Source organism: Paraburkholderia sp. BCC1876, from assembly GCF_902833695.1.
Lineage (GTDB): Bacteria > Pseudomonadota > Gammaproteobacteria > Burkholderiales > Burkholderiaceae > Paraburkholderia.
The window spans coordinates 1,092,015-1,207,357 of sequence record NZ_CADFGI010000001.1; the positions used below are offsets into that span (position 1 = coordinate 1,092,015).

Genomic DNA, 115,343 nt, shown 5'->3' on the forward strand with positions numbered 1-115,343 from the left:
TGGCGGCGTCGTTCGACGCAGTGACAACGCCACCACTGCCGTTGTTGCCGCTGCCCGCCAATTGCGGCACCAGTCGCAACGCAAGGCCACAACAGAATGCGCCCGCAACGAACGCGACGGCGAGCTTCGGCCACGACAGCGTAGGCAGCAATCTCGCGCGCGGCTTGAGACGATGCACGTTCTCGCCCAAAGACGCTTCCTCGGGTTCGCTGCGGGACGACGCATCGGCAACGCCGGCCGCGTGCTGCTGCGCGGACGCATTCGCGAGGTGCTGACGGATCATCTCGTCGACACTTCGGCTCAACGATTCAGGCACTGGCGGCAGCGATTGCTGATCGAATGCTTCAGCATAGGGAAGTTGTGACGCGCGCAACATCGACACGCGCGAGGCGATCTCCGCGGACTCATGAATCGCATGTTCGACTTTCACGCACTCGTCGTCCGGCAGATCGCCGTCGACGTAGGCTAACAGGATGGCGTCATCGATCTTCATTGCGCCGCTCTCTGTGTGTTGCCGGTTGAGCGCGCCGCCGACGCGTCGCGCTCGCCGAATTGCGCGCCGATAGTCTGGCGCGCGCGGGACAGCCGGCTCATGATCGTGCCGATCGGCACGCCGAGCGTTTCGGCTGCTTCTGCATAGCTCATTCCTTCAACCGCGATCAGCAGCATCACGATCCGTTGCGCGTCGGGCAAACGCTCGACGGCCGCGATGATCTCGCCGCTCAGCAAGCTCGCTTCCGGATTGCGCGCGCCGGGATCGGCCACCGTCTCGAGAAAGTTATCGTCCCATTCCATGCTCGAACGGCTGCGCACATTACGCGCGCGCAATTCGTTGATCCAGGTGGAGTGAACGATCGAGAACATCCAGCTCAGCGGCGACGTACCCGGCTGCAATTGACTGGCGCGTTCGAGCCCTCGCACGCAGGCGCGCTGGAGTAAATCTTCGGCGTCGTGCTGATTTCCGCACAGCCGCAAGGAGAATGCCCACAGCCGCGGCAGCATGCCCGGCAGCAAATTCGGCAGATTCTCGGCATCTGCTGTTGACATGATTGACTGGCTGGAAGCAGGGGTTGCGGGCGGGCGAGGCGGCCGAAAAACCGGCCGTTGCGGGCAGGCCACGAAGTTCGCGGATTGTACAACGTTAGTCATACCGCTGCTGCCGCAAAAAATTGCATGGAACCCGACAATCCGGCCGTTTGAGATAGGGAGCCAACCCCGGTCAGACGCGCTCGAAGTTAGCCGACGCGAACGCCCAGTTCAGATGACGCGAGACCGTCGCCACCAGATAGTCCGGGCGGCGATTCTGATAGTCGAGGTAATACGCGTGCTCCCACACGTCGACCGTGAGCAACGGCGCGAGGCCGGCCGTGAACGGCGTTTCCGCGTTGCCCGTTTTGACGACCGCGAGTTCGCCGCGATCGACCACCAACCATCCCCAGCCGCTACCGAATTGCGACGCCGATGTCGCGACGAGCGCTTTCGATAGCGCTTCGATCGAGCCGAACTTGCGTTCGATCGCGGCCTGCAATTTCGCGCTCGGCGTGGTCGCGGCAGGACTCAGCGAGTTCCAGTAGAAGTTGTGATTCCACGCTTGCGCCGCGTTGTTGAATACGTCGGCGAGCATTGGCTGATCGTGCGACTGCACGATGATCTGCTCGAGCGACGCCTGTTCGAGCGGCGTACCGGCCAGCAGCTTGTGCAGATTGTCGAAGTACGCCCGATGGTGCTTGCCGTAATGAATCCCAACCGTGCGCGCCGAGATGGTCGGCTCGAGCGCGTTTTCCGCGTACGGCAGCGGTGGCAGCGCTTGCGGCGACACACCGAGGTATGCGGGCACGACGCTGAGCGCGGGCTTCGCGGCAGTCGGCGCCGTCTGGCCGAAAGCAAATCGGGAGAGCGCGACACCGACCGAAGCCAGCGACCCGGTCGCAATCAGGCGACGGCGGGAAATGAGCGAATTGAGCATGACAGGTACCGTGATGGTGGAGAGAGCGCGGCCATCGCCCGAATGACGGTGAGTCGTGGCCACTCACACAGAACAGTTGACCTGGCCTGGCTATTCCAACGTAAAACAACTTTTTACGCGCGATGGGCAAGCCGCAACCCATCCACGACGGCAGACAGAAATTCGTTGCGCTGCGGGTGGAATAAAGCGCGTTGCCGTGCGTTTTGCAAAGGACGGTCGAATGATCCGCGGTCCACCCCGACGGACTCGCAGCCGTTGCGGCTCGCGTCGTCGATTCGCTCGCCTGATCTCGTGAAGGCGCGGCGGGCACGCGCTCATCCCTCTACCGGAACTCCACTATGAAACTGCATCGAAACGCAGTGCTTGCCGCACTGTGCGCGGTCACGGCCGTCACGCTCGTCGCATGCGGCGGCGGCAACCACCTGAACACGCCGACGCCGACGTTGCCGTCGCAATTCAAGGCCACTACGCTCGTCTCGGACGGCAGCGCGAACGCACCGAACATCGATCCCAATCTGAAGAACGGCTGGGGTATTGCGTTCAATCCGACCGGCGTGGTGTGGGTGTCGGACAACAACACGAAGAAGTCGACGCTGTATGACGGCAACGGCGTCGTGCAGTCGCTGGTCGTGACCATCCCGCCGAATGCCGCCGGCGCCGCGGCGGGTCCGACCGGCATTGTGTTCAACAAGAGCACCGACTTCCAGATCAGCGCGAACGGCGCCGCCGCGTCCAATGCGCTGTTCCTGTGGGCGACCGACGCCGGCACGATTGCCGCGTGGTCGCCGAAGGTCTTGCCGACCCAGGCCGTCAATGCTTTTGACGACGGCGCGGACGGCGCGGTCTACAAGGGCCTCGCGATCGGTGCCAACGCCGGCGCGAATCTGCTATACGCGGCGGACTTCCACAACAAGAAGGTGGATGTGTTCGACAGATCGTTCAACAAGATCCAGCTCACCGGTCACTTCAGCGATCCGAATCTTCCGGCCGGCTTGTCGCCGTTCGGCATCGCGACGATCGGCAGCACGGTGTACGTCACGTACGCGCTGCTCGGTCCCGATGGTCGTACGCAGGTCAACGGTGCGGGCAACGGCGTAGTGGACGCGTTCGACACCGCCGGCAATTTCATCAAACGCATCGCGACTGCCGGTACGCTGAATTCGCCGTGGGGTGTCGCGCTCGCGCCAGCGAATTTCGGCGCGGCGAGCAATCTCTTGCTGGTGGGCAACTTCGGCGACGGCACGATCGACGCGTTCGATCCGAATACCGGCGCGTTTGCGGGCGCACTAATGAACACGGACGGCACGACGTTCAGGCAGCCCGGTATCTGGGGCATCGGCTTCGGCAACGGCTTCGCGAATCAGCCGCTCAATACGCTGTTTTTCGCGGCAGGGCCGACGCCGACGAGTGGCGTGTATGGACGTATCGACGTGACGCCGTAAGCGTGTCGCGCGGCGGGTGATCGACACACGGATACGGACACGGGCGGCCCTGATTCAGGCTGACCCGTGTACGCCGATCCACTCCCGTGTCACGCCCTTTCCAGCGCCGCCATCTCACGCACGATCACCAGCAGCATCGACAGACTCGCGCCGCCCGTGGCGCGCAAATCGGCCAGCAAACGACCGTAACGTTCGAGCTGCGCACCACGTTTGTCGCGCCAGGTCTGAACCAGCGCATCCGGTGTCGACGCGTCGTCGGCACCGGTTAGCGCACTCATGGTCAGTGCGCGTTTCAGGCGGGCAAGCTCGGCCAGCGCCGTGGCGCGTGCGAGCATGTCCCAGTGCGTGGGCGCGGGCAACGCCGCTGCACGCTCGCTGATCCAGCTGTAGTTCAGCAGCGTGCCGAGCGCGAAGTACACGCCCGCCACGAGTTCGAGGCTGCGTCCGCAGGTGGACGCCACTTCGGCGATATCGAGCAACGCGGCCGAGATCTCGCCGCTCGCGATCCGCACCGCGAGTTCGCCGTCCACGCCGGCATCCACCAGCACGCGCTGGCGCTCGGACAACGCGTCGAGATCGGCGTCCGGCAACAACGCGGGCCATTGCGGCGCGAGGCGCTGCGCCGCATCGCGGCAGCGCGCGAGCAAGCCGGCCACGTCGCCGTTGCTGACCGCGCCCGCTTGCAACTGCCGCAAAAACCACAGCGCCGAACGTTCGACAAGCCGCGCGACTTCGACGAACATGCGCGCCTGCACGTCGTCGGCGACGCGGTTATCGAGCGCGTCGATACTGCGCCACACGTCGTCGAGATCGAACACGTCGCGCGCCATGATGCAGGCGCGCACGATATCGCCCGGCTGCGCGTCGGTTTCCTCCATCAACCGATGCACGAACTCGCAACCTACCCGGTTCACCAATGCATTGGTCAAATGCGTCGCGAGGATTTCGCGGCGCAACGGATGGCGCTGCATCGGTTCGCTGAAACGCTGACGCAACGGTTTCGGGAAGTACTCGACCAGCATGTCGCTGACGAGCGGGTCCTCCGGCATGGTCGAGTCGAGCAACGCGTCGTATAGCCACATCTTGCTGTACGCGAGCAGCACCGCGCGTTCGGGCGTGGTGAGGCCTTGTTTCGCCGCCAGCCGTTCGGCGACTTCTTCATCGGTCGGCAGAAACTCGATCACGCGATTCAGGCGCCCCGCGCGTTCGAGATAACGCATCAGACGCGCCTCGGCATCGAGCAGTTCGACGCCGTAGCGGCCCGCAATCGACAGCGCCTGCGTCTGGTAGTAGTTGTCCTGCAACACGAGCAGGCCGACTTCGTCGGTCATTTCGGCGAGCAACGCGTTGCGCTGCTTCTCGGTCATCTCGCCATCCGCCACCACCAGTCCCAGTAGAATCTTGATGTTGACCTCATGGTCCGAGCAGTCGACGCCCGCGGAATTGTCGATCGCATCCGTATTGATGCGGCCGCCGCGCTGCGCGAACTCGATACGCCCGAGTTGCGTGAGACCGAGATTGCCGCCTTCGGCGACGACCTTGCAGTGCAGATCGGCGCCGTTCACGCGGATCGCGTCGTTGGCGCGGTCGCCGACTTGCAGGTGCGTTTCGCGGCTCGCTTTCACATACGTGCCGATGCCGCCGTTGTAAAGCAGATCGACCGGCGCCTGCAAAATCGCCCGCATCAACTCAGTCGGCGCAAGCGCCGGCACGCTGATGCCGAGCACCGCCTGCACCGCCGGCGATAAAGGAATCGTCTTGGCGGTACGCGGAAACACGCCGCCGCCCGCGGAGATCAGCGCAGGATCGTAATCGGCCCAGCTCGAACGATCGAGAACGAACAGGCGCCCACGTTCGGCAAGACTGCTTGCCGGATCGGGGTTCGGATCGAGAAAGATATGCCGGTGATCGAACGCGGCCACCAGCTTGATATGCGGCGACAGCAGCATGCCGTTACCGAACACGTCGCCCGACATATCGCCCACGCCGACCACGGTAAAGTCCATGGTCTGCGTATCCACGCTCATTTCGCGGAAATGCCGCTTGACCGACTCCCACGCGCCGCGCGCGGTGATCGCCATCTTCTTGTGGTCGTAGCCGACCGAGCCGCCCGACGCGAACGCGTCGTCGAGCCAGAAGCCGTATTCCTGCGAGATCGCGTTCGCGTAGTCGGAGAACGTCGCCGTGCCTTTGTCGGCGGCGACCACCAGATAGGGATCGTCGGGATCGTGCCGCACCACGTCGGGCGGCGGCACCACGGTCGTGCCCGCGAGGTTGTCGGTGACGTCGAGCAGGCCGCGCAGGAAGGTCTGATAGCACGCCACGCCTTCGCGCATCCACGCATCGCGCTCGCTTTGCGGCGGCGGATTCTTCACGACGAAGCCGCCCTTCGAACCGACCGGCACGATCACCACGTTCTTCACCATCTGCGCCTTCATCAGGCCGAGCACTTCCGTGCGGAAGTCCTCGCGCCGATCCGACCAGCGCAGACCGCCGCGCGCCACGCGGCCGCCGCGCAAATGCACGCCTTCCACGCGTGGCGAGTACACCCAGATTTCGAACATCGGTTTCGGCTCGGGCAAGCCGGGCACTTGCGATGGATCGAACTTGAACGACAGATACGGTTTCGGCCGGCCGTCCGCGTTGAAGCGATAGTAGTTGGTGCGCTGCGTGGCCTTGATCACGCCGAGAAACTGCCGGAGTATGCGGTCCTCGTCGAGATTCGGCACCTGATCGAGCGCGCTATCGATCGTGCGCAGCCAGCCGTCCACGCGCGCCTCGCGTGTCTCGCCCAGCACCGGATCGAAACGCGCGATGAACAGTTCGACCAGCATTCGCGCGATTCCCGGATTACCGGTCACTGCGCGTTCGATATACGCGTCGCTGAAGGTCGAGCCGACCTGGCGCAGATACTTGGCATACGCACGCAGTATCGTCACCTCGCGCGCATTCAGTTGCGCGCGCAACACGAGTCGATTGAAATCGTCGCTTTCGATCGCGCCGGTCCACACCTGCTCGAACGCTTCCTCGAACAGATCCTTGACCCGTTCGATATCGAACTCCGCGTCGTCCGCGAGTTCCAGGCCGAAGTCATGAATCCACGCGGGGGTAGCGTCCAGCGCTTCGATCAGGTACGGCCGTTCTTCATCGACGCGCACGCCCAGATGCTCCAGCATCGGCAAACTGCGCGACAGCGCGATCGGCAAACCGGCACGGTAGACCTTGAAGCGAAACGCGCGTGGGCCCGCTTCGATCGGGCGATACAGGTTCATCGCAAGCCGCTCGCTGCCTTGCACGCGTTCGATCAACTCGATATCGCGCACCGCAGTGCGAGCGGGATAATCGTCGCGATAGCCGGCCGGAAACGAATCCGCGTAGTGTTGCAGCAGACGGTTGCCCTGCTCTTCGCCGAATGCGTCGAGCAATGCGTCGGCGAGATCGTCCTGCCAGCGGCGCGCCACGTGTACGAGCCGCGCCTCCAGTTCTCGCGTGTCGACGTTGGGCATGCCGCCCGGTTTCGCATGCACGACAAAATGAATGCGCGCCAGCGTCGACTCCGACAGCAGCGGCGTGAATTCAACGCTCTCGCCATTGAACGCTTCAGCCAGTAAGGTCGCGATACGTTGCCGCAGATCGGTGTTGTATTTGTCGCGCGGCACGAACACCAGACACGACACGAAACGGTCGAAACGGTCACGCCGTATAAACAGACGCGTGCGCTGATGTTCCTGCAAACGCAGCACGCCGAGCGCGATGTCGTAGAGCTGGTTCTCGTCGGCCTGAAACAGTTCGTCGCGCGGATAGGTTTCGAGTACCGTCACCAGCGATTTCGCCAGATGACCTTTCGGCAGGAATCCGGCGCGCCGCACGATATTTGCGCATTTGCGCCGCACGATCGGAATCTCGGCGGCGGAAACGAAATAAGCCGTCGACGTATAAAGCCCGATGAAACGACGCTCGCCGGTCACCTTGCCGTCCGCACCGGTCAGCTTGATGCCGACGTAGTCCAGATAGCCCGGACGATGCACCGTGGCGCGAGAATTCGCCTTGGTCAGAAAGATCGGCGACGAACCGGCAATGATGTCGGCGGCAGCCGGCGGCAACGGCGTGACGTCGGGCGCGCCGATGGGCCGCAGTTCGTCACGCAGAATGCCGAGCCCCGAGCCCGCCACCGGCCGCAAACCGTAGCCGATATCGTGCTGCACCAACTCATAATCGCGTTGGCCGAGAAAGGTGAAATGATCGGCCACCATCCATTCGAGGAACGCGCGCGCCTCGAGTCCTTCCGGCCCGGCCTCCCCGGCTTTCATGCCTTTGATCGTGCCGCGCGCGAGTTCGACGATCTTCGGCCAGTCCTCAACCGCGGCACGCACGTCGCGCAATACCTTCGCGATCTCGTCGCGCAGCGCGTCGAGCTTTGCGGCGTCGCCGCATCGGTCGACTTCGAAGTGAATGAACGAGGTGAGCTGCGAGCGCGAGTCGGTCGCCTCTTCGGCGCCCTGGCCGACGCGTGTGATCGCCCCGTCGGGGCCGCGCCAGATCCGGAACACCGGATGCACGACCGAATGCAGCGCGAGCCGCAAACCGTTGACCGCCATCGACACCGAATCGACCAGGAACGGCATGTCGTCGTTGACGATCTCGATCACCGTGTGATCGGAATGCCAGCCGTGCTGTTCGAGGATCGGGTTATAGACGCGCAGCCGTTCGGTGCCCGGCACGAAGCGCTGCGCGGTTTGCCAGTGTGCGAGCGCCGCGCCGTAGAGATCGGCGATCGAGCGGCTTTGCAGATCGTCGGCATCGACGAAATCGTAGTAATGCCGCAGAAAGGGCTCGACGACGTGGAAGGTCGGCTCCGGTAAACGCCCCCGCGCAAATTCGATGACATCGTTCAGCAGGTGTGTAACGGATTCTTCGTTCTTGGCTTGCATGATCAACTCCCCCGGCTGGTGGCTACGGCGAGTATCGATTGATTCGCAGGCATCGACTGAAGGGGGATTATGCACCTGCCACCCTTCACACGATGCGTGAGCACCGTTAGGTTATACCCGCTGACGCCCGCAAGTCCGTTGGTGCGCCGGCGTGCCGCTCAGACCACCCGCTGCGAATCCGCGTAGTCTTGCGCGAGCCATGCACGCACCTGTTCGGCGGTCCAGAGCGGATCGTCGTGCGGCAGATCGTGGCTCGCCCAACCATGCTCGCGATGCGGCGCTTTCCACGCGGCCGCGAGTTTCATCGAACACACTGGGTCGACCAGTCTATCGTTGCGCGACGACAGAATCAGCAACGGACAGTGCGGCTGTGCAGCATGCGCGGTAAAACGCGCCGCCGCCCACAATTGCCGCAGCGCGTTGCCGCGACTCACCGGTCTGCTGCGGCGAATCGCGCTCCATGCGTCAAGATCGGCGCCCAATGTTTCAACGTTATTGCAGGTCAGTCGATGAATCCCCTGTTCGGCGCGGCGCGCATCGCTCCAATGCGCCGCGACGCGCAACAGCCCAGGCCACGCCGAAGGCCGCAGCCGCTCCTGCATGCGGCTGAACGGCCGCATGCTCGTGTTGATCAGCACCAGGCGTTCGAGCTCGCCGGGATAGCGCTGCGCCCAGTCCGTTGCTACCATGCCGCCCAACGACATGGCCAGCAGGCAATACGGACCCGGCACACCGCTTTGCGCGGCAGCACGCCGCACGAAACTCACCATGTCCGCGACGCTTGCCGGCGCGCGCAAATGAGCGAACTCGCCGTTGCCCGGCAGATCGATCAGTAATGGATCGTCGATGCCGGTTGCTTCCCGCAGCGCGTCGGGCAAGCGTCCCCAATGACGTGTTTCGCGCGTGAGTCCGCGCAACAGAATCCACGTGCTCATACGATGTCCGGGGTATACCAATGGTCAATCGCGCATTGCAGCAGTTGCTCGCGGCGATTGCCTTGCGGCAACCAGCGCTGCGACGAAAAAGCCGCGCGCGCCAGGAAGTCGAACAGGTTCGCATGACGCCGCAACACGCGCGCGGTGCGATGCGCCTTGACCGGATTGAACATGCCCTGGCGCGAGAACAGTTGCCGCGGGTTCTTCTTGATCCACAGCCACGAGCCGAGTTCGAGGGTCATCGGCAGAAAGACGTTGGCGGCGGGCGCGCGGTCGTATGCAAAGTCCCACAGATCGCCGTGCAACAGATATTGATGGCTCTGCGGTTCGAATGCGTAGCCGTGATGCGGATGCGCGCGCTCGAACATGGTCTTCAGCACGTACATTTCCGGCAGATGCGGCATCAGCTTGCGGGTTCGCGCGTAGGGAAACCAGATACTGTCTTTCCAGCCGTAGCCCGAGTGGCAATCGAGCGCGATGCTCAGGGGCCGCGCGGCCAGTTCGGCTTCGACCACTCGTAGCAGCGCGGCGGCCTCCGCCTCCATCGGCTCGCCTTCGCGGCCGCGATACCACGGCAGCCACGCGCCCACGCGCTGACCACCGGCCAGCAGCGGCACGCGTTCGTCGGCGTTCTGCGGCGCGTTGCGCATCAGGTCGACGCCGTTCGGATTCGCGCGCGTGGCCGCCCACATGCCGCCGGGGTTGACGATCGGCATAAAGATCAGACGAATCGATTGCAATTGACGTACCAGCAACTCGTCCCATTCGAGCCGCGCGAGGAGCGCGCGCATGTAGTCGAGCACGAGTTGCGAACCGATCCGTTCGAGGCCGTGGATCCCGCCGAAAAAGCCGATGGCCGGCGCGAGTGGATCGGTCGAGCCGATGCTCGCCGTGCGTACGGCGAATTGCCGGCCGCGTACCGTTGTGTCGCAGACGGTGCGGATTTCGAAACTCGCGCTGCCTTGGTCGAGGATCGTATTGAGATCTTCGTACTCCGCAAAACTGTCGGGCAGAAAGCTCAGTGGTTGCGGCATGAGGGCGGTGAAGGGAACTGCAAGGTTATTGGGGACGGCTTGCGGTGATGGTGCAATATAGCCTGGTGGTGGGGGGTCATGCATGACGGTGGGGTTTGTTTGTTGGTTGTGTCATTGGCGTGTCATGGTGGTGTCATTTTTTTTGGGGCTTTGCGGCGGTTTTGGGTGGGCTTTCTCGCTCTGCTTTGTTGGCCTTTCCTTGCGTTCTTAGTGGTCTATTAGCGTTGCCCCTGTGCGGGGCGGCACCTACTTCTCTTTGCCGCGGCAAAGAGAAGTAGGCAAGAGAAAGCCGCTCACACCGCTAATTCTGAAGCGGGTTTCGTGGCGCGCGACGGGCAGTGGTGCATCTGGAATCCGTACCCCCGCAGATTTACCGGCAGTGACAAAGCAGTCATTCTTCCGGCGGCGCTGCGCGCGCCCTCGGGTAATGTCCAAACCCGCGAGCGGTGTTGACCACTGGTGTTTTCGGCGTCCCGCCGAGGCGAAGCCGACGGCCCCCGCCGAGTCAAATCAACGCTACCGGCCAATCCGTTCCGCCGAGGGCGTAGCGCGAGGCGGGATGAATGACGGCCTTGTCACGAACGCGGAGTGTGCGAGGACACGGATTCCAGATGAGCCACTACCGTGACTGTGCGGGGGACCCGCTTAAGATTTAGCGGTGTGAGCGGCTTTCTCTTGCCTACTTCTCTTTGCCGCGGCAAAGAGAAGTAGGTGCTGCCCCGCACAGGGGCGACGCTAATAGACCACTAAGAACACAAGGAAAGGCCAACACAAAAGAGAGCGCAAGCCCAAACCCCTGACGCCATAAAACTGCCTTAAACCCGCCGCAAAACCTTCACAAATACATATAGTCGTCTAGACGTTGCAACACCTTCACTCAACCGTCACAGACGCTTCCTAGAATGAGCCCCACACATGCTCGACGCATCAGGGGTACTTATGAAGTCAATCCAGGAAGCAATCCGTATCGAACGGCTCAGCAAGACGTTCAACAACGGCCGCAAGGCACTGGACGAAATCGACCTACGCGTCGAAGCAGGCGAAATGGTGGCCTTGATCGGCGCTTCAGGCTCAGGAAAATCGACCCTGTTGCGCCATATCGCCGGCTTCACGCCCTCCGACGCGCAACCGTCGCAGATCTCGATTCTCGGCCGACCCATCCAGCAAAACGGCCGCATCGTGCGAGAAGTACGCAGCATTCGCCGCGATATCGGCTTCGTGTTCCAGCAATTCAATCTGGTCAACCGCCTCTCCGTCGAAACCAACGTGCTGGTCGGCGCGCTCGCGCGCCTTTCCTGGTGGCGTCGGTTGACCGGTTTTTTTCCGCGCGCGGAACGAGCCCTGTCGATGGCCGCGTTGAATGAGGTCGGCATCGGCGAACACGCACGCGAACGCGCCGCGAATCTCTCCGGCGGCCAGCAGCAACGCGCCGCACTGGCCCGCGCATTGGTACAACGCGCACGCATCGTGCTAGCGGATGAACCGATCGCCTCGCTCGATCCCGAATCGTCACGCCGTGTGATGGACATGCTCCGCGCGCTGAACGTCGAGCATCAACTCACCGTGCTGGTGTCACTGCATCAGGTCGACATCGCGATGCAATATTGCCCGCGCACCGTCGCGCTGCGCCGTGGGAAAGTGGTCTACGACGGCCCATCGGCCGCGCTCAGCCCCGCGCTGCTCAAGAAACTCTACGGCGACGACGCCCGCGAACTGCTCGACGAAACCCACGACAAAGCGCACGACAAATTACACATTGAATCGCACGATGGCACGGACGCAAATCACGCGCCGCACGACACCGCGCCCACCGCAGCCGCACAAGACAGCGCCCCGCCGTCCCAGCGTTACGCATTCGCCCTGAATCCGGCGCACTCGAACTGAGCGCGCCAACCCTTTCCGCTCCCCCTACCGGATCTCAACCGATGAAATTCCTGCGTTCACTGATCACGCTGACCGTCGGCGCGGCCGCCTTCGCCAGCGCCGCCACCGCCTACGCCGAAGACATCAACCTCGGCATCATCTCGACCGATTCGTCCTCGGTGCTGAAACAGCGCTGGGAACCGCTGATCGCCGACATGAACAAGCAAACCGGCCTGAACATCAAAGCGTTTTTCGCGACCGACTACGCCGGCATCATCGAAGGCATGCGCTTTAACAAGGTACAGGTCGGCTATTTCGGCAATGCGTCGGCGATCGAAGCGGTGGATCGCTCGCAAGGCGAAGTGTTCGCGAAGGTCCAGTACGCGAACGGCGCCGCCGGCTACAACTCGGTGCTGATCACGAACGTGAACAGCCGCTTCAAGACGCTCGACGACGTCTTCAAGAACACGAAAGACGTCACGCTCGGTTATGGCGATCCGAACTCCACCTCGGGCACGCTGATTCCCGGCTATTACCTGTTCGCGAAGCACAACGCGCCGGTCAATACGTCGTTCAAGACGGTGCTGCCGTCGAGCCATGAAGCGAACCTGCTGGCCGTGGTGAACAACAAGATCGACATCGCGACGAACAACACCGAAATGCTCGACACGCTGAAGCAACAGCATCCGGACAAGTTCGCCCAGGTTCGCGTGCTGTGGACCTCGCCGCTGATTCCGTCGGACCCACTGGTGTGGCGCAAGGATCTGCCGCAAGCCACCAAAGACAAACTGCGCAACTTCTTCCTGAACTACGCGAAGAGCGACCCGCATGAAAAAGCCGTGATGGCGGGGATTTTCGGCTACAGCGGTTTCTCGGCTTCGTCGGATGCGCAACTGTTGCCGATTCGCCAGGTCGCGCTGTTCCAGCAAAAGCAGAAGATCGAGGCCGACGCGCATCTGTCCAACGACGATCGCAAAACCCAACTGGCCGCGCTCGACGCCAAGCTGAGCGCGCTCAACACCGAGCAAGCCAAGCCATGAATACGGCCGATCTGATCGCGTCGCCGGCACGCGCGAGCGAAACGCTCGCCGCGCAGGCGGTGGCTCAGCCCGCCCCGGCGGCACGCAAGCGCAGCTGGTTTTCGCTGCTCGGTTGGATCGCCCTGTTCGCGGTGCTGGGTAGCGCATGGCATAGCGCCGACATGCGTCCGCTGGATCTGGTGAGCGACTCCGGCAACATGGGCCAGTTCGCGAAAGACTTCTTCCCGCCGAACTTCACCGAATGGCGCACGTATCTGCATGAAATGATCGTGACGCTTTCCGTGGCGGTGTGGGGCACCGCGCTCTCGCTCGTCTGCGCGATACCGTGCGGCCTGATGTCGGCGCACAACATCGCGCCGATGTGGATCGTGCAACCGGTACGCCGCTTGATGGACGCATGCCGCGCGATCAATGAAATGGTCTTCGCGATGCTGTTCATCGTCGCGGTCGGACTCGGGCCTTTTGCAGGCGTGCTGGCGCTGTGGGTTCACACCACCGGCGTGCTTGCCAAACTGTTCGCCGAAGCGGTCGAGGCGATCGATCCGCGCCCGGCAGAAGGCATCCGCGCAACCGGCGCCAGCCCGCTCGACGAAATCATTTACGCCGTGCTGCCGCAAGTGCTGCCGCTGTGGATCTCGTACGCGTTGTATCGCTTCGAATCGAACGTGCGCTCGGCAATGGTGGTCGGCATGGTCGGCGCGGGCGGCATCGGCGTGGTGCTGTACGAAGCGATCCGCTCGTTCGACTATGCGCAAACCTCCGCGGTCATGATCATGGTGATCGTGGTGGTGTCGGCGATCGACATGGCCTCCGCGTGGCTGCGTGAGCGCGTGATCTGAAACGTCGTGCGCGATGCAAAGCGGTGCAATGCCGTGTCGCGCCGCTATCATCAAGGCCGGAGCGGCGCGGCGCCATCGCGCAGCGCCGCGTCGACCCTGGTGAAAAACGCATCGTAGTCTTCGCGCGCGAGCACGGTTTTCGTCCGGGCGTCGCCGTTGCTGTCCCACACGGTATTGTCGAAACGCGCCCTCACGATCACACCCGAACCGCTAACAGCCGGCCGCACGCTGACGAGCGCCGTGGTGTACTGGTGATCCGGTTTGGCCGGTAGCGCGCCAAGACGTGCTTTCAGTACGCCCCGCACCACTTCACGCCATTTCTTCACCAGCACTTCGCTGCGGCCGCCCTCCACAAGCGCGGTATCGGCTTCCACGGTGACCGGCGCGTAGCCGCTCGCTTTCAACGCGGCCGCGACGGCCGCGAGCACCCGCTCACTCGAAACGCCCGCGAAGTGGTGATCCCGCATGCCGGCCAGCGCGTTGCGTTCGGTCTCGGTCAGATCGACGCTCACCTGTGCCGAACTGAATTTCACCAGCGTGCCGCCGGATCCCGTGACCCGTTGATTCGGGTCCGGCGTGCTGCACGCCCCCACCGACGCGACCACCCCCGCGCCGACGAAAACACGCAGCCATAACGGCCACTCGCTCGCAAGCGAATAACAGAAAATCTTGGATCTGGCATACGGCGACGTGGACAAAGCCATTGCGATAACCGGGTGGAGAAAGCGTTATCGTAAAAGCGCCGGGCCGGTATCTTCAATTGATAGTTTCTGTTAGAAATACAAGCAATACTTGGATATAGGGCTTTTCTCGATGCGCCGCCTGCCGCCTCTGAATACCTTGCGCAGTTTCGAAGCCGCCGGCCGCCTCGGCAGTCTCAGCAAAGCCGCCGAAGAACTATGCGTCACGCACAGCGCGGTCACGCAACAGATCCGTTTGCTTGAAGAGTATCTCGGCCAGAAGCTGTTCGAACGCCGTGGCCGCAAGCTGGAAATGACGGCGCGCGCCAAACACTATCTGGTCGACGTTGCCAGTTGCCTCGGCCGCCTGAGCGAAGCCACCGAGCAGATGGGCGGCCCCGCCACACGCCGCACGATCCGGGTGAATACCACCGCTTCGTTCGCGCACGGCTGGCTGATTCCGCGGCTTGCGCAGTTTCACGCGCTGCAAGCCGACGTCGACGTCGAGATCGTCGCCGCCCCCGACCAGAAAATCGACCTCACCGACGAATCGCACGATGTGATCATCCGCCGCTTCGAGCCGAATCTGCGGCGCTACGGCTTCGATTCGCGCATGCTGATCGCGAACATCGCGGTGCCGGTGTGCTCGCCCGAACTGCGGGAGCTCGCGGCATTGCGCACGCCGGACGATCTGCGCCAGGTGCGTCTGCTGCATTTCGCCGGGATTCCCGAAGCATGGCAGTACTGGTTCCGCTGCGCGAACGTGATTGTCGGCGAAACGCTCAGCGGCCCGTTCTACGAACAGTTCTTCCTGCTGGTGCAGGCGGCTGCAAGCGGCCTGGGCGTGGCGCTCGCCCCGCGCGCGATCGTCGAGGAAGACGTGCAGCGCGGGCGTCTGGTGATGCTCTTTCCCGAAGTCCGACTCGAAGGACCGCCGTTTCACTGCCTGTATCGCGCGGCGCCGCAGGACCGAGAACTCAAGCTGTTTCTCGACTGGCTGTTCGATGCCGGACTTAAGACAACTGGCGCCGAATCGGAAGACACGGCTAAGTCCGTGTAACTGAAAGCGTCATTCGATCGGGTGTTGGTTCACGCGCGAGAAACCGGGCGCGCGCCGGATCGTTGCATGCGCATTCGTTACGCTAAAAGGAGTGCCGATTCGGATTTGTTGCGCGCGCAACGCCCGCTTTCTCGCCCCCTCGCTTCCTCACTCTCACGCGAATTGCGGCAACGTCGCGTCGATCGCGTCCGCCAACGTATTGAACGCCGGCGCGATGTCCTCATCCGGCACGCACGCATAGCCGATCAGCAAACCCGACGGCGCCAGCGAAGGCTGCGCGTAATACCCCGACAACGGCCGCACGACGATATTGCGCTCCAGCGCCGCCGTTGCCACGCGACGATCGTCGCTGCCTTCGGGCAACTGCATCACCAGATGCAAACCGGCATCGCCGCCCACAGCCGGTAATACATCGCCATAACGGTGTGCGGCGGCATCGAGCAGGGTCTGCCGGCGTTGCCCGTAAAGCGTGCGCATCTTGCGGATATGCGACGTGAAATGCCCTTCGGCGATGAACTCGGCGAGCATCGCCTGTTGCAACAACTGCCCCTCGCGATACAACTCGGCGCTCGCCGTGGCGAAACTTTCGGCCAGTGCTTCCGGCACGACCAGATAGCCGATGCGCAGCCCCGGAAACAGCGTCTTGCCGAAACTGCCCACATAGATCACCTGACCGGACGTGTCCAGCCCCTGCAGCGACGCCAACGGCCGACTGCCGTAGCGGAATTCGCTGTCGTAGTCGTCCTCGATGATCCAGCACTGGTTTTGCCGTGCGTATTCGAGCAGCATGCGGCGCCGCGCGAGGCTCATCACCATGCCGAGCGGGTATTGGTGCGACGGCGTGACGAGCATGAGCTTCGGTGGATGCGCGAGGTCGTCGGCGGAAGGATTGATGCCTTCGTCGTCGACCGCGATAGGCCGCGATTGCAGACCCGACACGTGCAGCACGCTGCGCACGCCCCAATAGCAAGGATCTTCGGTCCAGATCAGGTCGCCCGGATCGGACAGCAGCCGCACCGCGAGATCGACCGACTGGTGAATCCCGGTCGTGATGATGATCTGCTCGGGCGTGCAACGCACCGAGCGCGAGGTGCGCAGATAGTCGGCCAGCGCGTGCCGCAGCGACGCCAGCCCGCCGCCCGGCGCATACGTGAGGAGATCCGGGCGCAGCCGGCGCCAATACTTGTTGTGCAGCCGGCTCCACACACGCGCCGGAAACTTGGTGACGTCCGGTACGCCAGGCATGAACGCGCCCCACTGCCGCTTCGACACACCCGCACCCGCGATCAGCCGCGCGCCGCGCGTGGATAGCGCGCGCGCCGCCTGCAACGGCGGCGGCTCGCGGCGCGGGTCGGGCACGTTCGATGGATCTGTCCGGCCGAGCATGCCGGAGCCAATGCCTGAATCCATGCCTGAGGAGCCAAAGCCAACCCCAAACTCCCCCTCCGGCGCCCCAACAATCTCATCCGGCGCACTATCCGCCACGAAAGTACCGCGCCCCGTCGCCGAACTCACATAGCCCTCGAGCACCAACTGCTCGTACACCTGCGTGACGGTATTGCGCCCAATGCCCAACTCCTGCGCCAACAGCCGGGACGACGGCACCTTGCTGCCCGCCGGCAACTCGCGCGACAGGATCGCCTGCTGCAACAGCCGATGCAGTTGACGATAGATCGGCTGGCCGTTGCCGCGATCGAGGCGCTGCGCCAGCCAGTCGGACAAAACGCTCGCGCGCATGATTGGCTCCTACATTTTTATTGAAATGGCTCTGAAATTAAGAGCCAAATCTCATTATAGTCGCTGCATGTGCTGCGCTGAGAGCGCGGCGTCCGCGAAAACGAGGAGAAGGAGATGACCATGAAGAATGCCGAACTGAAAAGCCGCAAAGACGCCGCCACCCCGCGCGGCGTCGGCGTGATGTGCGATTTCTACGCCGCGCGCGCGGAGAACGCGGAACTGTGGGACGTGGAAGGCCGCCGCTTCATCGACTTCGCCGCGGGTATCGCGGTGTGCAACACGGGCCATCGCCATCCGAAGATTCTGGCCGCGATCCGCGACCAGCTCGATCACTTCACGCACACCGCGTATCAGATCGTGCCGTACGCGTCGTATGTCGAACTGGCCGAGAAGATCAACGCGCGCGCGCCCGGCGACTACCCGAAGAAGACCGCGTTCTTCACGACCGGCGCCGAAGCCGTCGAAAACGCCATCAAGATCGCCCGCGCCGCAACCGGCCGTCCGGGCGTGATCGCCTTCACCGGCGGCTTCCATGGCCGCACAATGATGGGCATGGCGCTGACCGGCAAGGTCGCGCCATACAAGATCGGCTTCGGTCCGTTCCCGTCGGACGTGTTCCACGCGCCGTTCCCGAATCCGCTGCACGGCGTGACCACCGCCGATTCGCTGAAGGCGATCGAATTCCTGTTCAAGGCCGACATCGATCCGAAGCGCGTGGCCGCGATCATTTTCGAACCGGTTCAGGGCGAAGGCGGTTTCTATCCGGCGCCGGCCGAGTTCGTGCGCGCGCTGCGCAAGCTGTGCAACGAGCACGGCATTCTGCTGATCGCCGACGAAGTGCAAACCGGCTTTGCCCGCACCGGCAAGCTGTTTGCCATGAACCACTACGACGTGGTGCCTGACCTGATGACCATGGCGAAGAGCCTGGCCGGCGGCATGCCACTGTCGGGCGTGGTCGGCCGCGCCGACCTGATGGACGCGGCAGCGCCCGGCGGTCTCGGCGGCACGTACGCGGGCAATCCGCTGGCAGTAGCCGCGGCACATGCGGTGCTCGACATCATCGACGAAGAAAAGCTGTGCGAGCGCGCCACGCTGCTGGGCGACCGCGTGAAAGCCAAGCTGATCGCGCTGCAAAGCGACGTGCCGCAAATCGCCGACGTGCGCGGCCCCGGCGGCATGGTCGCGGTGGAATTCTGCAAGGCCGGCGGCACCGAGCCGGATGCGGAGTTCACCAAGCGCGTGCAGACGCGCGCGCTCGAACGCGGTTTGCTGCTGCTGGTGTGCGGCGTGTATTCGAACGTGGTGCGCTTCCTGTTCCCGCTGACGATCCAGGAGGCCGTGTTCGACGAAGCCATGACGATCCTCGAAGAAGTCATCAAGGACAGCGTCGCGGTCGCGGCATAAGGACGAGACTCATGAACACGTTGACATTGAAAGACCCGACGCTTCTCAAGACCCACGCGTATATCGCGGGCGAATGGCAAGGCGCCGACGACGGCGCGACCTTCGAGGTGAAGAACCCCGCCACCGGCGAAACCATCGCGACGGTGCCGCGCATGGGCACGGCGGAAACGCGTCGCGCGATCGACACCGCCAACGCGGCCTGGCCCGCCTGGCGCGCCACGACCGCGAAGCAGCGCGCGGTAATCCTGCGCAAATGGCATGACCTGATGATGGAAAACGCCGACGACCTGGCGAAGATCCTCACCACGGAACAAGGCAAGCCGCTCGCCGAAGCCAAGGGCGAGATCCAGTACGCCGCGTCGTTCCTCGAATGGTTCGCGGAAGAAGGCAAGCGCGTGAACGGCGACACGATTCCCACGCCGGCCGGCGACAAACGCATTGTCGTGACCAAGGAACCGATCGGCGTGTGCGCGGCGATCACGCCGTGGAACTTCCCGGCGGCCATGATTACCCGCAAGGTCGGTCCGGCGTTGGCGGCAGGCTGCCCGATCATCGTCAAACCGGCCGAAGCGACGCCGCTGTCCGCGCTCGCGCTCGCCGTGCTGGCCGAACGCGCCGGCGTGCCGCGCGGCGTGTTCAACGTCGTGACCGGCGAGCCGAAAGCGATCGGCGCGGAAATGACCGGCAATCCGATCGTGCGCAAACTGTCGTTCACGGGTTCGACGCCGATAGGCCGTCTGCTGATGGCGCAGTGCGCGCCGACGGTCAAGAAGGTGTCGCTCGAACTCGGCGGCAATGCGCCGTTTATCGTGTTCGACGATGCCGATCTGGACGCGGCGGTGGCCGGCGCGATTGCGTCGAAGTATCGCAATAGCGGCCAGACCTGCGTCTGCACGAACCGCTTCTATGTGCACGACAAGGTGTACGACGCGTTCGCCGAGAAGCTGCGCGTCGCCGTCGAGCAACTGAAAGTTGGGCGCGGCACCGAAGACGGCGTCACGCAAGGTCCGCTGATCAACGAAGCGGCCGTGCTGAAGGTCGAGTCGCATATCGAAGATGCGTTGGCCAAGGGCGCGCGCATCGTCACGGGCGGCAAGCGTCATGCGCTCGGTCACGGCTTCTTCGAACCGACCGTGCTGGCGGATGTGACGCCGGCCATGAAAGTCGCGCGCGATGAAACCTTCGGGCCGCTCGCGCCATTGTTCCGTTTCTCGTCGGATGAGGAAGTGATTCGCCTCGCCAACGATACCGAGTTCGGGCTCGCGTCGTATTTCTTCAGCCGCGATATCGGCCGTGTCTGGCGGGTTGCCGAAGCGCTCGAATACGGCATGGTCGGGATCAACACCGGCCTGATCTCGAACGAAGTCGCACCGTTCGGCGGCGTCAAGCAATCGGGCCTGGGTCGCGAAGGCTCGCATTACGGTATCGATGACTACGTGGTCATCAAATACCTGTGCATCGGCGGGATCTGATCGTCAGGACGCTTGAAGCATGAAGAACGGCCACGTCGGTTGATCCGGCGTGGCCGTTTTTTTCGCTGAATGCAAAACAGGCTTGCGTCACCTCACGGTGAAGCAAGCCTGTTGCGTTTGCTGCGTATCGAACTGGCGCAAGCGATCGGCTCGCGCCGCAGTCGATTAGTGACCGTAGTTGGCAACCGGTGCCGAGTACGAGCTCGGCGTCGTGCTTGCACGGCTACCTGCTTGCGACGAACCATTCGTGGCCGAACCATAACCGCTGGTTTGCGCATTGCCGTTCTGGGCAGCGACGCGGGCTTCGGCAGCCTGAATGTTGGCCGGGTAGTCGTAGTCGTTCGCGGTTGCCGGGTTGTAGCCGGCCTTTTCCAGTTGCACCAGCTCAGCGCGCACCTGAGCGCGGGTAACCGGTTGATTCGACTGGGCGAAAGCGGCCAGCGGCGCGGTAATAAGGGCGGCGATAACTGCGGCTTCGATCAGCGACTTCATGATAACTACCTCCAGAGATTTTTTTGTCTAGCGCTGCGAGGCGTTATGTCTGCAGCGGATGGAGGAAGTGTAGGAGTCGGGTCGCCTAGGGTAAACCCCTAAAGTACCAATTGAGTGTTGTGAAAATCGAGATAATCGCCAGATCGTTAGCTTTCTGAAAGCACCGAAACAGGCATCGGCGCGTCCGGCAACGGGGACTCGGCGGCATTTCTCCCGCCCAGCGGCTGCCGATCGCTTCTCGGACTCGCACCGAAGCGCGCGCGATACGTCCGCGAAAAATGCGACGGCGACTCGAAGCCGCACGCCACACAAATCGACGTGATCGACATGTCGGTCTGTTGCAGCAACTCACGCGCTCGGGCGAGGCGCAGTTGCAGATAGAAATGCGTCGGCGTGTCCTTCAGCGACGCGCAGAAAAGCCGCTCCAGTTGCCGCCGCGTCACGCCGATTTCCTGCGCGAGCTGGTCCGGCGCAAGCGGCTCTTCCATGTGCTGTTCCATCACGCCGATCACCTGAATCAGCTTGCGATTGTGCACGCCGTAACGCGCGGCGATCTCCATGCGCTGATGGTCCGAACGCTGGCGGATACGGCTCACCACGAATTGCTCCGACACGGCCGAGGCCAGCGTCGCACCATGCTTGCGGCCGATCAGGTCGAGCATCATATCGATCGACGCCGTGCCGCCCGCGCACGTAATGCGCCGCGCGCCGATCTCGAACAGCTCCTGGCTGGCATCCAGCGACGGATAGCGCTCGCGGAACGCCGACAGTGCTTCCCAATGCACGGTCACGCTGTCCGTACCGTTCAGTAGCCCGGCTTCCGCAAGCACGAAACTGCCGGTGTCGATGCCGCCGAGCGTCGCGCCGGCGCGCTCGATCCGCTTCAGCGAATCGGCCAGCGCGCGGCTATAGCAGGCAAGCGGTTCAAAGCCCGCGACCACGAACAGCGTCTGCGCTGTAGCGACCTCGCCGATGGCCGCATCCGCGTTGATCGAAATGCCGTTGCTGGCCGCGACCGGCGCACCGTCGAGACTGAGAATGCGCCAGCGGTACAGCGCATCGCGAAAGCGGTTCGCCACCCGCAACGGTTCCACCGCCGACATGAAACCGATCGCCGAAAAGCCCGGCAGCAGCAGGAACGACATATCTTCGGGCATCGTGCTCGGACTCGATCAGGGATACAACGCGGACTACAACGCGGGGGCGCGGGGTCCCGGCGAGCGTAGCAAGCAGTGCATCAACCGGCAAGACGCGCCAAAAATCCGCGCTGCGAGGCGACCGGATGCGCGTGGGATGAGATGCGAATGCGTGTTGCACTGCAATGCCGCCATGCCACGCGTCATAGCCCGCACTGCTGGTTTTCCCTCGGGGTCGCGTCAGAGCAAGAACGGGTCGCTGGCGGTCGCTTTGGCGGGAATATGGGGCATTAACGTAACGTCATGCCTGCAGTCCCGCCTCACCCAGTTTGTTGCTGTATCCAAACCGTCGCGCCAGTCCGAAGGCCGCTTCGCCGTTCGAGCCGCAGCCCGGTTCGAAACACGCCGTTCAACGTGTCAGAAGGGGGAACCTCATGAAGTGTCGTCTCAATGCCTTGCTTGCCTATCTCGTCGGCTTCGCCGCCATCGCCGCCGCAGCGCCCGCCTTCGCGCAGGATCCGGCCGCTTGCCGCGCGGTGCATTTCGCCGACATCGGCTGGACGGATATCACGTCGACTACCGCGTTGGCATCGACCATCTTCGAAGGACTCGGTTATCAGCCGGTGACCACCGTCGCCTCGGTACCGATCTCGTTCGCGGGCCTCAAGAGCAAGCAGATCGACGTGTCGCTCGGCTACTGGTGGCCGGTGCAGGAAAAAGCGATCAGCCCGTTCGTCGAGTCGAAAGCGATCAACGTACTGCAGCCGCCCAATCTGAGCGGCGCCAAGGCCACCTTCGCGGTGCCGAGTTATGAATACGACGCAGGCCTGAAGACCTTCGCCGACATCGCCAAACATCGCGACCAGCTCGACGGCAAGATCTACGGTATCGAACCCGGCAGCAGCGCGAACGCGGCGATCCAGAAAATGATCGCCAGCAATCAGTTCGGGCTCGGTGGTTTCAAGCTGATCGAATCGAGCGAAGCCGGCATGCTGGTGTCGGTGGATCGCGCGATCCGCGAGAAGAAATGGGTGGTGTTTCTCGGCTGGGAACCGCATCCGATGAACATCACGATCGACATGAAATATCTGACCGGCAGCGACGGCGTATTCGGTCCGAACGACGGCGAAGCACGCGTGTACACGCTGACGTCCCCCGACTTTCTGACGCGTTGCCCGAACGCCGGCAAGCTCGTGAGCAATCTGCGCTTTTCGACGCAACTGGAAAACGTCGTCATGCAGTCGGTCATGAACAAGGAAAAACCGGCCGACGCCGCCAAGGCGTATCTGAAGAAAAACCCGCAAGTACTCGACGCCTGGCTAGCCGGCGTGAAGACCTACGACGGCAAGGACGGCTTGCCCGCGGTGAAGGCCTATCTCGGCCTCTGAGCGTCGCGCATCTCAATCCACAGGAAATAGCACGCATGAATCATGAAGTCATCGTGACCTGCGCGGTCACAGGCGCCGGCGACACCGTCGGCAAACATCCGGCCATTCCGGTCACGCCGAAACAGATCGCCGAAGCCGCGATCGAAGCCGCCAAAGCCGGCGCCACCGTCGCGCACTGCCACGTGCGCGATCCGAAAACCGGACGCGGCAGCCGCGATCCGCAGTTGTACCGCGAGGTGGTCGACCGGATCCGCTCGTCGGGCACCGACGTGATCATTAACCTGACGGCGGGCATGGGCGGCGATCTGGAGATCGGTCCGGGAGAAGACCCAATGCGCTTCGGCGCCAACACTGATCTGGTGGGCGGCCTGACGCGTCTCGCGCACGTCGAGGAACTGCTGCCCGAAATCTGCACGCTCGATTGCGGCACGCTCAATTTCGGCGACGGCGATTACATCTACGTGTCGACGCCCGCCCAACTTCGCGCCGGTGCCCAGCGTATTCAGGAACTCGGCGTGAAGCCGGAACTGGAGATCTTCGACACCGGCCATCTGTGGTTCGCGAAGCAGTTGATTAAAGAAGGCCTGCTCGACGCGCCGCCGCTGTTCCAGATTTGCCTCGGCATTCCCTGGGGCGCGCCCGCCGACACCACGTCGATGAAAGCGATGGCCGACAACCTGCCGCCCGGCGCGCAATGGGCCGGCTTCGGGATCGGCCGCATGCAGATGCCGATGGTCGCGCAGGCGATGCTGCTCGGCGGTCACGTGCGCGTGGGGCTCGAAGACAACATCTGGCTCGACAAAGGTGTGCCCGCAACCAACGGCACGCTGGTGCAGCGCGCGGTGGAAATCATTGAACGGCTCGGCGCGCGTGCGCTGACGCCGGCTGAAGGACGCCGCAAGCTGGGCTTGCCGGCGCGTGGCGAGCGGCAACTGGAACGGCGTGCAGCCGGCCAGTATGCGTGATGGCGCGGTGTGAGCGTGGTGCTTCACGCTTCACGTCGCACGCGTGATTCAACGCCTCGCGGCGTCGAGCCGCGTCAACACGCTTCGACACTCTCGAACTCGTAGACAAAGGAAATCTCAGCAATGGCAGTGATCGTCGATATCAAAACATTTGCGGCCATCGGCGTGGGCGTGATCGGCAGCGGTTGGGTCGCGCGCGCGCTCGCGCATGGACTCGATGTGATCGCGTGGGACCCGGCGCCGGGCGCGGAAAAACAGTTGCGCGAGAACATCGCCAATGCGTGGCCGGCGCTCGAACGCGTCGGGCTGGCCGAGGGTGCGTCGCCGGAACGCTTGCGCTTTGTCGCGACGATCGAAGCGTGCGTCGCGCAGGCCGATTTCATTCAGGAAAGCGCGCCCGAACGCGAAGAACTGAAGCTCGCGCTGCACGAGCAGATCAGCCGCGCCGCGAAGCCGGACGCGATCATCGCGTCGTCCACGTCGGGGCTGTTGCCGAGCGACTTTTACGCGCGGGCGGTGAATCCGCAGCGCTGCATCGTCGGGCATCCGTTCAATCCGGTTTATCTGCTGCCGCTGGTCGAAGTGCTGGGCGGCGCCGCGACCGCGCCGGCAACGATCGACGCCGCGCTCAACATCTACCGCGCACTGTCGATGCGGCCGCTGCTCGTTCGCAAGGAAGTGCCGGGTTTTATCGCCGATCGTCTGCTCGAAGCGCTGTGGCGTGAGGCGCTGCATCTGGTGAACGAAGGCGTGGCGACGACCGGCGAAATCGACGACGCGATCCGCTTCGGCGCGGGCATCCGCTGGTCGTTCATGGGGACGTTCCTCACCTACACGCTCGCGGGCGGCGACGCCGGCATGCGTCACTTCATGCAGCAGTTCGGCCCTGCGCTCGAACTACCATGGACTAAACTGGTGGCGCCGAAGCTCACGGACGAATTGATCGATCGCGTGGTGGACGGCACGGCGGAACAGGTCGGCCCGCGCTCGATCAAGCAGTTGGAGCGTTATCGCGACGATTGCATTACGAGCGTGCTGGCGGCGATCAGCGACGCGAAAGCGCGGCATGGATTGCAGCCTGCCGATTGACGCTGTGGGAGACGCCGCCTATGCCGCTCAGGCCGACGGTCCGGAGGCCTGAGCGGTACCGAACCTGAATCATTTCAACCGACCACGGAGACGATTTGCCCATGCCGCAACCCGCTTCTCTACCCAGCTATCGCGATTCAGTACGCGCGGAATGGGTCGACTACAACGGCCATTTGCGCGACGCGTTCTACATGCTGATCTTCAGCTTCGCGACGGATGCGTTGATCGACCTGATCGGTTTGCCCGACGCGGTGCGCAAGGCGCGCGGCCGCTCGATCTACACGCTCGAAGCGCACATCAACTATCTGCACGAGATCAAGGAGGGCACGCCGGTTCGCGTCGACATGCGGATACTCGGGCATGACGCAAAGCGGCTGCATCTGTATCTGGAGATGTTCGCGGGCGATGGCGCTGAACCGGTCGCCGCCGGCGAACAGATGCTGCTGCACGTCGACACCAGCGGCCCGCGCGCGGTCACGTTCGACCCTGACGTTGCGACTCTCGTGCGATCATTGGCCGATGCGCATGCCGAACGGCCCGCGGCAACATACGCGGGGCGCGTTATCGGCCTGCCGGTGAAGACCTAGACCAGTGAGTCAACATGCTCGAACCGCAAATTGCCGCATTCATCGAACGGGCCGTGGCGATTTATCCCGCGCACACTACGTCGCTGTCGCCGCGTGAACAGCGCGAGCTTTACGATCGCTACGCGGCCACACTGACGCCGGCGTTGCCGGACGAATTGAGCGTCAGGGACGCCGAGTTCCCAACCCGCGCAGGTCATGCGCTCAAGCTGCGGCTCTACCGGCATCGCGCGCGCGGCGAGCAGGCCGCTCACGGCGCCGTGTTGTACTTTCACGGCGGCGGCTTCGTGCTCGGCTCGCTGGACAGTCATCAGCTCGTCACGGCGCGCATTGCCACCGACACCGGGCTCGATGTCATTGCCGTCGATTACCGGCTGGCTCCCGAACACCGCGCGCCGGCCGCGCATGACGATTGTATCGAAGTCACACTCGCCGCGCTGGAACGACGGCTACCGTTCAATCTGAACAGCGGCACGACGTTGCAGCTCGCCGGCGACAGCGCGGGCGCCACGCTCGCGGCCAGCGTGGCGATGCGCCTGCGCGACGACGGCGTTGGCGGCGTGCAAGGGCTCGCGCTGGTCTATCCGATGCTCGGCACCGATCCGCAGCCGCCCGCCCGCGACACCGAAGCGCAAGCGCCCATGCTCAAGCTGAGCGACGTCCATTCGTTTCGTGATCTGTATTGGGGAGAGCAGCCGCCCTACCCGGCATGGACGATTCCGCTCGAAGGCACGCGCTTCGACGGCCTGCCGCCGACACTCGCGATCGGGGTCGAACATGATCCGCTAAGGGATGACGCGCGCGTGTTCGTGGAACGCATCGAGGCGGCTGGCGGCGAGGCCCGGCTCTGGATCGGCGCCGGGCTCGTGCATGGATGTTGGCGGGCGCTCGAATCGAGCCCTGGTGTGCGGATGCTGCATCGCCAGGTGTGCGATTTTCTGTCGGCACACGCCGCGCCGGTGTTCGACGCGGATGCTTCAAGCCATCGCGGCCGTTAACCGTTTCTCGGCCGTCGCTCAACGCCCAATCAGTGGACGCTCTCCTTGCGCCACTGCGAATACGTGACAAGGTCCATACCGACTTCCGCCGCTTCGATCCGCGTCCAGCAGTAGAACGCGTCTTCCCAGCCGGGAATCTTCTGCGGCGTAAGTGAACGGAAATTCAGTCCCGCGCGATAGGCCAGGTGCGGCCAGAACAACGGCATCGCCTCGCGCACCGCCATTTGCCGCAACAGCTCGACCGGACCGCTTTCGTCCGCGACGATCTCGCCCTGCGAGATCCAGTCGTTCTCCGCCCACGCAACGAATACGCTCGGATTACCGGCACGGTCGAACATCAGAATCGCGTTCTGCTCGGGACGCCAGTAGTACTCCACGATGCCGTGCGCGGCCACCACTTCGCCGATCACTTTTTTCGTGCGCGGGTCGCAGTACGTCAAGCCGTTTTCGCCCAACGCCAGCCAACCGCCTTCCGAACAGTGCCGGTTCTTCGCGTCGTTCAGAAAATGGACCAGCCGGTTGGCCGAATCGGTATCGGTCTTGCGCAGATACAGATCCACGATGCCGGCATTAAAGGCCTTCACCGCGACGGTTTCGTCCGCGACGCCGGTCAGCAGCACTTTCGCGCAGCGCAAATGGGCGATCGACGCGAGGAATTCCACCCCGCTCATGCCCGGCATGTCGTAGTCCACCACGACCGCCGCCACCTCCGCGAAGCGCGCGCCGCGCGCGAGCAGATCGCGCTCTGCCGACGTCTCGACCAGCCGCTCGATCCCGGTTTCGCTCAGACACGCCGACGCCGACGCGAACTCCAGCGAATTCTCGCGCGCATGCTGGCGAATGAACGCCAACGCGGTTTGCGGCCGCGAGAAAAACAGATTGGTCGACGTATCCGGAAAGAAACGGCGCAGTGCGTCGAGGTAACTATCGTTATCGTCGACGAAGACAACCGTGGCCGGATGGAAAACGGGGGGGCGAATAAAGTTGTTCATAAGCTCATGGGGACGATGCTGGCGCGCCGCGCACCTGCTGCGCGCCGGATTGCCTGCTGGCCGCCGGGCCGGTGCCTGTGGTCCATATAGTACAGGGCTCTTCAGGTAACGGCACAAACTTGCCTGGCGGCTTGCGATCGGGCATATGCCGATCGGATATGCGGCGCGGAACGGGGGCAAACGGCATGCGCCCACACCGGCCGCCAACAAACCGCTTACGGCCGGTCGCGAGCAAAAACCGCCTTGCACACGAAAACGTCGATCGCGAGGGCGGCGCTGGTAAAGTGCGCGTGATCCGCTTGCTTCCGTGACGCGTCCACCACCTGACCACCCTGGCCACGCCGCAATGCTGCTTAAACCAAACCAACGAAGCACCCGCGAACCGTGCCCGCGACCGTGCGCGCGCCACGGCCGCACGCTTGCGGCCGTCGCCGCCTTGAGCCTGTCCTTGCAGGGATGCGCGCTGCGCGGCGCGCCATCGGTTGAAATCTTCGGCGCGTATTTTCCGTTCTGGCTGCTGGGCGGATTGCTTGGGCTGGTCGGCTCGTTGATCGCCCAGCGGATTTTCGTGACCACCGGTTGGGCGCGGACCGTTCCGTACCTTCTCTTTGTCTGCGTGGCCATCGGCCTGACGGTCGCGGTTCTTTTCTGGCTTTCGGCAACAGGACTGCTCCTATGAAAATCGCCGGCTTGCGCAAAGCCTCGTCCAAGGGCCGCGTCATCGCGGGCGTGATCGTCGTGCTCGGTCTGGCGGCGGCGTACTACGCGTATGACCGCTCCACCCGTTTCCCCTCCACCGACGACGCCACCATCGACGCCGACGTCGTCCACGTGGCGTCGCCCGTGGGCGGCCGGATCGTCCGCCTGCCGGTCGAGGAAAACCAGCGGGTCGCGAAGGGCGACGTGCTGTTCGAGATCGACCCGGTGCCCTACCGTCTCGCGCTCGCGCAAACCCAGGCTGACCTGGAACTGGCGCGCGCCTCACTCGACACGCGTCGCAAGACGATCGTCGGCGAGCGCGCGAACGCCTCCATTGCCGGCGACCAGACCGGCAAAGCCGCCCACAACTACGACCTGGCGACCCGCACCGTGCAGCGGCTCACGCCGCTAGCCGCGAAGGGCTACGTGCCCCAGCAGCAACTCGACCAGGCGCAGGTGGCGCAGCGCGACGCCGCGCTGTCGCTGCAGCAGGCCCAGGCGCAGAAGCAGGCGAGCGCGCAGACCATCGGCGAAGAAGCCGACGCGATCGCCACGGTGCATGCGCGCGAGGCGGCGGTCGCGCTGGCCCAGCACGGTCTCGACGACACCGTCGTGCGCGCGCCGCACAACGGCTTCGTGACCGGCCTGTCGGTGCTGGCCGGCGAGACGGTGGCGCCGAGCCAGTCGATCTTCACGCTGGTCCACGCCGACGAATGGTTCGCCGTCGCGAACTTCCGCGAAGGGTCGCTGGCGCACATTGCGCCGGGCGACTGCGCGACCGTCTATTCGATGATCGACCGCAGCCAGGCGATCCACGGCAAGGTGGTCGGCATCGGCGCCGGCATCGCGGATTCGGACCGCATCAACTTGCCGCGCACGTTACCGATCGTCCAGCAGTCCGTGAACTGGGTACGGGTCGCCCAGCGGTTCCCCGTGCGAGTGCGTCTCGACGAACCGGCCGCCCGGCTGGTGCGGGTCGGCGCTAGCGCGATAGTCGAGGTCCGGCATGGCGCAGCCTGCCGGTGAACTGGCCCGCCCGGGCGCCGCGGACATTCTGAAGCTGCTCGCGCCGTATCCGGGGCGCGCGGCCATGGCGACCCGCATCGCGCTGATCTGCGCGTTGACGGTGTTCGTGACGAGCGCCTATGGCACGCCGGAAGCGGCGCTCTCCGCGTATATCGTGTTCTTTCTCAACCGGCCCGACCGGGTGACGAGCGTGCTGCTCAGCGCCGCGCTGATGGTGCTGGTCACGCTGGTGATCGGACTCGTGCTCGGCGTGGCGATTTTCGCGCTCGACGATCCGATGTGGCGAGTCGCGTGTATCGCGGGGTTGTCGTTCGCGCTGCTGTTCGTGACGTCGGCGAGCAAGCTGCGGCCGGTGGGCGCGATCCTCGCGATGATCGTCGGCTTCGGGCTCGACAAGCTCGGCAGCGTGCCGTTCGGCGAAGTGGCGACGCGCGCGCTGCTCTATACGTGGTTGTTCGTCGCGATTCCGGTCGGCGTGTCGATCTGCGTGAACATGCTGCTGGCGCCGTCGCCGCGACAACTGGCCGGCCGCGAGCTGGCAAAGCGTTTGCGAGCGGCGGCACGCGGCCTGAGCGAGCCGGACGATGCCGCGCGCGCCGCGCTGACCGCCTGCCTGCGTGACGGCGATGCGCAACTCGGGACGTGGCTGAAGCTGTCGGTGGTGGACGGCTCGTCGGCGCGCGCCGATATTCCGGCGCTGCGGCAAGCCGTCTCGTCGACGCTGGCGATTCTCGTCGCGGCGGATCTGGGGGCTCGCGAACCGTCGGCCCGCTTGCCGGCCACGTTCGCCGCGCCGCTGGCGGAGACGCTGGAGAACATGGCGCACATGCTCGACGCCGGTGGGTATCCGGTGGAGATCGAACTCGCGTTGCCTGGTTCGACGGCATTGCCGCCGCTCGCGCGGATGGTCGTCGACAATCTGAGCGCCGCCATTACGGGTTTCGCCGTGGTCGAAACCGTCGTCGAAGCCACGAGCGAAGCCGAAGCACCGACACCGCCCGCACCGACAGCCACGCCCACATCCACACCCAAGCCCAAACCCGGCGGCTTCTTCCTGCCTGACGCCTTCACCAATCCCGACCACGTCCGCTATGCGCTGAAGACCACCGTCGCGGCGCTGTTCTGCTATCTGCTCTACTCGCAGATCGACTGGCCGGGTATTCATACCTGTTTCATCACGGTCTACATCGTGTCGCTCGGCACCACCGCCGAAACCGTCGAGAAGTTGACGTTGCGGATCGTCGGCTGTCTCGTCGGCGCGTTCGTCGGCACGGCGGCGATTGTGTTCGTGACGCCCGCGCTGACCTCGATCGTCGGCCTGATAGCGCTCGTAATGGTGGGCGCCTGGCTGGCGGCGTGGGTCGCGTTCGGTTCGCCGCGGATCGGCTATGCGGGCTTCCAGATCGCCTTCGCGTTTTTCCTGTGCGTGGTTCAGGGCGCGGCGCCCGCCTTCGATCTGACGGTGGCGCGCGACCGCACGATCGGCATTCTGCTCGGCAATGTGGTCGTCTATCTGGTCTTCACGCGCGTGTGGCCGGTGAGCGTCGCCACCCGTGTCGATGTCGCGCTCGCCGCCTTGCAGCAGCAGTGGCAACGGCTGACGTCGCTCGCTCAAAGCGGCACGCGCCGCACTCAGGCCGCGAGCGCGATGGCGCAATACGGCGCCTTGCAACAGGACCTCGCGCTGATGCATTACGAGCCGTCGTGGGTTCGGCCGGAACCCGAGTGGATCGCTGAGCGGCGCGACGTGCTGGCCGGCTTCGGCGCGCTCGAAGGACCGATGTTCCTGCTCGCCGAACAGCGGCCGGGCGATGTCGCGATCGATAGCTGGCTTCGGCGGATCACGCGCGAAATGCCGCAGCGTCAGGCTGACGTTGCGAGCGGCGAAGCGAAGGCCGCTCACCCCACGCCGCCGGAACCCTCGCTCGACGACACGCGCACCGCGTTATTGAAACTCGGCGACGCACGTCTCACTCAACTCGAACACGCCGCGTCGGACGATGCAGCGAAAGGCCTTGCGACTCATGCGCCGGTTTAACGCACCATTCGCTCTGGCGATCCTGGCGACGGCGGGTCTGGCCGGCTGCGCGACGTCGTCGCTGGACATGGCGCCGGATAGTCCGGACCGTCCCTGGCAACCGCGCACGGACGCGTCCGGCGCGATCGTGCCGGGGCCGGCGGGCGCTTCAGGGGCTTCGGGGGCTTCGAACGCTGCGGGTGCCTCGAATGCCTTAGGTGCTTCAGGCGTTTCAGCCACGTCTGCAGGCGGCTACACGTTGCCCGCGAATCCCGCGCTCGCCGCTGTACCGCCTCCGCCCGCGCTGGAGCAGGCGCACGACTACAACCTGCCGGAACTGATCGATCTCGCGGAATCGGCCAATCCGCTGACCCGCATCGCGTGGAACGACGCGCGCAACGCCGCGCTCGCGGCCGGCATCGCGAAGGCCGCCTACCTTCCGCAACTGTCGGCGGCAGCGATGGGCCTGTACGCCGACGCGCACGGCTCCTCCACATCGGCGCTCGGCGATTCGTCGGCGACCGCGTCGGGGCACGGCGAAACCTCGGTGCTCGCGTTGAACTGGCTGCTGTTCGATTTCGGCGGACGCGCCGCGCGCGTCGAGGCGGCATCGCAGGGCTCGGTGATCGCCAACATCGGTTTCACCGCCGTCCACCAGCAAGTGATCTTCGACGTCAGCGTCGCGTTCTACAGCTATCAGGCGGCACGTGCCCGCATCGACACGACGCGGCAAGGGCTCGACAACGCCGAGGCGATCCTCGCCGCCGCGCAGTCGCGCTACAAGCATGGCGTCGGCACCGTCATCGAAGTCGCGCAGGCCAATCAGAACCGCGCCCAGGCGAAGCTCGCGCTGGTCCAGGCCCAGGGCGCCGAAAGCAACAGCTATCTGATGCTGATCTCCGCGATGGGCATCTCGCCGCTGTCGAAACCACGAATCGCGACGCTGCCCACGCATGCGCTACCCGCCACGATGAACGACTCGATCGAACAGATCGTGTCGTCCGCGATTGCGCGACGCCCCGACGTGTTGAGCGCGTACGCGGCCGAGCGGGTCAATCTCGCGAGGGTGAAAGCCGCCGAATCGGAGTTCATGCCGAAAGTGTTCGTATCGGCGTCCGGCGCGTACCACACCGGCAGCTCGTCGATCTCGGCGGTGCCGGCCATCGGTCAGCAATTGCCAACCGTGAACCTGAGCGGCGGGCACTACGGCGGCAGTGTGATCGTCGGCGTGACGATTCCGATTTACGACGGCGGGTTGCGTTCGGCGGTGCTCGCGCAGGCGCGCAACGACGCCGACAGCGCGACCACCCGCCTCGCCCGCAGCCGCGAGGAAGCGGTCCGGCAGATCGTCGCCGCGCAGAACACGCTGCAGACGAGTTTGAGCGCGCAGGCTGCCGCGAAAGAATTGCTCGCCGCCGCGCAGACCACGTACGACGCCGCGTTCGACGCGTATCGCCACGGCGTCGGCTCGGTCACCGACGCGCTGCTCGCGCAGAATCAACTGCTGGCGGCGAAGAATGCCGATGCGGATAGTTATAGCGGCGCGTTGTCGGCGGCTGCGGCGCTTGCGCTGGCGACGGGATCGGTCGATTCGATTCCGACGCAGGGAAGCTGGTGATCGAATACGCGCTAAGTGCGTTCAGATGTGACGTGTCATGCAAACCCAAGCGCTTGCGCGATCAGCAACATGCCGACACCAAGCACCACGACGCCGATGACGTGAGCAACGCGCACGCCATCAGGCGCGAGGCGTTCGGCGCTTGTGGCCGCCGTGACGGCCGCCATCACACGCAGGTCCATCACACCACTCACGAGCAGGATCGCCGTGAAGCCGGCGCAGCAATAGCTGCAATGCAGACCGATGCTCACGCCATGCCGCCACGCTGAACGGGCGTCGACCGGCCGAGTCTGTGCGCACGTCGGCGCTTTACGGCAACAGGCCAGACGACGCGCTTTCCATCGGCTGAACTGAAGCGCACCTCCGCTCAGCACGATCAGGCCGATGGCGAGCGGAACGCCTCGCGCCAACATCGGCCAGCGCATTTCAAGCGCCGTCAGCGCAGCGCCGAGCGCAAAGGCCGCGCATCCGCAAGCGGTCCACACGAAGAAGTAGCCGATGCCCATCAGCGTGCTCAATCCACCTGCCCGTATCTCGCCAGCGAGACCGGCGAGACCAACGCCGCCAGCCTCGCCAGTACCACGCACGTTGCGCCAATAACGCCACAACACCGGCGCGAACGACGGCAGCATCATCGCCACCATCATCACGGCCCACATGCCGACAAACGACGCCGTGGCGCGCGCCCAGGTTTGTCCGCACATCGGCCGCCACGCCATCGACATCGTCCAGCCGCCGGGCATCGGCATCGCGCCCATCTTCGACATGGACGCGCACCAGACGATCGTCACAGCCACGCTAGCGGCAAATAGCGCGGCAATGACGACAACGAAGACCCGCTCGCCGACCCGGACTCGCGTCAAGTGCCCGCGGCCGGTTGCACTCGCATAAGCCATACCCCACCTCAGCGCGTGGCGTACTCGTCATGCCGCTTCCACCAGACGCCCGTTTCGTTGCGCCCCTTCGGCGCGCGATCGAGCCACTGGTACATCCCCCAGATGCCATCCACACCGCGCGCGTAGGTGGAATACGTGTGATACACGACGCCATCCTCCAGCACGAACGCGCTCAGCCCCGGCCGGTCCTGCGTATAGGTCGCCGGATCGGTCCCGCAGGTGGCCGCGAATTGCGCGACTGGCGCGGGCACCTGGGCCGCGTCCATCGCATGTCCGCCGCGCTGGTAGTTGTACTCGACGCGCCCTTCGCGCTGCTCCGCGTCGGTGAACGCAATGTTGAAGTCGAAATTGAAATCGCTGCCGAACGACGAGGCCCACGGAAACGTCCAGCCCATTCGCTGCCGATAGGCCAGCAGCTTCGCGAGCGGCGCCCGCGATATCGCGGACAAGGTCACGTCGTGGTTCGCGAGGCGGACCACGAGTCCATCGAACCCGTCCGCGATCGCCGAGCACGACGGGCATCCCGCCTTGTAGTCCGGTCCGAACATGAAGTGGTAAACGAGCAGTTGCGAGCGTCCGCGAAACAGCTCGGCCAGCGATACGCTGCCCTGCTCGGTGTCGAACCGGTACGCCTTGTCGATGCGGACCCACGGCAAGGCCTGGCGCTGCCGGACCAGTTCGTCGCCCTGCCGCGTGAAGGCCTTCTCGGCGTCGAGCAATTCGAGCCGCGCGGCCAGCCATTGTTCACGGGTTCCAGTCGGATGCGTCGTCATCATGTTTCACTCCGTTAGGTATCCTGCGCCGCGGGTTCGGTCGCTCGGCGGCCGGCGCGGCGTAGGGGTTGTCGGTCGTGCTAGATTAGTCGCGAGCAATCGTTCGATGGGAGTGACAAGTGTGGCGTGATTCGGATCGGCAATGGACTCGCTAGTCACGGCTGCGGCGCGGGCGCTCGCGGCGGGCGATCCGCTCGGCGCGCTGAATCATGTTGCGTTGCGAGACGACGCGCCCGCGCTCGCACTGCGCGGCATCGCGATGGCGCAACTCGGCGACTTGCCGCGCGCCAGGCTGCTGGTGCGCGGCGCCGCACGCGCGTTCGGCGCGAAGGCGCCGCTGGCCCGCGCGCGCTGTGTGGTCGCCGAGGCCGAAATCGCGCTGGCGTCGCGCGATCTGAACTGGCCCGTGAAAGCGCTCGACGCCGCGCGCGTTCTGCTCGACGCGCACGGCGACCGACTGAACGCCGCCCATGCGCGCTACCTGCAAGTGCGGCGCCTGCTGCTGATCGGTCAGCTCGACGAAGCCGAACGCGCGCTCGCCGGACTCGACCCCACGCCCTTCCCGCCTTCGACACGCGCCGCCCAAGAACTGATGGTGGCCGGCATCGCGCTGCGCCGGGTGCGGACCGCAACGGCGCGCGCCGCCCTTGCGCGCGCCGAACGCGCCGCGCGTCAAGCCGGTATTCCCACGCTGATCGCGGAGGTCGACCACGCGGCCCTCGCACTGACCGCACCCGCGGCGCGTCTGATTGAACGCGGCGAAGAGCGGCTCCTTCTGCTCGATGAAGTCGAAGCGCTGCTTGCCTCGTCGAACGTGCTGGTGGTGGACGCTTGCCGTCACGTCATACAAAGCGCAAAGACGACGATCCCGCTCGCCAGCCGCCCGGTGCTGTTCACGCTAGTGCGCGTGCTGGCCGAAGCATGGCCCGCCGACGTACCGCGCGACACGCTCGTCGCTCGTGCATTCCGGGCAAAGCACGCGGACGAATCGCACCGCGCGCGCCTGCGGGTCGAAGTCGGACGGCTTCGTGCATTGCTAGGCACGCTGGCCGATGTGAACGCGACCAAGCGTGGCTTCGCGTTGGCGCCGCGCGAAGCCGCCACGGCCGTGGTGCTCGCGCGACCCGTGGACGAAGCGCACGCGGCGCTGCTCGCGTGCCTCGCCGACGGCGAATCGTGGGCAAGCTCCGCGCTCGCATTGGCGCTCGGCGCCAGCCAGCGCACCGTGCAGCGCACGCTGGATTCGCTGGCCGCGGCCGGCAAGGTGCAGTCGATCGGACTCGGCCGGGCCCGCCGCTGGATGATGCCGCCCATCCCGGGATTCGCGACGGCTTTGTTACTCCCCTCGCTTTTTTCCAACGATTAGGATGGAAGCATGAACCGATCAGCCGCCAGAATCCTGCGTGAATATGGACCCTTTCCGGGCGTCGAGAGTGTGGGCGGCGTCACGTACGACGGTCAGCACGTCTGGCTCGCCGCCGGCAGCAAACTGACTTCGCTCGACCCGTCGAGCGGCGACACGCTGCGCTCGATCGACGTCGCCGCGCACGCGGGTACCGCTTTCGACGGTCAGCATCTGTTCCAGATCGCCGCCGACCGCATCCAGAAGATCGATCCGCAAACCGGCCAGGTGCTCGGCACGATTCCCGCACCCGGCGGCGCCGGCGCCGATTCGGGACTGGCGTGGGCGGAAGGCTCGTTATGGGTCGGCCAGTATCGGGACCGCAAGATCCATCAGATCGATCCGCAGACCGGCGCGATTCTGCGCACCATCGAATCGAATCGTTTCGTGACCGGCGTAACCTGGGTCGAGGGTGACCTGTGGCATGCCACGTGGGAAGACGACGCCAGCGAGTTGCGGCGTATCGATCCCAACACCGGAGAAGTACTGGAGAGTCTTGAGTTGCCGACGGGCGTCGGCGTGTCGGGGCTCGAATCCGACGGCGCCGATCGTTTCTTCTGCGGCGGCGGTAATAGCGGAAAAGTGCGCGCGGTGCAGCGGCCTGGACGAGCGTCCGAGGACGAGAGCGGTGCCGGGGTTCCCGTCGACTCGACGCGCGAGTGAGCGAAACGCGCGGCGCCTGAACGGTCGCGCGATCGCCCGCGTCACATCATGTCTGCACGGCGGGGAAGATAACCGACACGCTCAACCCTCGTCCGTCGTGACCCGCTTCCAGCGTGACTTCGGCGAGATGCGCCCGCGCGATTTCGCGCACGATGGACAGTCCCAGCCCGCTCCCCTCTTCGCTGGACGCGCGAAAGAACGGCTCGAACACGCGCTCGCGCAGTTCGGCGCTGATGCCCGGCCCTTCGTCGGTGATCGTGACGACCCAGCGCGTGTCTTTCGCGGCGAGATTGAGCGCGACATGACCGCCCGACGGCGTATAGCGAATCGCGTTGTCCAGCAGATTGAACAGCAGCACCGACAGCAACGGCTCGTTGCCCATCACTTCCGCGGATTCGTCGAGTTGCGCCGACAATTCGACGCCGCGCCGCTGCGCGAGCAACGCCAATTGCTCGATCGTGCCGGTTGCCACCGCGCGCAGATCGACGGGCACGCCCTGAAAATCGGCATAGTCCGCGGCTTCCGCTTGCGCGAGCAACAGCAACTGATTCGTGAGCGCCACCAGCGAGAGATTGCTGCGATGCATCGCCAGCAACGTCTCCTTGATTTGCGTGAGATCGTCCTGACGGCGCGCGTATTGCAACTGCGTACCGAGCAGCGTGAGCGGCGTGCGCAACTGGTGCGCCGCGTCCGCGATAAAACGCCGCTGCATCGCGGTCTTACGCTCGATGATATCGAGGCACTGATTGAACGCGCTGACGATAGGGCGCAGTTCGTTGCGCAGCGGATCGGCCCGCACCCGCACCGATGCATTCGGTGCGCGCGAGAGCATGTCGTTGGCGAGTCGCATCAACGGACGCAGTTCGAACGTGAGACCGACGCACACCAGCACCACCGCAATCGCGACGATGCCGGCGAAATGCAGCATCTGCGGTTGCCACAGCGCAGCGGCGGTAGCGTCGCGCTGCAGCAGCGTGCGGCCGACCGACACCACCACGTGTTTGATGGCGCCCGCGTCGTACATCGGCCGGATCAGCGACACCGCGCGGATCGGATGACCGCTCACCGTCGCGTCGTACCAGAGCGGCGATTCGTCCGGCACGCGCAGCGGGAAATCCGATGTGCCCGCAATCGTCGCGCCGCCCACTTCGCGAATGCTGAAATAGACATGGTCGCCGGCCGGCGAGCTCAGAATCTCGATCGCGCTGGGCGATATCTCCGCGTGCAGATAACCGTTGGTCCATTCGATGTCGCCCGCCATCACGCGCGCGGACGACAGCAGCGCTTCGTCCTGCAACAGCCGCGCGGTGCGCGCGGCGTTGTCGTGGGCGATCAGGCCGGCGGCGATCACGTAGACGGTCATGGGCAGCAGCAGCCATAGCAGCAGCCTGAGCCGCAGGCTATTCGTCATCGGCGCCGTCTTCCAGCAGATAGCCGAGACCGCGCAACGTGATGATCGTCGCGGTGCTCTTTTCGAGCTTCTTGCGCAGCCGCGAAACGTAGATTTCGATCGCGTCTTCGCTGGTCATCGCGTCGCCTTTGCTGAGCGAATCCGCCAGCATGGTCTTCGCGACGGTCTTCTTGGCGCGCAGTATCAGCGCTTCGAGCACCGCGTGTTCGCGCGGCGTCAGCGCCAGCGGTTCACCTTCCACCGCGAACTGGCAGCGGTCCATGTCGTAGGTGAGATTGCCGCATTTGAGTTTGTTCGAGCGCGAAGGCGCCTGGCGACGCGCCAGCACCTTCACGCGCGCGACCAGTTCGCGCGCGTCGAACGGCTTGACGATGTAGTCGTCCGCGCCGGCGCCGAGCAGCACCACTTTTTCATCGACGGCGCCGGTGGCCGTGAGGATCAGCACCGGCGTCGTGTCCTCGCGCTCGCGCATGCGGCGCAATACGCTTTTGCCCGACAGGTGCGGCAGATTCAGATCGAGCAGCACCACGTCGTAGGGGACGGCGCGCAGCGCGCTTTCCGCTGCTTCGCCGTCGCTGACACGGTCGAGCATGAAGCCGTCGTCGAGCAGAATACGCGCGAGCCAGTGCGCGAGCTGGTCATTGTCTTCTACGAGCAGTAGCCTCATTCCTTCCATCCCCAAAGCGTTCATGCGGTCTTGTATTGCTCCCGCGCCGGCGCAGAACGGTACAGGATCAGCGTGGCGACCACGCCGCACACGGCGGCGAACGACATCCACGCGCCCGGCGAAGCCTTATCGCCGGTAGTATGAATCAGCCACGTCGAGATTGCCGGCGTGAATCCGCCGATCACCGTGGCAAGGCTGTACGCCATCGAAAAGCCGGTGGTACGCACATGAGCCGGCATCAATTCCGTCAGCGCGACGACCATCGCGCCGTTGTACCACGCGTACAGCACCGACAGCCAGAGTTCGACCATCAACAGACGCTCGAACGACGGTTGCACAACCAGCCATTGCATGACCGGATAGGCGGTCAGAATCGCCAGCACCGTGCAGGCCAGCAGCACCGGGCGACGGCCGATACGATCCGACACGGCGCCCGCGATCGGCAGCCAGATGAAGTTCGACACGCCGACGCACACCGTCACCAGCAGCGCATCGAGCGAGGACAGCTTGAGCACGACCTTGCCGAAGGTCGGCGTGTACGCGGTGATCAGATAGAACGACGCGGTCGTCATGATCACGAGGCCCATGCCGGCGAGAATCAGACGCGAGTGCTGCACCATCGACTTCGCGATTTCGCCCATGCTCGGACGATGCCGGCGCGCGGCGAATTCCTCGGTCTCCTGCAGCGAACGGCGCACGTAGAACAGGAACGGCACGATCATGCAGCCGACAATGAACGGAATGCGCCAGCCCCATGCGTTCATTTCCGAAGCCGGAACCAGGCGGTTCAACAGCACGCCGAGCGACGCCGCGAACACCACGGCGACCTGCTGGCTTGCCGACTGCCACGAGCAATAGAAGCCGCGATTGCCCTTGGTCGCGATTTCGGACAGATAGACCGACACGCCACCCAGTTCGACGCCCGCGGAAAAGCCTTGCAGCAAGCGCCCGAACAGCACGATAGCCGGCGCCAGCAAACCGATCGCCGCATAGCTCGGCACGAACGCGACGCACGCGGTGCCGATCGCCATCAGCGTCAACGACAGAATCAAACCCTTGCGGCGGCCGTGATGATCGATGTACGCGCCGAGCACCAGTGCGCCGACCGGACGCATCAGGAAGCCCGCGCCGAACACGGACAGCGCCAGCATCAGCGACGCGAATTCGTTGCCGGTCGGAAAGAACGTGGCGGCAATCGCGGCCGCGTAGTACCCGTACACGGTGAAGTCGTACATCTCGAGAAAATTGCCGCTGGTGACGCGGAACACCGCTTTGACGCGCGATTCCCTCGCCTTGGGCGGTGCGTCGGCGGACGCGGTGGCGTCGATCGTGGAGGGTGATGTCATAGTGACCTCGGTGGTTGAGCCCGGCGTCGATCGTCGGGTTGATCTCGGTAGTGAGGGACGAACACGTCCTCGGCGGTCAGCGTGGCCGCCGGGTCCGGCTTCATGATTCAGGGAAACGCGATGGGATCAGCCGATCGTCATCACGGCTTTGCCTAATTGACTGCGCGACTCGAGCGCTTCGTGCGCCGCTTCGACGTCGTCGAATGTGTAGCGGCCGCTGATCTCGACTTTCAGCGTGCCGTCCTGCAGCGCGGCGAATATTTCGTCCGCGCGGCGCTGTACGGTCGCGCCATCGGCGAGGTGATCGGCAAGACGCGGGCGAGTCAGGAACAAGGAGCCGGCTTCGCCCAGTTCGATCGGATCGAGATCGTTCAGCGAGCCGGAGACCGAACCGTAATTCACCACGAGGCCACGCGTGCGGGTCGCGCGGAAACTGTCGCGCAGCGTCGCGCGTCCTACCGCATCGAACACCACGTCGACGCCGCGGCCCTGGGTCGCCTCGCGCACGCGGTCGGCGAAACCGCCGTCGTCGTAGAGCATCACGTGGTCCGCGCCGTGCGCACGCGCAACCTCGGCTTTCGCTTCGCTACTCGTCGTGGCGTACACCGTGACGCCGCGCCGCTTCGCGAGTTGCACCAGCAACTGGCCGATGCCGCCCGACGCCGCATGCACGAGACACGTGCTGCCCGCACCGAGTCGCGCGACGTCTTCGAGCAGATAGTGCGCGGTCGAACCCTGGAAGATCGCGGCGGCGGCCAGATCGAACGGGATCGCGTCAGGAATGCGCGCGACACGCGCCGCCGGCACGACCGCATAGTCGGCGTAGGCTCCCCACGAAATACACCATGCAACGCGGTCGCCGCGCTCGCACGAGGTGACGTTCGAACCGGTCTGAACGACCTCGCCCGCGCCTTCCATGCCGAGCGTAATGGGCAAGCGGACCGGATAGGTGCGCGACTCGCGGTATTTGCCCTGCCGCGTATGGACGTCCATGAAATTGATGCCGGCGCAACCCACCCGGATCAGCACCTCGTCCGGTCCCGGCGACGGAATCCCGATATCGACGCGGCGCAGCACTTCGGGACCGCCGTATTGCTCGATGCGAATGGCCTTCATATCTCGTGTTCCGTGCTCTTGAAGAAGATGATGCGGCTCAATGCGCCGCGACGGCGTTGACTTCGTCGGCGAACCGGTTGGTATAGGTTCGGCTCAGTTCGACGTGACGCGGCACGATCTCCGGATTCACCGCGGCGAGCGCGCCGAGCACGGTCTGCGGTGCGCCGTCGGGCATCCTGCCGTCACGCGAAAACGACGGCATCGTCGCGGCAAGCGCCTGCCGGTACAGCGATTCGTTCGCGCCGACGAAATCGCGCGGCAGCACGGCCATGATCTGATCGGCGCTGTGCGTGGCGATAAACGCGAGCGAGCGCACCATGGCGCGCACCAACCGGCGGCTTTCGTCCGGATGAGCGGCGACCCACTTGCGCTGCGCGTACAGACAGGAACTGGCGTAGGGGCCGCCCAGCGCGAGCCGCGTGCCTTCGATACTGCGCATGTCCACGAGCACCTGCGCCGTGCCGGCAGCGAGCAGTTTCGACGCGGTGGGTTCCTCGACCATGACGGCATCGATCGATCCGTTCTTCATGGCGTCGGCGAAACTGTTGTCGGAACCCAGCGGCACAACCGCATAGGCATTCGCGGACAAACCCGCGCGTTGCGCCAGATAGCGGCTCAGGAAATCGGTGGAGGCGCCGAAACCGGTTACGCCGAGCCGCCGGCCGCGCGCGTCGGCCATGCTTTGCATCGGCTTCGCCACTTTCGTCGACGCGAGTTCGGCGAGTCCCGCGGAACGTGCGAGCACAACGATCGCTTCGACTTCGAGGCCGCGGCTTTGCAGGTCGATCGTATGGTCGTAGAAGCCCACCGCGCCTTGCACGGCGCCGGCAATCAGTTCGGTCGCGGTATCGACACCAGCGGGTTCGGACAGAATGTCGACGTCGAGCCCTTCGTCGCGGAAGTAGCCCAGCCGCGAAGCCAGCGTAACCGGCAGGTAGACGATCTTGGTGGCACCGCCCGTCATCAGCGTCAGCTTTTCCGCCTGGGCATAGGGCGTCCAGAGCAGGATCGCGCAGGCGGTCGAGGCGAGCGCCGTGAAGCGGGCGAACGGTGGCATGTCAAACGGTCTCCATATGCGGGCACTCGTCCGATGTTGACGGATCGTCTCGTGCCGCGCTTGCCGTGGAGTATAAAAAACCAACGCCTTCTGGCTGCTTTCCGTCGCGGGGAAATGTTGTGGGTGTTTACCCTCTGCGGGCGGGCGCGAAGGCGTTTGCGTTGGGTTTGCGTTGGAACGGGACGACGCGGTGGCGGGTGGTTCGTCTACTGCTCAACCGCCCTGCTCGCCCTGCTCGCCTTGTTTGACGCGCGCGAAGCGTTCGTCGAAGTCACGCGCAAGCGCGCCCACCGTCAACTCGCCGAACCGTGCAAGCAGCGCGGTCTCGGCCTCCTGCATGGTCCTGGACAAGCCGGCGTTGACGGCCTGTTCGACCAGACATTGCGGGTCGTCGTCCGTCAGGAGTTCGGAGAAAAGCGGCGGCTCGCCCACCGCGCGATAGACGTCCAGCAACGTGAGTTTGTCGAGGTCTTCGGCCAGCACCCAGCCGCCTCCGTGGCCCTTTTCAGAGCGCACGTAACCCTGATCCCGCAGACCCGCCAGCATTCTGCGCACCACCACGGCGTGAGTGCGCAGCATCTGCGCGATCGTTTCGGACGTCAGCGGACCGTCGTGCCGATCCATGTGAATCAGCACGTGCAGCATCCGCGAGAGCCGGCTGTCGGTTCTCATTGCTCACCTCGTTATCGCACCGCATCGCGTGGCATCAACTCACGCAACATTAAAAGTTGCAAGAAGTATAGCATCGCCCTATCATGCAACTCGTGATGTTTCATGAGATGCGAACGGACGCTCGAACCGGCTGGCGGAGCGGCGCACGCGCAACACGGGAGAGAAAACATGCAGAGCGAGCACGATGTGATCGTTGTGGGAGGGAGTTTCGCGGGGTTGTCGGCAGCGATGCAGTTGGCGCGCGCCAGGCGCCGTGTGCTGGTGGTCGACGCCGGCTTGCCGCGCAACCGGTTTGCTGCGCACGCGCACGGCTTCCTTGGCCAGGACGGCAAACCGCCAGCCGAGATCATCCACGAGGCCGCGGCGCAACTCGCGTTGTACCCGACGGTTCAGATAGTCAAAGGCGAAGCCGTTGCGGCTGAACGGGTCGCGGATGGGTTTGAGGTCACGCTCGCAGGTGGTCGTATCGAGGCGGCTTCACGCCTCATTCTCGCGACCGGCGTGAAAGACGAATTGCCCGCCGTTCCGGGACTTCAGGCACGCTGGGGAATGACGGTCGTCCATTGTCCGTACTGTCATGGCTATGAAGTGCGGGATCGGCGTCTCGGCGTGCTGGCTAGTCACGCGTTGTCGATTCATCAGGCGCTGCTCGTTCCGGAGTGGGGGCCGACGACCTATTTCACGCAAGGCCACTTCGAACCTGAAGCGGAACAGATCGCGCATCTGGCCGCGCGGGACGTTCGGATCGAACGCTCGCCGGTGGTCGAACTGCTCGGCGACCCGCCCCATCTCGACGCGCTGAGACTCGCCGACGGACGCGTGATCCCGATCGACACGCTATTCGTCGCGCCGAAAACGCACATGACGAGCCCGCTCGCCGAGCAACTCGGTTGTGCTTTCGACGACGCGCCGCTCGGCCGCATCATTCGAGTGGATGGATTCAAGCGAACCACCGTCGACGGCGTCTATGCCGCGGGCGACGCCACCAACGCGATGACCAACGCGACGTTCGCTTCGGCGGCGGGCGCGATGGCGGGTGTGAGTGCGCATCAGTCGCTGGCTATGCCGCAGCACGCTAGTTAGAAAATCAGGTCGCATGGCGACGGTTTTGAATCGCGCAGGCGGCGACTTCTGCAACGCTCAGCGTTCAGCGCGAGCAGATCGTCACGGCTTGCGCGAGCGCATCTTGCTGCGCCGGGTTCTGGAAGAAGGCTTCGAGACTCGTGTGTTCTTCGTTCGCGACCTGTTGCAGGCATAGCCGGGTATTGGCGCGCGTGCTGTCCGGCGCGTAAATGATCGCCACGACGACGAGGACCATGGCGACCAGCCAGATCGTCGCGCCCAAGGCCCAGCGCAAGCCGCTTTCCGTTATCCACGATGGCGACGGCGTGCGTGGGCGCGTCGTTGCACTATGTGCCGTGCTGGTTTTCATTCGGCCTTCCTTTTTGATTAGCAAGACAACTATCTGGAATAGAAAAACCCTTCAGGCGAGGGCTTTTCTCACGTCATGCATGCCTGACACGGTCGATTCGAACAATTCCCGCCCGATCTTCGAGCGCAAGGTCCTGGCAATCTGCGCACTGGCCTCGGTGATGGGTCGATCCAGCGCCTTCCCTGCCTGCGTCGGATAAACGCCCCACTCCCTGGCGTCGGCTTCGCCCTGGCAACGCTCGACGAGTTCCTTGTCGCACAGGTTGTCGATCAGCCTCGTTGCAGTAGGCCGCGCGATGCCCAACAGGCTCGCCACCTCGCTGCTGAGCGAACCTGGCGATGCCAACACCACGCGCAATACAAAACCCTGCGCCGGCGTCAATCCGAACGGCGCGTACGCAGTGGTCCACTCACGCTCGGTAAGCCGGGCGAGTGCCGAAGAGTTGAAGTAAAGGCAGTGATCGAACATGGCTACATTAAATCGCAAATTGGTTAGCAAGACAACCACAATTTGTTTTTTTGCCTAAGCGTGAGTGCTCTGCTCATTCCTCTTGACCCTCACGTAGCGTAAGGTTCTAACCTCCATCGTGAACCCTGACCGGAGGCTCGAATGCTGTTGAAAGTGGGTGAACTTGCGAGACGCAGCGGACTGACCGTCCGCACGCTGCACCACTACGACGCAATCGGCCTGCTGACGCCGTCGGCGCGCGCCGACAACGGCTATCGGCTGTACGACCGTCACGATATTGCCCGGCTCCATCAGATCCAGGCCATGCGTCGTTTTGGACTCGCGCTCGCCGAGATTCAGACCTATCTGGCTCAGCCTGAAACCCCGCTCACCGTGATTGTCGAGCGTCAGATCGCAATGCTCGACGGCCAGATTCAACAGGCCGCGCGATTGCGCGAACGCCTCGCGAATCTGCACGGCATGCTGCTCGACGGCGAGGAACCGGAGCTGAGCGATTGGCTTACCACGTTGGAGATGATGACCATGTACGACAAGTATTTTTCCGCCGACGAACTCGCTCGCCTGCCGATGTATCGCAATACACAGGCGCCGGACCCGGAATGGACGGCGCTGATCGGCGAGATCCGCGCGTTGATGGACAGCGGCGTGCCGCCCGAAAGCGAAGCGGCGCGCGCGTTGTCGAATCGCTGGATGACGATGCTGGTGCGCGACACGGGCGGCGACCCGCGCCTCGTCGCGAAGCTGAATCTGATGCACGACAACGAACCGTCGATGCAGGCGCACATCGGCATTTCGACCCAGTTGCGCGACTACGTGCTGCGCGCGTTCAGCGAGACGAAGATGCTGATCTACGAAAAGTACCTGACGCCCGACGAGATTCGCTTCATGCGCGCAAACTACGGCAAGCGCGCAATGGAATGGCCGCAGTTAATGGCCGACGTGCGCGACGCGCTCGACGCCGGCGCGACACCCGAATCGCCACCCGCGCGCGAACTCGCCCGACGTTGGCTCGATCTGTTCCGAAGCTATGCGGGCGACGATCCCGAGACGCATTCGAGGCTCCGTCACGCGCTGCAAACCGAGCCCGGGTTGATGCTGGGTTCATGGGCGAATGAATCGATGCTCACGTTCATGCGCGCGGCCATGAAATTCAGCATGCAGCCGCGGTAAAGGCTGTAACGAACGGTGCGCGCCGGCGGGTTAGCTGCCTCGCAGCCCACCTGCTGATGACCGCAAGGCTGCCATGCGGCCTTGGGAACCGCTGCGGCGATCTCCTCGCCGGCGGCAAGATCCCAGCGCGGGCCGCGGGCTTGCCCGATGTGCCACTTCATTTCAGGGCTGCATCGTTGAACCCGCCCGCACTCACGCGGAAACGCTTGTGCCGCCCGATTCTTGCGCGCCGCCGGAGCGTGCGACGCCGCTCGAATCGCTATCCTCATCCATGCGCAGCAGCCGCCCCGCATTTGCGATCACGATGAACGTGCCGAGGTTATGCAGCAGCGCGATCCACACGGCGCCCAACGTGCCGGTCGCCGCGAGCACGATTACCGCGACGGTCCACGCCAGACCGATCGCCGCGTTGATCGTCGCGGTATGCAAACAGCGCCGCCCGAGCCGCACGCAGGTCGCAATGCGACGCAGGTCGTCGGTCAACAGAACGACATCGGCCGAGGCGACCGCGATGTCGATTCCGCGCTCGCCCATCGCCACGCTCGTCGGCCCGGCCTTGATCGCGAGCACGTCGTTCAGGCCATCGCCAACCACGAGCGGGTGATAGCCCTGCGCCATTTCCTGCACCACGTAGTCGAGTTTGTCGTGCGGCAACGCCTCCGCGACGACAATCTCGATACCGGTCTGCGCCGCCACTTTACGAGCGACGGCCTCGCGGTCGCCGGTCAGCAGCGTCTGACGCGTGAGCCCCAGTGCGCGCAAATCTTCGAGCGCGTGCTTCGCCTCCGCACGCAGCGCGTCGGCGAAACCGAACCATGCAAGCAGTCGACCGTTCAACGCCAGGCCGACGCAAGGGCCGTCGATCTCGCGCGGCGGCTCCGGCAAATCCTGCACGTAATCGGAGAGCAAACCGTGGCGACCCAACACGGCGACGCCGTCGACCGTATCCGCCACCACGCCGAGCCCGCGCAATTCGCGTGCATGTTCCAGCGGCGTTTCTTCGACGCCGGCACCGACACCCACACCCACGCTCACGCCGCCCCTCCCCGCCTCCGTCGCATAGCGAACCAGCGCGCGGCTCACCGGATGCGCGCTGCTGCCCCCCAGGCGCGCCGCCAGTTCGTGCACCTGTGCCGTATCGACGCCCGCTTGCAGCAACACACGTTCAACGCGCAATTCGCCGTAAGTCAGCGTGCCGGTCTTATCGATTACCAGCGAATCGATCTGCGCGAACTTGTCGAGAAACGCGGCGCTTCTGAACAGAATGCCGTGGCGTGCACCGACCGCGATGCCGGCGATCGCCGTCGACGGCGCGGCGAGCACCAGCGCGCACGGACACGCGGCGACGATCACGGCCAGCATCGCCGATGCATTCGCCGACGTGAACCACACGATCGCCGCGATCAGCAACACGAGGCACAGATAGCCGCCCATGTAGCGTTCGAGCATCTGCGTGATCGGCGGCTTGGCCTGCTCGGCGCGCTGCATCAGTTCAATGATCTTGCCGAGCGTCGACTGTTTGCCCGCGTGCAGCACTTCGATTCGCAGCGGACCGTCAAGATTCATCGCGCCGCCGAACACCGCCGCGCCCGTGTCGACATCGAGCGGCACCGATTCGCCGGTGATCGCCGCATTGTCGACGCTCGACTGGCCATGCAGCACCACGCCGTCGGCAGGGATGCGCTCGCCGGCCGCGACTTCGATCCGGTCGCCGGCTTGCAACGCTTCATACGGCACTTCTTCGAGCGAGCCGTCCGCGCCGACGCGCCGCACTTTGCCCGACGTCAAACGGCCGAGCGCGCGGATCGCTTCCTGCGAGCCGAGCACGCTGCGTTCCTCGAGCGCGTGGCCGAAGGTCATCACGATCGGCAGCAAGGCTGCCGTGGCCATGTCGCCGACTGCCCACGCCGCCAGCATCGCGAGTGCGATCAGGCGGTCGGTCACGCCGTGCAGACTCGGCGACTTGAGGCTGTGCCACGCCCCCGCAAACACCGGACCGGCGACGATCAGCGACGCCAGTCCCGCGAGCACCTGGGACAGCGCTTCATCGGCGGGCGCGAACGCGTGCCAGGCGGTCGACAGTATCAGCAGGCCGCCGGCGAGAAGCGCCAAGGCGATTTGCCGCGTTACCGTGCGTTGCTCGGAGGCCGAGAGTGGAATGGACGGCGCGGAAGCTGGGCGATGTGGGGCGTGTGCCGCGTGCGAGTGTTCTGTGTGCGCATGTTTTGTGTGCGAATGCTCCACGTCCGCATGTCCATCACGTCCGTCACGCCCCTCCCCGCCCCTCACAGGTCCAATACTCGCGCTCATTTCGCGTTCCCCGGCAGAATCAGGTTGGACGTGTTGTGCGGATCGACCGTCGTCACGCTGGCCGCTTTCGCGAGAATCGACTGCACGCGATCCCGATACACGCGCGCCAGCAGACCCGGATCGCTATTGCTGCGCACCGGCTCTTCCAGTTGCTGAATGGTCAAGGTTTTCGCCCGCGCCGTCGCCACCCGTTCGACCGCGCTCGCTTGCGCGTTCTGCACGATCCGGTCGGCGTCCTGCTCCGAATCCTGACGGATCTTCTCGGCAGCGGTGCGCGCTTCGGCCATGCTGCGCTCGGCCACCTGCAACGACGTCAGCACCGAATTGAACGCACCAACCGCTGCAGCGGGAAACGCCGCCTCGACGTCGACACGCGCCACTTCGACACCGAGCCCCGCATGCTGCGCATCGAGTTGCCGCAGACGCCGCTCCACCTCCTGCGCGAGATCGCCGCGCAAGCGTTCGCGCTTCACGGCGAGTTGCTGATCCGCCGACAACAACTCCGGCCGCGCGACCAGAATCGCATCCAGATTCCGCTTCGCCACGACGGCCGCAGCGGACGCCGACACGATCCGTTCGAGCGCGGCATCGAGCCGGTCTTTTTGCAGCACGTACGCGTACGCGTCGACGACGCGGTAGTAAAGCGTGGCGCGCAACTGCAAAACGCCGTTGTCGCCGGTGAGCAGATAACCCGAGCCGGCGAGCGCGTCGGACAACAACGTGCCAGGCGCGGGCGCACCTTCGGGAGCGGCGTTCTCGTCCGACACAGCGGGTATGCCGCCAGGCGGCACATCCGTCGGGCCGGCCGCGCCGCTATCCGCATCGGGCAAAGCTTGCGACAGGGACGACGCGTCCGGCAAGCGGGCATCGGCATCGCGCGCGCGCGGGTCGCGTTCGAGCGATTGAATACGCTGCTCCAGCACCCGCGCGCTGCCCGGCACCAGCAACGTCGTCTCGAACGGACGCGGCCACGCGATCAGCAAGCCCGCGTCCTGCGTGCGGACAAACGCGCCGAAGCGCAGCACAACCGCGCGGCTATCCGGCGGAATACGCTGGATGTTCGAGCTTGCCCACGCGCACGCGGCCAGCACCGCCACGGCCGCGACGAACCAGAACGACAGGCGGACCGCCTGTGCGCCGGGTCCGAGCGGCGGCAAGCCGGCGTCGGTGCTCATCGCGAGGCCCTGGTTTTTTTCGCCGACGGCGCGGCCGCCGCACCTGCGCCGCTCGAGTCCTGCGGCCCCTGCACCAACGCCTGGAACGGCGCGGCGTCGGTGCGCAAGATCAGGTTCGTGTTGGCGCTGACCACGGTGTCGAGCGTGTCGAGCGAGCGCAGCATCGTGTAAAGCCGGGGATTGCCCGCGTACGTGGCGCCATAGATCGCGGCGGCGTCCTGACGCGATTGCGCTTCGATCTGCGCGGCCTTCACGTTGGCATCGGCCACCGCGAGGCGGGCGTCGCGGTCGGCATCCGAACGGATTTGCGCGGCCTCGCGATTGCCGTCCGCGGTGCGCTGCGCGGCGACCGTCTCGCGCTCCGCGCTCATCCGGCTGACCGTGGCCGCGAGTGTCACGGCGGGCAACGTCAGCCGCTCAAGGCCCACTTGCACGACGTGTACGCCGTAGGCCGAGTAAAGCTGCGCGTCGATCTGCGTGCGCAACGCGTCTTCAAACGCGGCAACGCGAACCCGCGACGGATCGGTATTGACCAGCGACGCCAGGTCGAATCCCGCCGACGTGGTCTGCAACGACGAGCCGAGCAACGAGCGAATCTGTTGCGCGGCCTCGTCGGGCCGGTTGCCCACGGCGCGCACGAAACGGCGCACGTCGTTCGGGTCGGCGGCGACGCGCCACGCCACGTAGGCCTGCACGATGATCCGCAAGCCGTCGCGCGTACCGACGTCCTGCAAACCGCTCGATGTCGTATGCAGGCGCAGGTCGACCGGCACGGCCGCTTCAATCGGCGCAGGCAGGCGCCACGCGAGTCCGGGTTCGAGCAGCACGCGCACCGGTTGCCCGAAACGCGTAATCACCGACGCCTCGCCCGCCCGCACGGAAATGAAACTCGCCACCGCGATCGCAATCGCGACGCACAGCAACGCGAGCAGCACGCGCAGATAGAACGGGCCACCCCGTTTGCTCTGCGCGTCACCGTGATCGCCATGGTGGTGGTGATGGTGATGCCCGTGACCATCCGCATGCGAATGCAACAAACTCATGAATTCACCTTGAAAACAGCCTCGCCGGCATGGGGCGCGTGCCTCAGTTGCCGCGAGGGAGGCCGGCGAGATCGCCGGCCGTGAAAGTGCGCAGATCGAGCGTCGCGCGATGATCGGCGACGAGCCGGTCGTCGATCACGGTAATGCGCGCGTTCTGCAAGCCCTGCTGCAATTTGGCCAGGTAGTACTCGAACGTGAAAGCGGGACCACCCAGGCGATACGCAACGGCTTCCGCCGAGAAATTGGTTTGCTGCACCCGCGCCGACGCCAGCGTGTCGCCTGCCCGCGCGCTCGCTTTCGCGACCTGGGTCAGCGCCTGCTGCTGCGCGGTGCCGAGCACCTGCGCGGCAAATCCGTGCGCCTGCGCGACGCTGGCTTGCGCGCGGATCTGCGCGGCCTGCACGTCGTGATAAGCCGCCGCCGCGCCCGCCGGGGGATGGACACTTTCGATCACGACCGCGACCACATCGATGCCGCTGCCGAGCCGGTCGAGTTGCGACTGAACGGCGTTGCGCACCGTTTCCGCCATTACGGTCTGGCTGGTTTCGAGCAGCGACGCCAGCGTATGCGACGCGAGGTAATGCATCACCTCGCGATTGGCGATCGACCGTACGGTGCTCTCCGGATCGACCGAGCGATACAGCGCGGCGCGCGCGGCCGCGTCGCTCAAACCGATGCGGTAATCGAGCCGCACGTCGGCGTTGACGATCTGGAAGCTCTGCTGATCGCCGCTCGCGCCGGCGATCACCTGACTCGTTTCCCACGGGTGCTGCGCGTCCCAGAGACGATTCAATTGCTCGGGCGTGGGACCGTCAGCCGCGGCAGCGGGTGCCGCGACGCTGCTGTCGTCCGCGCCGCCGGACACGATCAGTTGATGCACGGCGCCGTTGTCGACCACGCGCGTCTTGCCGAACGGCCAGGGCAAGCCGGCATGCAAGCCCGGCGACCAGACCTCGACCGGTGCGCCGAATCGTTCATACACCGCGCGCTGAGCCGGGTTCAACACGACGACCGACGTCAGCAACCAGGCGCAAACCGCCATAGCCGCGATCGTGGCGGGCAGCAGGCGCACGAAACTGCGCAGTACCCAGTTCTGCCGCAGATCGATGCCGTAGCGGTCGTGCAATTCGGCGCCGAACGACGCCAGCGGCGAGCGGCCAAAACGCAATAGCCCGGCTAGCAGGCTGGCTGGCACATGCGTCGCGCGGTCGACCGCACGCGGCATGAAAAGCCACAGCAACAGCATGCGCAACGCCATCTCGACGGCAATCGCCGCGCACAGCACGGCGGCAGCCCGCACGACCAGATCGAGCGCCCTGTGCGCGTAAATAAACCATGCCGCCGACAACGCCGCCGCGAGCGCGCACAGCAGCAACACGCGCAACATGCCGGCCAGCGACACCGCGCGCGACGCGCCCGGCCGCTCGGCGGCATGCGCGTAAAAACGTTCGGCGACGAGGGTGAGAAACGCGAGCGCCAGCGCCGCCGCGCCGCTGACGATCACGAGCGACGGCGAGACCATCGCGTGAATCAGTATCGCGGGGGCGACGGGCTTCAACGCCGTCAGCGCGAGCGCCACGGCCAGACAGCAAGCGGCAAGAACGCACCACGGTTGCCAGCGAAGCTGACGCAGCATGCCGGTGAAAGAAGGCGTGTCGGCGTCGTGCCAGACGAATTGCCGGAGGTACCTGACGCCGCGCTGCCAGGCCGGTCCTTCGACGGGCGCCGCCGCTCGGCGTGGTGGCAGCAGCCGCCAGATCGCGACGACGACTACGTTGACAAAGGCGCTCGCCAGCACGGCACACCAGCGAGGATCGACCGGCAAGCGTTTCGTCAGGCTCAACGCACCGAGCACGGCAGCGAATGCCGCCGCGACCCAGCCGAGCAGCGCGACGTCGTTACGTTCGGCCAGCCGCGCACGCATGTCGCTGTCTTCGCGTCCAGCCTGATCCGACATCTGCAATCCTTACCAATGAGTTACAAACCGGATGACGTACTGCCTCTCCGAACCAGACCGCTCTGCACCGCGAGCCGCAATTTAACGTGCCGGTAGAGGAAACTCAAGGACGGTCCTCGACGGGCACGCAACGTTCGATCGACTCCGGCGTCAGCCCCAGATGGTCCCGCAACCCCACCCAGCCTTCCTGCGTGATCTGCACGGCCCGCGAGGTATCGGCACGCCGCAACCAGCCCTTGGCACACAACAGATCGAGAAACCCCACACCGAGTGGACCGGCCAGATGATGCTGGCGCTCCGACCAGTCGAGACATTGACGCGCAATGCCGTGCCGGCCCGGCTTCACTGTGGCGATATCGAGTCCCAGCTTGCCAAACCATGCCGCGCCGGCCGGCGTGACCTCGAACCGTTTGTCGTCCGCGGCGGAAAGAAAACCGCGCTGCATCAGATGCTGCGTAATCGCCACACCGGCCTGGCCCGCCAGATGGTCGTAGCAGCAGCGCGCAAAACGCAACTTGCCCGCTTCGCGGCCGAGCGATTTGCGACGTACAACCCGTTGCGTGCCGATCGACGCGAGACTTTCAAGCGCCACGGCGACATGCGGATTCGCGAGCCGGTAGTAACGGTGACGCCCCTGCTTTTCCACGGCGAGCAGGCCGCCGTCGAGCAGCTTCGCCAGATGGCTGCTGGCCGTCTGCGCCGTGACGCCGGCCGCATAAGCGAGTTCGCCGGCAGGAAGCGCGCGGCCGTCGACCAATGCCATCAGCATCGTGGCGCGCGCGGCGTCGGCGATCAGAAAAGCGGTGGCGGACAGATTGGGCTGGGCATGCATGACGGTCTCCGGTTGTCGGATCAAGCATAGCGCGACGACATAGTCGCACGTTTCGATGCGTATCGAAGCATCCGGCCAACAATAGCGGGGATATTAATAGAAGACGCCTGCGGCCGCGCTTTCGCTCGCCAATTAGAAAGTTATCCCTTCTCCGTTATGCCGTGCCGGGAATGATGGGTCGAATGCTATTGAGTACAAGCGAGTACGAGCAAGTACATGCGGCATTACATCGAGCTTTCTTCTGCGCCTTTCGCCAATGTTCTGAATCAGCCAATACGCTTCTTTCCCGCGCCGGAACCCGTTAAGCTTCACACCTCATTGCTTTTTGACGCCACACCGCCTTCTTTTCGACCCATCATTTATTTTCATTCCAACCGTATGAAAAAGTCTTTACTCGCCGTCGCACTGTCCAGCGTCTTCACGATGTCCGCGCATGCGCAAAGCAGCGTCACGCTATACGGGCTCATCGATACGGGCCTCGTCTATACGAACAATCAACTCGGTCATAGCAACTGGCAGCAAGTGACCGGTTCGACGCAGAACACGGTGTTCGGCCTCAAGGGCTCGGAAGATCTCGGCGGCGGCTTGCATGCGATCTTCAAACTGGAGCAAGGCTTCCTGCTGAACAACGGCGCCCAGGCTTTCTCCGGCGACGGCTTCGGCTCCCAGGCATGGGTTGGTCTGCAAAGCGATCCGTACGGCACGCTGACATTCGGCCGCCAGTTCGACGTGATGAACGACCTGGTGGGACCGCTCACGGCGGAGTTCAATACGTGGGGCGGCAGCATGGCCGGGCATCCGTTCGAGAACGACAACCTCGCGGCAAACTCGGTCGTCATCAACAATTCGGTCAAATACGCGAGCCCGACTTATCGCGGCGTCACGTTCGAAACCATGTACTCGTTCAGCAACAAAGCCGGCGACTTCGCGAACAACCGTTCGTACGGATTCGGCCTCTCGTATGCGATGGGTCCCGTGAATCTGGCCGCCGGCTACCTGCAATTCAATAATGCCGGCAACGGCAGCGGCGCGACGACCGCGAGCGATACGAGCGCGAACTTCCTCGCGCAACGGCAGCGCATCTGGTCGCTCGGCGGTAACTACACGTTCGGGCCGGCCACCGTCGGGCTGGTCTGGAGCCATACGCAGATCGACAACGCGTCGGGCGTGTTCTCGTTCGGCACCGGCAGCTATCTGGGCGCGAACGACGCCTCCGCCGGCAGCCTCGCCGGGTCGCTGCGCATGGACAACTACGAAGTGAACGCGAAATACGCGCTCACACCGGCGTTGACTGTGTCCGGCGAATACACCTACACGCGCGGCGCGTATAACGGCTCGTCGCCGGGCTGGAACACCGCCATGCTGCAGACCGATTACGCGCTCAGCAAGCGCACGGACTTCTATCTGGAGGGCGTCTACCAGAACGTGCATGGTGCGCCGGCCGACTCCGTGCTCTCGCACGCAATGATCAACACGCTGTCGCCGTCGTCGACGAACTCGCAGGTGGCGGTCACGGTCGGGATGCGTCACGCGTTCTAAGCGGCTGTTCACGCGCAGGCGGTAAAAGCGGTTGCCGGGTTTCGGCCTGGCAGCCGTTTTCACTGCATCACACTGAATGAAATTGCTTCGGTGTTTCCGAACTGTCACTTCGCAATTAGCAGGTTTATCCGATTCGTCGCATCACGCAGACTGAGGTTCATCACCACAGCGGACACCGTCCGCGAAAGGAACCCGATCATGCGAACCTATCCCCGTAACAGCCCTCAAGCCGCAGCCCGTATCGTCGCGCTCGCCCTCACCGCCGACGGCCACGTCTGCAGTTCGGAGGAGCGCGCCCTCGACAGGCTCGATATAGCCGGTCAACTCGGCCTCGCCCCGGCGCAATTCGCGCAGATCGTTCAGGCGATGTGTGAAGACCACTCCGGCGCGCAGACGTCGCTCGCGCCCACGGTCGGCCCGCTCGACGAACCCATGCTCACCGAGCTGATCGCCGAAATCGACGACCCCAAGCTGCGCGCCAAGGTGATCCGCCTGTGTATTGCCGTCACGATCGCGGACAACCACCTGGCGGATGGCGAAATCGCCTTGCTCGCCGCCATTCTCAACGCGTGGGGGCCGCAACCCAACCCGCTGCTGAGCCGGCACGGCGCGCTGCTGCGCGCGCCGCGCGCTTACGAACGCACGGCGGCCAGCACCTGAGAGGCGAGCGCATGATGTTGCCCGCGCCGCGACCGGATCGCGTGGATCTCTTCGACCACGCCTTCCGCGCGGCCGAGCCAGCGCACGCCGCGCAGCAGCGTCAGGTCTTCAGCGCCCAGCTCCGCGAGCGGGAACACGCCGAGCCCGCGCGCCGCGAACACCGCCATCAACGCGCTGTCCTCGAATTCGCCGACGACGCGCGGCCGGATGCCGGCCGCCTCGAACCAGCGGTCGAGCCGCGCGCGCAACGCCGCGTGCCGCGTGGGCAGCAGCACGGGGATCTCCGCGAGACACTGCGGAAAGCCCGCGCGCGTGGCTTTGCGCACGATTTCCGCGGGACCATACCAATCGACCGGCGAGCCGACGAGACGCTGACTGAACACCCGCAGGTCGGTGTCATGCGGCGCGGGCTGACACGCGAGCACGAGATCGAGCCGATGCAGCGCGAGCTCCGACAGCAGTTGCGAATGCTCGCCCTCGTGACAGAGCAGCCTGAGCGACGGCGTGCCCAGCACCGGCGCGAGGAGCGCGTGCGCCGCGAGCTTGGAAATGCCGTCGGAGAGGCCGACCGCCAGCCGCGCCAAGCCTTCGCCGCTGGGCTCGCGCATTTCGTCGAGTAAAGCTTCGCCGATCTGGAAGATCTGCTCGGCGCGATTGAAGGCCGTTTCGCCGGCCTCGGTCATCGTGACGCCGCGCCCGGCCGGTTTCAGCAACTGGCGGCCGATCGATTTTTCCAGTTCGCGCACCTGCGCGCTGATGGTCTGGACCGCCATGTCGAGGTGCTCGGCCGCGCGCGCAAAGCCGCCCTCCTTCACGACGATCCAGAAATAGTAGAGGTGACGGTAGTTGAGCATGTCGGAAACACTTCGTAAAAACCGATGTATCGATCAGCTTATCACTGATTTATCCGAACCTCGATAACGGCGAAGATAGCTCTACCGCAACGTTTGACGCCTCCATTTTCTGACGACTCCCATGGACACTTTGCTCGTACTCTTCGCCGATCCCGCCGCATGGGCCGCGCTCCTCACGCTGGTGGTGATGGAAATCGTGCTCGGCATCGACAATCTGATCTTCATCTCGATCCTTAGCAACAAGCTGCCCGAAGCGCAACGCGCCCGCACCCAGCGGATCGGCATCATGCTCGCGCTCGTGTTGCGACTCGCTTTGCTCGGCACGGTGGCGTGGATCGCGCAATTGACCGCACCCGCGTTCGCGCTGTTCGGCCATGCGTTCTCCTGGCGCGATCTGATTCTGCTCGCCGGCGGTCTGTTCCTCGTCTGGAAGGCGACCGGCGAAATCCGGCACCACGTCACTCACGAGGACGACGTCAGCGGCAAAGCGAGTTCGACGATCCAGTTGACCGCGGCGGCTGCGATCGGCCAGATCCTCGTGCTCGATATCGTGTTCTCGGTGGACAGCATCATCACCGCGGTCGGCATGACCGAACACATGCCGATCATGTTTATCGCGGTGATTGCCGCCGTCATGGTGATGTTGTTCGCTGCACAGCCGCTGTCGCGCTTTATCGAGCGTAATCCGACCATCGTGATACTGGCGCTCAGCTTCCTGCTCGTGATCGGTATGACGCTGATCGCCGAAGGTTTCGGCTCCCACGTGCCGAAGGCTTATATCTACGTGGCGATGGCGTTCTCCGCGTTCGTCGAAGGGATGAACATGATGGTGCGCCGGGCGAAATCGAAGCAGATCGCCAGCAGCAGCGAATGATCGACCGCGTGAACCTGAGCGTTCTATGTTTTTGTACTCTTGAGGAGCGACACCATGAAATGCCCCGTCTGCAAAACCACCGACCTGCTGATGACCGAGCGCCGCTCGATCGAAATCGACTACTGCCCGGACTGCCGGGGCGTCTGGCTCGATCGCGGTGAACTCGACAAACTGATTGCGCAGGACGACGCGAATCTCGATGCGCCCGCAACGGTACGCGCGGGCCGGGACGACTATCGCGAGCGCGACAGGGATCACGCGTACGACAGCCATCGCGGGCGCGACGAGCATCGTACGGGGTATCGGGGATACAAGAAAAAGCGCTCGATCTTCGACGTGTTCGATTTCGATTGAGCGTGGGGTTCGGGGTTGCGCGTTACACGGCACGGTTGCGACGCACCGGGCGGTGCGATGCAACGCCGCAAGCGCAATCAGCGTGCTTTACCGCGAGCGCTCTTACCGGCGCTCGCTGCGCGAGGCGCGTCTTTACCCGCGGGCGGGCCACCGTTCATCTGCTCCATCCACGACAACGCGTCGACGTAAGCGAGAAACTGCTTGAGATAGCCCGGCGACAACTCGCGCATCAGCGAAAGCGAACGATGCACCAGGCTGCTCGAATTGAGCGGTCCGGCGTTACCAGGCACTTGCTCCAGCGACTGACGTAGCTGTTTCTCGGTCCGAACCTTCGACCAGATTTCCCGGAAGTGATCGAGCGCCGCCAGTTCCGGATACGACGCGGCGGTAGGCAGACCGTGGGCGACGACGCGTTGCTCGCCTTCCGTTGGCGCCTGACTGACGATGTGCCCGGTCAATTCGGCGAGCGCGCTTCGAGCGGGGCGGTCAGCGGCCGCAGTGCCGCTTTCGGCTGTTGAAGTTTCGGCCCGCTGTAAATCCGCGGCATAGGCTTCGATCAACATCGCCAGCTTCGCGTCCAGGATACGCCGCGCCGCGCCATTATGATTAGCCGCGCGACGTGCCAGCGCGTCGATGAAATGGAAGCGGATCGGGTCGAAGCGATCGGCGTGGCACGCGCGCCATGCGTCGAGCGCGGCGCTTGCCTCGCTCACCGCGTTCACCACGCCGCTCCCCCCTTCTCGCTCACTCACGCGCCTTCCCCGCCGCATTCGCCGGCCCCGGCACCGGCGCGATTTCCACCCGCCGGTTCTTCGCCCGCCCCTGATCGTCCGCGTTCGAACCCACCGGCTGCTGCGAACCGAACGCCGCCGCGAAGACCGAAGCCGCCGGCACGCCGTCATCGATCAGTGCCCGCGTCACCGTCAGCGCGCGCTGCGCCGACAGTTCCCAGTTGTCCGCAAAACGACGGTTCGCCTCGCGCACCTGCCGGTCGTCGGTAAAACCGCTCACCATCAGAATTTCGTCGCGGGCATGCAGATACGCCGTGAGCGGCCCGGCCAGGCTCTTCAACAACTCGCGGCCTTCGGGCTGCAACTGGTCGGAGTTCAGCGCGAACAACACATTGCCGCTAATGCCGATACGTCCGTTGACCAGTGTCACGCGGCCCGCCGCCAGCGGACCCGCGAGCGCCTGCTCGAGCGTCTTGCGGCGCTGCGTTTCCACCTGACGCTGCTTGACCTCCTGCTCCAGCTTGGTCGACAGTTCGAGTTGCACGCCGATGACGCCCACCAGGATCAGCACGAACGCGCCCAGCAGCACCGACATCAAATCGCCGAAAACCGGCCAGATCGGCGCGGTGGTCTCTACGCCGCCGTCGATTTCCTCGCTCATGCGGCGTCAGCTCCGGCCGAAGCGCGCTGCCCGGCGAGGTGCTGCAGATCCTCGACGATCTGCTTCTGCGACATCACGCTCAGGTCGACAACTTCCCGCGCCTGCGCCACGTAATACGCCAACTGTTCGTCACTGCGTGCAAGCGACTTGTCGAGCGCGGCTTCGATCCGCTCCAGATGCGTGACCAGCTTGTCGTTCGATTCGCCGAACACCTGCACGGCGCTGCCGAACGCTTCGCCGAGGCTCGCCACTTCGACGGCGCTGCCGCTCACCTGCGCGGCGATCTCGCCGAGCTTGCCGGTTTCGAGTTCGACCTTGTCGGTGAAGCGCGTGCCCACCCGCTCCAGCAGATCCGCCGACGTCGCGACCAGCGCGTCGACGGCCGTACGCTGTTCGGTGGACGCGTGATTCACGGCATCGAGCAGCGTCTCCAGCGTTTCGAGCAAGCGCGCGCGCTCCTGCAACATCGCGGTATCGCGGACCATGCTGTCGGACAGTTTCTGCCGCAATTCGGCGACGACTTCAGCCGCGGCTTTCGGCGCTTCCGACGCAGCCTGCACCAGTTGCCCGATCTCGGCGATCGTCTCGCTCGCGTGCGCCTGCGTCTGAGCCGACATGTCGCGCGCGGTTTGCTCCAGCGTCGCGCAGATTTCCTGCTGACGGGTCGCGGTACGCTCGCCGGCTTGCTCCCACTTCTCGCTCAATGCGACTGCCATCGAATCGAGTTTTCCGGTCCATGTGGCCAGACGTTGTTCATCTTGCGCCGCCAGTTCCGTGCGCAGATTCGCGGCGGCTTTGGGGGCTTCCGCAGCGGCATCCACGAGACGACCGATTTCGGCGATCGTTGCGCTCGCATGCGTTTGCGTTTGCGCCGCGATATCGCGCGCGGTTTGTTCCAGCGTCGTGCAGATTTGCTGCTGACGGCTCGCGGTGCGTTCGCCCGTCTGCTCCCACGTCTCGTTCAACGCAACGGCCATCGAACCGAGCTGTTCGGTCCAGGCCGCCAGCCGCTGTTCGTCCCGCGCGCCCAGCGCCGTCTGCAGATTCGCATGCGACTCGCCGACATTGGCGAGCAAAGACACCGAATGCTGCTCGAAACTCGCCGCAGCGGCCGCCAACGCCTGCCGATTGTTGTCCGCGAGCGTCTCGCCGACACGCTCCTGCCGCGACAACGCGTCGTTCCACGCCTGCGACACGCCCTGCGCGGTGGCATCCAGCCGCGCGGACACGCCGTCGAGCAGACCGGCCGAGCGTTGCTCGAACGTTTCCGTGAAGCGATCTAGCGTTGCCCGCAGATGCTCCGTCAGTTCCTCGCTCGAACGCTGATGTGCGGCCAGCGCCTTGTTCCAGATATCGGCCACGTTCACGGCCGTCGCTTCAAAACCGCTCGACAACCCGTCCAGTTGCCGCTGCACGGCGTGCGAAACGCTATCGTGCAACGCGGTGGTTTCGCGCGCGAGACCGGCCATGGTTGCTTCCATCACCGGCTGCAACGCCGCGCCGGCCGCGCGCGTGCTGTCGGCAACACTCTCCTTCAACGATTGCTCGACAGACGCGGCCAGCCGCGTATAAGCAGCCTCGGCTTTGCCATGAAACGCCTCCTGACTGGCCACCTGGCGCTCGTTCAACGCGAGGCTCTGCTGTTCGATGGCCGACATCATCGACTGCAAGCGGTCGACCAGTGCGGGCATCACATCGGCTTGCCGTTGCAGCAGCCGGAAACTCTCGTCGCGCTGATGAGCCTGCGAATAGACGCGCAAGCTGGTCGCGATCTTCAGGTCGAGCGCTTGCGCCGCCTGCAACCGTTCGCGACGGCACAGCGCGGCCAGCAGCCCGAGCATCGCGGAGGTGGACACGCCCGCGATCGACGTGCCGAATGCGAATCCCAGACCCTTCACCGGCGCGGCCAGCGAAGCGCGGATCGCTTGCAGATCGGTCGAGCTTTCCAGCGCCATGCCGGTGCCGCGCAAGGTCGCGACCATGCCGAGCAGCGTGCCGAGCATGCCCAGCAACACCAGCAGGCCGACCAGATACGGTGCGAGCGCGGGGCCGGGCAAGGCCACCCGCTCGCCTTCGACACGCAAACGCGCCGCGTTGCGCAAGCTCGGATGCAACGCGTCGAGCCAGCCGCCCAGACTCGAGGGCGGTCCGGACAGGTCCGCGACGGCGCGCGTCAATGTGCCGGTCGCCTGGTTGTAACGATGCAGTTCGAGCGAGCCCGCCAGATAGCACACGCCAATCAACAAGGTGACGGCCAGCGCCAGCGGGTTCGAGCCGAGGTAACCCACAGCGATCCAGCACACGGCGGCCAGACCGGCCAGAAACACAACGAGGTCAATACGATATCTGGACATAGTGTCCCAGTTAGCTGGTGCGAAGAGCCGCGAGCAACCCTTCGACCGGTTGAAAACGAACGTCCAGTTCAGCAAGCAACACGCTCTGCATGTCCTTGCGGAACACGTCCAGCCATGCGCCGGGCGTTACCGCCGCGGCGTCGTCCGAGGCAACGGCGGCGGCCAGCGTCGCCTGCTCCGCCGCGCGCAGGCGCTCGAAGTGCCCGGCCAGCAGACCCGGCACGCTGCCCAGCAGATTCCGTTCGCGCTCGCCGAGCGCACGCTCCATGACGGCGTCCAGCACCGCGAGCCGCGCCATTGCGGGCGTTTTCGCGGCCAGCAGGCTGCGCAGGCGCACGCGTAACGGGCCGACTGCGGTTTCCATCGACTGCTGCAACGCCTGGTAGCGCTGCCGGAACACCGCGTAATCGGGCGCCGCGTCGGCCGGCGCGGGCTGTGACGACATGTGGGCGTGCGGGTTTGCGTGCGGGTTTGCGTACGGAAAGGCCTGCGTGTTGGCGAATCCGCGCCGCTTGCTCGCCACGAGCACGCTGTCGCCCGCCACGGACTTCATCAGCGAAACGCGCACGCGCGCGCATTCGTCCTCTTCGGCGCGGCCGAACACCCGTGCACCGGCCGGCACGGCCGGCGGCGCGCCGCTCAGCGCCGACGACAGCGCAATAGCGTCGGTCCAGCCGAGCCATTGGCTAAGCCGGTCCGAGAGCGATTGCCGGGATTCGGGGACATCGACATCCGCCAGACGAGCCAACAGGCGAATGAGCGCCGGGCCGCTGAGAGCTGTGCGCTGGGGGGCTTGCAACATACCACCGGAGTCAAAAAAGTCAGCAGTTTACACGCTGCCGGGGTGGAAGCTGCCGCCGCGCGATTTAGCGGGCCCACGGGAGAGGGTTTTCGAAGGACGCGGCGCGGCCGTGAAGCGGGCTTCAACGTGCCGCGCCGGTGGGTGACAACGCGGCTTTACTGGGGCGAAACGCTCGCGTCGAAGCGCAGGTTTTCGCGCATCCATTGCTCCATCGAGCAGACGTCGAGCTGCTGTTGCGCGTTGAAGGTGCGCTCCTTGTGCCACGACACGCCCGCCCCTTCGGCGAACACCACGCGGTATTTGCGCAGCGAGTCGTCCGGCTGCGTCGCGAGTTCGCTCTTCAATTGAGGCACGCTCCATGCCACGCGGCGCGATTTCGCGCCGCGCATTGCGTCGATAGCGTCAGCGAGTTGGCCGTAAGTGACGGTATCGCCCGCCACGTAGACGATTTCGTCCGCAATACGCGGTTCGGTGAAGACAATCTCGGCGGTCAGCCTGCCGATATCGTCGGCGGTGGTGACCGTCACCGCGTTGTCCCAGCTGCCGAGCGCATGAACCGTATTGCGTTCGAAGTCCACCACGCCGAACGACGGTTCGAACAGGAAACTCGTGAACATGCCCGTCGACACGATCACCCATTCCGTGTTCTGTTGCGCGCGCAACAGATCGCGCACGTCGAGTTGTTCGTCGAACAGATCCTGCGCGCTGCCCCGGCCGATCACGTCGTAGTCGACGCCGAACTGCCACGGGAAATAGCGTTTGATGCCGGCTTCAAGCGCAGCGCGCGCGAGCTTGAGCTGCACACCTTTGCCGCCGACGAACCCGGTGCACGAAATCACCGTATCGAAGCGCCGGAACAGATCGGCAAGCGACGCCTCGGACAGCGCGTTGAGGTCGCCCGGCACGAGTTCGATAGATAGCGCGCGCAGTTCGGCGACGTCTTTTTGCCTGGTCGGATCGTTCGAATCGAGCGCCGATGGGCGCAGCAGCGCGGCGACCGACACGCCTGGTTTCACTGCGGCACGGCGCGCGAGACTGCGCAAGACGGCCATGCCGAGCTCACCGGCGCCGAGGACGAGAATGGATTGAGGATGCGACATGGTGGTGACCTTTTCTGACAGGCGATAACGTTGAAAAGCGAGGTTTGAAAACCGTGCGGGCGCAAACGTGATTCGCCGTTACCCGCGCGGTATTTCGAAGTGGCTTCAGGCAGGAGTCGGCCTGACGATCTGGAGTCTAGTGGCGGGGTGCATCGGCATTGTTCGCCGCTACGGAATTGACAACGCGAGTGTCCCGAACGCCGGGTTTGGCCGCGTGTAAACATCGCGCCGGCCACGCGCAACGCGCGGGGGTATCCCTGTAAGATGAACCCCGCTTCAACGCGCTCACGGACAGCGCGACACGAACCGCACAGGTGCCCGGCCCATGGACAAACTTCAAGCGATGACCACGTTTGTGCGCATCGTCGAAGCTCAAAGCTTCAGCAAGGCCGCCGAAACGCTCGCGCTGCCGCGTTCGTCGGTCACGACAATCATCAAGCAGCTGGAACGTGAACTAGGCGCCGCGCTGCTTCGCCGCAGTACCCGCACGCTCAGTCTGACCGACGCGGGCGAGCGCTACTACGCGTCATGCCGCGCGATCCTCGCGGAGATCGTGCGCGCGGAAAGCGAGCTGTCGACCGACGCCAGCGCGCCGCGCGGACGCGTGCGAGCGGACATGCCGGGGGTGATCGGCCGCGGCCTGGTGTTGCCGCGGCTCAGGGATTTCGAGCAGCGCTTTCCCGGCATCGAACTCGTGCTCGGTCTGAGCGACCGCCCCGCCGACCTGATCTACGACGGCATCGATTGCGTGATTCGCACCGGCGCGCTGGCGGATTCGACACTGACCGGCCGTCGCGTCGGGCAGTTGAACTGGATTACCTGCGCGTCGCCGCGCTATCTGAAGGAGCACGGCGAACCCGCTACCGTGGCCTCGCTGGCCGCTCACCGTGCGGTCAACTACATCTCGAACGCGACCGGCCGGCCGCTCGACTGGCGCTTTCATGTGCAGGGCGAGCAGCTCACGCTGAGCATGCCGAGCCGCTTCGCCGTCAACGAAACCGAGGCCTATCTGCAATGCGGTCTCGAAGGATTGGGGTTGATCCAACTGTCGGAGTTCGTCGCGTTGCCGTATCTTCAATCGGGCCGCCTGAAGGAAGTGCTGGCCGACGCGAGAAGCTCGCCGGTGCCGGTCTCGATCGTCTATCCGGATGGCCGCAACGCGAGCGGCGCGACCCGGGCGTTCGTGGAGTGGGTCGTGGAATTATTCGAACACAGCGACTTCGGGCGAGGCCAATGAACCGCATTCCATTCGACACCGTGGTACTCGGCGCGGGCATTGTCGGCGTGTGCGTCGCCGTGCATCTGCAGAAGCGCGGTCGCCAGGTCGCATTGGTCGATCGCAAGCTGCCGGGCAATGAGACGTCGTTCGGCAACGCCGGCTTGATCCAGCGCGAAGGCGTCTATCCGTACGCGTTTCCGCGCGACCTGGACACCTTGCTTCGCTACGCGCGCAACCAGTCGCCGGACGTTCGTTACCATGCCGCCGCCCTGTTCAAGGTCGCGCCGTTCCTGTGGCAATACTGGCGCAATTCGCATCCCGCCACGCACGCGGCGATCGCGAAGTCGTATTCGACGCTGATCGAACGCAGCGTGAGCGAGCACCGCGCGCTGGCCGCCGCGGCCGACGCGAGCGCGTTGTTGCGCCCGATCGGCTGGATGAAGGTGTTTCGCAGCGCAGCGGCTCACGACAAGGAAATCCATGTCGCCGAACGCTGGCACGCCGAGTACGGCGTCGAGTTCGACGCGCTCGACGCCGTTCGTCTGCAGCAGACGGAGCCCGATCTCGACAAGACCCTGCTCGGCGCGGTGCGTTATCCCGAGTCCGATTCAGTGAGCGATCCGCATGCGCTCGTCACCGCCTACACGAAGTATTTCGAAGCGCTGGGCGGCCGCTTTTTTATCGGCGATGCGGACACGCTTCGCGAGGGTTGGGAGGTCGATACGCAAGCGGGAACGATCGCGGCGCAATCGGCGGTCGTCGCGTTGGGACCGTGGTCGGATCTGCTGACCACACGGCTGGGTTACCGCCTGCCGCTCGCCGTCAAACGCGGATATCACATGCACTACGCGCCGCACGGAGCGGCCCGTTTGAATCATCCGGTGCTGGATGCCGAAACCGGCTACGTGCTCGCGCCGATGGCGCGAGGCATCCGCCTGACCACCGGCGCGGAAATCGCCTTGTACGATGCGCCCAAAACGCCGACGCAACTCGCCGCGGTCGAACCGTTTGCACGCAAACTGTTCCCGCTCGGCGAGCGACTGGACGACGAACCGTGGATGGGACGCCGTCCCTGCACGCCCGACATGATGCCGATCATCGGACCCGCGAGAAAGCATCGGGACTTGTGGCTCGCGTTCGGTCACGCGCATCACGGATTGACGCTGGGCCCGATCACGGGTCGCCTGATCGCCGAAATGATGACGGGCGAGGAGACGGTGGTCGATCCCCGGCCGTTCAGGGTGGAGCGGTTCTAGATTGCCGGCAGGACGGGTGGCAAAAAACCACACCAGACATTTAAACGATCAGACGCCGTCGCGCGCCTTACCGACAGCCTTATATCCCGCCCTTCCTGGCTCAAACTCGGCCATCTTCGAGCAAGTACGCCGACGCCAATCCCCCCTTCCCCGTCCTGCCCGCACATTTTCCGTTGAGAACGCTTCTCAATTACAACCGCATTGCATAGAATGCACGCCGCAAACACTTTGTAATAAACATGGAATGACCGGGTAAGGTTCGTGAAACGGCCTCCCGGGTCGCCAGCACTCGACGGGGAAAAAAATGAAGTTGCGGTCCGACGAACCGAAGCTCGGGAAAATCAGCACGACACTGTGCGGCATGCTGGCCGCCGGCCCTGCTCTGGCGCAGGGCACCGCCGGCACGGCGCCGCCCGACAAGGAGAGTCAGCTTGCGCCGATCGCCGTGCAGGGTCAGACGGACCACGGCTTCAAGACCGATCGCTCAGCGTCGGACAAATTCACAGCACCGCTCGTCGACACGCCGAAGTCGGTGACCGTGATTCCGCAGGAGTTGATCAAGAGCACCGGCGCCGCGACGCTGACCGAAGCGCTGCGCACCGTGCCGGGCATCACCTTCGGCGCTGGCGAAGGCGGCAACCCGCTCGGCGACCGGCCGTTCATTCGCGGCTACGACGCCCAGGGCAGCACGTTCATCGACGGCATGCGCGATGTCGGCGCGACCACCCACGAAGTGTTCAACATCGAAAGTGTCGAAGTCACCAAGGGTTCGGACGGCGCCTACGGCGGCCGTGGCGGCGCGGGCGGCAGCATCAACCTGATCACCAAGGCCCCGCACCTGGGCAATTCCGCCGACGGCAGTGCGGGTCTCGGCACCGACCGTTACCGCCGCTTCACCGCCGACGGCAACTGGCAAATGGCCGATCACGCGGCGTTCCGCCTGAACGTGATGAGCCACAACAACGACGTGCCAGGCCGCGACGCCGTCAACAACGAGCGCTGGGGCATCGCGCCGTCGTTCACCTACGGGCTCGGCACGCCGACCCGCGTCACCGCGAGCTACTACCACCTCGCCACCGACGACCTGCCGGACAGCGGCATTCCGTATTTCTACACGACCACCAACAAGCCGGCCAACGTCGGCACGATCTATCCGGCCAACGTGGACCGTCACAACTTCTACGGCCTGATCGACCGCGATTTCCGCAAGACGACTTCGGACATCGGCACGGTGCGTATTGAGCACGACATCAACAGCAATCTGACGATCCGCAACACCACGCGCTATACGAAGGCGACCCAGGACTACATCTGGACGCAGCCCGACGATAGCCAGGGCAACGTGCTGAACGGCATGGTGTGGCGCCGCGCGAACACGCGGGCGAGCGACGTCTACAGTCTCGCGAATCAGACCGAATTGTTCGGCGAGTTCAAGACGGGCTTCCTCAAGCACAGCTTCACCACCGGCCTCGAAGTGTCACGCGAAACCAGCGTGAACGATTCGTACACGGTGGCCGCGGCGACCGGCGCGATCTGCAAGACCAGGGGCATTGGCGCGGCGGCGGGCTATAACTGCACGAGCCTGTGGTCGCCGAATCCGAACGACCCGTGGGCCGGTTCCGTGCGTCAGACCAACGACCCGAGCGAACAGCGCACTGTCACCAAATCGGTGTACGCGTTCGACACGATCGAATTGACGAAGCGCTGGCAGGCGAACGTCGGCCTGCGCGTCGACGATTACTCGACCGATCTGCGTAACACGGTGGCCAACGGCGGCAATCGCGTTTCGCGCGACGACACGCTGTTCAACTACCAGTTCGGTCTCGTCTTCAAACCGGCCTCGAACGGCAGCGTCTACGCGTCGATCGCGACGTCGTCGACACCCGCCGGCGCCCTGCTCGGCCAGGGCAGCGAAACGCAGTCGTTGACGCCGGGCCGCGGCGGCGTAGGCGCAAACGCCGCCCAACTCGCGCCGGAAAAGAACCGCAGCATCGAACTCGGCACCAAGTGGAATGTGCTGGACAACAAGCTCTCGCTGACCGGCGCGCTGTTCCAGATCGACACGACCAATGCGCGCGTCACGCTGCCGAACAACGAATACGCGATGGTGGGCAACAAGCGCGTGCAAGGTGTCGAATTCGGCGTGGCGGGTCAACTGACGAACAAGTGGCAAGTGTTCGGCGGCTACACGTACATGAAGAGCGAGTTGCGCGACAACGGCAAGACCACGTCGGACAACGGCCATCAGTTCCCCAATACGCCGAAGAACAGCATCAGTTTGTGGACCACCTACGACGTCTTGCCGAAGTTCACGATCGGCGGCGGCGCATTCTATATGTCGCAGGTTTACGGCGACACGGCGAACCTGCGCGCGGTGCCGTCTTACTGGCGCTTCGACGGCGTGGCGACGTACCGGATCAACAAGAAGGTCGATCTGCAACTGAACGTGCAGAACATCTTCAACCGGACGTATTACGACCAGGCGTATCCGGCGCATTACGCGTCGATCGCCGCCGGGCGTTCGGCGTTCCTGACGCTCAACGCGCATTACTAGGCAGCGGCGCGATGGAACGGGTGAGCGTGAAGGCGTTGGCGAGCGTGTCGCATGACGAACTCGCCGCGATTCTCGCCGGGCCGCCTGTGCAGGCCGCCGCGTGGGTCGCGGCGGCCGCGCAAAACGGCATTGTCGAAGCGCAGGCCGTCTACGGTCAGTATCTGCTCGACGGACATGGCGTAGAGCACGATGCCGGCGAAGCCTTCACGTGGTTCACCCACGCGGCGCGCCGGGATCATCCGATGGCGATGAACATGCTCGGCCGCTGCTACGAGCACGGCTGGGGCACCGCTGCCTGCGCGTCGGTCGCGGTGTATTGGTACCGGCTCGCGGCGCGGGCCGGACTCGATTGGGGCATGTACAACTATGCGTCGACGTTGGCGCTCGGCAACGGCGTCGAAGCCGATCGGGCGCAAGCGTTGCAGTGGTTTCAGCATGCCGCCGAACTCGGCCATGTGAAGTCGCTCAACTTCGTCGGCAGCTTTTACGAGGACGGCTGGGAAGTCGATGCGGACGCAAGCATCGCGTTCGACTACTACCGCCGCGCGGCGGAAGGCGGCGATTTTCGCGGACAGTTCAATTACGCACGGCTGCTGGCCGCGCGCGGCGAGATCGAGAGCGCGTTGCACTGGCTGCGGCGCGTGCCGCAAACGGGCACCGTGGCGTTCGTCGCGAAGATGCGAACGTGGCTGGCCGCTTCGCCGGTGAAAGCATTTCGCGCTCTGGCGGAAGATTTCAATACCGAGAGCCCCGCGAGCAAGCTAGCAACGTTCGGCGCCACGATGAACCCGACACGGGAGTTGCGCGCATGATGCTGCATCTTCCCGGCGTGCTCAGCAAAGCGCAGGTCGCGCAATGCCGCGACGCTCTCGACGCGGCGCAATGGATCGACGGTAACGCGACTTCCGGCGCGCAGTCGGCGCAAGCCAAACGCAACCAGCAGTTAGCGGAAGGCTCGCCCGCCGCACGCGCGGTGGGCGACGCGATTCAGGACGCGCTCGGGCGCCATGCGCGTTTCTTTTCCGCCGCGTTGCCGCTCAAGGTATTTCCGCCGCTCTTCAACCGCTACGCCGGCGGCGACGGCTTCGGCACGCACGTGGACAACGCGATCCGCCAATTGCGCGGCACCGACTTCCGGATTCGCAGCGATCTGTCGGCCACGCTTTTTCTCGCCGAGCCGGAGTCGTACGACGGCGGTGAACTCTGCATTGAAGATACGTACGGCGTGCATCGCGCCAAACTGCCGGCCGGCGACATGGTGCTCTACCCCGCTTCGAGCCTGCATCACGTCAGCGCCGTCACGCGCGGCGTGCGGGTCGCGTCGTTCTTCTGGATTCAAAGCATGGTGCGCGACGACGGCGAGCGCGCGCTGTTGTTCCAGCTCGACAACGACGTGCAGCGTCTCACGGCCGAGAAGGGGGCGAACGATGCGACGGTGATTAGTCTGACCGGCGTTTATCACAATCTGCTGCGGCGTTGGGCGGATGCGTGAGGGGGTGGGAAGCGGAAGCGCCGGCCTCATCTCCCAGTCTCTTTTCTTCACCATTAAAGTTTCCCATATGGGAAATAATTCGTCGGCACAAAGGGTTTCTGCCATTGTTTCCCAAATTGGAAACGTGCATAGGGCCCACCCGCGAATCTTCGATTATTTCCAATATTGGAAACTATGGCTCGTTCTCTCGAAACCCCAGGCTCTCAACGCGGCCCACAGTGCTAGACCTCGACACCTTGGGCGAGCTTGTCCGTAACCGTCGCTTATCATTGGCGCTGCGCATCGACGACGCCGCACACGCCTGCGGCGTGGCGGTGAATGTCCTCTCACGGTTGGAAAACGGCAATTTCGTGGGTGTCGACCGCCTTCTTCTAATGCTCTCTGGCCTTGGGCTCGGCGTGCTCATCACCGGCAAGGAAGAGGCGATGCGGTACATGCCGGAGCAATCCGGCGGCGATAGCTCGCTGACGTCAGCCGGGTTCCACAAGGACGAACGGCACGCACAACGAGCGAAAGTTTAGTGGACCCGAATCTTCTCTGATTCGTCACCATCGCTGTCTCCGCAAACATCCCGGCAAAAGAAAATCCCCCGCAACGAAACGTCTACGGGGGATTTCAGGGAATCGGCCTCTTAGCCTGCCGACGCCTTTAACAACGACCAATCAGGCAGCCGCCACCACCCTGCGCGGCGACACGACCGACACCACAAAGCTCACGACGATATTCGCCGTCAGCGCGATCAGACCGATATACACCGGATAGACCGCATCGCCCAGATGCAGCGCGTACACCGGCTTGAGCCCTTGAATGATCGCAAGGCTCGTCCCGATCACAATGCCCACCAGCCAGCCGAGGAACAGACCCGGCGTATTCAACCGGCGCGTGTACAGCGAGAACACGATAGCCGGGAAAATCTGCAGAATCCACACGCCGCCCAGCAGTTGCAGATCGATCGCGTACTGCGTCGGCAGGAACACGATGAACAGCAGCGCGCCGAACTTCACGACCAGCGACACGATCTTCGCCGTGGACGCCTCGCCCTCAGGCGAGATATTCGGCGACACCAGCGGACGCCACAAATTGCGCGTGAACAGATTGGCCGCGCCGATCGACATGATCGCAGCCGGCACCAGCGCGCTGATCGCAATCGCCGCCGCCGCGAAGCCCACGAACCACGACGGGAAGATCGAGTTGAACAACGCCGGCACCATGTCCGACGCCGACTTCACATGCACGCCTGCCGCAATCGCCATATAGCCGAGCAGCGCGATCAAGCCAAGCAACAGCGTGTACGCCGGCAGGAAAATCGCGTTCTTGCGCACCGTCTTCGCCGACGCGGACGACAGCACCGCCGTCATCGTATGCGGATACATGAACGCCGCCAGCGCCGAGCCCAACGCGAGCGAAGCATAAGCGGTGAACTGCGTCGGCTTCAGGATAATGCCGGTCGCGCCGCCCTTGGCCTTGAAGTAGGTATCGGCCGCGTCGAACACATGCGCATAGCCGCCGAGCTTCGCCGGAATCAGCCACACCGCCGCGATCACGACGATATAGATCATGATGTCCTTGACGAACGCGATCATGGCCGGCGCCCGCAGGCCGCTTGCATACGTGTAGAGCGCCAGAATCACGAAGGCGACGATCAACGGCATTTCGCCGGTCACGCCGAGCCCCTTGATCACGACCTGCATGCCCACCAGTTGCAGTGCGATATACGGCATGGTCGCGACGATACCGGTGATCGCAATTGCAGCCGGAAACCACTTGCCGCCGTATTCGCCCTGCACGTAATCCGCCGCCGTGATGTGGTTCTTCGCATGCGCGATTTTCCACAGCTTCGGCATCACCGCGAACACGAACGGATAAACGATGATGGTGTATGGCAACGCAAAGAAGCCATATGCGCCCACCGAATAAACCAGCGCGGGCACCGCGATCACCGTATAGGCGGTATAGAAGTCGCCGCCCACGAGGAACCACGAAATCACCGTGCCGAACTGGCGGCCGCCGAGACCCCATTCGTGCAATTGGGTCAGGTCGCCACGCTTCCAGCGCGCGGCGAAAAAGCCGATCACGGTGACGAGCACGAAGAATGCGATAAAGACGGTCATCGCAACCGGATTCACGGGGTTCACATCGCTCATTTGACACCTCGATACACGACGTAAATCAGGAGCGAGGTCAACGGCACCCACAAGAACTGATACCAGTAGAAGAACGGAAAGCCCGCGAACGACGGACGTGTGTCGTTATAGAACGGCAGCCATAACAACGCGATATACGGGATCAGCAGAATGAGCCAGAGCCATGAACGGCCGGCGGTTGGGGAGGTCTCCACACACTTCTCCTAAGTCTATTATTGAAACCGCGCGCCACGACTCGTGGCCCGGCACGCGGAAACCGGTTACCTGATATTAGACGGCAAACCCGGAGTTTGCAGCCGGCGCGGCAGCCCGCGAGCCGCCGCTCGCCGCGGGGATGTAGTATTCGCCTTCGTCAGCGTCCTCACAAGCGCGCGACTACGTACGCCGGCTACGTAATACTACGTAGCCGGACTCGCACAGTGCGTTGCGGTCTTTTCAACAATGAAACTCAAAGCGAAGCTTGTTCTGCTGGCCATCGTGCCCTTTCTGGCCGCTATCGCCAGCATCGAAATCGGCGTGCGCCAGGAAGCCATGGCGCTTGCCGAGTCGCAGCACGCGACCACGCAGGCCGCCTATCTGGCCAGCAAGCAACTCGAACTCAAGCACTACGTCGAGCTCGCCTCCACGGCGATCGCGCCGCTGTATAACGCCGGCCAGGAAAATGCGCGCGACGACGCGATGCTGCGCACCCGCGCGCTCGACGTGCTGCGAAAAATGGACTACGGCAAGGACGGCTACTTCTTCGTCTACGACACGCACGGCCGCTCGTTGATGCATCCGCGCGAACCCGATCTCGTTGGGCGTGATCTGTGGGAACTGCGCGATCCGCAGGGCATTCTGACCATCCAGCAACTGCTCGCGGCGTCCGCGCGAGGCGGCGGCTATGTGCGCTACGTGTGGCATCGGCCGTCCACCGGCAAGCTCGCATCGAAACTCGGCTACGTGGTGCCGCTCGAACGCTGGGGATGGATGATCGGCACCGGCATCTACCTCGACGACGTGGATGCGGCGCTCGCGGATATCGACGCGCGCGCGGCGGCGAATATCGATCGTACGATGAAATGGATCGATGCGATCGCGATGGCCGGACTCGCGGTGATCGCGCTATGCGCGCTCGTGCTCAACGTCACCGAATACCGCAGCGCCGACGCGAAACTGAAGCGGCTCGCGCAACAGGTGGTCGAGTCGCAGGAAAACGAACGGGCGCGCCTGTCGCGTGAATTGCACGACGGCATTAGTCAGATGATGGTGTCCGTGAAGCTGCTGCTCGAATCCGCGCTGGCGCGCTTCGAACGCAGCGAAGTGCGGGTGCCCGCCGCGGAGGCCGCGCTCACCACCAGCTTGACGCGACTCGGCGATACCTTGCGCGAAGTGCGGCGCATTTCGCATGCGCTGCGTCCGTCGATGCTCGACGACCTCGGCGTCGCCGCCGCGTTGGAGCAACTCACGCGCGAGCTCGGCGAGCAGTCGGCGATCGAGATCGGCTTCACGCAGATCATGCACACCCACGCCGCAGTGTTGCCGGACGCGGTCAACACTGTGCTGTTCCGGATTGCCCAGGAAGCGCTGACGAATATCGTGCGCCACGCGCAAGCGTCGAGCGCGGCGCTCACGCTGGAAGTCTCGCACGACGCCGTCACGCTGACGATCGCCGACAATGGACGCGGTTTCGACACCGCCTATGCCTTCGTCGGCCGACGCTCGGGCGTGGGTTTGCGTAATATGCGCGAACGGCTGGAAGCGTTGGGCGGCAAGCTGTCGCTCAGTTCGCAAACCGGCCATACGCTCGTGACCGCGCGCGTGCCGCTCGACACACCGGTGCGTCACGCGCCCGACTTGCAGGAAAGTTAATCACGTCATGACCGACTCCTCATCCGCTATCGCCCGCTTATTGCTCGTCGACGATCATCCGCTGGTGCGCGACGGTTTGCGCGCCCGGCTCGAAGCGGGCGGCAATTTCGAAGTGGTCGGCGAAGCCGGCAACGCGCAGGAAGCACTCGCGCTCGCCGCCGACGCCACGCCTCATCTCGTGCTGATGGACGTGGGCATGAACGGCATGAACGGCATCGCGCTGGCGGGCATGTTTCATGAGCGCTTTCCGGCGATTCGCGTGCTGATGCTGTCCATGCACGACAACCTCGAATACGTGACGCAAGCCGTGCGCGCGGGCGCCAGCGGCTACGTGCTCAAGGATTCACCGGCCACCGAGATCATTCAGGCGATCGGCGTGGTGCTCGACGGCAAGCAGTTTTTCAGCGCGGGGCTCGGTGCGCGTTTGATTCAGGCGTCGGCCAACCAGTCGCCGGTTGAACGGCTCACGCCGCGCGAGCGCGATATTCTCGACGCGCTCGCGGAAGGCCTGTCGAGCAAACAGATCGCGCAGCGCAACGATCTATCCGTGCGAACGGTGGAGACGCATCGGCTGAATCTGAAGCGCAAGCTCGATATCGAAGGACAGGCGGAGTTGATCAAGTTCGCGGTCGAGAACCGGCGCACGAAGAGGTGAACGTATGAGAATGACACGTCGAATCGCAGTGCGGCTCGCCAGTGTGATGTTCTTTGCCGCAACCATGCACGCCCATGCGGAACCCGTCCGCGTCAATCGCGGTCACGATCCGTACTTTCAGATTTCCAAAGCCATCGATCATTGCCCGGCGCCGTTAGGTCCGCTCGAAACCGAGCAGGAATGGCTCGACGACAGTCATTACCGGATCGAGCGCGGCAATAGTTGCTGGATCGAGGGACGCTGCCGTTTATCGAACGGTTACCTCTACGACACGGAAATTGCCGACGCCGTGCAGCGGCGCCTCAGCAATATCAACTACGCGACCCACTGGCGCGAACAGTCGACGTTGTGGCTCACGCTGCAACGCCGCTTCATCTACGTGCAAGGTTGCGTCGCACCCGGCTTCGACAAGCAGGCCTTTCTCACCGAACTCGGCAAAACCGCGGACGTCGAGCGCGTGATCGACGACACGACTAGCAACCCGAATGCTGCGCAACTGCCGTATAAAACGCTCGCGGATCCGGACAAGCCCGTGCTCGATCCCGGTAACTAACAAAAGTTAATACACGCGAAAACACCGTACGCGCCATACCCACTATTTCGCTGCAACACCTATATCGGCAATCGAACATAGCAACGCAGAAATCGATCTTTGGCCGTCCTGACGTCATTGCTAACATCGGCGACCCGACATATATCCGGTCACCACAACAATGACAACACATCGATCGCAACGCCCTGTTCTGCGTCTCGGCATCATCGGCGCAGCCGTCGCCAGCCTCGTCGTCCTTGCTTCATGCGGCGACAACAACCTGCCCGGCGGCGCGACTCCCCCCGTCGTCGCGCAGAAGCGCCCGAACATTCTGTACATCATGGCCGACGATCTCGGCTACTCCGATATCCACGCATTCGGCGGCGAAATCAACACGCCGAACCTCGATGCACTGGTGCAATCGGGCCGCATTCTGACCAATCATCACACCGGCACGGTCTGCGCGATCACGCGCTCCATGCTGATCTCCGGCACCGATCACCATCTGGTCGGCGAAGGCACCATGGGCGTGCCAACCGATGAACGCAAAGGGCTGCCCGGCTACGAGGGTTATCTGAACGACCGCGCGTTGTCGGTTGCACAACTGCTGAAGGACGGCGGCTATCACACGTATATGGCCGGTAAATGGCACATCGGTTCCGGCATTGTCGGCAGCGCGACTGGCGGCGGCCAGACGCCGGATCAATGGGGCTTCGAGCACAGCTATGCGCTGCTCGGCGGCGCCGCGACCAATCACTTCGCGCACGAACTGGCGAACTCGCAGAACTACACCGAAGACGGCAAGTACGTGCAGCCGGGCCAACCCGGACAACCGGGCGGTGCGGGCGGCAGCCCCGCCGTGTTCTACTCGACCGACTTCTACACGCAACGCCTGATCTCGTACATCGATTCAAACAAGGGCGACGGTAAGCCGTTCTTCGCCTACGCGGCTTATACGTCGCCGCATTGGCCGTTGCAGGTGCCCGATCCCTATCTGCACAACTACGTCGGCCAATACGACGCGGGCTACGACGTGATCCGCAACGCGCGCATTGCGCGGCAAAAAGCGCTTGGCATCATTCCGAACGACTTCGTGCCGTACGGCGGCGCGTCGGAAACGCTCGTGGCGAGCGCGGCCACGCCGAACAACGGCACGGTCAACGCGAAGTACGTGAGCGCGGTGCATAGCGCGGTACAAGGCTATACCGACTACGGCCCGGGCACGGTGAACAAAACGTGGGCGAGCCTCTCGCCGGCCGAGAAGAAAGCGCAGGCGCGCTACATGGAAATCTACGCGGGCATGGTCGAGAACCTCGATCACAACATCGGCCTGCTGATCCAGCATCTGAAGGACATTGGCGAGTACGACAACACCTTCATCATGTTCCAGTCGGACAATGGCGCCGAAGGCTGGCCGATCGACTCCGGCGCCGACCCGACCGCCACCGACACCGCCAATGCCGCCGACCCGGTCTACTCGCAACTCGGCACCGACAACGGCCAGCAGAACGCGCAACGTCTGCAATACGGTTTGCGTTGGGCCGAAGTGAGCGCGACACCGTTCCGGCTGACCAAGGGCTATTCGGGCGAAGGCGGCGTGTCCACGCCGTTGGTCGTGCATCTGCCAGGCCAGACGACGCAAAAACCGACGCTGCGCGATTTCACGCACGTGACCGATAACACCGCCACGTTCCTCGCCGTCGCGCAGATTCCGCCGCCCACGCAAGCCGCGCCGCCGCTGATCAACACGCTCACCGGCGTCGATCAGAACAAGGGCAAGGTGGTCTACAACAATCGCTATGTGTATCCGATCACCGGGCAGTCGCTGCTGCCGCTGCTGAACGATCAAACCACGGCGGCCGTACACAGCGCGTCGTTCGGCGACGAAGCGTACGGGCGCGGCTATCTGCGCAGCGCCGACGGCCGCTGGAAAGCACTCTGGACGGAGCCGCCGCTCGGTCCCGTGGACGGTCACTGGCAACTGTTTGACATGAGCGCCGACCGCGGCGAAACGCAGGACGTGTCGACGCAGAATCCGTCGGTAATCGATGGTCTCATCCAGCAATGGAACAGCTATATGAGCAGCGTCGGCGGGGTCGAGCCGTTGCGCCCGCGTGGCTACTATTGAGTAACGAGCGCGCCATGACAGTACGTTTCAGGTTGAAGCGCGCCACGGCGCTTTACGGCACATACGCCGCGATTGCCGTGGCCGCGTTTGCCGCCGCTTTTACCGCTGCCATGGCCGCTTCGGCGGCATTCGGCAACGGCAAGGCGGGCGCGTTCGACGACCTCAATCGCTCGCGCCCGCTGGTCTCACTCGGCTCCGAATCGCAATGCGAGCGCTACGGCGGATTGCCCGCGCGCTGGCGCGACGATCCGCGAGCCGGCATGGTGCATCTGCGTGGCGGCGACTTCGTGTTCGGCAGCAAACTCGGCTACGAAGACGAGCGCCCTGCCGGCGACGGCAAAACACACGTTGCCGGTTTCTGGATCGATCAGACCGACGTGACGAATGCGCAGTTCGCCGCCTTCGTCAAAGCAACGGGCTATGTCAGCGATTCGGAACGCCAGGGCGGCGCCGTGGTGTTTCACACGCCGACGCGCGACGAGATGAATGCGCGCGATCTGGCGTGGTGGACGTGGGTGAAGGGCGCGGCGTGGAATCATCCGAGCGGGCCCGGCAGCACGCTCGACGGCCGCCTGAACCAGCCCGTCACGATGGTCACGCAAGCCGACGCGCTCGCCTACGCACGTTGGCTCGGCCGCGATCTGCCGACCGAAGCCGAATGGGAATTCGCGGGCAAAGCCGGACACGAAGGCGCGGATCTCGACACCGCGCCGCGCGACGAACACGGCAAGCCGAGCGCGAACTACTGGCAAGGCGTGTTTCCCGTATTGAACACGAATGAAGACGGCCACGTCGGACTCGCGCCAGTCGGCTGCTATGCCGCTAACGATTTCAGGCTCTACGACATGATCGGCAACGCATGGGAATGGACCCGTGACGTCTACACGGGTCCGCACCAATCGCACACCAACGGCGATACGGCCGCGGTCGCGCCGCTGGGTCGCAAGCACGATACGCCGATGGTGATCAAAGGCGGCTCGTTCCTGTGCTCGCGCGACTATTGCGTGCGCTATCGGGCGGCATCGCGTGAACAGCAGGAGGCGGATTTGCCGGCCTCGCATATCGGCTTTCGCACTGTGTCGAGGGACGCGTCATGAAGCTCCTTAAATTTACAACCGCGCTGCTGCTGGGCGCGGCATTTTTGCTTCCGCGCGCGGAAGCCGCAGAATCGCAGGTCGTCAGGATCGGCGTGATTCCCGGTGCACAGGCACAAATCATGAATGAAGTACGCCAAGTTGCAGCCAGCCAGGGACTGACGCTCGACGTCGTTGTATTCGATCGACCCGAGCGCATCGACGCGGCGCTCGCCGCGAAACAGATCGATGCGGCGAGTTTCGAAAGCGGTCCGAGTCTCGACGCGCAACGCAAACAGCACGACTATCCGCTGACCCGCGTCACGACGACCGTGACGTTTCCGATCGCGCTGTATTCGCGTACGCTGACCAACCTCGGGCAGTTGCTACGCGGCGCGACGATCGCCATTCCCGACGACGCCGACGGCACCTCGCGCGCCCTGATCCTGCTGCAGAACTTCACGCTGCTGACCTTCAGGGACAGCGCCGGCCTGCATGCCAGGCTCAGCGATATCACCAGCAACCGGCTGAATCTGAAGATTCGTCGCGTGCCGCGAGCGCACCTGTTCGATACGTTGAATAGCGTGGCCTTCGCCGTGATCGATAGCGACGACGCCGCGCGCGCGGGTCTCTATCCGGCACGCGACGGTCTCGGCATCGAAGACGCGCGCTCGCCGTACGCGAACGTGCTGACCGTGCGCGACGCCGACCGCGCGCTGCCGTGGGTTTCGCAACTGGTCGCCGCGTATCACTCGACCGACGTCGCGCATTTCATCCTGACGCGCTATCAGGACTCGGTGCGCCGGCCGTGGTAAACACCTTCTCCTTCGCGTGCTCGGCGTGCGGCAAATGCTGCAATACGCCACCGGCGATGACGTTGCCCGAGTTGTTCCGGCATCGCGATCTGTTCGTCGGCTGTCTGGCGATTGGCCGCGTGCCGCGCAAGCGGCCTGGCGAACGGCTGCGTGCGGGTCGGCACGAAAGCGTCCTCGACGAAGCGGATGCCGCCGCGTTTGCTTCGCTAGCGGATACGTTTCTGCATGGTGCCGGCGATACCTTCAGCATCGTCACGCAGGGCTACGACTACCCGTCTCTCGCACGCTGCCCCGCGCTCGAAGACGACGGACGCTGCGGCATCCACCTGAAGGGCAAACCCGTCACGTGCGAAGTGGTCCCGCTCGATCCGCTCGTGCCGGACACGCTGCAACATCTGGTGCTGGCTGGGCGCAATCAAAGCGCGCTCTATCTCGGCGCCGATTGCATTCAGGAAGGACCCCGCGCCGACGCGACGCTGCTGGTTGCCGAGGGCCGAATCGAAGACGCGAGCGCTCAAAACGCGTTGGCGCGTCGCCGCCACGCGCTCGAACAGGAAAAGACGATGTGGGGTCGCGCCGTATTCGAATCGCTGCGTCAAGATCTGTTCGAATCGCCCACCGCGTTGGCTCGCATTCCCGTCGGGGGCTCTCTGACGATTTCGATCGTGCCGGCGCTGTTGGCCGTAGCCGGCGCGTCAGTGCGCTGCCGTGAGTGGTGTCTCGACTATATCGACAGTCAACTCGCGTTGATCGAATGCCGCATCGCGCAAGCATTGCTGCGCCGTCGGCTCGACGATCGTCCGGTCACGCAGGAACTGCGCGGCTTCGCTAACGCGTTTCAGCGCGCCAGAACAGTGCTGACTGCGCCGACACAGAGCCTCAACAAAAACACGACCTTCGGCTTGAGCGTTGAAACCTACTTATCCGGCGCCGACCGCTAACTAATCGACTGAGCCACCGCGGTCGCTGTTCTCCCTGACGATTCGCGCGATCAATGCGTCGGCATCGCGCGACACGTTGTCGTGCACGCGGGTCGTCTGTGTCGCCGCCGGTGTGTCGTTGCCGATCAGATGACCGCCGCGCTGGTGCGTATCCACCGACACCTGCATCGACAAACCCAGCCGCAACGGATGCGCGGCCAGTTCCGCCGCATCCAGCGAAATCACAATCGGCACGCGCTGCACGACCTTGATCCAGTTGCCGGCCGCGTTCTGCGACGGCAACATCGAAAACGCGCTACCCGTACCCGCCGAAAAACCTTCCACATGGCCGCGATACACCACTTGCGAGCCATACACATCCGACACGATACGCACCGGCTGCCCCACCCGCATGCTGCGAATCTGCCCTTCCTTGAAGTTGGCCTCGACCCACAAACGTTCGAGCGGAATGATCGACATCAACGCGAGCCCCGGCCCAACCTGCTGCCCGATCTGCACCGAACGCTGGCCGACCGTGCCGTCCACCGGCGACACCACCGTCGTGCGCTGAAAATTGCGGTACGCGAGCCGCAATTGCGCGGCGGCCTGCAACACCGTCGGACTCGATTCGATCGGGAATTTGCCGCTTAACGCGCGCGCGGCGTCGAGTTGAACCTGCGCCGACGCGAGATTCGCCTGAGCGACCGCCACCGTCTCTTTGGCGCGCGCCAGTTCTTCCGGCGACACGACTTCCACCGACGCATGGTCGCGCGCCGCCAGCGCGCGTTGCGCCAAAGCGAGTTCGGCGCGGCGCGCGTCGATGGATTGCAAGTACAGCTTGCGCGAGATCGTGGCGTTCGCCACCTGGCGCACGGCCAGCGTCAGTTGTGCGCGAGCCTGCGCGAACGCGGCGGCGGCCTCGGTGTCGTCGAGCTTGACGAGCGGCTGACCGGCACGCACCTGGCGCGTGTTGTCCACCAGAATATCCGTGACGGTACCCGGTATTTGCGCCGCGATCTGCACGATGTTGCCGGCCACGTAGGCGTCATCGGTCTCCTCGTAGAAGCGCGCGCTCAATCCCCAGTACGTGAGCCACGCCGCGCCGACAAGCGCCACCACGCCGAAGAAAATGGCGAAACGGCGCCGCCGTGCCACACGTTTGCGGTCGTGCAGCAGGTCCGCATGGTCCGCCATGCTGGCCGCGTCGGGCTGTTCCTGGGTCCAGCCGGCGGCATGCTGTGCCTGTTTATCGTTGTGCATTCAATCGAAGTGCGTGTCCATGATGCGTGCGTGGGAGAAAAAGGCCGGCTGCGAGTGCGCGATCGGTGCGCCGGCCACGTTGCGTTCGTCAAAACCGCCGCCGAGCGCGCCGACCAGCGCCACTTGCAGCAAGCGGCGGCGGCCTTGCAGATCGACCTGCTGCGCGCGCTCGTCGAGCAGCGACAGATCCGCGAGCGTCACGTCCTTCTGCATGCCGATACCGCGCCGGTGTCGCTCCTCGGCAATCGCGACGATGCGCGAGGCCGCGTCCACCGCGCGCGCCTGTTCGAGCGCGAGCGTGTCGACGGTGCGCAGCGAGGTGAGCTGCTGGGCGACCTCGCCGAGCGCCTGGTCGATGGTCTTGTTGTAGAGGCCAACGGCCGCGTCCACATTGGCGTAGTCGCCACCAAGTTGCGCGCGCAACCGCGTTCTGTCGAAGATCGGCAGCGAAATGGCCGGCCCCACCGAACCGGTCAGCGCGGCGCGCGAGAATAGCGCGGCGGGCGTCAACGCAGTCAGCCCGGCAAACGCCACCAGATTCACATCGGGATAAAACTGCGCGCGTGTCGCGTCGGTATTGGCGAGCGCCGCTTCGGCCCGCAACCGTGCCGCGACGATATCGGGACGACGGCCTAGCAGATCGACCGGCAGTTGCGCGGGCAACGGACTGTCAGCCGTCGCGGCAAGTCGCGGACGGCGCAACGACAAGCCGCGCTCCGGACCGCGCCCCGTCAGCACGCCGATCTGCAACTCGGTCAACTGGATACGCTCGTCGTTGAGCGCCTGCTGCGACGCGAGGCGGCTACGTTTGAGCGAGGCATCGGCTGCGTCGTACGCGTTGTCGATCCCGCGCGCGCCCCGCTCGCGCAGCACGGCGTCGACGTGGTCCGCGGCCTGTTGCTTTTGCAACAGGATTTCCTGCATCGCGAACGCGCGGTCGAGTTCGCAGTAGAGCGTCACCAAGGCGACTGTCAGCGTGAGACGCGCCTGTTCCGCGTCGATGCGAGCGGCGTCGCGCGTGGATAGCAGGCTGCGTGTCAGCGCGGCATTCTTGCCCCACAGATCGAGTTGATAACTCAAACCGGCGATCACCGCGGACGGCGACACCGTCGAATCGTTGAACAACTGCACCGGAATCTGCTGGCCGCCGACCGACACGTCGGCCACATTGTCCGGCTGCGGCAAGCGGGTTTTGCTGACCGATGCGACCGCCGTGCCGGTCAAGCCAGTCAGCGACGCGAACTGTTCCAGTTGCGCCTGCGCCCCGCCGACTCGCGCCTTGGCGATCTGCAGATCGGGATTGTTCTGCAACGCTTCGGCGGCGAGCTCGTTCAGCTGCGGATCGTTGTAGCGTTTGACCCAATCGGGCGCGGGCCATGCGCCGTTCGCGCCTGGGCCGACGGTGCGCGCAAGCGAATCGGCGGAAGGTTTGAGCGGCTCGACGTTCGTGTGCAGACCGGCATCGCTCACGCAGCCGTTGAGCGATGCGGCAAGAAAAAGCGGCAACGCAGTTCGCGTGAATGAGAGGTTTTTAAGGCGTTGGCTCATGTCGTGCGTCTCGCGCCGCATCAGGAATGGCGCGGCTGATGCAACGCACCTTCGCCGCCGGCGGGTGTGATCGCAGTGCGCGCCCGAGCCGCCTTGGCCGCGAGGCGTGGACGCGTTTGTTCGAGCGGCCCCATGTGTCCGAACAGGCCGTCCCACAGACCTAGCGCGATCGCTTCGAGCTTCGCCAGCTTGTCCTGCTCGGCCAGCACGATCTGCACGATCTGCCACAACGTCAGCAGGTTCGGCACGACGGCAACCGGCAAGCGCAGTCCATATTGCAGCGCCAGTTGCATCGCATTGCGCGCGCTGTAGTAGCGGCGAAAGCCGGGATGATTCATCGTGGTCATTTCGAACGCGCCCAGTTTGTGGCGACGCCGCGCGCCGATCCGATGCGACAGCACCAGTTGCGGCACCACGTACAAAGGCACATTACGTAACAACGCGCGCAGACAGTATTCGGTATCGACGTGATCGATAAACAGCGCCTCGTCGAAACGGCCGAGGCGCGCGAACGCCTCGCTGGAAATCACGCAGCCCGACGAGATCAGAAACGCACAACGCTGCAACGCGGCGTCGGCACGCACCGACAGCCGTTCAACCGCGAGGCCGCTGGTGGCGAGTTCGGGCAGGAAGCGCTGATCGTTTTCGTCGAAGATACGCGGCCCCAGCAGATACGCGTGACCGCCGAGCGACGCGCAACGCTCGCGCATCACTGTGAAATAGTCAGCGGGGGTCTCCGAATCCTGGTCGAACAGTGCGACCGCCTCCACGCCCTGCTCAAACAACGCCTGCAGGCCGCCATTGAAAGCACCCGCAATGCCGTGCCGGTTGCCGTGATGCAACAACGCGACGCCCGCCTCTTTCAACAGCGACGCCGCGCGCGGGTCGGGCTGCGGCGAGTTGTCGACCACCAGCAAGCGATCGCACAGGTGGCGCATAGCCACCGCACGCGCGAGTTGCTCGTCGCTCGGATGAAACAGCACGATCAGTGCGCCCAGCGTCGTCATCGTGATCTCCCTAGTGCCCCATGGTCATGGCCGCGCCGCGTTTCGGGCGCGTGAGCCACATCATTGCGGCGAGCACGAGACACGTGACGCTCGCCATCTGGAACATATCGCCGGTCGCCATCATGTAGGCCTGTTGCTGCACCACGTGATGCAAGGTGGCGAGTTCGCGCGCACCGTCGATACCCATGCCGTGCAGGCTCTGCACGAAACGCTGCGTATTGCCCGACGCTTTCGTCACGGACTGCGCGACGACGTCGTAGTGATACAGCGCGCGGTTGTCCCATAGCGTGACGCTCATCGCGGTGCCGAATGCCGCCGACAACGTCCGCAAGAAGTTCGACAGGCTGGAGGCCGCGGCCAGTTTGTCGTCGGAGACACGCGAAAGCGTCGCGGCCGTAAGCGGAATGAAGAAGCACGGCAGTCCGATGCCCTGGATCAGGCCCGGTGTGATGATCTGCGTGAACGTCATGGTCAGCGTGAAATGCGCGTCCCACCACAGCACGGCCGCGAACACGAGAAATCCGAATGTGGCGAGCAGGCGAGCATCGAAACGCGCCGCGTAAATGCCGACCAGAACCGAGAACACCAACGCCAGCACGCCGAGCGGCGCGGTGGCGAGCCCGGCCTGATACGCGGTGTAACCCATCACCGCCTGCAGCCACAGCGGAAAGATCACGCCGACCACGGAGAAGCTCATCATGCCGAGCGAGATGATCAACACGCAGAACGAAAACGTGCGATCGCGAAACAGGCTCAGATCGATCACCGGGTGCCGTTCGCCGGCCTCCCAGATCAGCAGCGACACGATCGCCAGCGCGGCGACGATCGCCAGCGTCAGGATCAACGGCGAGTCGAACCAGCCACGGTCGTGGCCGAGGTCGAGCACCACTTGCAGCGATCCGACGCCGACGATCAGCAGCACGATCCCCGGCAGATCGATCGGCGCGGCACGGGCGGCGCCGGGGTTACGTGCGTCGGCGCGTAACAGCGTCATGCACACCGCGAACGAAAAGATGCCGATCGGCAGATTGATCAGAAAGATCCACGGCCACGAAAAGTTATCGATGATCCAGCCGCCGACCACCGGACCGAAGATCGGCGCGAGCAGCACCGTCATCGCCCACAGTGCGAGCGCCACGATTCGTTTGTCGGGTGGAAAGGTGCGCAACAGAATGGTTTGCGACAACGGCACCATCGGCCCGGAAAAAAGCCCTTGCAACGCGCGACACACCACCAGCAGGTGAAAGTCGCCGGCCACGCCGCAGAGTAGCGAGGTCAGCGTGAAAAGAATCACGGCCCCGAGGAACAACCGCGTTTCGCCGAGTCGGCGCGAAAGCCAACCTGTCAATGGCACCGCAATCGCGGCGGCCACCGAGTACGAACTGATCACCCAGGTGCCCTGGCTGTTGGACACGCCCAGACCGCCGGAAATGGCGGGCACCGCGACGTTGGTGACGGTTGAATCCAGCACTTCGATAAAGGTCGCCAGCGAGAGCGCGAAGGTCAGCAACGCGAGCCGCGCGCCGCGCAAGCGTGGCGTGCCTGGTGTGCTACCTACGTTGCTTACGCTATCCACGCTGCCCGAACCCGGATGCATGCTGTCCGGCCCCCGCTCGCGCTCCGCGTCAGGCCAGCGTGCGCCTTCCGGCCGTGACGTGGCCGCGCTCATACGCCGTGTCCGCTCGCCGCCATGGCGAAACCAGGCACACGCTCGCGACTCGACACACGCGCACCGCCGCGCATGAAACCTTCGATAAAGCGCGCGGCCGCCTCGCAGCCGTTCGGCGACGCGGCCAGTTGGTCCTGCATGCGCCCACACTGTGTTGCGATCGACGGATCGCCGAGCACCTGCTTCAATGCGCGCGCAAGCGCTTGCGCGTGCAACGGTCCGTCGAGCCGCACGCCGCAACCGCTCGCCACCACCCGCTGCGCGTTATCGAACTGATCGTGCGCGAACGGCGTGACGACCTGCGCGATACCCGCGGCATACGCCAGCGCCGCCGTGCCGATGCCACCGTGATGCACCAACGCCCGGCAGCGCGGCAGAAGCGTCTGCAAGGGCACGTAACGCCGCTTCAGCAGCACGCTCGGCGCAGACGATCCCGCGCCCGGCTCCGGCGCTTGCGGCGTCAGCAGCAGGCCGCGCAGCCCGCTTTCACGCAATGCGCCGCGCACGGCCTCTTCATGGCGCTCGTGGTCGATCAGCGTCGAACCGGCCGTGAACACCACGGGTCGCTCCCCCGTCGCGAGAAATTCGTCCAGTTGCGGATCGGGCGCGGGCTCGCCCATATCGTTGAACAGCGGAAAACCGCTCAGCCGATGCGGCGTGGGCCAGTCCGGCTGCGGCCGCGCGAACCACTCGGGGAAGAGGCACAGCACGCCGTCGGTCGAGTGAAGCCACTGGCCGAAAATGCGCGTGGCCGGTTCCAGCCTCAGTTGCGCGCGCAACGTATTCAGCGCAGGACCGCAGACCTTGTCGAGCACCTGCCGCTCGATTACGCGCAGCAGCGCCGACTTCACGACGAGCGGCAAGCCGCGCGGAATCGTCAGACGCGGATGCGTCGGCGGAGCATGCGCCGATAGCAAGGTGGACGGCGACACCTGCACCGACACCAGCGGCACGCGATACAACTCCTGCATCAGCCGCGCGGAAAACGCCCACAGCGTGCCGACGAGGATCGTGTCGTCGTCGGTCAAGGACATGAGCGTCTGGAAATGCGGCTGCAAGGTCGGTGCGATCACCGCCCACAACGTGCGAAACGAGGTGCGCGGATTCCATAGCGCCGGGTTCGCCATGGCCGCCGCGTATTCATCTGCCGTACCGATCGGCCTGAACGCGAAACCTTGCCGACGCGCCGCCGCCTCGAACGGCGGATGGCTGCAAAATACGATCTCGTGCCCGCGCGCCGTCAGGGCCGCGCCGATACCGAGCAGCGGATGAACGTCGCCCGCCGAGCCGATCGCGGTGATGATGACTCTGGTCATACCGGCGACTCAGAAGAGACCGGGAATCAGCGCGGCCACGTCGCGGCGATACTGTGCGTACGCTCCGCCGAAGTGGCCGGTCAACCAGCTCTCCTCGACACGCACCTTGTACGCCAGCGACGCGAAGATCAGCAACAACCCGGCCGCGCCGCGCCATTGCAAGCCGATGATCGCCGCGCCGACCAGCGCCAGCAGACACCCTGTATAGATAGGATGGCGGACCAACGCATAAGGTCCGCTGCGCACCAGTTCGTGCCCTTCCTTCAGCGTGACCGACACGCTCCAGTTGGTGCCGAGATGCAGCCGCGCCCACACGGAAAATGCCAGACCGGCCAACAGCACCGCGAGACCCGCGAGTTGCACCACGCCAAAAGACTGCGGATCGAACGACCACGCCACGCGATTGAAGTCCGGCAGCACGATCAACGCGCCGCCTGCAATCAGCGGAATCGACTGCAAGGTGCGCGATCGCGAGGCCTCCTTGCGCGCGGTCGCCTTGACCCGGTTCGACGTCGCGATCCAATACGCGACCCACGCCGTCCACGGCATGACGATGGCAATGCTCTGAGCGAGATTCATGGCAGTTCGGCCTGTTGGAACGAGTGATCGGCGGTTGTCTCAAACGCCACGTTGCCAACGGTGGCCATGCCGGCCACGTTAGCGACAGGCGCTTGCGACGCCGGCAAAAGGGACGATCGTGCGGCAAGCGTCTCGAAGCAATCGAGCGCGCGCTGCACCGGCGGCGGCCCGAAGTAGTCGAGAATCGCGGTGCGCACCTGGCGCAACGCCGGCTTGCCTTCGAGGTCAAGGAAATGACCGGCCTGTCCGATCGTCGCGAACTCGGCACGCTTCAGATGCACGCTCAACGACCGGACGTCCTCCGGCGTGGTGTACTCATCGAGATCGCCGTTGATGAACTTCAGCCCGCAATCGATATTGCGGAATTCATGCAGGTACTGCTCGGGACGAATCGCCAGGATCTGCTCGACGTGAAACGCCACCTGCTCCTGCTCTTCGCGCGGCAGCGTCGTCAGATAGCGATAGTTGTAGAGCTTCATGATGCGCGACAGATGCTTGCCCACCGTGTCGTTGAGCAGTTGCGCGGCCTTCAGGTTTTCACCGGCTGCTATATGGTCGCGCGCGGCGGTAACGTAGGCGGTCATCGCCTCGTTCAGGCGCGGCGAGAACGACGCGATCACCGCGCGCCTCACACTGGTGCGCTCCCGCGACAGCGCCAGCAACGAGGCCACGCCGCCCCAGGAAACCGATAACAGGAAACTCGGTTCGAATAAGCGTATTAGATAAAGCAGAATGTCGACTTCGTCGTCTTTAGACAGAACGAAGCTGCATTTATTATGCGTTTTCGATTGCCCGGCATAAGGCAAATCAAAACAGATAGGGTTATAGCGTTCGCCGAGATATTTGATTGTCTGACCGAACGAGGCTGTGGTAGCCAGCGCGCCGTTGATCAGAATGACACTCTCGAAGGCCGGATCGAATACGTGACGTTCAACGTAGACTTTCAGGCCCGCCGGCAGCGGAACAAGGAGTTTTTCGATGGGCATGGCGTATTCGCATGCACTTGCGTGGAAGCAAATGCGTACCGATACCGCGCCCGCACTCGCGGACGCCTTGCGGCCGTGCCACCGCGGATCAGGCCCATGCGACCTGCCTTTACGCCGGCAAGTCTGATCCGCGACGACCGCTCCTGCACCGAAGCCTTAGCTTCCGGTGCCTCGTGAACTATCTTATATGCACTAATTGAATGCACGCTAGAAACGCCCAACCGTGCTATTCATTGAATACCAGTCTGTCACTTCTGCGTTAAGACTAGATGTCAATATACGATAGCAAACCAGTTTTTAAAACAATTTCAAAACTATTTTTTCGGAAAATATTATTCATGCAGACGGCATGAGAAATGCGATGTTTAGGCGAATGTAGTCTATTTGTCAGAGTTGCGACTCCAGTAACGGGATACATTTCTCGATCAGCTTCTCGGTGAACGGCCGGTGCAACCAGGCGTCGAGCGTGACCTGTTGCGACTGCTTGAGGTCGTCGGCGAAAACCGCTGTTTGCTGCTTCGCGAAGTCGCGGTCGTAGATGTTCAGATTCGCTTCGTCGTTGAGCTTGAACGAACGACTGTCGAAATTGGTCGAGCCGACCGACACCAGGTACTCGTCCACCACCAGCAATTTGCAATGGAACATGGTGGGTTGATACTCGAAGATCTCCACACCCGCTTTAAGCAGATCGCCCCAACATGCACGCGATGCCTCGCGAACCGTGTGCGTGTCGATGCGCTTGCCCGGTGTGATGATTTGCACTTTCACACCGCGCTTCGCGGCCTCGACGATCGCGTTGATCGTCAGCTTGTCGGGCACGAAGTAGGCGCTCGCCAGATGAATGCTGTGAGTGGCCGCCGTGATCGCCATCAGATACATCAGCTGCATGTCGTCGCTGCCGCCCGATGGCGAGCTGCTGAACATGTGCGCGAGGCCTTCACCGGCGGCTTCCACTTTCGGAAAGTAGTCCGCGCCATGCAGTACATTGCCCGACGCTTTGACCCAGTTGTCCATGAACACGGCTTGCATGTGACCGACCACGGGTCCGGCCACGCGGAAATGCGTGTCACGCCAATGCTTTTCATCCTGCGCGTGGCCGGTCCATTCCGGTGCTATACCCACGCCGCCGGTGAACCCGATCCGTCCGTCGATCACCAGCAGCTTGCGGTGCGTGCGGTCGTTCATTCGACCGAGACCGGTCCAATGCGGCTTGTGATACTGAATGACTTCGGCGCCGCCGTCGCGCAGCAGATTCAGATAGTGCTTGTCCATTTTCGACGAGCCGACCCAATCGAGCAGCACATGCACCGCGACGCCTTCGCGTGCTTTATCCGCCAGCGCCTGGGCGATCTGCTCGCCTATTTCACCGGACCAGTAAATGAACGTCTCGAACGTGATGGTGTGGCGCGCGGATCGAATGCCTTCGAGCATCGAAGGAAAGATGCGGTCGCCGTTAAGCAGCATCTCGAAGCGGTTGCCGGCAATAACCGGCGGCCCCAGCAACAGTCCCATGGAACGCAGGAATTGCGGATCGTCGCTGGCATAACGACGCTCTATTTTGTGTTCGATCTTCTTCTCGCCACTCGACAGATTGGCAATCAGCAGAACGATAATGAGCGTAACGAACGCGGTAATAGGTATTGTCAGCATGCGTGGCCTCGATGCTAACCGGCGAGGCGCGCCGAATGCGCGCCCTGCGGTTCGATGAACAGATGCGGGCCCAAAGCCCGGCTTTTATCACGAACGCAGGACGCATTGCGCGTGCCCGTTGCAGGCCCGCGCCTTGCTACTCGACTACTTTATCTGACGAGGGAGAAGGCTTCACGGCTGGCAATTTCACCGGCGCCATAAACGCCGACCACCGTATAGTCCGACGCCACGCACTCGAAGGTGGATTCGCTGAACGTGATGACGAAATGCCGCTGTGCAGGAATGGGCGACGCGACTGCCGAAATCTCGGCCGCCAGCGACGAATTCATGACTTCGTGAACCGACAAACCGGTTAATCCTTGCGAGGCGAGCGGATGAATGTCCAGATCGACATCGCCGGGCGGTCCCAGCCGATGAAATACCGCGTCGGGAAACAGCACCGTGCAGTAAGGATCGTCGTCGGGATCGAATGGCCCGAAGCGTTCAAAGTCGGCTTCCGCGATCGGATAAGCCAGAATCACCCGGCCGGCGCTCGCGACGATGAAGGGTTCGGCGGCGTCTGCCGCGGGCTGAGGAACTGAGTCCAGCAGGACGACCTGGTCCTCCTGCTGGGATGATGCAAGCGTGCTGGTCATCTACTTCGCGACTCCGTGGCGCTTATGCGCCGGCTTGCACGGTTGAGGCTTGCGGCGCGGCTGCGGCGGCCGAAGCGGCTGCCTTTGCGGCGGGTTTGCGGCCCGGCGCTTTTCTCGCTACGCGGGTTGCAGCGGCTTTCTTCGCTACGGGTTTCGCTGCCGCTGTTTTTCTGCTCGCTGCGCTGACCTTCTTTGCGGCGGTCTTTTTGGTGGCCGTCGCTTTCCTGGCCACGACTTTCTTTGCCGCTGCCTTCTTGCTCACCGCGCCGCTGGTGGCCGTCGCTTTTGCTTTACCGGCCGTTTTGGCCACGGCTTTGCCCGCTTCTTTCGCTCCGGCTGCCGCGCTGTCGATCAGGAATTTGCTACGGTCTTTGACCGTTGCCAGCCATGCCGGCGCCGGACCGCGTCCACTCCAGGTCGCGCCGGTTTTCGGGTTGTGGTACTTGGGCGGCTGCGCGCCTTTAGGCTGACCTTTACCGCCTTTCGCGTGCGTGAGCGCCGCTTTCGCAACGGACTTCAATTCGCTCGCGCCTTCAACCAGGTATTGAGTGCGGTCTTTGACACCGGCAATCCAACCCGGCGCGCGGCCGTGACCGGTCCAGGTCGCACCGGTTTTATGATCGCGGTACTTGGCCGGCTTACCGCCCGTTACCGCTTTTACCTTAACGTTTCCGCCGTGGCCATTCAGGCCTTGTGCCGCGCGCCGCGCTTTTGCTTTGGCTTCGATATCCGTAGTAGTCAGGCCATGCTTGAGCATCAGACCGCGAATCTGGTCGACTGCGTCTTGTGCTTTCCTGGCAATAAGAACGTCCGCTTGCGCCTGGAGCTTCTTAAGCTTTGCTTGGATTTGCTCTAACGAAGGCATTTGATTGCTCCTTATATGTTGATCGATCGAACTATGCCACGAATGACACGAGAAAGGCAGATCTATGTGGCTATAAAGCAGCAGCCTTACCCGATCATGCATGCCGTGGAGTCCGAACCTTTCGGGTTCTCTACTCGTCACTACTCGAAAGCCATCCTTTTACTTCCCTTCCCCTTACCTCGCCGGTTGCCTTTCTTTTACTTCCGATCATTTTTTCCGAACCACTCACGCAGGCGTAAACACTACCGCCTGGCGATCGGCGATGTACCTCACGCTGCGTATGAAGCGGTATTGCTGATCGTCGGCGGTAATCTGGTTGAGTCCCAGGCGGGTGAGCGCCAGCATGTCGTCCGCCTGAGTCGCGGCTACTACGCCGTGATCCGTCAATTGCTCCAGCGCGCCGGATGGATTGCCGATATAAACACTGCGCACTTGCGTGCCGATCCGCATCAGGACCACGCTTTCTCCCTCGTCGAGCGCCAGTTCGAGATAGCCGGCAAGCGTTCGCAACGACTCCGGCGTGCAAGTCTGAGACTGATAGATTGCAGCGTTCGATAACATCATTTGCGTTTCCCCGTGTCACGCGTCAAGCGAAGGCCGCCGCCGCGTGCGGCGGCAATAGTCGCTTCTACTATAGGCAAGCATTCGGAGATTCAAAGGAGAGCGGTCGTTTTTTTATCGTTTGAGTGGGTTTGCACGCTGAACGGCTTTAAAAAATCCCATTGTGGGCAAGCCGAGTTGCTGAACGGGCTATTGAAATAGCACCGGTTAGCGCCACCTTGGGACAACTCAACAGAACGGTACTTTCAGATGAAAGCTGGTTACATCAAAACGGCCCTCGCGTCGCTGGCACTCACTTTGGCAGCGATCGGCACGGCGAATGCCGCCGGTTGTATCAAGGGGGCTGTCGTAGGCGGGGTGGCGGGGCACTACGCCGGGCATCATGCGGTAGTGGGCGCGGTGGGCGGCTGTATCGTGGGACACCATCTGGCCAAAAAACACGCGCAGGAACAGGCCGCGCAGCGCCAACAGGTGCGAGCGGAATAGCCGGAAAGTACTAAAAAGGCGGAGAGGCGGCGGCAGTTTTCACGGCCGCCGCCTACCAGGCAAACGCGCAAACGCGTCACCGATCAACCAACCGGCGCAATTACGCTATGCGCACACCATGAGCCGGCAGAATCTCCTGCGTCGTCACGAAGCGGTGCTCTTTGACCGAGTCATGAAATAGACGGTAATCGCTCTTCTCAAACGCATCCGTCCATTGGGGCTTATCGCCCGTATCGTCATCCAACTGCAATCCGGTGGCGTTGCACTTCCAGGAACCGGGGCCTTTGGCCACATACTGTGGAATCGACTCCCGCAAACCCGGAATGCCGCCCGTACTCACCACGTCGCAAATCGTCTTCAGGCGCTGGTTATCGTCCAGATTCCGATTGGTATCGAGAAGCTCGGTGAGCGCCTCTTTCACGTTCGGCGGCAAACCGGGTTGCGTTTCAAAGTCTTCCCGATTGGCGACATAGGCGCGCACCGCGCGGCAAGCCATCTCGGCCGCTTGCACGAACTCCGGCAAATTATGTCTTTCGATGAACTCGTTTCGACCGTCGATGTAGTGCCATTTGGCCCATGGCTGGTCGGGATAGTGCAACGCGGCGCCGTGACCGACCGGCAGCGCCACCGTCAGCACGTCCTCTTCGATGTGTTCGATCAGATGCTGGGTGACCAGTTTCAATCTGGCAAACCAGCCTTTGCGCGTGCAATCCTGCGACTCCAGTAAATGAACCCGGTTCGCCGGACTCTCGATACCGGAGAATCCCTGGTGTGCCCAGGTATCGACGTAGGTGTGAAGCGTCACGCCGAGACGGTGCAATGCCGTTTCCGCGCCCCGCTGCCGGATCGCCCGGCGCACCATTTCGCGCGCCACCTCGCTATCCGGACGGCACACGGCTTTTTCCTGCAGCGTGTCACCCTCGCCTGCCGGCAGAAAATGAAAAGGCGCCCAGACGAGACGGTTCTGGTCATTCTCCGTGTTGGCATAGTCGAACATCTTGTGCGCGGTGGCGAAGCGCTCGAACGTCTCGCCCCCTTCAAAGCGCAGTATTCCGGCCGTCGTCGCATCGTCGACATACTGGCAGGCATGCGCGACGGTGAGCGCGTCGCTTGCCGCCATGCCGCCAATGCGCGCGGCGATATAGACCACACCATAGTGAAAGTCGATATTCATGGCAGGCGCTCCAGACGCGCGGCGAATGACGGTGGGATCGTTCAGGTTGGTGCGGCCAGGCAGAATCCGCGTCGGCGCACGGCTAGAGAGTAAACGAAGAACGCCGGCCGGACTTTAAATAAAGCGCGCTCGCGTCGACTCGCTTCTGACACTCTTCCGACACCCTTCTGACACGCACAGTACGCGGAATGAAAAAAGCCCCGCTGCAATTTCCGCAGCGGGGCTTTCTCTTTGCGCAGATCGCGCTTTATTGCTTGACGATGTCGACCAGCTCGACTTCAAACGTCAGGTCGCTATTCGGCGGAATCACGCCGACGCCACGATCGCCATAAGCGGTCGCCGCCGGGCAGGTCAGCTTCGCCTTACCGCCCACTTTCATCTTCTGCACGCCTTGCGTCCAGCACGGAATCACGCGGTTCAGCGGGAACGTAGCCGGGCCACCGTGGCTCGCGGAACTATCGAACTCGGTCCCGTTGGCCAGCGTGCCACGGTAGTTGACCTTGACGACGTCGGTAGCGGCCGGTTGGGCGCCGGTGCCCTGCTTCAGTTGTTCGACGATCACGCCGGAAGGCAGTTTTTCGGTGGTGGGCGCGGCGGCCATTGCCGCCGAAGACAACACGGCTGCGGCGACCAAAGCAACGATAGATTTCAAAGCAAGTCTCCAGGTGAAGGGTGCGCGTCATTGTAACGGATCACCTGGCGTGCACCCCGGGCCCGGGTAGTCCATGGATTGGCACGTTGCCAATCGGCTCCGCGAAAGACCCAATGAGAACAGCGTTCTGGCAGCGCTTTCACCGGCGCGGATCTATTCGGCGTCGGTGTCTTCGTTTTCGTTGTTGTCCATCAGCGGACCGCTTTTCGCCATTTCACGCTGATTCAATGACACCGCCTGTTGCTCCATCCGTTTAAGTAGTCCGTCGAGAAGAACGGCTTCTTCATCGCTCAGACAGGCGGCGAACTCGGTGTTATAGCGTTGCCCGCTCTTTCGTGCGTGCTCGTAGACCTGACGGCCGGCTTCGGTCAGCGCGAGTACGGTCAGTCTCTTGTTCTCCGGCAAGCGCGTTTTCGCAATCAGGCCTTTGTTGACCATATTCGCGACGCAGCGGCTTGCGACCACCATATCGAGCGCGGCCTGTTCGGCGAGTTGCGTCAGACTCGCATCCGGGTATTTACCGACGAACGCGAGAATGCGCCAGTCACGCCGGGTGATGCCGAGTTCTCGCCGGAACATCAGGCCGACACCCTGAACCGCCACTCGCGCCAGGTTATGCAACCGGTACAGCAGGAATTCGTCGATGTGCTCGGGATGCTTCAACACAGGCGGCAATGAAGGATCGGACACGGTGAGTGTAGGGAATTTGTTGGCTCGCCGGCCATTATGACGCGCTTTTCCCGCAACGGCGCCGCCCTATTGTGCATTCGCACATATATTTGATTAGGTCAATCGTGGCGTTCGTTTCTAGCATCGAACATGTTTCCGGTTCGTTACCGCTTCTTCTCTCTATTCTATTCAGGCCGCAAGGCCGCAGACGGTGCTTACAGATGGCGGACACCCGCAACGTTCTCTTTATCATGTGCGACCAGCTACGCCGCGATCATCTGGGCTGCTACGGACACCCTTACCTGCGAACCCGGCATATCGACGCACTCGCTTCGCGCGGCGTGCGCTTCGACAATGCCTTTGTCAGTTCCGGCGTTTGCGGTCCGTCGCGCATGTCGTATTACACCGGCCGCACAATGAGCAGTCACGGCGCAAACTGGAACCGCGTGCCGCTCTCGATCGGCGAAATGACGCTCGGCGAGTACCTGCGACTCAATGGCCGCTCACTCGCGCTGGCCGGCAAAACCCACGTCATGGCCGACGCCCATGGAATGGAGCGGCTCGACATCGCCCGGCAAAGTCCGCTCGGCCGCCGCCTGTCGACAGGATCGTTCGACGAACTCGATCGTTACGACGGTCATCACGAACCGGGCAAGGAAAGCGGCTATCCGGCCTTTCTGCGCGAACATGGTTACGCTAGCGACAAACCGTGGAGCGATTTCGCCATTAGCGTGGAAGACGATAGCGGCGCGGTCCACTCGGGCTGGAAAATGCGCAACGTTCGCTGGCCGGCACGCGTGGCCGAACCGCATTCCGAAACCGCGTACATGACCAGTCAGGCGATCCGCTATATCGAGCAACAAGGCGACGAGCCGTGGGCCTTGCATTTGTCGTACGTAAAGCCGCATTGGCCGTATGTCGCCCCGCGCCCGTATCACAACCTGTATTCGCTCGACCAATGTCTGCCGCTCGAACGGCAGGCCGCCGAACTCGACAACGCGCATCCGGTCGTCGCCGCGTATCGCACTCAGGAAGAGTGCGTCAATTTCGCGCGCGAAGAAGTCTCGAACACGGTGAGACCGGTCTACCAGGGTTTGATCCAGCAGATCGACGACCATCTCGGCCAATTGTGGGAAACACTAGAACGCCTCGGCCGCTGGGAAGACACGTTGATCGTGTTTACCGCCGACCACGGCGATTTTCTCGGCGACCATTGGCTCGGCGAAAAAGAACTGTTCTACGACACCGTGCAGCGCGTGCCGATGATCGTCTACGATCCGTCGACCCAGGCCGACGCAACACGTGGTAGCGTCGAAACGCGCTTTATGTCCGGTATCGACGTAGTGCCGACGGTACTCGACGCGCTCGGTCTGCCGGCTTATGAAGAGCGTATCGAAGGACGTTCGGTATTACCGCTCACACGCAATGAAGCGGGTGGCGCGCAGGGCTGGCGCGATTACGTGGTCACCGAACTCGACTACAGTTTCCGCGGCGCGCGGCTCGCGCTCGGACGTCAACCCGACGAATGCCGCGGCTGGATGGTGCGCGACTCGCGTTGGAAGTACATTCACTGGCTAGGCTACCGGCCGCAACTGTTCGATCTGGCGAACGATCCGCACGAATACGCCGACCTCGGCGCCGACGCCAGTCATGCCGCGATCCGCGAGCGGATGCACGCAAAACTCGCGGACTGGTACGGCTCGCTGAAGCAGCGCGTCACGATCGACAATCCGACCGTGGAAAGCAAGACCAACACGCACAAGGATTGGGGCGTGTTCTTCGGCGAATGGTAAAAAGTAATGCGACGTAGGCGGCTATAACAACGAATCCAGTCCGCCGATAAGATCACACCACAGGCGTGCCGACCGATCCGGCCGGCACGTCAGGAGACACAGGATGCAGCGTTCGTCAGACCTCGCGCCCGAAGACGCGATTTATCGCAAGATCGCGCGGCGCATCGTGCCGTTTCTGTTCATGTGCTACGTGGTCAATTTCATCGACCGCGTCAACATCGGCTTCGCGAAGCTGCAGTTCCTGCAAGATCTCAAACTCGACGACGCCGTCTTCGGACTCGCGGCGGGCATGTTCTTCGTCGGCTATCTGGTGTTCGAGTTACCGAGCAATCTGCTGCTGGAGAAGGTCGGCGTACGTAAAACGCTGCTGCGCATCATGGTGTTGTGGGGCAGCCTGACGGTACTGCTGATGTTCGTTAAGAGCGCGCACATGCTGTATCTGCTGCGCTTTCTGCTGGGCGCCGCCGAAGCCGGCTTCTTTCCCGGCATCATTCTGTACCTCACCTACTGGTTTCCCGACCGCCAACGCGGGCGTATTACGAGCCTGTTCATCATGGCGGTGCCGCTCGCGGGGATTATCGGCGGCCCGTTGTCGGGCTGGATCATGGTGCATTTCCACGACACGCTCGGCTTGCGCGGCTGGCAGTGGCTGTTCCTGATTGAAGGCATACCGGCTATCGCGCTCGGCATTATGGCCCTGCTCTACCTCGACGATCGCCCCGCGAACGCCAGATGGCTGAGCGACGCCGAAAAGGGCCACGTGAGCGCCGCGCTGGAAGCGGACCGCAAACAACGTGGCGTGCATCACGCGCCGCCGGCACGGCTCGCGGATGTACTACGCAATCCCCGCATCTATCTGCTGTCGGCGATTTATTTCTGTGTGTTCATGGGACTCAATGCGATCGGCTTCTGGATTCCGACGCTGCTACGGCACGTCGGCGTACAGCAACTCGGCCATATCGGCTGGCTGAGCGGTGGCATTTCGGTGTGTACGGCGATCGGCATTGTCGCGATCGGCCATAGTTCGGATCGTCGCGCGGAACGGCGTTGGCATGTCGCGGGTTGCGGCTTCGCGGTGGCAATCAGTTTTCTGTTGCTGCCGCTCGCCGCGCATAGCGTGCCGTTCACGGTCGCGTTGCTGGTGGTCGCGTCGATCTGCATCTATGCGACGCTCAGCATCTTCTGGACGATCCCGACCGCGTATCTGGATGGCGGCGCCGCGGCAGCCGGAATTGCGACGATTACCGCGATCGGCGCAATCGGCGGCGCCGTGAGTCCTTCGCTGATCGGCATGCTGAAGACGCAAACCGGCAGTGTCTATGCCGGTTTTGCGGTGGTCGCCGCGCTGCTGATCGCGGGCATGATTGCGTTGCTGTGGGCCGTGCCGGCGCCGCAATCGAAAACGCTTGGTGCGGTGCGGGCGGCCGTTTCGAAGTAGCTTTCGATGTAACCACAGCGCGCCGCCGTGTGTCAGTCCAGGGCGTGCGTCGTATAGCTGCCGGTCGGCGCTTCGTCGCGCGCGTTGAAATCCGCAAGCACGGTTTCGCGTTCGCGGACGTCGGCCAGCACCGCCGGGTCGAGTAGCGCGGTAATCACGTCGTCGCGATCGCGGCTCGCCTCCGCCACGACGTCGCCATACGGGCTCCAGATTGCGCTCGCGCCACACGTCGACCAGCCGCCGGTGGTGCCGACGTGATTCGACAGCAGCACGTACATCGTATTGTCGAAAGCGCGCGCCGGGAACCAGATGCGCGACTGGTGGTAGCCGCTCTTCACGCTGAAGAGCGCGCTCACCAGATAAGCATGCGCACCGTTGACTGCCGCGAGCCTTGCGTGCTCCGGAAAACCCGAGTCGTAGCACACGCCGAGTGCAAGCCGCCAGCCGTCGAGTTCCAGCATGCAGCCTTGCGCGCCGGGCTGATAAATGCTCGTCTCGCTGCTATATAGGTACTGCTTGTGATACGGCTCGATCTGCTCGCCGGACCGGTTGAATATCAGCGACGAAATATGCAGGGCCCTCGCATGCCGAGTCGCCGCGCCGACAATCACCGCGATCTCGCGCCGACGGCACACTTCGCGGATCGGTTCGAGGCGCGCGTCGTGGGCTTCGAAAGCGTACTTCGCGGGGTCGCCGGCAATCAGGTCCGGTTCGTAGCCGCTCAGGAATTTCTCGGGAAAAACCACCAGTTTCGCGCCACGGTCGGCGGCGAGACCGGTCAGTTCGACCGTTCTGGCGATATTGGCGGCGACGTCGCCGGATACCGGTTGCGCTTGCGCGACGGCGATCCGCAGGGACGTTTGCGGCAGCGAGGCCTGATTACGATTCAACGCGAACTCCGTTTTGAATGGACGGTTGGCTGCAGGTTGCCCGCCCGCCTTCTATCGTCAAGATCGAGCGCGCGAAGCCCTGGCATTTAAACACGGCGGTACGTCCGGCGTCAGTGCGAGGGTGTGATGATGAACTTGCGGCGCGTTCCATGTGTCCACAGAGAACATGCACCGCGAGGCCTTCGTCACGCCGCGAATCCCATGCTAAAGAGCGCTTTCGATGATCGAGCCGGTTGATCCCGACGAGCCTGAGGCTTCCGGACCCGACGTGCTGCCCGAAAGGCGGCGCGCGCCCAGGGCTCGCCGGATTCCACGCAGCCGCGAACAGCAGGCACGGCTCGATGCGCGCGAGCCGGCTTTCGAGCCGATTCCCTTTGCACTCGACGAGGCCGCCGCGCGTCGCCCATTCGCCGACAAACTCGATGCATGGTTCGAGGCGCGCCGCTGGCAGCCGTTCGAGTTCCAACGCGAGGTCTGGCGCGAGATGGGTCGCGGCGCGAGCGGGTTACTGCACGCGACTACGGGTGCCGGTAAAACCTGGGCGGTGTGGTTCGGTGCGCTTGCAACTTTCGCGGGTGCGGGTGAATCTGCTGTCAGATCCGCCGCCCAGCGCAGCCCGCCACGCACGCAACCGGCCCCGCTCACCGTGCTGTGGATCACGCCGATGCGCGCGCTCGCCGCCGACACCGCCCGTGCCTTGCAAAGCTCCGCGCTCGAACTGGCCGTCCCGTGGAGCGTCGGCTTGCGAACCGGCGACACATCGTCGGCCGAGCGCGCGCGGCAGAACCGGCGCATGCCGTCGGCGCTGGTCACCACGCCCGAAAGCCTGTCGCTTATCCTCACGCGGCCCGACGCGCGTGGCGTGCTCGCGCAGGTGCGGCTGGTGGTGGTCGATGAATGGCATGAGCTGCTCGGCAACAAGCGCGGCACGCAAACGCAACTCGCACTCGCGCGTCTCGCGCATTGGCGCCCTGAATTGCAGGTGTGGGGCCTGTCGGCCACGCTCGGCAACCTGCCCTTCGCCGCCGATGTCTTACTCGCGCCCGTCAAAACGCCGCGCGTCGACGTGCACGGCGCGCTGCCCAAAGCACTGATTGTCGATACGGTCATTCCCGACACGATCGAGCGGTTTCCGTGGGGCGGCCACGTCGGCATGCGCCAGGTCGGCGCGGTCGCCGAGGCGATCGGCGACGCGCAGACATCGCTCGTTTTCACCAACACCCGCTCGCAATGCGAAGTCTGGTATCAGGCGTTGCTCGAAGCGCGGCCCGAATGGGCCGGCCTGATTGCGTTGCATCACGGTTCGCTCGATCAGGAAGTGCGCGAATGGGTCGAGCGTGGCCTGAAGACCGGCTTGCTGAAGGTGGTTGTGTGTACATCGAGCCTCGATCTCGGAGTCGATTTCTTGCCGGTGGAGCGCGTGTTTCAGATCGGCTCGCCCAAAGGCGTCGCGCGGCTGATGCAGCGTGCGGGACGCTCGGGGCATGCGCCTGGCCGACCGTCGCGCGTGACGATCGTGCCGACGCATGCTCTTGAACTGGTCGAAGCCGCCGCCGCCCGCGAGGCCGTCGCGAAGCGTCAGATAGAAGGCCGCGACACGCCCGACAAACCGTTCGACGTGCTGGTGCAGCATCTGGTGACCGTGGCGATCGGCGGCGGTTTCGACGCGCGCGAACTGATCGGCGAGATTCGCAGCACGTACGCGTACCGGCATTTGACGCAGGCCGAGTTCGACTGGGCGCTCGGCTTCGTGGAAGGCGGCGGCACCGCGTTGCGTGCCTATCCCGACTACCATCGCGTGCTGCGCGACGGCGACGGTGTGTACCGTGTGCCGCGCGACGATCTGGTGCGCCGGCATCGCAACAACATCGGGACGATCGTCGCGAACGGCACCTTGCATGTCGCTTATCTGTCGGGCGGGAGAATCGGCGCGATTGAAGAGTCGTTCATTTCGCGGCTGAAACCAGGCGATATTTTTACCTTCGGCGGACGCGCGCTCGAATTGATTCGCGTGCAGGACATGACCGCGTGGGTGCGTCGCGCGACCTCGTCTCGCGGGGCGATGCCGCAATGGGCCGGCAGCCGCATGCCGTTGTCGTCCGAACTCGCTGACGCAACGCTGACGATGCTGGCGCGCGCCGCCGCCGGCGTCTACGACGAACCGGAAATGCGCGCCGTGCGGCCTCTGCTCGACTTGCAGCAGAAATGGTCGGCGTTGCCCGAGCCGGGTGTGCTGGTGGTGGAGTTGCTGAAATCGCGCGAGGGCCACCATTTCTTTTGCTATCCCTTTGCGGGGCGCACCGCGCATATCGGTCTCGGTGCATTGTTGGCGTGGCGAGTCGCGCGTGAACAGCCTGGTACTTTTTCGATTTCAATGAACGACTATGGTTTCGAGCTGTTGTCCGCGCAACCATTCGATTGGGCCGCGCAACTCGAAAGCGGATTGCTTTCTTCCGACGCGCTCGAGCATGACATTCTCGCGAGCCTGAATTCGTCGGAACTCTCGATGCGGCGTTTTCGTGAGATTGCACGCGTGTCGGGGCTGGTCTTTCAAGGGCACCCAGGGCAGCAAAAAAGCGCGCGGCAGTTGCAGGCGTCGAGTGGTCTGTTCTATGAGATCTTCCGCAATCACGATAGCGGCAATCTGCTGCTCGATCAGGCCGATGCCGAAGTGCTGTTGCAGGAGCTCGACGCCCAGCGCATCCGCGTTGCGCTTGAACGGATGAATGCCAGCCGCGTGGTGGTGATGCGGCCGAAAAAACCGACGCCATTTGCGTTTCCGTTGATCGTCGGACGTTTGCGTGAGAAGGTCAGTACCGAGAAGCTCGCGGATCGCGTCGAGCGGATGTTGGCGGAGCTTGAGAAGGCGGCTCGCGTATGAAGACTACGTCGTTGAGGGTGGGGATTGCCGGACATGCTCTCGTGCTGTCGAGCTTGCGCGCGATTTTCGATCCGGCATTGCGGTGTTTGTTCGTCGCCGATGCGCATTTTGGCAAAGATGCAGTGTTTCGTGCGCGTGGCATTCCCGTGCCGGTTGGCTCGACTGCGGACAATTTGCTGCGGCTCGATCTTTTGATTAGCGAGTTCGAGCCGACGATGCTCGTGTTTCTTGGCGATCTGCTGCACGCGCGCGAGGCGCATTCCGTTGAGACGTTGGACGCGTTGCATGGCTGGCGTGCGCGGCATGCTGGGCTGCGGGTGGTGCTGGTTGAAGGGAATCATGATCGGCATGCCGGTGCATTGCCGGATTCGATGGACGTTCAATGTGTGCAGGAGCCCTGGCGGATTGGGCCTTGGGCGGCGTGCCATTTCCCGCAGACGGTGGACGGCGCGTATGCGCTCGCGGGACATGTGCATCCGGTTTATCGGGTGACGACGCGGGTCGATTCGGTGCGCGTGCCGTGTTTTCGATTTGGCGCGGTGTGTGGAGTGCTGCCGGCGTTTGGGAGCTTTACCGGTGGAGCGCGGGCGCATGAGCCGGTGGCGGGGGAGAAGGTTTTTCTGGTGGTGGAGGAAAGGGTGATTGCTGTTTAGTGGGCGAGTGGAGAGTGTGGGGTTTTCGTCGGAGAAGAGCGGACGGTGAACTGTCCGCTCTTTTTTTGCCTGGACGGCCGGTTGATGCCGGCCGTCGCGCGCTGAAGGCGTGCAGTTGAGTTAGTGACCACGGCCGTGGCCGCCGGAGCCGGAGCCGGAGCCGCCGTGGCCGCTGTTGCCACCGCCGTCGCCATGACCGCTGTCGCCATGGCCGCCATCGCCGTGACCGCTATTGCCGTGGCCTCCGTCGCCATGACCGCTGTCGCCGTGGCTACCGTCTCCATGACCGCCGTCTCCATGGCCACCATCACCATGACCGCCTTCACCATGGCCACCATCGCCGTGACCGCCGTCGCCATGACCGCCATCGCCGTGACCGCCGTCTCCATGACCGCCATCGCCGTGACCGCTATTGCCGTGGCCTCCATCGCCATGACCGCTGTCGCCATGGCCACCGTCTCCATGACCGCCATCGCCATGACCGCCGTCGCCGTGCCCACCGTCTCCATGACCGCTGTCGCCATGGCCACCATCGCCATGACCGCCGTCTCCATGGCCTCCATGATGACCACCACCGGAGCCGCTTCCACCACCAGTCCCACCGCTTCCTGTTCCACCACTTCCCGTACCACCGCTTCCCGTCCCGCCACTGCCTGTCCCGCCACCTCCCGCCCCACCACTTCCTGTCCCACCACTGCCCGCACCACCACTGCCTGTTCCACCACTTCCTGTTCCGCCACTTCCCGTTCCGCCGCTTCCGGTCCCACCGCTTCCCGTTCCACCGCTACCTGTTCCGCCACTGCCCGTTCCGCCGCTTCCGGTCCCACCGCTTCCCGTTCCACCGCTACCTGTTCCGCCACTGCCCGTTCCGCCGCTTCCGGTCCCACCGCTTCCCGTTCCACCACTTCCGGTTCCACCGCTTCCAGTCCCGCCGCTACCTGTTCCGCCACTGCCCGTTCCGCCGCTTCCGGTTCCACCACTGCCCGTCCCGCCGCTACCTGTTCCACCGCTTCCAGTCCCACCACTTCCGGTTCCACCACTGCCCGTCCCACCACTTCCCGTCCCACCCTTCCCGCCACTTCCACTACCACTACCACTACCACTACCACTACCACTACCATTCCCGCTACCGCCCCCCGCCGCCGCAGCCCCAAGTCCCGCAGCGCCAAGTCCCGCAGCCCCACCATTCCCCGAACCACCACCACTACCATTCGCACCGCTTCCGCCCGCGCCTCCCGACGCGGCCCCGTTACCATTGCCGCTACCGTTCTGCGCCCCCGTCGCCGACGTCGCCCCCAAACCCGCCGCTGCTGCGACGCCAACCCCACCGGTCGTCAGCAAACCGCTGCTCTCCCGCTTGCAGCCCAGCGTGTCGAACGTCGGACAGTCGATCGGCAACGTCTGCGCCACCACCAGCTTCGGCGCACCGCCCGAGGGCGTGCCCGGCGCCGGCGCGTTCGTTTGCGCACCCGCCATCGCCGCATACAGACTCACCGCCACCGCCAATACCGCCCGGCGCGTCCCAAGAATGCGCGTGTCCCCATTGTGCTTTTTCATTTCAGCCTCCTAACTAAACGCCTCGAACGACCGGCCCGAATAACAGATGAATCTGCGTTCCCTGTTAAAAGTGAAACTTCAAAGCCCAGTCGGTATTGCAAGGCGTCACGCTAAAACAGCGTCACGTCAGGTATCTCTCACGGAAAATCCCGGTCCGATTCGACGTGATCCGAGAGAAACGACAGGCTGCGCCAAAAGAGAATTTGAAAGAGCACAGCAGGGCCTGATGGAGGTTGAAGTTATGCGCAGCATCACGCAGCGACCGTGCGCTAGCCCACGCAATGCGGAATCGATGGAGGTTTTTCGATTAAATGCACGATTGAATTGTTAAGGATCGTCAATTACCGTTTTTAAAGAAGCGTCGGAAATTTTCGCCTTTTATCTATATAGTCCTAACTATTATTTTTACTTCATCAGATGAATCAGATCAGCGAATTACCTAAGTGTTAGTCCGGAGATAAAAGAGCACCCGCCGCAGCCACTGTGAGAGTAGTCACACAGACACAACAAACCAGCCGGGCTCCGCACTCCCGCACCTTCATCGCGGCATTGAAACTCGGCATCGGCTCTGAATCAGGCGACAATAGGAACATCGCCACTTCATCGACAACAGGGAAACAGATGCTTCTATCCGAACAATGGGTACTGGTAACGGGCGGCGCCCGCGGACTCGGTGCGGCGATCACGCGCGCGCTGGTACGCGAAGGCGCGAGCGTGGTCGTGAATTACCACAAGAGCGAAACGTTGGCGCTCGCATTGAAGGAAGAACTCGGCGACCACGTGTTGCCGCTGCAGGCCGACATCACCGATAAGGCCGCGGTCGCGCGCCTCTTCGACATGGCGCAGGCGCAGACCGGGCAGCCTATCGTATCGGTGGTGAACAACGCACTCGCCGACTTCCGCTTCGACGGCGACGCGCGCCCGACTATCGACTCCATCGACTGGGCACGCTTGCAGCAGCAACTCGACGGCTCGCTCAAGGGCGCGCTCAATACGATTCAGGCGGCAGTAGCGGGCATGCGTTCGCGAGGCTTCGGACGCATCGTCAACGTGGGCACCAACCTGTTTCAGAACCCGGTGGTCCCCTATCACGACTACACGGCGGCCAAAGCCGCGCTGCTGTCGCTGACGCGCACGGCCGCTCACGATCTCGGCCCCGACGGCATTACGGTGAACATGGTATCGGGCGGCCTGCTGCGCACCACGGACGCCAGCGCGGCCACGCCGGAATTCGTCTTCGACCTGATTGCGAATTCAACGCCGGTCCGGCGCGTCACCACGCCGGAAGAATTCGCCGACGCCGTGTTGTTCTTCCTGTCGCCGTGGTCACGCGCCGTGACCGGCCAGAATCTGATCGTCGATGGTGGCCTCGTGAAAGGCTAGACAAACGCCGCGCGCCACGGAACACGAGCGCACAAGAGCACGACAGCTCGACCCGACCATTCCAGCCGCTCAACACGCAAAGCCCATTCATGCGCCGAGGTCAGGCACGCGAAATGCTGGTTAGCAAGCGACGTAGGCTAGGGTTGACGTCACGGCACGACCGCTCTCTCGCAGGGCGGCAACAACGACAGCACATAAGCAAACACAATTTCAATAACGCAAAGGAAACCATCATGCGCAGACGACAATTCATCCTCACCGGCAGCGCCGCTCTCGCCACCGCCGGCCTCAGCCTCGCCGGCTGTACGACGACGTCGCCGTCCTCGAGCGCGTCGCCGTCCGCGAACGCGGGCAAGCGCGACACGATCAACGCAGGCATCGACTCGACAATGTCGCGGCTGTTTGCCAACGTCGCCGGTTCACGTGAACTGGTGGGCAAAGCACGTGGCGTGCTGGTGTTCCCGTCGGTGATTTCAGCGGGCTTCTGGGTCGGCGGCCAGTATGGCGAAGGCGCACTGCGCGTGGGCGGCCGCACGACGGGCTACTACAGCACCGTCGCGGGTTCGTTCGGTTTGCAGATCGGCGCGCAGTCCAAGGCGCTCGTGTTTCTGTTCATGACGCAAGACGCGCTCGACAAATTCCTCGGCAGCCAGGGTTGGGCAGCCGGTGCGGACGCAACCGTCGCCGTGCTGAAAGTCGGCGCGAACGGTGCGGTCGATACGTCGACGGCCACGAACCCTGTCGAAGCTTTCGTGTTGACGAATGGTGGTCTGATGGCGGGCGTGTCGCTGGAAGGCACCAAAGTTTCGCGCTTGATGATCTGAGTTTGACCATCGTGCCACGCAATCGCCGGGCGGTTGCGTGGCCGCTCCTCGGCTCGCTCAGGCCGCGCGCCAAAACCGCACAAAAACCGCAGTAAGCCCGCGTTAACCCTTGCGCGCGGCGCGAATGCTTTGCCCCATTCCCCGAGCACTCCGCTCACTCAACAGACGAATTCCCCGAGTCATAGCGAAACGCATTTGACGTGCGTCGCGTTTTTATTTGCGTCTCGTCAAGTAATAAGCGTCATGCAACCATTGATCGAAGGTAAATTCTCCCGGAGTCTTTTCTTTTTTACTACATTAGACGTTCGGCCGCCGTCTTCCGGAGTCCACTGTGACAAGACGTGTTTCGCTCGATGATGAAACCGAGTTCGCGATCTGGAAACGCCGGCACGCAGCGGCCGTGAAAGTATCGCGCCGCGTTCTGATCGGACATCGCGACAAGGCGATCGGCGAGTCGCTGGTGCTACTGCTTTCGCTCAAGGGCTACGACGCAATCTACGTCGTCGATCTGCACAAACTGCAGTCGTTTCTGAAGTGGTGGCGACCGCACGCCATTCTGCTGGACACCCGGCTCGACTCGGTTTCGGATTACGGATTCACCCGCACCTTGCGCGCCGAACCCGCGAATGCCGACATCCTCATGCTGGCCATGAGCAACATCTGGCCGCTCGATCCGATCGGGCCGCTGAAAGAAGCCGGTTTCGACGGCCACTGCCGGCGGCCCTGCTCGCTATGGCGCGTGGCGGACATCCTCGAAGAATATTTCGTTCGCGCGTAAAGGCGCGTTCGTCACAAACGCGCCCCTGGCACCCCGCTCAACGCACTGGCGGCAACGAGAACACCGCGATCGCTTCGGCCAGTTGGCCCGTCTGCGTTTTCAACACCTCGGCGGAAGCGCTCGCTTCCTCGACCAGCGCGGCGTTCTGCTGGGTCGTCTGATCCATGCTCGCCACCGCGATGTTGACCTGCTCGATGCCCGAGCTTTGCTCGACCGACGCTGCGCTGATCTCGCCCATGATGTCGGTCACGCGGCGCACCGCATGCACCACTTCCTGCATGGTTTCGCCGGCACGTCCCACATATTGCGAGCCGCCGGCGATCTGTGCCGCGGACTCCTCGATCAACGCCTTGATCTCCTTGGCGGCCGCCGCGCTGCGCTGCGCGAGGGTCCGCACTTCGCCGGCCACCACCGCAAAACCGCGGCCTTCTTCGCCGGCGCGCGCTGCCTCGACCGCGGCGTTCAACGCCAGAATATTGGTCTGAAACGCGATCCCCTCGATCACACCGATGATGTCGCCGATCCGATGCGACGACTGCGAAATCCCGCGCATCGTCTCGACCACCTGACCGACCACTTCGCCGCCGCGCGCCGCCGTCTCGGACGCGTTGTGCGCGAGCTGGCTGGCCTGCTTCGCGTTGTCGGCGTTCTGTTTAACGGTCGCGGTGATCTGTTCCATGCTCGACGCCGTTTCGCCCAGCGCGCTAGCCTGCTGTTCGGTACGACGCGACAGATCGGCGTTGCCCGCCGCGATCTCGTGCGACACCGACGAAATCAGCGTCGCGCCGCTGCGAATCTGCGTGATCGCGTGCGCGAGACGATGCTGCATGCGCTGCATCGCGGCGAGCAGGCTGGTTTCGTCGCCGGGTTTCGTGTCCACCACGAGATCGAGTTCGCCGTCGGCGATTCGCGCGGCAATCTGCGCCGCGTACGCGGGTTCGCCGCCGAGTTGCCGCAAGATGCTACGCAGGATCACACCGATCACCACGGACACCAGCAGACACAAAATCAGCGCAGCGCCCACGTATTGCAGCAGCGTCGAATAAAACGCGGCGTCGATATCGTCGGTGAAAACACCAGTCACGATCGTCCAGTCCCACGGTTTATAGAGCCGCACGTAGTTGATTTTTGGTGCCATCTGGTTGGAGCCCGGCTTGAGAAACTCCAGATGGATGAATCCTTCGCCGTCGCGTTCGGCGAGATCCGAACCGTCCTTGAACACGTGACGCCCCTGCGGATCGGTGAAGCCGCTCATGTCCTTGCCTTCGAGGTCGGCACGCACGCCGTGCATCAGGACCCGGGCGTGCGCGTCTTCGATCACGAGGTAGCCGCCGGCGCCGTCGTAGCGCATGGCGCGCAGGTCGGCCATCGCCGTGCGTTGCGCGTCGGCGAGCGGCATCGTGCCGGCCGCGACGAGGCCGTTATAGCGGTCGAGCACGCTGTACGCAACGCTGACCACGCTCTTCAATTCAGCCTGGCGGTCGGCGATCATCGTGTCGCGCGTTTTGAAAGCACCCCATAGGCCAATCGCCAGAATGCCCATGCACATTACCGCTAGCGCAAGCCAAAGCCGCACTTTCAGGCGAAACCGTTCCATCTCCGTGTCCCTTGTCCTTATGATCGCCGCGCGAGGCGGACGCCCCGGCGGTGCATGTCACTCTCTGGATTAACGGCGGAACGGGGGAAAACTTCAGGCTCGGTTGACGGACGCGCTGGTCGTCGCCTTCAGGCGACGGTGTTCCACTGAGAAATAAAGGCGCGATTCGCCCGCCGGCGCGGCATCGTCCATTTTGATTGCGCGCGCAACGATCTGCGAAGCGTCACTCCGCCGGCAGCGTGAGCGCGGCCACTTCGCAACGCGGCCATTGCCGCAAGACGTCCGGCGCCAGCAGCAGCTTGGCGGCTCGTATGCCCGCCCCCATGACGATCTGCGGGCGCGCCATCACCTCGGCGTCGACCAGCACGCGCCAATCGTCAGGCAAACCGAACGCCGTGATGCCGCCGAATTCCATGCCGCTGTGCTCGACCGCGGCCTCGCGTTTGGCGAACGAAAGCCGTTGCGCGCCGAGCGCGGCCTTCACCGCGCCGTTGATATCGAGCCGCAGCGACCCGAGCGAGACCAGCGCCGCGTAATGCTCGCCGCCGTCTTTCTTATAGCGGACCACGATCGTGTTCGCGCAGTCTTCGAGGCCAAAGCCGTAGCGGGCGCTGAATGCGGCGGTGTCCGACGCGTCGTCGCTGACGGCGAAAACCGTCACGCCTTCAGCGGGCAACTGCTCGACGACGTGCGCGGGCAAATGTGCGCTTAATTGCGCGGAGGAAATGACGTCGAGCCGCGGGTCGAGTTCGTGCGAGTGCATAGTGATCTACGTGAGTGAGGGTGCCCCGGCATTCTAACCAAGGGTGCGTTTCCGGTGCATCGCAGCGGCGGCGCACGCCTGCCGCGCTTGTTATAGTGACAGGCACAAGGTTTGCGAAAGACTTCGAGGCGAACCCCGCGTCGAGGCGACCTCAACGGCTCTCGCACCCGCCCGTCGCGGCGCCGGAACCCCATTGAGAAACACGATCATGGACATCGACACGCTCTCCGCCGAGAACCTTCAACACGTGGCCCGCAAGCAGGCGAACTGGGCCATCGGCGCGTTCAAACAGTTTTCCGACGACCGCTGCGCGGCCATGGCCGCCAGCATCGCGTTCTATGCGGCGTTTTCGCTCGCGCCCACGCTGGTCATGGTGATCGCGGTGGCGGGCTGGTTCTTCGGCGCCGAAGCCGCGCGCGGCGAACTGTTCAATCATATTCACGGCCTGCTCGGCGACCAGGCCGCCGCGGGCGTGCAGACCATCGTCGAGAACGCGCATCACAGCGGCAGCGCCGGCGGCGTCGCGGCAATCATTTCGTTCACCATGCTGGCGATCGGCGCGTCGGCCACCTTCTCTTCGCTCAATAGCGCACTCAATATAGTGTGGCCCTACAGCGGACCCCGTTCGTCGAGCGTGATCGCGATGGTGCGGGTACGCCTGATCTCGTTCGGGCTGGTGCTCGGCGTCGCGTTTCTGCTGATCGTCTCGCTGGTGCTCGATACGGTCATCACGTTCATCGGCAAGTGGTTGTGGGGCAATTCGCCGTATGTGGTGATCGGCAACCTGATGCAACTCGCCGTCGGTCTGCTGGTGCTCGCGTTCGCGTTCGCCGGCCTGCTCAAGTTCTTGCCAGACGACAAGGTACGCTGGCGCGATGCGTTGGTCGGCGGAATCGTCGCGGCTGTGTTGTTTTCGGCGGGCAAGAAGCTCTTCGCGCTCTACATCGCACACGCCGGCATGGCCAGTTCGTTCGGCGCGGCCGGCTCGCTCGCCGTGCTGCTGATGTGGCTGTACTTTTCGGCGGCCGTGCTGCTGCTCGGCGCGGAATTCTCGGCGGCGCGCGGGCGCATGCACGATCCGCGCGGCGGCTGGGGCATGCAGGACAACATGCCGCCGGGCAGCCGCGCGAAACTGGCTTCGGTGCTGGCGGCGTCGACCGTTTCCGCGAATGCGGTGCCGCACATGGATGAACCCGTAACCGATAACGCCGTGGCTGGAAACGCTGCGCGCGCGGCAACGGCAAGCGCTGCCGGATCGTTGCCCGGTGCAACACCGGCATCGACGTCCACTTCCGCGTCGGTATTCCGGGTGAAGCCGCGCACCAGGGCTTCCGCACGCGCAGCCGCGCTCAAGATGGGACGCACCGTGGTACAGGCCGAAGCGCAGGCCACGCGCATTGCCGCCGTCACGCTCATCGAGGCAAGCCGCACAGCCGTAGCGGCCGACCGATATGTCAGACGGCACCCGTGGACCTCGGTGTTATTCGCTGCTGTTGCGGGACTCGCGGCCGCCACCATGGCGCGCCGAAACGACAACACCGACAACGCCGACGACCCCACGCGCACCCCGTAAAACGCAAGGAGTGCAACCGCGAAGGTTGCACTCAGTTGGTCCTTCGAGTTGCTCCTGCTCACACCCCACAAGGTCTGTCTAGCGTCCGGTCAAGGGCGCATATTTCGTTTTTATACGACCGCTACAAAGCGCTCGGGACAACTAGACGACTAACTTACAAATACCCTCCAAACAAGTACCAAAAGTGCTAGTACCGAGGCACTCACTGTCTACAAAACAACAATAATGCTTGCTCGATGAATAAATATTGCAAAAATAGAAATAATCGTTAACAGGCTTTAAATACAAGGCTTTGCGTGTTTTGTCAGTTTTTGGAGACAGTCTTTTTTTTCCAGTTCTTGTGGGTAGAGCGCCTGCGCTATTCTGCGTTTCGCAACAACGAAACTAATCATCTGCGTGGAGAAATGGATGAAACGAATCGCACTGTCTACCCTCTCGCTGGCGCTCCTCGGCGCCACCGGCGTGGCACATGCTCAAAGCAGCGTTACCCTGTACGGCGTGCTGGATGACTCGATCCAATACGTGTCCAATGTTGGCGGCCATAGCCTGTACAACATGGCTGCAGGCAACCTTCAAGGCAACCGTTGGGGCATGAAGGGCACGGAAGACCTGGGCGGTGGCCTGAAGGCGATCTTCCAGTTGGAAAGCGGCTTCAACCCGAATAACGGCAAGATGGGCAACTACAACGGCACGTCGTCGCTGTTTGGCCGTCAAGCTTACGTCGGCCTGACGGGCGACGCATGGGGCACGGTCACGATCGGCCGCCAATACGACCCGCTGGTCGACCTGGTTCAGCCGCTGACGGCTGACAACTACTGGGGCAGCACGTTCACGACCGCAGGCGACGTCGACAACAACGACAACAGCTCGCGCACGAACAACGCAGTGAAGTACACGTCGCCGGTATGGGGCGGCTTCCAGTTCGAAGGCATGTACGCGCTGGGCGGCGTTGCAGGTCAAACGGGCTCGGGTCAATCGTGGGCAGGCGCAGCAACGTACGCAACGGGTCCGTTCAGCGTTGCAGCCGGCTACTTCCGCATGGACAACGCTTCGTCGGCTGTCCTGCGCAAGGGCTGGGGCGGCACGTCGGACGGCACGTTCGACGGCGGCCTGGAAAACGCAGCTTACTCGACGGCCAAGTCGATCGGCATCGCTTCGTTGGCAGCGCAATACGTAGTCGGTCCGATCACGACCGGCCTGCGTTACAGCAATGTTCAGTACAAGCCGGACGCAGCATCGGGCTTCGGTTCGACGCAGAAGTACAACGTCGGTGCAGGTTTCGTGAACTATCAAGTGACGCCGGCAGCTTTGCTGGGCCTTGGTTACACGTACACGCACAGCAACGGCGAAGCGACGGCAACGTACCACCAGATCTCGCTGGGCGGCGACTATAACCTGTCGAAGCGCACGGACGTCTACCTGGTCGGCGCGTATCAGCACGTGAACGGCAACGAACGCAGCGTCAACGCCAATGGTTCGGCAGGCGCGCTCGTGTCGGCAACGGCATCGGTCGCCGATTATGGCTTCCAGTCGAGCAGCATCAACCAGGCTATCGTCAGCCTGGGTATCCGCCACAAGTTCTAATTGAACTTGACGGACTGCTGAAGCACCACGCAGTTCAAAACCAGCCACGGGCGCAAGCCGGTGGCTGGTTTTTTTTCGTCCCGAGGTTTTGCACTTACGCGAGCTGCCGCGGCAAAAGAAAAAGGCCGTCAGTCAGCGCTTATCGCGCTTCGTGACGACCTTCCTTGATATGGATCGCGTTGCAGTGTTGCGCGCGCCTGGACCTTGATCTTGACGCGCCGCGGATCTACCGCCGCTGTGACTTGCCCTTTTCCGCCTGCGCCAACGTCTGCGCGGGCTTCGCGTCGAGTTCATGCTCGACGCCGTCGGCGCCGACCGGCGCGCGATGCAGCACCAGCGCACGCTCGCGCTGCAACAGCGGCACGTTCGGCGAATCCTGCCAGTCCGGATCGGGAATCTCGCCGAATACCTGACGCAAGCGCTCGCCCCAGGTACGGTGAATCATCTCGAAGTACGTATTGTCGTGGTCGATCGAGACAAAGCGCGTGACGTGCAGCGAATCTTTCTCATACACCAGCAGATCGAGCGGCAGCCCGACCGACAGGTTCGAGCGCAGCGTCGAATCCATCGAGATCAGCGCGCACTTGGCCGCTTCGTCGAGCGGTGTGGACGGTGTCAGCACGCGGTCGATGATCGGCTTGCCGTATTTGGCCTCGCCAATCTGGAAATACGGATTCACCGCCGACGCTTCGATGAAATTGCCCGCCGCGTAGATCATGAACAGGCGCGGCCGGTTGCCGGCAATCTGCCCGCCCAGAATAAAGCTGCAATTGAAGTCGACGCCGAATTCCTGCAACGCCTCCGCTTCGCGCTGATGCACGCTGCGCACCGCGCGGCCGATCACGCGGGCGGCGTCGGCCATGGTCGGCGCGTTCCAGAGCGTGGGCAGCGTGGGATCGACCGGCTCGGACAGCTCGTGCAGCACCGCCTGCGTGAGCGACAGATTGCCCGCGCCCAGCAGCACGAGCATGCGCTCGCCGGCTTGCTCGAACACCGACATCTTGCGCGCGGTGCTGATGTGATCGACGCCCGCATTGGTGCGCGTGTCCGACAGGAACACGAGCCCGTCGTCGACGGACATCGCTACACAGTAAGTCATAGGGAAAGGTACCTGCTAAAAAGCCAACTGAACGGCGCTATTGTAATGCGGCGCGCATGCGCCTCTCGTCCGTATTACGGCTTCGGCGGGTTCAAACTGAATGGATAGGTGGGCCGGCGCTCGCTGAAGGCACCGGCGGGCCGCTCAAGAGGTTCGCTCACAGAGCCCCTCAGCGGCCCCTGAGCGCCCTATTGCGCCAACTGCCCACTCACCGTCACCGACACCTTCAACTGCTCCTCCAGCCCGCCGATCCGGCGTCCACGCACCGGCGCGGCGGCTTCGTAATCTCGCGCAACCGCGAGCCGGCAGTAAATTTCGCTGGCAAACGCCGCGTGCGTGACGTCGACGGAAATCCAGCCCTTGCCGTCGAGCCACACATCGACCCACGCATGGCTCGCCCCGTGCTCGACGTCGCCGGGTTCGATGTAGCCGCTCACATAGCGCGCCGGAATGCCACGCGCCCGGCAGCACGCCAGCATCAGATGCGCATGGTCCTGGCACACGCCATTACCGAGCGCGAGCGCCTGCGCGGCCGTGCTGGTGACTTCGGTCACGCCCGGGTTGTATTTCACGCGCTGCACGATCTGTTCGGACAGTTCGATCACGTTGGCCGCGCTAGCCAGCGCCGGCACCGTGTTGGCCAGTTCGCGGATCGCCGCGTCCGCTTCGGTCAAGCGCGTCGAACAGGTGAAATGTTCGAGCGGAATCGGCCCGACGCCGTCGGGCAACCGTCCGTCGACCAGCGGAATCGTGTCGACTTCACCCGCCACATGCAGACGGATCTCGTTGTGCGGTTTGTTGATGACCAGCGTATGCAGCACGTTGCCGTAGGCGTCGAAGGTCGCGTCGAGCTTGCCCGGCGCGTCGATGCTCCAGCGCCGCACCACCTGCGACGCACCGCTTGCCGGCGTCAGACGCAATTGCTGGATCGAATAATGGACCGTCGCTTCGTAGCGATAGGACGTGTCGTGGCGGATCGTCAGGTACATGGGAAAACTCCGTCAGGCGACTGGCAGCATCAGATAGGTACGCGCAACCAGATTGCCGAGCTCGAACACGCGAGCAAGGAACTGCGTCAGATAGGCGTGCAGGCCGGCTTCGAAAATCT

At 63.8% G+C, this 115,343-nt stretch carries 101 protein-coding genes and 1 pseudogene (2 of these 102 cut by a window edge); 47 read left to right on the top strand and 55 right to left on the bottom strand.

Annotated elements, in window-relative coordinates:
* The 3 genes from HWY05_RS04750 to HWY05_RS04760 form a co-directional block, all read right to left on the bottom strand.
* Positions 1-493 carry the 5' portion of an anti-sigma factor gene (locus tag HWY05_RS04750; RefSeq protein WP_176057547.1) on the bottom strand. It extends 470 nt beyond the left edge of the window, so 493 of the gene's 963 nt are visible here — the first part of the coding sequence; the start codon lies at positions 491-493; the stop codon falls past the left edge of the window.
* Positions 490-1,047, bottom strand: coding sequence for an RNA polymerase sigma factor (locus HWY05_RS04755; RefSeq protein ID WP_176057548.1), 558 nt, complete (start codon positions 1,045-1,047; stop codon positions 490-492). The genes HWY05_RS04750 and HWY05_RS04755 overlap by 4 nt, the downstream gene beginning before the upstream one ends.
* 172 nt (positions 1,048-1,219) lie before the next feature.
* Positions 1,220-1,966 (bottom strand): superoxide dismutase, encoded by a 747-nt coding sequence (locus HWY05_RS04760; RefSeq protein WP_176057549.1) that lies wholly within the window; start codon positions 1,964-1,966, stop codon positions 1,220-1,222.
* 338 nt (positions 1,967-2,304) lie between these two features.
* Between HWY05_RS04760 and HWY05_RS04765 the strand changes: the two genes are divergently transcribed.
* The gene (locus HWY05_RS04765; protein WP_176057550.1) at positions 2,305-3,408 is read left to right on the top strand and encodes a TIGR03118 family protein; all 1,104 of its coding nucleotides are present in this window, start codon (positions 2,305-2,307) and stop codon (positions 3,406-3,408) included.
* A gap of 89 nt (positions 3,409-3,497) precedes the next feature.
* Here HWY05_RS04765 and HWY05_RS04770 read toward each other — a convergent pair whose 3' ends face one another.
* From HWY05_RS04770 to HWY05_RS04780, 3 genes are all read right to left on the bottom strand, one after another.
* Positions 3,498-8,339 carry an NAD-glutamate dehydrogenase gene (locus HWY05_RS04770; RefSeq protein ID WP_176057551.1) on the bottom strand — a complete coding sequence of 1,614 codons (4,842 nt, stop codon included), beginning with the start codon at positions 8,337-8,339 and terminating at the stop codon, positions 3,498-3,500.
* Positions 8,340-8,497: 158 nt separating this feature from the next.
* Complete coding sequence (locus HWY05_RS04775; RefSeq protein WP_176057552.1) at positions 8,498-9,274, bottom strand: alpha/beta hydrolase; 777 nt, start codon at positions 9,272-9,274, stop codon at positions 8,498-8,500.
* Positions 9,271-10,308, bottom strand: a complete 1,038-nt coding sequence (locus HWY05_RS04780) for a M14 family zinc carboxypeptidase (protein WP_035558955.1) — start codon at positions 10,306-10,308, stop codon at positions 9,271-9,273. Before HWY05_RS04780 ends, HWY05_RS04775 begins: the two co-directional genes overlap by 4 nt.
* 939 nt (positions 10,309-11,247) lie before the next feature.
* Here HWY05_RS04780 and phnC point away from each other — a divergent pair.
* The 3 genes from phnC to phnE are packed head-to-tail and all read left to right on the top strand — an operon-like array spanning position 11,248 to position 14,050.
* Positions 11,248-12,192, top strand: coding sequence for a phosphonate ABC transporter ATP-binding protein (phnC, locus tag HWY05_RS04785; protein ID WP_176057553.1), 945 nt, complete (start codon positions 11,248-11,250; stop codon positions 12,190-12,192).
* A gap of 41 nt (positions 12,193-12,233) precedes the next feature.
* A complete protein-coding gene (gene phnD, locus HWY05_RS04790; RefSeq protein WP_035558960.1) occupies positions 12,234-13,211 on the top strand; it encodes a phosphonate ABC transporter substrate-binding protein in 978 nt (325 codons plus the stop codon).
* Positions 13,208-14,050 carry a phosphonate ABC transporter, permease protein PhnE gene (phnE, locus tag HWY05_RS04795; RefSeq protein ID WP_035558963.1) on the top strand — a complete coding sequence of 281 codons (843 nt, stop codon included), beginning with the start codon at positions 13,208-13,210 and terminating at the stop codon, positions 14,048-14,050. Before phnD ends, phnE begins: the two co-directional genes overlap by 4 nt.
* Before the next feature lie 50 nt (positions 14,051-14,100).
* Here the strand turns inward: phnE and HWY05_RS04800 are convergent, their stop codons facing one another.
* On the bottom strand, positions 14,101-14,754 hold the full coding sequence (locus tag HWY05_RS04800; protein WP_244146490.1) for a hypothetical protein: 654 nt from the start codon (positions 14,752-14,754) through the stop codon (positions 14,101-14,103).
* 88 nt (positions 14,755-14,842) lie between these two features.
* Between HWY05_RS04800 and HWY05_RS04805 the strand changes: the two genes are divergently transcribed.
* Positions 14,843-15,790 (top strand): LysR substrate-binding domain-containing protein, encoded by a 948-nt coding sequence (locus tag HWY05_RS04805; protein ID WP_231585076.1) that lies wholly within the window; start codon positions 14,843-14,845, stop codon positions 15,788-15,790.
* Between the two features lie 153 nt (positions 15,791-15,943).
* Here HWY05_RS04805 and HWY05_RS04810 read toward each other — a convergent pair whose 3' ends face one another.
* On the bottom strand, positions 15,944-17,527 hold the full coding sequence (locus tag HWY05_RS04810) for a PLP-dependent aminotransferase family protein (protein ID WP_176057554.1): 1,584 nt from the start codon (positions 17,525-17,527) through the stop codon (positions 15,944-15,946).
* Between the two features lie 120 nt (positions 17,528-17,647).
* Here HWY05_RS04810 and HWY05_RS04815 point away from each other — a divergent pair, with 120 nt between their 5' ends.
* Positions 17,648-18,931 (top strand): 4-aminobutyrate--2-oxoglutarate transaminase, encoded by a 1,284-nt coding sequence (locus HWY05_RS04815; RefSeq protein WP_176057555.1) that lies wholly within the window; start codon positions 17,648-17,650, stop codon positions 18,929-18,931.
* A gap of 11 nt (positions 18,932-18,942) precedes the next feature.
* A complete protein-coding gene (gene gabD / locus HWY05_RS04820; protein WP_035558972.1) occupies positions 18,943-20,403 on the top strand; it encodes an NADP-dependent succinate-semialdehyde dehydrogenase in 1,461 nt (486 codons plus the stop codon).
* Positions 20,404-20,568: 165 nt separating this feature from the next.
* Here the strand turns inward: gabD and HWY05_RS04825 are convergent, their stop codons facing one another.
* On the bottom strand, positions 20,569-20,895 hold the full coding sequence (locus tag HWY05_RS04825; RefSeq protein WP_035558975.1) for a DUF4148 domain-containing protein: 327 nt from the start codon (positions 20,893-20,895) through the stop codon (positions 20,569-20,571).
* A gap of 146 nt (positions 20,896-21,041) precedes the next feature.
* Entirely contained in the window at positions 21,042-22,052 is a 1,011-nt protein-coding gene (locus HWY05_RS04830; RefSeq protein WP_176057556.1) for a GlxA family transcriptional regulator, read from the bottom strand.
* A 413-nt stretch (positions 22,053-22,465) separates the two neighbouring features.
* On the opposite strand from HWY05_RS04830, the gene HWY05_RS04835 reads away from it, so the two are divergent.
* The 5 genes from HWY05_RS04835 to HWY05_RS04855 all read left to right on the top strand — a co-directional run bounded on the left by HWY05_RS04835 (position 22,466) and on the right by HWY05_RS04855 (position 27,055).
* Positions 22,466-23,419 carry a choline ABC transporter substrate-binding protein gene (locus HWY05_RS04835; RefSeq protein ID WP_176057557.1) on the top strand — a complete coding sequence of 318 codons (954 nt, stop codon included), beginning with the start codon at positions 22,466-22,468 and terminating at the stop codon, positions 23,417-23,419.
* Between the two features lie 35 nt (positions 23,420-23,454).
* Positions 23,455-24,384 carry a 3-keto-5-aminohexanoate cleavage protein gene (locus tag HWY05_RS04840; RefSeq protein ID WP_176057558.1) on the top strand — a complete coding sequence of 310 codons (930 nt, stop codon included), beginning with the start codon at positions 23,455-23,457 and terminating at the stop codon, positions 24,382-24,384.
* Positions 24,385-24,507: 123 nt separating this feature from the next.
* On the top strand, positions 24,508-25,473 hold the full coding sequence (locus HWY05_RS04845) for an L-carnitine dehydrogenase (RefSeq protein WP_035558984.1): 966 nt from the start codon (positions 24,508-24,510) through the stop codon (positions 25,471-25,473).
* A 101-nt stretch (positions 25,474-25,574) separates the two neighbouring features.
* The gene (locus tag HWY05_RS04850) at positions 25,575-26,060 is read left to right on the top strand and encodes a thioesterase family protein (protein WP_035558986.1); all 486 of its coding nucleotides are present in this window, start codon (positions 25,575-25,577) and stop codon (positions 26,058-26,060) included.
* A gap of 14 nt (positions 26,061-26,074) precedes the next feature.
* Entirely contained in the window at positions 26,075-27,055 is a 981-nt protein-coding gene (locus HWY05_RS04855) for an alpha/beta hydrolase (protein ID WP_176057559.1), read from the top strand.
* A gap of 29 nt (positions 27,056-27,084) precedes the next feature.
* Here the strand turns inward: HWY05_RS04855 and HWY05_RS04860 are convergent, their stop codons facing one another.
* Complete coding sequence (locus HWY05_RS04860; RefSeq protein ID WP_035558992.1) at positions 27,085-28,047, bottom strand: response regulator; 963 nt, start codon at positions 28,045-28,047, stop codon at positions 27,085-27,087.
* 436 nt (positions 28,048-28,483) lie between these two features.
* On the opposite strand from HWY05_RS04860, the gene HWY05_RS04865 reads away from it, so the two are divergent.
* The 4 genes from HWY05_RS04865 to HWY05_RS04880 are packed head-to-tail and all read left to right on the top strand — an operon-like array spanning position 28,484 to position 33,407.
* Complete coding sequence (locus HWY05_RS04865; RefSeq protein WP_176057560.1) at positions 28,484-28,726, top strand: hypothetical protein; 243 nt, start codon at positions 28,484-28,486, stop codon at positions 28,724-28,726.
* A complete protein-coding gene (mdtN, locus tag HWY05_RS04870) occupies positions 28,723-29,772 on the top strand; it encodes a multidrug transporter subunit MdtN (protein ID WP_035558995.1) in 1,050 nt (349 codons plus the stop codon). Before HWY05_RS04865 ends, mdtN begins: the two co-directional genes overlap by 4 nt.
* Entirely contained in the window at positions 29,753-31,810 is a 2,058-nt protein-coding gene (locus HWY05_RS04875; protein ID WP_176057561.1) for an FUSC family protein, read from the top strand. Before mdtN ends, HWY05_RS04875 begins: the two co-directional genes overlap by 20 nt.
* On the top strand, positions 31,797-33,407 hold the full coding sequence (locus tag HWY05_RS04880; RefSeq protein WP_176057562.1) for a TolC family protein: 1,611 nt from the start codon (positions 31,797-31,799) through the stop codon (positions 33,405-33,407). The genes HWY05_RS04875 and HWY05_RS04880 overlap by 14 nt, the downstream gene beginning before the upstream one ends.
* Positions 33,408-33,442: 35 nt before the next feature.
* Here HWY05_RS04880 and HWY05_RS04885 read toward each other — a convergent pair whose 3' ends face one another.
* Together HWY05_RS04885 and HWY05_RS04890 are read right to left on the bottom strand one after the other, a co-directional pair.
* Positions 33,443-34,303: a DUF2182 domain-containing protein gene (locus tag HWY05_RS04885; protein WP_176057563.1), complete on the bottom strand. Its 861-nt coding sequence runs from the start codon at positions 34,301-34,303 to the stop codon at positions 33,443-33,445.
* An 8-nt stretch (positions 34,304-34,311) separates the two neighbouring features.
* Positions 34,312-35,076, bottom strand: coding sequence for a DUF899 domain-containing protein (locus HWY05_RS04890; protein ID WP_176057798.1), 765 nt, complete (start codon positions 35,074-35,076; stop codon positions 34,312-34,314).
* Between the two features lie 142 nt (positions 35,077-35,218).
* Here HWY05_RS04890 and HWY05_RS04895 point away from each other — a divergent pair, with 142 nt between their 5' ends.
* Both HWY05_RS04895 and HWY05_RS04900 read left to right on the top strand, forming a co-directional pair.
* Positions 35,219-36,442 (top strand): helix-turn-helix domain-containing protein, encoded by a 1,224-nt coding sequence (locus tag HWY05_RS04895; RefSeq protein ID WP_176057564.1) that lies wholly within the window; start codon positions 35,219-35,221, stop codon positions 36,440-36,442.
* Between the two features lie 9 nt (positions 36,443-36,451).
* Complete coding sequence (locus HWY05_RS04900) at positions 36,452-37,141, top strand: PQQ-binding-like beta-propeller repeat protein (RefSeq protein ID WP_035559013.1); 690 nt, start codon at positions 36,452-36,454, stop codon at positions 37,139-37,141.
* 46 nt (positions 37,142-37,187) lie between these two features.
* On the opposite strand, the gene HWY05_RS04905 is transcribed toward HWY05_RS04900, so the two are convergent.
* The 6 genes from HWY05_RS04905 to HWY05_RS04930 all read right to left on the bottom strand — a co-directional run bounded on the left by HWY05_RS04905 (position 37,188) and on the right by HWY05_RS04930 (position 43,410).
* On the bottom strand, positions 37,188-38,552 hold the full coding sequence (locus HWY05_RS04905; RefSeq protein WP_176057565.1) for a sensor histidine kinase: 1,365 nt from the start codon (positions 38,550-38,552) through the stop codon (positions 37,188-37,190).
* Positions 38,542-39,219, bottom strand: coding sequence for a response regulator transcription factor (locus tag HWY05_RS04910; RefSeq protein ID WP_035559022.1), 678 nt, complete (start codon positions 39,217-39,219; stop codon positions 38,542-38,544). The genes HWY05_RS04905 and HWY05_RS04910 overlap by 11 nt, the downstream gene beginning before the upstream one ends.
* A 20-nt stretch (positions 39,220-39,239) precedes the next feature.
* Positions 39,240-40,565, bottom strand: a complete 1,326-nt coding sequence (locus tag HWY05_RS04915; RefSeq protein ID WP_051980975.1) for an MFS transporter — start codon at positions 40,563-40,565, stop codon at positions 39,240-39,242.
* A gap of 126 nt (positions 40,566-40,691) precedes the next feature.
* A complete protein-coding gene (locus tag HWY05_RS04920; RefSeq protein WP_035559025.1) occupies positions 40,692-41,681 on the bottom strand; it encodes a quinone oxidoreductase in 990 nt (329 codons plus the stop codon).
* A 37-nt stretch (positions 41,682-41,718) separates the two neighbouring features.
* Positions 41,719-42,738, bottom strand: a complete 1,020-nt coding sequence (locus tag HWY05_RS04925) for an ABC transporter substrate-binding protein (protein WP_176057566.1) — start codon at positions 42,736-42,738, stop codon at positions 41,719-41,721.
* A 213-nt stretch (positions 42,739-42,951) separates the two neighbouring features.
* On the bottom strand, positions 42,952-43,410 hold the full coding sequence (locus HWY05_RS04930) for an Rrf2 family transcriptional regulator (RefSeq protein ID WP_176057567.1): 459 nt from the start codon (positions 43,408-43,410) through the stop codon (positions 42,952-42,954).
* Between the two features lie 168 nt (positions 43,411-43,578).
* Between HWY05_RS04930 and HWY05_RS04935 the strand changes: the two genes are divergently transcribed.
* Positions 43,579-44,493 carry an NAD(P)/FAD-dependent oxidoreductase gene (locus HWY05_RS04935; protein WP_176057568.1) on the top strand — a complete coding sequence of 305 codons (915 nt, stop codon included), beginning with the start codon at positions 43,579-43,581 and terminating at the stop codon, positions 44,491-44,493.
* Positions 44,494-44,557: 64 nt separating this feature from the next.
* Here the strand turns inward: HWY05_RS04935 and HWY05_RS04940 are convergent, their stop codons facing one another.
* Complete coding sequence (locus tag HWY05_RS04940; RefSeq protein ID WP_035559038.1) at positions 44,558-44,842, bottom strand: hypothetical protein; 285 nt, start codon at positions 44,840-44,842, stop codon at positions 44,558-44,560.
* Between the two features lie 51 nt (positions 44,843-44,893).
* Positions 44,894-45,310, bottom strand: coding sequence for a MarR family winged helix-turn-helix transcriptional regulator (locus tag HWY05_RS04945; protein WP_176057569.1), 417 nt, complete (start codon positions 45,308-45,310; stop codon positions 44,894-44,896).
* 141 nt (positions 45,311-45,451) lie between these two features.
* On the opposite strand from HWY05_RS04945, the gene HWY05_RS04950 reads away from it, so the two are divergent.
* Positions 45,452-46,480, top strand: coding sequence for a MerR family transcriptional regulator (locus tag HWY05_RS04950; protein ID WP_176057570.1), 1,029 nt, complete (start codon positions 45,452-45,454; stop codon positions 46,478-46,480).
* A 192-nt stretch (positions 46,481-46,672) separates the two neighbouring features.
* Here HWY05_RS04950 and HWY05_RS04955 read toward each other — a convergent pair whose 3' ends face one another.
* The 5 genes from HWY05_RS04955 to HWY05_RS04975 all read right to left on the bottom strand — a co-directional run bounded on the left by HWY05_RS04955 (position 46,673) and on the right by HWY05_RS04975 (position 53,797).
* Positions 46,673-48,592, bottom strand: coding sequence for a cation-translocating P-type ATPase (locus tag HWY05_RS04955; RefSeq protein WP_244146491.1), 1,920 nt, complete (start codon positions 48,590-48,592; stop codon positions 46,673-46,675).
* A gap of 194 nt (positions 48,593-48,786) precedes the next feature.
* Positions 48,787-49,965 carry an SPFH domain-containing protein gene (locus HWY05_RS04960; protein ID WP_176057572.1) on the bottom strand — a complete coding sequence of 393 codons (1,179 nt, stop codon included), beginning with the start codon at positions 49,963-49,965 and terminating at the stop codon, positions 48,787-48,789.
* Complete coding sequence (locus HWY05_RS04965; protein WP_176057573.1) at positions 49,962-51,008, bottom strand: protease modulator HflC; 1,047 nt, start codon at positions 51,006-51,008, stop codon at positions 49,962-49,964. The genes HWY05_RS04960 and HWY05_RS04965 overlap by 4 nt, the downstream gene beginning before the upstream one ends.
* Before the next feature lie 43 nt (positions 51,009-51,051).
* The gene (locus tag HWY05_RS04970) at positions 51,052-52,965 is read right to left on the bottom strand and encodes a protease modulator HflK (protein WP_244146492.1); all 1,914 of its coding nucleotides are present in this window, start codon (positions 52,963-52,965) and stop codon (positions 51,052-51,054) included.
* 103 nt (positions 52,966-53,068) lie between these two features.
* On the bottom strand, positions 53,069-53,797 hold the full coding sequence (locus HWY05_RS04975) for a helix-turn-helix transcriptional regulator (RefSeq protein ID WP_176057574.1): 729 nt from the start codon (positions 53,795-53,797) through the stop codon (positions 53,069-53,071).
* A 378-nt stretch (positions 53,798-54,175) separates the two neighbouring features.
* Here HWY05_RS04975 and HWY05_RS04980 point away from each other — a divergent pair, with 378 nt between their 5' ends.
* Positions 54,176-55,336 (top strand): porin, encoded by a 1,161-nt coding sequence (locus HWY05_RS04980; RefSeq protein ID WP_035559054.1) that lies wholly within the window; start codon positions 54,176-54,178, stop codon positions 55,334-55,336.
* Between the two features lie 198 nt (positions 55,337-55,534).
* The gene (locus HWY05_RS04985; protein ID WP_035559057.1) at positions 55,535-55,996 is read left to right on the top strand and encodes a TerB family tellurite resistance protein; all 462 of its coding nucleotides are present in this window, start codon (positions 55,535-55,537) and stop codon (positions 55,994-55,996) included.
* Here the strand turns inward: HWY05_RS04985 and HWY05_RS04990 are convergent.
* Positions 55,969-56,850, bottom strand: coding sequence for a LysR family transcriptional regulator (locus HWY05_RS04990; protein WP_176057575.1), 882 nt, complete (start codon positions 56,848-56,850; stop codon positions 55,969-55,971). The genes HWY05_RS04985 and HWY05_RS04990 overlap by 28 nt on opposite strands.
* A 121-nt stretch (positions 56,851-56,971) precedes the next feature.
* On the opposite strand from HWY05_RS04990, the gene HWY05_RS04995 reads away from it, so the two are divergent.
* Positions 56,972-57,724 (top strand): TerC family protein, encoded by a 753-nt coding sequence (locus tag HWY05_RS04995; protein WP_176057576.1) that lies wholly within the window; start codon positions 56,972-56,974, stop codon positions 57,722-57,724.
* 54 nt (positions 57,725-57,778) lie between these two features.
* Positions 57,779-58,078 carry a zf-TFIIB domain-containing protein gene (locus HWY05_RS05000; RefSeq protein WP_035559067.1) on the top strand — a complete coding sequence of 100 codons (300 nt, stop codon included), beginning with the start codon at positions 57,779-57,781 and terminating at the stop codon, positions 58,076-58,078.
* 77 nt (positions 58,079-58,155) lie between these two features.
* On the opposite strand, the gene HWY05_RS05005 is transcribed toward HWY05_RS05000, so the two are convergent.
* The 5 genes from HWY05_RS05005 to HWY05_RS05025 form a co-directional block, all read right to left on the bottom strand.
* A complete protein-coding gene (locus HWY05_RS05005) occupies positions 58,156-58,830 on the bottom strand; it encodes a DUF2894 domain-containing protein (protein WP_244146493.1) in 675 nt (224 codons plus the stop codon).
* On the bottom strand, positions 58,823-59,470 hold the full coding sequence (locus HWY05_RS05010; RefSeq protein ID WP_035559073.1) for an OmpA family protein: 648 nt from the start codon (positions 59,468-59,470) through the stop codon (positions 58,823-58,825). The genes HWY05_RS05005 and HWY05_RS05010 overlap by 8 nt, the downstream gene beginning before the upstream one ends.
* The gene (locus HWY05_RS05015; protein ID WP_176057578.1) at positions 59,467-61,824 is read right to left on the bottom strand and encodes a DUF802 domain-containing protein; all 2,358 of its coding nucleotides are present in this window, start codon (positions 61,822-61,824) and stop codon (positions 59,467-59,469) included. Before HWY05_RS05015 ends, HWY05_RS05010 begins: the two co-directional genes overlap by 4 nt.
* Positions 61,825-61,834: 10 nt before the next feature.
* Entirely contained in the window at positions 61,835-62,626 is a 792-nt protein-coding gene (locus tag HWY05_RS05020; RefSeq protein WP_176057579.1) for a DUF3348 domain-containing protein, read from the bottom strand.
* Positions 62,627-62,781: 155 nt separating this feature from the next.
* Complete coding sequence (locus HWY05_RS05025) at positions 62,782-63,726, bottom strand: aromatic alcohol reductase (protein WP_176057580.1); 945 nt, start codon at positions 63,724-63,726, stop codon at positions 62,782-62,784.
* Positions 63,727-64,051: 325 nt separating this feature from the next.
* On the opposite strand from HWY05_RS05025, the gene HWY05_RS05030 reads away from it, so the two are divergent.
* From HWY05_RS05030 to HWY05_RS05055, 6 genes are all read left to right on the top strand, one after another.
* Positions 64,052-64,963: a LysR family transcriptional regulator gene (locus tag HWY05_RS05030; RefSeq protein ID WP_176057581.1), complete on the top strand. Its 912-nt coding sequence runs from the start codon at positions 64,052-64,054 to the stop codon at positions 64,961-64,963.
* A 5-nt stretch (positions 64,964-64,968) separates the two neighbouring features.
* Positions 64,969-66,201: an FAD-binding oxidoreductase gene (locus HWY05_RS05035; protein WP_176057800.1), complete on the top strand. Its 1,233-nt coding sequence runs from the start codon at positions 64,969-64,971 to the stop codon at positions 66,199-66,201.
* A gap of 304 nt (positions 66,202-66,505) precedes the next feature.
* A complete protein-coding gene (locus tag HWY05_RS05040) occupies positions 66,506-68,755 on the top strand; it encodes a TonB-dependent siderophore receptor (RefSeq protein ID WP_176057582.1) in 2,250 nt (749 codons plus the stop codon).
* A gap of 11 nt (positions 68,756-68,766) precedes the next feature.
* Entirely contained in the window at positions 68,767-69,567 is an 801-nt protein-coding gene (locus HWY05_RS05045) for a tetratricopeptide repeat protein (RefSeq protein ID WP_081936266.1), read from the top strand.
* The gene (locus HWY05_RS05050) at positions 69,564-70,247 is read left to right on the top strand and encodes a Fe2+-dependent dioxygenase (RefSeq protein ID WP_176057583.1); all 684 of its coding nucleotides are present in this window, start codon (positions 69,564-69,566) and stop codon (positions 70,245-70,247) included. Before HWY05_RS05045 ends, HWY05_RS05050 begins: the two co-directional genes overlap by 4 nt.
* 218 nt (positions 70,248-70,465) lie before the next feature.
* A complete protein-coding gene (locus HWY05_RS05055; protein WP_176057584.1) occupies positions 70,466-70,768 on the top strand; it encodes a hypothetical protein in 303 nt (100 codons plus the stop codon).
* Positions 70,769-70,909: 141 nt separating this feature from the next.
* Here the strand turns inward: HWY05_RS05055 and HWY05_RS05060 are convergent, their stop codons facing one another.
* Together HWY05_RS05060 and HWY05_RS05065 are read right to left on the bottom strand one after the other, a co-directional pair.
* Positions 70,910-72,391, bottom strand: a complete 1,482-nt coding sequence (locus HWY05_RS05060) for a sodium:solute symporter (protein ID WP_176057585.1) — start codon at positions 72,389-72,391, stop codon at positions 70,910-70,912.
* Positions 72,388-72,585, bottom strand: a complete 198-nt coding sequence (locus HWY05_RS05065; RefSeq protein WP_035559097.1) for a DUF3311 domain-containing protein — start codon at positions 72,583-72,585, stop codon at positions 72,388-72,390. The genes HWY05_RS05060 and HWY05_RS05065 overlap by 4 nt, the downstream gene beginning before the upstream one ends.
* A 247-nt stretch (positions 72,586-72,832) precedes the next feature.
* On the opposite strand from HWY05_RS05065, the gene HWY05_RS05070 reads away from it, so the two are divergent.
* The 7 genes from HWY05_RS05070 (at position 72,833) to HWY05_RS05100 (ending at position 80,386) form a co-directional block, all read left to right on the top strand.
* Positions 72,833-74,242 (top strand): cache domain-containing protein, encoded by a 1,410-nt coding sequence (locus HWY05_RS05070; protein ID WP_176057586.1) that lies wholly within the window; start codon positions 72,833-72,835, stop codon positions 74,240-74,242.
* A 7-nt stretch (positions 74,243-74,249) separates the two neighbouring features.
* Positions 74,250-74,897, top strand: coding sequence for a response regulator transcription factor (locus HWY05_RS05075; protein WP_176057587.1), 648 nt, complete (start codon positions 74,250-74,252; stop codon positions 74,895-74,897).
* Between the two features lie 10 nt (positions 74,898-74,907).
* Positions 74,908-75,450 carry a hypothetical protein gene (locus HWY05_RS05080; protein ID WP_176057588.1) on the top strand — a complete coding sequence of 181 codons (543 nt, stop codon included), beginning with the start codon at positions 74,908-74,910 and terminating at the stop codon, positions 75,448-75,450.
* A gap of 160 nt (positions 75,451-75,610) precedes the next feature.
* Entirely contained in the window at positions 75,611-77,557 is a 1,947-nt protein-coding gene (locus HWY05_RS05085; protein WP_176057589.1) for an arylsulfatase, read from the top strand.
* A gap of 14 nt (positions 77,558-77,571) precedes the next feature.
* The gene (locus tag HWY05_RS05090; RefSeq protein WP_176057590.1) at positions 77,572-78,654 is read left to right on the top strand and encodes a formylglycine-generating enzyme family protein; all 1,083 of its coding nucleotides are present in this window, start codon (positions 77,572-77,574) and stop codon (positions 78,652-78,654) included.
* Complete coding sequence (locus HWY05_RS05095; RefSeq protein ID WP_176057591.1) at positions 78,651-79,445, top strand: MetQ/NlpA family lipoprotein; 795 nt, start codon at positions 78,651-78,653, stop codon at positions 79,443-79,445. The genes HWY05_RS05090 and HWY05_RS05095 overlap by 4 nt, the downstream gene beginning before the upstream one ends.
* Positions 79,439-80,386, top strand: coding sequence for a hypothetical protein (locus HWY05_RS05100; RefSeq protein ID WP_244146494.1), 948 nt, complete (start codon positions 79,439-79,441; stop codon positions 80,384-80,386). The genes HWY05_RS05095 and HWY05_RS05100 overlap by 7 nt, the downstream gene beginning before the upstream one ends.
* On the opposite strand, the gene HWY05_RS05105 is transcribed toward HWY05_RS05100, so the two are convergent.
* The 11 genes and pseudogenes from HWY05_RS05105 to HWY05_RS05155 all read right to left on the bottom strand — a co-directional run bounded on the left by HWY05_RS05105 (position 80,387) and on the right by HWY05_RS05155 (position 92,444).
* Positions 80,387-81,559: an HlyD family efflux transporter periplasmic adaptor subunit gene (locus HWY05_RS05105; RefSeq protein ID WP_244146531.1), complete on the bottom strand. Its 1,173-nt coding sequence runs from the start codon at positions 81,557-81,559 to the stop codon at positions 80,387-80,389.
* Positions 81,560-81,625: 66 nt separating this feature from the next.
* Positions 81,626-83,173 carry an efflux transporter outer membrane subunit gene (locus HWY05_RS05110; protein WP_176057593.1) on the bottom strand — a complete coding sequence of 516 codons (1,548 nt, stop codon included), beginning with the start codon at positions 83,171-83,173 and terminating at the stop codon, positions 81,626-81,628.
* Positions 83,174-83,193: 20 nt separating this feature from the next.
* Positions 83,194-84,180, bottom strand: a complete 987-nt coding sequence (locus HWY05_RS05115; protein ID WP_176057594.1) for a glycosyltransferase family 2 protein — start codon at positions 84,178-84,180, stop codon at positions 83,194-83,196.
* A gap of 10 nt (positions 84,181-84,190) precedes the next feature.
* Positions 84,191-85,777 carry a DHA2 family efflux MFS transporter permease subunit gene (locus HWY05_RS05120; protein WP_176057801.1) on the bottom strand — a complete coding sequence of 529 codons (1,587 nt, stop codon included), beginning with the start codon at positions 85,775-85,777 and terminating at the stop codon, positions 84,191-84,193.
* 68 nt (positions 85,778-85,845) lie between these two features.
* The gene (locus HWY05_RS05125; RefSeq protein WP_176057595.1) at positions 85,846-87,165 is read right to left on the bottom strand and encodes a nucleotide disphospho-sugar-binding domain-containing protein; all 1,320 of its coding nucleotides are present in this window, start codon (positions 87,163-87,165) and stop codon (positions 85,846-85,848) included.
* A 9-nt stretch (positions 87,166-87,174) separates the two neighbouring features.
* On the bottom strand, positions 87,175-87,744 hold the full coding sequence (locus HWY05_RS05130) for an isoprenylcysteine carboxylmethyltransferase family protein (protein WP_176057596.1): 570 nt from the start codon (positions 87,742-87,744) through the stop codon (positions 87,175-87,177).
* A gap of 167 nt (positions 87,745-87,911) precedes the next feature.
* A pseudogene (locus HWY05_RS05135) lies at positions 87,912-88,730 on the bottom strand (alpha/beta hydrolase); the annotation flags it as partial.
* Between the two features lie 387 nt (positions 88,731-89,117).
* On the bottom strand, positions 89,118-90,380 hold the full coding sequence (gene cls / locus HWY05_RS05140) for a cardiolipin synthase (RefSeq protein ID WP_176057597.1): 1,263 nt from the start codon (positions 90,378-90,380) through the stop codon (positions 89,118-89,120).
* Between the two features lie 149 nt (positions 90,381-90,529).
* On the bottom strand, positions 90,530-91,015 hold the full coding sequence (locus HWY05_RS05145) for a hypothetical protein (protein WP_035559125.1): 486 nt from the start codon (positions 91,013-91,015) through the stop codon (positions 90,530-90,532).
* 22 nt (positions 91,016-91,037) lie between these two features.
* The gene (locus HWY05_RS05150; protein WP_176057802.1) at positions 91,038-91,880 is read right to left on the bottom strand and encodes an H-NS family nucleoid-associated regulatory protein; all 843 of its coding nucleotides are present in this window, start codon (positions 91,878-91,880) and stop codon (positions 91,038-91,040) included.
* A gap of 225 nt (positions 91,881-92,105) precedes the next feature.
* Positions 92,106-92,444 carry a hypothetical protein gene (locus tag HWY05_RS05155; protein WP_035559131.1) on the bottom strand — a complete coding sequence of 113 codons (339 nt, stop codon included), beginning with the start codon at positions 92,442-92,444 and terminating at the stop codon, positions 92,106-92,108.
* Between the two features lie 246 nt (positions 92,445-92,690).
* Between HWY05_RS05155 and HWY05_RS05160 the strand changes: the two genes are divergently transcribed.
* Positions 92,691-92,927, top strand: a complete 237-nt coding sequence (locus HWY05_RS05160) for a hypothetical protein (protein WP_176057598.1) — start codon at positions 92,691-92,693, stop codon at positions 92,925-92,927.
* Positions 92,928-93,027: 100 nt separating this feature from the next.
* On the opposite strand, the gene HWY05_RS05165 is transcribed toward HWY05_RS05160, so the two are convergent.
* The 3 genes from HWY05_RS05165 to HWY05_RS05175 form a co-directional block, all read right to left on the bottom strand.
* Complete coding sequence (locus HWY05_RS05165; RefSeq protein ID WP_176057599.1) at positions 93,028-94,101, bottom strand: DUF6765 family protein; 1,074 nt, start codon at positions 94,099-94,101, stop codon at positions 93,028-93,030.
* 247 nt (positions 94,102-94,348) lie between these two features.
* Complete coding sequence (locus HWY05_RS05170; RefSeq protein WP_176343126.1) at positions 94,349-94,702, bottom strand: FKBP-type peptidyl-prolyl cis-trans isomerase; 354 nt, start codon at positions 94,700-94,702, stop codon at positions 94,349-94,351.
* 204 nt (positions 94,703-94,906) lie between these two features.
* Entirely contained in the window at positions 94,907-95,443 is a 537-nt protein-coding gene (locus HWY05_RS05175; RefSeq protein WP_244146496.1) for a MarR family transcriptional regulator, read from the bottom strand.
* Positions 95,444-95,643: 200 nt separating this feature from the next.
* On the opposite strand from HWY05_RS05175, the gene HWY05_RS05180 reads away from it, so the two are divergent.
* A complete protein-coding gene (locus HWY05_RS05180; protein ID WP_176057600.1) occupies positions 95,644-97,215 on the top strand; it encodes a sulfatase-like hydrolase/transferase in 1,572 nt (523 codons plus the stop codon).
* A gap of 103 nt (positions 97,216-97,318) precedes the next feature.
* Positions 97,319-98,653, top strand: a complete 1,335-nt coding sequence (locus HWY05_RS05185) for an MFS transporter (RefSeq protein WP_176057601.1) — start codon at positions 97,319-97,321, stop codon at positions 98,651-98,653.
* A gap of 32 nt (positions 98,654-98,685) precedes the next feature.
* Here HWY05_RS05185 and HWY05_RS05190 read toward each other — a convergent pair whose 3' ends face one another.
* Positions 98,686-99,543, bottom strand: a complete 858-nt coding sequence (locus tag HWY05_RS05190; RefSeq protein WP_176057602.1) for a carbon-nitrogen hydrolase family protein — start codon at positions 99,541-99,543, stop codon at positions 98,686-98,688.
* A 220-nt stretch (positions 99,544-99,763) separates the two neighbouring features.
* On the opposite strand from HWY05_RS05190, the gene HWY05_RS05195 reads away from it, so the two are divergent.
* Complete coding sequence (locus HWY05_RS05195; protein WP_176057603.1) at positions 99,764-102,424, top strand: ligase-associated DNA damage response DEXH box helicase; 2,661 nt, start codon at positions 99,764-99,766, stop codon at positions 102,422-102,424.
* On the top strand, positions 102,421-103,077 hold the full coding sequence (pdeM, locus tag HWY05_RS05200; protein WP_035559159.1) for a ligase-associated DNA damage response endonuclease PdeM: 657 nt from the start codon (positions 102,421-102,423) through the stop codon (positions 103,075-103,077). The genes HWY05_RS05195 and pdeM overlap by 4 nt, the downstream gene beginning before the upstream one ends.
* Here the strand turns inward: pdeM and HWY05_RS05205 are convergent.
* On the bottom strand, positions 103,074-104,288 hold the full coding sequence (locus HWY05_RS05205) for a hypothetical protein (RefSeq protein ID WP_176057604.1): 1,215 nt from the start codon (positions 104,286-104,288) through the stop codon (positions 103,074-103,076). The genes pdeM and HWY05_RS05205 overlap by 4 nt on opposite strands.
* A 967-nt stretch (positions 104,289-105,255) precedes the next feature.
* On the opposite strand from HWY05_RS05205, the gene HWY05_RS05210 reads away from it, so the two are divergent.
* The 3 genes from HWY05_RS05210 (at position 105,256) to HWY05_RS05220 (ending at position 107,619) form a co-directional block, all read left to right on the top strand.
* Complete coding sequence (locus HWY05_RS05210; protein ID WP_035559163.1) at positions 105,256-106,017, top strand: 3-oxoacyl-ACP reductase; 762 nt, start codon at positions 105,256-105,258, stop codon at positions 106,015-106,017.
* A 233-nt stretch (positions 106,018-106,250) separates the two neighbouring features.
* Positions 106,251-106,841, top strand: a complete 591-nt coding sequence (locus HWY05_RS05215) for a YSC84-related protein (protein ID WP_035559165.1) — start codon at positions 106,251-106,253, stop codon at positions 106,839-106,841.
* 331 nt (positions 106,842-107,172) lie between these two features.
* On the top strand, positions 107,173-107,619 hold the full coding sequence (locus tag HWY05_RS05220) for a histidine kinase (RefSeq protein WP_035559167.1): 447 nt from the start codon (positions 107,173-107,175) through the stop codon (positions 107,617-107,619).
* Between the two features lie 37 nt (positions 107,620-107,656).
* Here HWY05_RS05220 and HWY05_RS05225 read toward each other — a convergent pair whose 3' ends face one another.
* Both HWY05_RS05225 and HWY05_RS05230 read right to left on the bottom strand, forming a co-directional pair.
* Positions 107,657-109,216: a methyl-accepting chemotaxis protein gene (locus HWY05_RS05225; protein ID WP_035559170.1), complete on the bottom strand. Its 1,560-nt coding sequence runs from the start codon at positions 109,214-109,216 to the stop codon at positions 107,657-107,659.
* Positions 109,217-109,439: 223 nt separating this feature from the next.
* Positions 109,440-109,979, bottom strand: coding sequence for a YbaK/EbsC family protein (locus tag HWY05_RS05230; RefSeq protein ID WP_176057605.1), 540 nt, complete (start codon positions 109,977-109,979; stop codon positions 109,440-109,442).
* A gap of 208 nt (positions 109,980-110,187) precedes the next feature.
* Here HWY05_RS05230 and HWY05_RS05235 point away from each other — a divergent pair, with 208 nt between their 5' ends.
* The gene (locus HWY05_RS05235) at positions 110,188-111,552 is read left to right on the top strand and encodes a YihY/virulence factor BrkB family protein (protein WP_035559178.1); all 1,365 of its coding nucleotides are present in this window, start codon (positions 110,188-110,190) and stop codon (positions 111,550-111,552) included.
* 408 nt (positions 111,553-111,960) lie between these two features.
* A complete protein-coding gene (locus tag HWY05_RS05240) occupies positions 111,961-113,136 on the top strand; it encodes a porin (RefSeq protein WP_035559179.1) in 1,176 nt (391 codons plus the stop codon).
* 226 nt (positions 113,137-113,362) lie between these two features.
* Here the strand turns inward: HWY05_RS05240 and HWY05_RS05245 are convergent, their stop codons facing one another.
* From HWY05_RS05245 to HWY05_RS05255, 3 genes are all read right to left on the bottom strand, one after another.
* Positions 113,363-114,235 carry a proteasome-type protease gene (locus HWY05_RS05245; protein ID WP_035559182.1) on the bottom strand — a complete coding sequence of 291 codons (873 nt, stop codon included), beginning with the start codon at positions 114,233-114,235 and terminating at the stop codon, positions 113,363-113,365.
* Positions 114,236-114,423: 188 nt separating this feature from the next.
* On the bottom strand, positions 114,424-115,224 hold the full coding sequence (locus HWY05_RS05250; protein ID WP_035559184.1) for a transglutaminase family protein: 801 nt from the start codon (positions 115,222-115,224) through the stop codon (positions 114,424-114,426).
* Positions 115,225-115,236: 12 nt separating this feature from the next.
* Positions 115,237-115,343, bottom strand: the 3' end of a protein-coding gene (locus tag HWY05_RS05255; RefSeq protein ID WP_035559186.1) for an alpha-E domain-containing protein. 844 nt of this gene lie beyond the right edge of the window; only the last 107 of its 951 coding nucleotides appear in the window; the start codon falls outside the window, past its right edge; it ends in the stop codon at positions 115,237-115,239.

Excerpts from the sequence above, each read along its gene's own strand:
- HWY05_RS04755 (WP_176057548.1), bottom strand. The coding sequence starts at position 1,047 with ATGTCAACAGCAGATGCCGAGAATCTGCCGAATTTGCTGCCGGGCATG.
- HWY05_RS04760 (WP_176057549.1), bottom strand. The coding sequence starts at position 1,966 with ATGCTCAATTCGCTCATTTCCCGCCGTCGCCTGATTGCGACCGGGTCG.
- HWY05_RS04765 (WP_176057550.1), top strand. The coding sequence starts at position 2,305 with ATGAAACTGCATCGAAACGCAGTGCTTGCCGCACTGTGCGCGGTCACG.
- HWY05_RS04770 (WP_176057551.1), bottom strand. The coding sequence starts at position 8,339 with ATGCAAGCCAAGAACGAAGAATCCGTTACACACCTGCTGAACGATGTC.
- HWY05_RS04775 (WP_176057552.1), bottom strand. The coding sequence starts at position 9,274 with ATGAGCACGTGGATTCTGTTGCGCGGACTCACGCGCGAAACACGTCAT.
- HWY05_RS04780 (WP_035558955.1), bottom strand. The coding sequence starts at position 10,308 with ATGCCGCAACCACTGAGCTTTCTGCCCGACAGTTTTGCGGAGTACGAA.
- phnC (WP_176057553.1), top strand. The coding sequence starts at position 11,248 with ATGAAGTCAATCCAGGAAGCAATCCGTATCGAACGGCTCAGCAAGACG.
- phnD (WP_035558960.1), top strand. The coding sequence starts at position 12,234 with ATGAAATTCCTGCGTTCACTGATCACGCTGACCGTCGGCGCGGCCGCC.
- phnE (WP_035558963.1), top strand. The coding sequence starts at position 13,208 with ATGAATACGGCCGATCTGATCGCGTCGCCGGCACGCGCGAGCGAAACG.
- HWY05_RS04800 (WP_244146490.1), bottom strand. The coding sequence starts at position 14,754 with ATGGCTTTGTCCACGTCGCCGTATGCCAGATCCAAGATTTTCTGTTAT.
- HWY05_RS04810 (WP_176057554.1), bottom strand. The coding sequence starts at position 17,527 with ATGCGCGCGAGCGTTTTGTCCGACTGGCTGGCGCAGCGCCTCGATCGC.
- HWY05_RS04815 (WP_176057555.1), top strand. The coding sequence starts at position 17,648 with ATGAAGAATGCCGAACTGAAAAGCCGCAAAGACGCCGCCACCCCGCGC.
- gabD (WP_035558972.1), top strand. The coding sequence starts at position 18,943 with ATGAACACGTTGACATTGAAAGACCCGACGCTTCTCAAGACCCACGCG.
- HWY05_RS04825 (WP_035558975.1), bottom strand. The coding sequence starts at position 20,895 with ATGAAGTCGCTGATCGAAGCCGCAGTTATCGCCGCCCTTATTACCGCG.
- HWY05_RS04830 (WP_176057556.1), bottom strand. The coding sequence starts at position 22,052 with ATGCCCGAAGATATGTCGTTCCTGCTGCTGCCGGGCTTTTCGGCGATC.
- HWY05_RS04835 (WP_176057557.1), top strand. The coding sequence starts at position 22,466 with ATGAAGTGTCGTCTCAATGCCTTGCTTGCCTATCTCGTCGGCTTCGCC.
- HWY05_RS04840 (WP_176057558.1), top strand. The coding sequence starts at position 23,455 with ATGAATCATGAAGTCATCGTGACCTGCGCGGTCACAGGCGCCGGCGAC.
- HWY05_RS04845 (WP_035558984.1), top strand. The coding sequence starts at position 24,508 with ATGGCAGTGATCGTCGATATCAAAACATTTGCGGCCATCGGCGTGGGC.
- HWY05_RS04850 (WP_035558986.1), top strand. The coding sequence starts at position 25,575 with ATGCCGCAACCCGCTTCTCTACCCAGCTATCGCGATTCAGTACGCGCG.
- HWY05_RS04855 (WP_176057559.1), top strand. The coding sequence starts at position 26,075 with ATGCTCGAACCGCAAATTGCCGCATTCATCGAACGGGCCGTGGCGATT.
- HWY05_RS04860 (WP_035558992.1), bottom strand. The coding sequence starts at position 28,047 with ATGAACAACTTTATTCGCCCCCCCGTTTTCCATCCGGCCACGGTTGTC.
- mdtN (WP_035558995.1), top strand. The coding sequence starts at position 28,723 with ATGAAAATCGCCGGCTTGCGCAAAGCCTCGTCCAAGGGCCGCGTCATC.
- HWY05_RS04875 (WP_176057561.1), top strand. The coding sequence starts at position 29,753 with ATGGCGCAGCCTGCCGGTGAACTGGCCCGCCCGGGCGCCGCGGACATT.
- HWY05_RS04880 (WP_176057562.1), top strand. The coding sequence starts at position 31,797 with ATGCGCCGGTTTAACGCACCATTCGCTCTGGCGATCCTGGCGACGGCG.
- HWY05_RS04885 (WP_176057563.1), bottom strand. The coding sequence starts at position 34,303 with ATGGCTTATGCGAGTGCAACCGGCCGCGGGCACTTGACGCGAGTCCGG.
- HWY05_RS04890 (WP_176057798.1), bottom strand. The coding sequence starts at position 35,076 with ATGACGACGCATCCGACTGGAACCCGTGAACAATGGCTGGCCGCGCGG.
- HWY05_RS04895 (WP_176057564.1), top strand. The coding sequence starts at position 35,219 with ATGGACTCGCTAGTCACGGCTGCGGCGCGGGCGCTCGCGGCGGGCGAT.
- HWY05_RS04900 (WP_035559013.1), top strand. The coding sequence starts at position 36,452 with ATGAACCGATCAGCCGCCAGAATCCTGCGTGAATATGGACCCTTTCCG.
- HWY05_RS04905 (WP_176057565.1), bottom strand. The coding sequence starts at position 38,552 with ATGACGAATAGCCTGCGGCTCAGGCTGCTGCTATGGCTGCTGCTGCCC.
- HWY05_RS04910 (WP_035559022.1), bottom strand. The coding sequence starts at position 39,219 with ATGAGGCTACTGCTCGTAGAAGACAATGACCAGCTCGCGCACTGGCTC.
- HWY05_RS04915 (WP_051980975.1), bottom strand. The coding sequence starts at position 40,565 with ATGACATCACCCTCCACGATCGACGCCACCGCGTCCGCCGACGCACCG.
- HWY05_RS04920 (WP_035559025.1), bottom strand. The coding sequence starts at position 41,681 with ATGAAGGCCATTCGCATCGAGCAATACGGCGGTCCCGAAGTGCTGCGC.
- HWY05_RS04925 (WP_176057566.1), bottom strand. The coding sequence starts at position 42,738 with ATGCCACCGTTCGCCCGCTTCACGGCGCTCGCCTCGACCGCCTGCGCG.
- HWY05_RS04930 (WP_176057567.1), bottom strand. The coding sequence starts at position 43,410 with ATGAGAACCGACAGCCGGCTCTCGCGGATGCTGCACGTGCTGATTCAC.
- HWY05_RS04935 (WP_176057568.1), top strand. The coding sequence starts at position 43,579 with ATGCAGAGCGAGCACGATGTGATCGTTGTGGGAGGGAGTTTCGCGGGG.
- HWY05_RS04940 (WP_035559038.1), bottom strand. The coding sequence starts at position 44,842 with ATGAAAACCAGCACGGCACATAGTGCAACGACGCGCCCACGCACGCCG.
- HWY05_RS04945 (WP_176057569.1), bottom strand. The coding sequence starts at position 45,310 with ATGTTCGATCACTGCCTTTACTTCAACTCTTCGGCACTCGCCCGGCTT.
- HWY05_RS04950 (WP_176057570.1), top strand. The coding sequence starts at position 45,452 with ATGCTGTTGAAAGTGGGTGAACTTGCGAGACGCAGCGGACTGACCGTC.
- HWY05_RS04960 (WP_176057572.1), bottom strand. The coding sequence starts at position 49,965 with ATGAGCACCGACGCCGGCTTGCCGCCGCTCGGACCCGGCGCACAGGCG.
- HWY05_RS04965 (WP_176057573.1), bottom strand. The coding sequence starts at position 51,008 with ATGAGTTTGTTGCATTCGCATGCGGATGGTCACGGGCATCACCATCAC.
- HWY05_RS04970 (WP_244146492.1), bottom strand. The coding sequence starts at position 52,965 with ATGTCGGATCAGGCTGGACGCGAAGACAGCGACATGCGTGCGCGGCTG.
- HWY05_RS04975 (WP_176057574.1), bottom strand. The coding sequence starts at position 53,797 with ATGCATGCCCAGCCCAATCTGTCCGCCACCGCTTTTCTGATCGCCGAC.
- HWY05_RS04980 (WP_035559054.1), top strand. The coding sequence starts at position 54,176 with ATGAAAAAGTCTTTACTCGCCGTCGCACTGTCCAGCGTCTTCACGATG.
- HWY05_RS04985 (WP_035559057.1), top strand. The coding sequence starts at position 55,535 with ATGCGAACCTATCCCCGTAACAGCCCTCAAGCCGCAGCCCGTATCGTC.
- HWY05_RS04990 (WP_176057575.1), bottom strand. The coding sequence starts at position 56,850 with ATGCTCAACTACCGTCACCTCTACTATTTCTGGATCGTCGTGAAGGAG.
- HWY05_RS04995 (WP_176057576.1), top strand. The coding sequence starts at position 56,972 with ATGGACACTTTGCTCGTACTCTTCGCCGATCCCGCCGCATGGGCCGCG.
- HWY05_RS05000 (WP_035559067.1), top strand. The coding sequence starts at position 57,779 with ATGAAATGCCCCGTCTGCAAAACCACCGACCTGCTGATGACCGAGCGC.
- HWY05_RS05010 (WP_035559073.1), bottom strand. The coding sequence starts at position 59,470 with ATGAGCGAGGAAATCGACGGCGGCGTAGAGACCACCGCGCCGATCTGG.
- HWY05_RS05015 (WP_176057578.1), bottom strand. The coding sequence starts at position 61,824 with ATGTCCAGATATCGTATTGACCTCGTTGTGTTTCTGGCCGGTCTGGCC.
- HWY05_RS05020 (WP_176057579.1), bottom strand. The coding sequence starts at position 62,626 with ATGTTGCAAGCCCCCCAGCGCACAGCTCTCAGCGGCCCGGCGCTCATT.
- HWY05_RS05025 (WP_176057580.1), bottom strand. The coding sequence starts at position 63,726 with ATGTCGCATCCTCAATCCATTCTCGTCCTCGGCGCCGGTGAGCTCGGC.
- HWY05_RS05030 (WP_176057581.1), top strand. The coding sequence starts at position 64,052 with ATGGACAAACTTCAAGCGATGACCACGTTTGTGCGCATCGTCGAAGCT.
- HWY05_RS05040 (WP_176057582.1), top strand. The coding sequence starts at position 66,506 with ATGAAGTTGCGGTCCGACGAACCGAAGCTCGGGAAAATCAGCACGACA.
- HWY05_RS05045 (WP_081936266.1), top strand. The coding sequence starts at position 68,767 with ATGGAACGGGTGAGCGTGAAGGCGTTGGCGAGCGTGTCGCATGACGAA.
- HWY05_RS05050 (WP_176057583.1), top strand. The coding sequence starts at position 69,564 with ATGATGCTGCATCTTCCCGGCGTGCTCAGCAAAGCGCAGGTCGCGCAA.
- HWY05_RS05060 (WP_176057585.1), bottom strand. The coding sequence starts at position 72,391 with ATGAGCGATGTGAACCCCGTGAATCCGGTTGCGATGACCGTCTTTATC.
- HWY05_RS05070 (WP_176057586.1), top strand. The coding sequence starts at position 72,833 with ATGAAACTCAAAGCGAAGCTTGTTCTGCTGGCCATCGTGCCCTTTCTG.
- HWY05_RS05075 (WP_176057587.1), top strand. The coding sequence starts at position 74,250 with ATGACCGACTCCTCATCCGCTATCGCCCGCTTATTGCTCGTCGACGAT.
- HWY05_RS05080 (WP_176057588.1), top strand. The coding sequence starts at position 74,908 with ATGACACGTCGAATCGCAGTGCGGCTCGCCAGTGTGATGTTCTTTGCC.
- HWY05_RS05085 (WP_176057589.1), top strand. The coding sequence starts at position 75,611 with ATGACAACACATCGATCGCAACGCCCTGTTCTGCGTCTCGGCATCATC.
- HWY05_RS05090 (WP_176057590.1), top strand. The coding sequence starts at position 77,572 with ATGACAGTACGTTTCAGGTTGAAGCGCGCCACGGCGCTTTACGGCACA.
- HWY05_RS05095 (WP_176057591.1), top strand. The coding sequence starts at position 78,651 with ATGAAGCTCCTTAAATTTACAACCGCGCTGCTGCTGGGCGCGGCATTT.
- HWY05_RS05105 (WP_244146531.1), bottom strand. The coding sequence starts at position 81,559 with ATGGCGGACCATGCGGACCTGCTGCACGACCGCAAACGTGTGGCACGG.
- HWY05_RS05110 (WP_176057593.1), bottom strand. The coding sequence starts at position 83,173 with ATGAGCCAACGCCTTAAAAACCTCTCATTCACGCGAACTGCGTTGCCG.
- HWY05_RS05115 (WP_176057594.1), bottom strand. The coding sequence starts at position 84,180 with ATGACGACGCTGGGCGCACTGATCGTGCTGTTTCATCCGAGCGACGAG.
- HWY05_RS05120 (WP_176057801.1), bottom strand. The coding sequence starts at position 85,777 with ATGCATCCGGGTTCGGGCAGCGTGGATAGCGTAAGCAACGTAGGTAGC.
- HWY05_RS05125 (WP_176057595.1), bottom strand. The coding sequence starts at position 87,165 with ATGACCAGAGTCATCATCACCGCGATCGGCTCGGCGGGCGACGTTCAT.
- HWY05_RS05130 (WP_176057596.1), bottom strand. The coding sequence starts at position 87,744 with ATGAATCTCGCTCAGAGCATTGCCATCGTCATGCCGTGGACGGCGTGG.
- cls (WP_176057597.1), bottom strand. The coding sequence starts at position 90,380 with ATGCTGACAATACCTATTACCGCGTTCGTTACGCTCATTATCGTTCTG.
- HWY05_RS05145 (WP_035559125.1), bottom strand. The coding sequence starts at position 91,015 with ATGACCAGCACGCTTGCATCATCCCAGCAGGAGGACCAGGTCGTCCTG.
- HWY05_RS05150 (WP_176057802.1), bottom strand. The coding sequence starts at position 91,880 with ATGCCTTCGTTAGAGCAAATCCAAGCAAAGCTTAAGAAGCTCCAGGCG.
- HWY05_RS05155 (WP_035559131.1), bottom strand. The coding sequence starts at position 92,444 with ATGATGTTATCGAACGCTGCAATCTATCAGTCTCAGACTTGCACGCCG.
- HWY05_RS05160 (WP_176057598.1), top strand. The coding sequence starts at position 92,691 with ATGAAAGCTGGTTACATCAAAACGGCCCTCGCGTCGCTGGCACTCACT.
- HWY05_RS05165 (WP_176057599.1), bottom strand. The coding sequence starts at position 94,101 with ATGAATATCGACTTTCACTATGGTGTGGTCTATATCGCCGCGCGCATT.
- HWY05_RS05170 (WP_176343126.1), bottom strand. The coding sequence starts at position 94,702 with ATGGCCGCCGCGCCCACCACCGAAAAACTGCCTTCCGGCGTGATCGTC.
- HWY05_RS05180 (WP_176057600.1), top strand. The coding sequence starts at position 95,644 with ATGGCGGACACCCGCAACGTTCTCTTTATCATGTGCGACCAGCTACGC.
- HWY05_RS05185 (WP_176057601.1), top strand. The coding sequence starts at position 97,319 with ATGCAGCGTTCGTCAGACCTCGCGCCCGAAGACGCGATTTATCGCAAG.
- HWY05_RS05195 (WP_176057603.1), top strand. The coding sequence starts at position 99,764 with ATGATCGAGCCGGTTGATCCCGACGAGCCTGAGGCTTCCGGACCCGAC.
- pdeM (WP_035559159.1), top strand. The coding sequence starts at position 102,421 with ATGAAGACTACGTCGTTGAGGGTGGGGATTGCCGGACATGCTCTCGTG.
- HWY05_RS05205 (WP_176057604.1), bottom strand. The coding sequence starts at position 104,288 with ATGGTAGTGGTGGTGGTTCGGGGAATGGTGGGGCTGCGGGACTTGGCG.
- HWY05_RS05210 (WP_035559163.1), top strand. The coding sequence starts at position 105,256 with ATGCTTCTATCCGAACAATGGGTACTGGTAACGGGCGGCGCCCGCGGA.
- HWY05_RS05215 (WP_035559165.1), top strand. The coding sequence starts at position 106,251 with ATGCGCAGACGACAATTCATCCTCACCGGCAGCGCCGCTCTCGCCACC.
- HWY05_RS05225 (WP_035559170.1), bottom strand. The coding sequence starts at position 109,216 with ATGGAACGGTTTCGCCTGAAAGTGCGGCTTTGGCTTGCGCTAGCGGTA.
- HWY05_RS05230 (WP_176057605.1), bottom strand. The coding sequence starts at position 109,979 with ATGCACTCGCACGAACTCGACCCGCGGCTCGACGTCATTTCCTCCGCG.
- HWY05_RS05235 (WP_035559178.1), top strand. The coding sequence starts at position 110,188 with ATGGACATCGACACGCTCTCCGCCGAGAACCTTCAACACGTGGCCCGC.
- HWY05_RS05240 (WP_035559179.1), top strand. The coding sequence starts at position 111,961 with ATGAAACGAATCGCACTGTCTACCCTCTCGCTGGCGCTCCTCGGCGCC.
- HWY05_RS05245 (WP_035559182.1), bottom strand. The coding sequence starts at position 114,235 with ATGACTTACTGTGTAGCGATGTCCGTCGACGACGGGCTCGTGTTCCTG.
- HWY05_RS05250 (WP_035559184.1), bottom strand. The coding sequence starts at position 115,224 with ATGTACCTGACGATCCGCCACGACACGTCCTATCGCTACGAAGCGACG.